This is a genomic window from Erwinia plantamica (assembly GCF_043420595.1).
Lineage (GTDB): Bacteria > Pseudomonadota > Gammaproteobacteria > Enterobacterales > Enterobacteriaceae > Erwinia > Erwinia aeris.
The window spans coordinates 1-115,343 of sequence record NZ_JBGCUC010000007.1; the positions used below are offsets into that span (position 1 = coordinate 1).

105 protein-coding genes, 1 tRNA gene and 1 pseudogene (1 of these 107 running past the window's edge) are annotated in these 115,343 nt (G+C 57.2%); 49 read left to right on the top strand and 58 right to left on the bottom strand.

Annotation, left to right across the window (positions count from 1 at the left end; translation table 11 throughout):
* The coding region (locus tag AB3U87_RS08840; protein WP_477181476.1) for a flagellin N-terminal helical domain-containing protein at positions 1–101 on the bottom strand (101 nt) is incomplete at its 3' end.
* Between the two features lie 358 nt (positions 102–459).
* On the opposite strand from AB3U87_RS08840, the gene paoA reads away from it, so the two are divergent.
* The 4 genes from paoA to AB3U87_RS08860 are packed head-to-tail and all read left to right on the top strand — an operon-like array spanning position 460 to position 5,279.
* Positions 460–1,173, top strand: coding sequence for an aldehyde dehydrogenase iron-sulfur subunit PaoA (gene paoA, locus AB3U87_RS08845; protein WP_301251312.1), 714 nt, complete (start codon positions 460–462; stop codon positions 1,171–1,173).
* Entirely contained in the window at positions 1,170–2,120 is a 951-nt protein-coding gene (locus AB3U87_RS08850) for an FAD binding domain-containing protein (RefSeq protein ID WP_301251313.1), read from the top strand. The genes paoA and AB3U87_RS08850 overlap by 4 nt, the downstream gene beginning before the upstream one ends.
* A gap of 3 nt (positions 2,121–2,123) precedes the next feature.
* A complete protein-coding gene (gene paoC, locus AB3U87_RS08855; RefSeq protein ID WP_253455144.1) occupies positions 2,124–4,322 on the top strand; it encodes an aldehyde oxidoreductase molybdenum-binding subunit PaoC in 2,199 nt (732 codons plus the stop codon).
* A gap of 9 nt (positions 4,323–4,331) precedes the next feature.
* Positions 4,332–5,279, top strand: coding sequence for an XdhC family protein (locus tag AB3U87_RS08860; RefSeq protein WP_394148857.1), 948 nt, complete (start codon positions 4,332–4,334; stop codon positions 5,277–5,279).
* A 108-nt stretch (positions 5,280–5,387) separates the two neighbouring features.
* On the opposite strand, the gene AB3U87_RS08865 is transcribed toward AB3U87_RS08860, so the two are convergent.
* Positions 5,388–6,287, bottom strand: coding sequence for a LysR family transcriptional regulator (locus tag AB3U87_RS08865; protein WP_394148858.1), 900 nt, complete (start codon positions 6,285–6,287; stop codon positions 5,388–5,390).
* Between the two features lie 138 nt (positions 6,288–6,425).
* Between AB3U87_RS08865 and AB3U87_RS08870 the strand changes: the two genes are divergently transcribed.
* From AB3U87_RS08870 to AB3U87_RS08885, 4 genes are all read left to right on the top strand, one after another.
* Complete coding sequence (locus tag AB3U87_RS08870) at positions 6,426–7,151, top strand: SDR family oxidoreductase (protein WP_394148859.1); 726 nt, start codon at positions 6,426–6,428, stop codon at positions 7,149–7,151.
* A gap of 240 nt (positions 7,152–7,391) precedes the next feature.
* Positions 7,392–8,570: an alpha/beta hydrolase-fold protein gene (locus AB3U87_RS08875; RefSeq protein WP_394148860.1), complete on the top strand. Its 1,179-nt coding sequence runs from the start codon at positions 7,392–7,394 to the stop codon at positions 8,568–8,570.
* A gap of 348 nt (positions 8,571–8,918) precedes the next feature.
* Entirely contained in the window at positions 8,919–9,467 is a 549-nt protein-coding gene (locus tag AB3U87_RS08880; protein ID WP_394148861.1) for a GNAT family N-acetyltransferase, read from the top strand.
* A 426-nt stretch (positions 9,468–9,893) separates the two neighbouring features.
* The gene (locus AB3U87_RS08885; RefSeq protein WP_301251319.1) at positions 9,894–10,097 is read left to right on the top strand and encodes a hypothetical protein; all 204 of its coding nucleotides are present in this window, start codon (positions 9,894–9,896) and stop codon (positions 10,095–10,097) included.
* Positions 10,098–10,286: 189 nt separating this feature from the next.
* On the opposite strand, the pseudogene AB3U87_RS08890 reads toward AB3U87_RS08885, so the two are convergent.
* The 5 genes and pseudogenes from AB3U87_RS08890 to proB form a co-directional block, all read right to left on the bottom strand.
* Positions 10,287–10,400: pseudogene (locus AB3U87_RS08890) on the bottom strand (contact-dependent growth inhibition system immunity protein); the annotation flags it as partial.
* Positions 10,401–10,498: 98 nt separating this feature from the next.
* Positions 10,499–10,574, bottom strand: a tRNA-Thr gene (locus tag AB3U87_RS08895).
* 179 nt (positions 10,575–10,753) lie between these two features.
* Entirely contained in the window at positions 10,754–11,383 is a 630-nt protein-coding gene (locus tag AB3U87_RS08900) for a LysE family translocator (RefSeq protein ID WP_253455156.1), read from the bottom strand.
* A gap of 72 nt (positions 11,384–11,455) precedes the next feature.
* Positions 11,456–12,709 (bottom strand): glutamate-5-semialdehyde dehydrogenase, encoded by a 1,254-nt coding sequence (gene proA, locus AB3U87_RS08905; protein ID WP_394148862.1) that lies wholly within the window; start codon positions 12,707–12,709, stop codon positions 11,456–11,458.
* Between the two features lie 10 nt (positions 12,710–12,719).
* Positions 12,720–13,823 carry a glutamate 5-kinase gene (gene proB, locus AB3U87_RS08910; RefSeq protein WP_253455158.1) on the bottom strand — a complete coding sequence of 368 codons (1,104 nt, stop codon included), beginning with the start codon at positions 13,821–13,823 and terminating at the stop codon, positions 12,720–12,722.
* A 243-nt stretch (positions 13,824–14,066) separates the two neighbouring features.
* On the opposite strand from proB, the gene AB3U87_RS08915 reads away from it, so the two are divergent.
* The gene (locus AB3U87_RS08915) at positions 14,067–15,167 is read left to right on the top strand and encodes a porin (RefSeq protein WP_253455160.1); all 1,101 of its coding nucleotides are present in this window, start codon (positions 14,067–14,069) and stop codon (positions 15,165–15,167) included.
* A 138-nt stretch (positions 15,168–15,305) separates the two neighbouring features.
* Here the strand turns inward: AB3U87_RS08915 and crl are convergent, their stop codons facing one another.
* The 3 genes from crl to gpt all read right to left on the bottom strand — a co-directional run bounded on the left by crl (position 15,306) and on the right by gpt (position 17,587).
* Positions 15,306–15,707 carry a sigma factor-binding protein Crl gene (gene crl / locus AB3U87_RS08920; protein ID WP_394148863.1) on the bottom strand — a complete coding sequence of 134 codons (402 nt, stop codon included), beginning with the start codon at positions 15,705–15,707 and terminating at the stop codon, positions 15,306–15,308.
* 57 nt (positions 15,708–15,764) lie between these two features.
* Positions 15,765–17,015, bottom strand: a complete 1,251-nt coding sequence (frsA, locus tag AB3U87_RS08925) for an esterase FrsA (RefSeq protein ID WP_253455162.1) — start codon at positions 17,013–17,015, stop codon at positions 15,765–15,767.
* A gap of 113 nt (positions 17,016–17,128) precedes the next feature.
* Complete coding sequence (gpt, locus tag AB3U87_RS08930; RefSeq protein ID WP_125289117.1) at positions 17,129–17,587, bottom strand: xanthine phosphoribosyltransferase; 459 nt, start codon at positions 17,585–17,587, stop codon at positions 17,129–17,131.
* 250 nt (positions 17,588–17,837) lie between these two features.
* Between gpt and pepD the strand changes: the two genes are divergently transcribed.
* Positions 17,838–19,295 (top strand): beta-Ala-His dipeptidase, encoded by a 1,458-nt coding sequence (pepD, locus tag AB3U87_RS08935; protein ID WP_253455163.1) that lies wholly within the window; start codon positions 17,838–17,840, stop codon positions 19,293–19,295.
* A 77-nt stretch (positions 19,296–19,372) separates the two neighbouring features.
* On the opposite strand, the gene dinB is transcribed toward pepD, so the two are convergent.
* The gene (gene dinB / locus AB3U87_RS08940; RefSeq protein WP_301251345.1) at positions 19,373–20,428 is read right to left on the bottom strand and encodes a DNA polymerase IV; all 1,056 of its coding nucleotides are present in this window, start codon (positions 20,426–20,428) and stop codon (positions 19,373–19,375) included.
* Between the two features lie 239 nt (positions 20,429–20,667).
* Here dinB and dpaA point away from each other — a divergent pair, with 239 nt between their 5' ends.
* Positions 20,668–21,402, top strand: a complete 735-nt coding sequence (gene dpaA, locus AB3U87_RS08945) for a peptidoglycan meso-diaminopimelic acid protein amidase (protein WP_253455166.1) — start codon at positions 20,668–20,670, stop codon at positions 21,400–21,402.
* On the opposite strand, the gene AB3U87_RS08950 is transcribed toward dpaA, so the two are convergent.
* Positions 21,373–22,140 carry a class II glutamine amidotransferase gene (locus tag AB3U87_RS08950; protein ID WP_253455167.1) on the bottom strand — a complete coding sequence of 256 codons (768 nt, stop codon included), beginning with the start codon at positions 22,138–22,140 and terminating at the stop codon, positions 21,373–21,375. The two genes, dpaA and AB3U87_RS08950, sit on opposite strands and share 30 nt — an antisense overlap.
* Positions 22,141–22,158: 18 nt before the next feature.
* The gene (gene lpcA / locus AB3U87_RS08955; RefSeq protein WP_253455168.1) at positions 22,159–22,737 is read right to left on the bottom strand and encodes a D-sedoheptulose 7-phosphate isomerase; all 579 of its coding nucleotides are present in this window, start codon (positions 22,735–22,737) and stop codon (positions 22,159–22,161) included.
* Between the two features lie 214 nt (positions 22,738–22,951).
* Between lpcA and fadE the strand changes: the two genes are divergently transcribed.
* The 3 genes from fadE to AB3U87_RS08970 all read left to right on the top strand — a co-directional run bounded on the left by fadE (position 22,952) and on the right by AB3U87_RS08970 (position 27,445).
* On the top strand, positions 22,952–25,444 hold the full coding sequence (gene fadE, locus AB3U87_RS08960; RefSeq protein WP_394148864.1) for an acyl-CoA dehydrogenase FadE: 2,493 nt from the start codon (positions 22,952–22,954) through the stop codon (positions 25,442–25,444).
* 215 nt (positions 25,445–25,659) lie between these two features.
* On the top strand, positions 25,660–26,757 hold the full coding sequence (locus AB3U87_RS08965) for a serine hydrolase domain-containing protein (RefSeq protein ID WP_394148865.1): 1,098 nt from the start codon (positions 25,660–25,662) through the stop codon (positions 26,755–26,757).
* A gap of 148 nt (positions 26,758–26,905) precedes the next feature.
* Positions 26,906–27,445 (top strand): DUF2058 domain-containing protein, encoded by a 540-nt coding sequence (locus AB3U87_RS08970; protein WP_394148866.1) that lies wholly within the window; start codon positions 26,906–26,908, stop codon positions 27,443–27,445.
* 71 nt (positions 27,446–27,516) lie between these two features.
* Here AB3U87_RS08970 and AB3U87_RS08975 read toward each other — a convergent pair whose 3' ends face one another.
* On the bottom strand, positions 27,517–28,215 hold the full coding sequence (locus AB3U87_RS08975) for an RluA family pseudouridine synthase (protein WP_253455175.1): 699 nt from the start codon (positions 28,213–28,215) through the stop codon (positions 27,517–27,519).
* Between the two features lie 249 nt (positions 28,216–28,464).
* On the opposite strand from AB3U87_RS08975, the gene AB3U87_RS08980 reads away from it, so the two are divergent.
* Positions 28,465–28,947 carry a cold-shock protein gene (locus tag AB3U87_RS08980; protein WP_125289108.1) on the top strand — a complete coding sequence of 161 codons (483 nt, stop codon included), beginning with the start codon at positions 28,465–28,467 and terminating at the stop codon, positions 28,945–28,947.
* A 125-nt stretch (positions 28,948–29,072) separates the two neighbouring features.
* On the opposite strand, the gene mtnK is transcribed toward AB3U87_RS08980, so the two are convergent.
* A complete protein-coding gene (gene mtnK, locus AB3U87_RS08985) occupies positions 29,073–30,272 on the bottom strand; it encodes an S-methyl-5-thioribose kinase (protein WP_369895455.1) in 1,200 nt (399 codons plus the stop codon).
* Positions 30,273–30,396: 124 nt separating this feature from the next.
* Between mtnK and mtnA the strand changes: the two genes are divergently transcribed.
* Positions 30,397–31,422, top strand: coding sequence for an S-methyl-5-thioribose-1-phosphate isomerase (gene mtnA, locus AB3U87_RS08990; RefSeq protein WP_253455178.1), 1,026 nt, complete (start codon positions 30,397–30,399; stop codon positions 31,420–31,422).
* A gap of 255 nt (positions 31,423–31,677) precedes the next feature.
* On the opposite strand, the gene AB3U87_RS08995 is transcribed toward mtnA, so the two are convergent.
* The 19 genes from AB3U87_RS08995 to rpsB all read right to left on the bottom strand — a co-directional run bounded on the left by AB3U87_RS08995 (position 31,678) and on the right by rpsB (position 52,291).
* Complete coding sequence (locus tag AB3U87_RS08995) at positions 31,678–32,118, bottom strand: hypothetical protein (RefSeq protein ID WP_253455179.1); 441 nt, start codon at positions 32,116–32,118, stop codon at positions 31,678–31,680.
* Between the two features lie 31 nt (positions 32,119–32,149).
* Positions 32,150–32,326, bottom strand: a complete 177-nt coding sequence (locus AB3U87_RS09000; protein WP_253455180.1) for a hypothetical protein — start codon at positions 32,324–32,326, stop codon at positions 32,150–32,152.
* Positions 32,327–32,689: 363 nt separating this feature from the next.
* Entirely contained in the window at positions 32,690–33,649 is a 960-nt protein-coding gene (gene accA, locus AB3U87_RS09005; RefSeq protein WP_125289105.1) for an acetyl-CoA carboxylase carboxyl transferase subunit alpha, read from the bottom strand.
* A 12-nt stretch (positions 33,650–33,661) separates the two neighbouring features.
* Positions 33,662–37,144: a DNA polymerase III subunit alpha gene (dnaE, locus tag AB3U87_RS09010; RefSeq protein WP_253455181.1), complete on the bottom strand. Its 3,483-nt coding sequence runs from the start codon at positions 37,142–37,144 to the stop codon at positions 33,662–33,664.
* A 22-nt stretch (positions 37,145–37,166) separates the two neighbouring features.
* Entirely contained in the window at positions 37,167–37,778 is a 612-nt protein-coding gene (gene rnhB, locus AB3U87_RS09015; protein WP_253455182.1) for a ribonuclease HII, read from the bottom strand.
* Positions 37,778–38,917, bottom strand: a complete 1,140-nt coding sequence (gene lpxB / locus AB3U87_RS09020; RefSeq protein WP_253455183.1) for a lipid-A-disaccharide synthase — start codon at positions 38,915–38,917, stop codon at positions 37,778–37,780. The genes rnhB and lpxB overlap by 1 nt, the downstream gene beginning before the upstream one ends.
* Positions 38,918–38,920: 3 nt before the next feature.
* Complete coding sequence (gene lpxA / locus AB3U87_RS09025; RefSeq protein WP_253455184.1) at positions 38,921–39,709, bottom strand: acyl-ACP--UDP-N-acetylglucosamine O-acyltransferase; 789 nt, start codon at positions 39,707–39,709, stop codon at positions 38,921–38,923.
* Positions 39,710–39,712: 3 nt separating this feature from the next.
* Entirely contained in the window at positions 39,713–40,168 is a 456-nt protein-coding gene (gene fabZ / locus AB3U87_RS09030) for a 3-hydroxyacyl-ACP dehydratase FabZ (RefSeq protein WP_024965665.1), read from the bottom strand.
* A gap of 171 nt (positions 40,169–40,339) precedes the next feature.
* Positions 40,340–41,362, bottom strand: a complete 1,023-nt coding sequence (gene lpxD / locus AB3U87_RS09035; protein ID WP_301251359.1) for a UDP-3-O-(3-hydroxymyristoyl)glucosamine N-acyltransferase — start codon at positions 41,360–41,362, stop codon at positions 40,340–40,342.
* 3 nt (positions 41,363–41,365) lie between these two features.
* Positions 41,366–41,863: a molecular chaperone Skp gene (gene skp, locus AB3U87_RS09040; RefSeq protein ID WP_125289099.1), complete on the bottom strand. Its 498-nt coding sequence runs from the start codon at positions 41,861–41,863 to the stop codon at positions 41,366–41,368.
* A gap of 160 nt (positions 41,864–42,023) precedes the next feature.
* Complete coding sequence (gene bamA, locus AB3U87_RS09045) at positions 42,024–44,426, bottom strand: outer membrane protein assembly factor BamA (protein ID WP_253455186.1); 2,403 nt, start codon at positions 44,424–44,426, stop codon at positions 42,024–42,026.
* A 53-nt stretch (positions 44,427–44,479) separates the two neighbouring features.
* Entirely contained in the window at positions 44,480–45,829 is a 1,350-nt protein-coding gene (gene rseP, locus AB3U87_RS09050; RefSeq protein ID WP_253455187.1) for a sigma E protease regulator RseP, read from the bottom strand.
* Positions 45,830–45,837: 8 nt separating this feature from the next.
* Entirely contained in the window at positions 45,838–46,692 is an 855-nt protein-coding gene (cdsA, locus tag AB3U87_RS09055) for a phosphatidate cytidylyltransferase (protein WP_301251362.1), read from the bottom strand.
* Between the two features lie 18 nt (positions 46,693–46,710).
* A complete protein-coding gene (ispU, locus tag AB3U87_RS09060; protein WP_253455189.1) occupies positions 46,711–47,463 on the bottom strand; it encodes a (2E,6E)-farnesyl-diphosphate-specific ditrans,polycis-undecaprenyl-diphosphate synthase in 753 nt (250 codons plus the stop codon).
* Between the two features lie 170 nt (positions 47,464–47,633).
* On the bottom strand, positions 47,634–48,836 hold the full coding sequence (ispC, locus tag AB3U87_RS09065) for a 1-deoxy-D-xylulose-5-phosphate reductoisomerase (RefSeq protein WP_370734551.1): 1,203 nt from the start codon (positions 48,834–48,836) through the stop codon (positions 47,634–47,636).
* A 124-nt stretch (positions 48,837–48,960) separates the two neighbouring features.
* Positions 48,961–49,518 carry a ribosome recycling factor gene (gene frr, locus AB3U87_RS09070; RefSeq protein WP_125289093.1) on the bottom strand — a complete coding sequence of 186 codons (558 nt, stop codon included), beginning with the start codon at positions 49,516–49,518 and terminating at the stop codon, positions 48,961–48,963.
* 118 nt (positions 49,519–49,636) lie between these two features.
* Positions 49,637–50,362 (bottom strand): UMP kinase, encoded by a 726-nt coding sequence (gene pyrH / locus AB3U87_RS09075; RefSeq protein WP_253455191.1) that lies wholly within the window; start codon positions 50,360–50,362, stop codon positions 49,637–49,639.
* 145 nt (positions 50,363–50,507) lie between these two features.
* Positions 50,508–51,359, bottom strand: a complete 852-nt coding sequence (gene tsf, locus AB3U87_RS09080; protein ID WP_125289091.1) for a translation elongation factor Ts — start codon at positions 51,357–51,359, stop codon at positions 50,508–50,510.
* A gap of 206 nt (positions 51,360–51,565) precedes the next feature.
* Positions 51,566–52,291, bottom strand: a complete 726-nt coding sequence (gene rpsB / locus AB3U87_RS09085) for a 30S ribosomal protein S2 (protein WP_301251365.1) — start codon at positions 52,289–52,291, stop codon at positions 51,566–51,568.
* Between the two features lie 330 nt (positions 52,292–52,621).
* Here rpsB and map point away from each other — a divergent pair, with 330 nt between their 5' ends.
* The 5 genes from map (at position 52,622) to AB3U87_RS09110 (ending at position 58,855) form a co-directional block, all read left to right on the top strand.
* Positions 52,622–53,416 carry a type I methionyl aminopeptidase gene (gene map / locus AB3U87_RS09090; protein ID WP_394148867.1) on the top strand — a complete coding sequence of 265 codons (795 nt, stop codon included), beginning with the start codon at positions 52,622–52,624 and terminating at the stop codon, positions 53,414–53,416.
* Positions 53,417–53,811: 395 nt separating this feature from the next.
* Positions 53,812–54,390, top strand: a complete 579-nt coding sequence (locus AB3U87_RS09095) for a CCDC90 family protein (RefSeq protein WP_394148868.1) — start codon at positions 53,812–53,814, stop codon at positions 54,388–54,390.
* A 199-nt stretch (positions 54,391–54,589) separates the two neighbouring features.
* Positions 54,590–57,235, top strand: coding sequence for a bifunctional uridylyltransferase/uridylyl-removing protein GlnD (gene glnD, locus AB3U87_RS09100; protein WP_253455196.1), 2,646 nt, complete (start codon positions 54,590–54,592; stop codon positions 57,233–57,235).
* 91 nt (positions 57,236–57,326) lie between these two features.
* Positions 57,327–58,151 carry a 2,3,4,5-tetrahydropyridine-2,6-dicarboxylate N-succinyltransferase gene (gene dapD / locus AB3U87_RS09105; RefSeq protein ID WP_369895465.1) on the top strand — a complete coding sequence of 275 codons (825 nt, stop codon included), beginning with the start codon at positions 57,327–57,329 and terminating at the stop codon, positions 58,149–58,151.
* Between the two features lie 311 nt (positions 58,152–58,462).
* Complete coding sequence (locus AB3U87_RS09110) at positions 58,463–58,855, top strand: DUF3461 family protein (RefSeq protein WP_253455197.1); 393 nt, start codon at positions 58,463–58,465, stop codon at positions 58,853–58,855.
* A 92-nt stretch (positions 58,856–58,947) separates the two neighbouring features.
* Here AB3U87_RS09110 and AB3U87_RS09115 read toward each other — a convergent pair whose 3' ends face one another.
* The 3 genes from AB3U87_RS09115 to dgt form a co-directional block, all read right to left on the bottom strand.
* Entirely contained in the window at positions 58,948–60,105 is a 1,158-nt protein-coding gene (locus AB3U87_RS09115) for a CdaR family transcriptional regulator (protein ID WP_125289084.1), read from the bottom strand.
* A 163-nt stretch (positions 60,106–60,268) separates the two neighbouring features.
* Positions 60,269–61,696 carry a serine endoprotease DegP gene (gene degP, locus AB3U87_RS09120; RefSeq protein ID WP_253455198.1) on the bottom strand — a complete coding sequence of 476 codons (1,428 nt, stop codon included), beginning with the start codon at positions 61,694–61,696 and terminating at the stop codon, positions 60,269–60,271.
* 145 nt (positions 61,697–61,841) lie between these two features.
* Positions 61,842–63,356 carry a dGTPase gene (gene dgt, locus AB3U87_RS09125; RefSeq protein ID WP_394148869.1) on the bottom strand — a complete coding sequence of 505 codons (1,515 nt, stop codon included), beginning with the start codon at positions 63,354–63,356 and terminating at the stop codon, positions 61,842–61,844.
* An 88-nt stretch (positions 63,357–63,444) separates the two neighbouring features.
* Here dgt and mtnN point away from each other — a divergent pair, with 88 nt between their 5' ends.
* From mtnN to AB3U87_RS09140, 3 genes are all read left to right on the top strand, one after another.
* Positions 63,445–64,140, top strand: a complete 696-nt coding sequence (gene mtnN, locus AB3U87_RS09130; RefSeq protein WP_253455199.1) for a 5'-methylthioadenosine/S-adenosylhomocysteine nucleosidase — start codon at positions 63,445–63,447, stop codon at positions 64,138–64,140.
* Entirely contained in the window at positions 64,133–64,906 is a 774-nt protein-coding gene (gene btuF / locus AB3U87_RS09135; RefSeq protein ID WP_369895469.1) for a vitamin B12 ABC transporter substrate-binding protein BtuF, read from the top strand. Before mtnN ends, btuF begins: the two co-directional genes overlap by 8 nt.
* A gap of 137 nt (positions 64,907–65,043) precedes the next feature.
* A complete protein-coding gene (locus AB3U87_RS09140; RefSeq protein ID WP_253455201.1) occupies positions 65,044–65,298 on the top strand; it encodes a hypothetical protein in 255 nt (84 codons plus the stop codon).
* Positions 65,299–65,333: 35 nt separating this feature from the next.
* On the opposite strand, the gene erpA is transcribed toward AB3U87_RS09140, so the two are convergent.
* On the bottom strand, positions 65,334–65,678 hold the full coding sequence (erpA, locus tag AB3U87_RS09145; RefSeq protein WP_125289078.1) for an iron-sulfur cluster insertion protein ErpA: 345 nt from the start codon (positions 65,676–65,678) through the stop codon (positions 65,334–65,336).
* 78 nt (positions 65,679–65,756) lie between these two features.
* Positions 65,757–67,190, bottom strand: coding sequence for a H(+)/Cl(-) exchange transporter ClcA (clcA, locus tag AB3U87_RS09150; RefSeq protein ID WP_301251374.1), 1,434 nt, complete (start codon positions 67,188–67,190; stop codon positions 65,757–65,759).
* Between the two features lie 169 nt (positions 67,191–67,359).
* Between clcA and hemL the strand changes: the two genes are divergently transcribed.
* A complete protein-coding gene (gene hemL, locus AB3U87_RS09155) occupies positions 67,360–68,643 on the top strand; it encodes a glutamate-1-semialdehyde 2,1-aminomutase (RefSeq protein ID WP_394148870.1) in 1,284 nt (427 codons plus the stop codon).
* A gap of 37 nt (positions 68,644–68,680) precedes the next feature.
* Here the strand turns inward: hemL and fhuB are convergent, their stop codons facing one another.
* The 6 genes from fhuB to hrpB all read right to left on the bottom strand — a co-directional run bounded on the left by fhuB (position 68,681) and on the right by hrpB (position 79,882).
* Positions 68,681–70,654 (bottom strand): Fe(3+)-hydroxamate ABC transporter permease FhuB, encoded by a 1,974-nt coding sequence (fhuB, locus tag AB3U87_RS09160; RefSeq protein ID WP_301251376.1) that lies wholly within the window; start codon positions 70,652–70,654, stop codon positions 68,681–68,683.
* Positions 70,651–71,532 (bottom strand): Fe(3+)-hydroxamate ABC transporter substrate-binding protein FhuD, encoded by an 882-nt coding sequence (gene fhuD, locus AB3U87_RS09165; RefSeq protein ID WP_253455205.1) that lies wholly within the window; start codon positions 71,530–71,532, stop codon positions 70,651–70,653. The genes fhuB and fhuD overlap by 4 nt, the downstream gene beginning before the upstream one ends.
* A gap of 10 nt (positions 71,533–71,542) precedes the next feature.
* Positions 71,543–72,337: a Fe3+-hydroxamate ABC transporter ATP-binding protein FhuC gene (gene fhuC / locus AB3U87_RS09170; RefSeq protein WP_301251378.1), complete on the bottom strand. Its 795-nt coding sequence runs from the start codon at positions 72,335–72,337 to the stop codon at positions 71,543–71,545.
* A 45-nt stretch (positions 72,338–72,382) separates the two neighbouring features.
* A complete protein-coding gene (fhuA, locus tag AB3U87_RS09175; protein WP_394148871.1) occupies positions 72,383–74,566 on the bottom strand; it encodes a ferrichrome porin FhuA in 2,184 nt (727 codons plus the stop codon).
* Positions 74,567–74,840: 274 nt separating this feature from the next.
* Positions 74,841–77,360 carry a bifunctional glycosyl transferase/transpeptidase gene (mrcB, locus tag AB3U87_RS09180; RefSeq protein ID WP_301251380.1) on the bottom strand — a complete coding sequence of 840 codons (2,520 nt, stop codon included), beginning with the start codon at positions 77,358–77,360 and terminating at the stop codon, positions 74,841–74,843.
* 86 nt (positions 77,361–77,446) lie between these two features.
* On the bottom strand, positions 77,447–79,882 hold the full coding sequence (gene hrpB, locus AB3U87_RS09185) for an ATP-dependent helicase HrpB (RefSeq protein WP_301251381.1): 2,436 nt from the start codon (positions 79,880–79,882) through the stop codon (positions 77,447–77,449).
* Positions 79,883–79,950: 68 nt separating this feature from the next.
* Here hrpB and thpR point away from each other — a divergent pair, with 68 nt between their 5' ends.
* From thpR to panD, 9 genes are all read left to right on the top strand, one after another.
* On the top strand, positions 79,951–80,490 hold the full coding sequence (gene thpR, locus AB3U87_RS09190) for an RNA 2',3'-cyclic phosphodiesterase (protein WP_301251382.1): 540 nt from the start codon (positions 79,951–79,953) through the stop codon (positions 80,488–80,490).
* Positions 80,487–81,191: a DNA/RNA nuclease SfsA gene (gene sfsA / locus AB3U87_RS09195; protein WP_253455211.1), complete on the top strand. Its 705-nt coding sequence runs from the start codon at positions 80,487–80,489 to the stop codon at positions 81,189–81,191. The genes thpR and sfsA overlap by 4 nt, the downstream gene beginning before the upstream one ends.
* 179 nt (positions 81,192–81,370) lie before the next feature.
* Complete coding sequence (gene dksA / locus AB3U87_RS09200; protein ID WP_125289067.1) at positions 81,371–81,826, top strand: RNA polymerase-binding protein DksA; 456 nt, start codon at positions 81,371–81,373, stop codon at positions 81,824–81,826.
* A gap of 53 nt (positions 81,827–81,879) precedes the next feature.
* Entirely contained in the window at positions 81,880–82,755 is an 876-nt protein-coding gene (gluQRS, locus tag AB3U87_RS09205) for a tRNA glutamyl-Q(34) synthetase GluQRS (RefSeq protein WP_369895594.1), read from the top strand.
* A 138-nt stretch (positions 82,756–82,893) separates the two neighbouring features.
* Positions 82,894–84,312, top strand: coding sequence for a polynucleotide adenylyltransferase PcnB (gene pcnB, locus AB3U87_RS09210; protein WP_253461107.1), 1,419 nt, complete (start codon positions 82,894–82,896; stop codon positions 84,310–84,312).
* Entirely contained in the window at positions 84,309–84,785 is a 477-nt protein-coding gene (gene folK, locus AB3U87_RS09215; RefSeq protein ID WP_370734557.1) for a 2-amino-4-hydroxy-6-hydroxymethyldihydropteridine diphosphokinase, read from the top strand. Before pcnB ends, folK begins: the two co-directional genes overlap by 4 nt.
* A 58-nt stretch (positions 84,786–84,843) precedes the next feature.
* On the top strand, positions 84,844–85,638 hold the full coding sequence (panB, locus tag AB3U87_RS09220) for a 3-methyl-2-oxobutanoate hydroxymethyltransferase (protein ID WP_253455213.1): 795 nt from the start codon (positions 84,844–84,846) through the stop codon (positions 85,636–85,638).
* Between the two features lie 14 nt (positions 85,639–85,652).
* Positions 85,653–86,507 carry a pantoate--beta-alanine ligase gene (gene panC / locus AB3U87_RS09225; protein WP_301251383.1) on the top strand — a complete coding sequence of 285 codons (855 nt, stop codon included), beginning with the start codon at positions 85,653–85,655 and terminating at the stop codon, positions 86,505–86,507.
* Positions 86,508–86,542: 35 nt separating this feature from the next.
* Positions 86,543–86,923 carry an aspartate 1-decarboxylase gene (gene panD / locus AB3U87_RS09230; protein ID WP_370734587.1) on the top strand — a complete coding sequence of 127 codons (381 nt, stop codon included), beginning with the start codon at positions 86,543–86,545 and terminating at the stop codon, positions 86,921–86,923.
* 220 nt (positions 86,924–87,143) lie between these two features.
* Here the strand turns inward: panD and AB3U87_RS09235 are convergent, their stop codons facing one another.
* The 3 genes from AB3U87_RS09235 to AB3U87_RS09245 form a co-directional block, all read right to left on the bottom strand.
* Positions 87,144–88,991: a hypothetical protein gene (locus tag AB3U87_RS09235; RefSeq protein ID WP_370734558.1), complete on the bottom strand. Its 1,848-nt coding sequence runs from the start codon at positions 88,989–88,991 to the stop codon at positions 87,144–87,146.
* A gap of 298 nt (positions 88,992–89,289) precedes the next feature.
* On the bottom strand, positions 89,290–90,060 hold the full coding sequence (locus tag AB3U87_RS09240; RefSeq protein ID WP_125289061.1) for an ABC transporter permease: 771 nt from the start codon (positions 90,058–90,060) through the stop codon (positions 89,290–89,292).
* Entirely contained in the window at positions 90,057–90,983 is a 927-nt protein-coding gene (locus tag AB3U87_RS09245; protein WP_253455216.1) for an ABC transporter ATP-binding protein, read from the bottom strand. Before AB3U87_RS09245 ends, AB3U87_RS09240 begins: the two co-directional genes overlap by 4 nt.
* A 106-nt stretch (positions 90,984–91,089) precedes the next feature.
* On the opposite strand from AB3U87_RS09245, the gene can reads away from it, so the two are divergent.
* Positions 91,090–91,755 carry a carbonate dehydratase gene (can, locus tag AB3U87_RS09250; RefSeq protein ID WP_253455217.1) on the top strand — a complete coding sequence of 222 codons (666 nt, stop codon included), beginning with the start codon at positions 91,090–91,092 and terminating at the stop codon, positions 91,753–91,755.
* A 61-nt stretch (positions 91,756–91,816) separates the two neighbouring features.
* On the opposite strand, the gene hpt is transcribed toward can, so the two are convergent.
* From hpt to AB3U87_RS09265, 3 genes are all read right to left on the bottom strand, one after another.
* A complete protein-coding gene (gene hpt / locus AB3U87_RS09255; RefSeq protein WP_125289058.1) occupies positions 91,817–92,353 on the bottom strand; it encodes a hypoxanthine phosphoribosyltransferase in 537 nt (178 codons plus the stop codon).
* A gap of 410 nt (positions 92,354–92,763) precedes the next feature.
* Positions 92,764–93,228 carry a DUF943 family protein gene (locus tag AB3U87_RS09260; RefSeq protein ID WP_394148872.1) on the bottom strand — a complete coding sequence of 155 codons (465 nt, stop codon included), beginning with the start codon at positions 93,226–93,228 and terminating at the stop codon, positions 92,764–92,766.
* Entirely contained in the window at positions 93,218–94,060 is an 843-nt protein-coding gene (locus AB3U87_RS09265; RefSeq protein WP_394148873.1) for a YPO3983 family protein, read from the bottom strand. Before AB3U87_RS09265 ends, AB3U87_RS09260 begins: the two co-directional genes overlap by 11 nt.
* Before the next feature lie 565 nt (positions 94,061–94,625).
* Here AB3U87_RS09265 and AB3U87_RS09270 point away from each other — a divergent pair.
* Positions 94,626–95,909, top strand: a complete 1,284-nt coding sequence (locus AB3U87_RS09270; protein ID WP_394148874.1) for a cystathionine gamma-synthase family protein — start codon at positions 94,626–94,628, stop codon at positions 95,907–95,909.
* Between the two features lie 70 nt (positions 95,910–95,979).
* Here the strand turns inward: AB3U87_RS09270 and AB3U87_RS09275 are convergent, their stop codons facing one another.
* The gene (locus AB3U87_RS09275) at positions 95,980–96,321 is read right to left on the bottom strand and encodes a hypothetical protein (protein WP_301251389.1); all 342 of its coding nucleotides are present in this window, start codon (positions 96,319–96,321) and stop codon (positions 95,980–95,982) included.
* A gap of 223 nt (positions 96,322–96,544) precedes the next feature.
* Between AB3U87_RS09275 and AB3U87_RS09280 the strand changes: the two genes are divergently transcribed.
* The gene (locus AB3U87_RS09280; RefSeq protein ID WP_369895484.1) at positions 96,545–97,393 is read left to right on the top strand and encodes an MBL fold metallo-hydrolase; all 849 of its coding nucleotides are present in this window, start codon (positions 96,545–96,547) and stop codon (positions 97,391–97,393) included.
* Between the two features lie 70 nt (positions 97,394–97,463).
* Here AB3U87_RS09280 and flhA read toward each other — a convergent pair whose 3' ends face one another.
* From flhA to hypA, 6 genes are all read right to left on the bottom strand, one after another.
* Complete coding sequence (flhA, locus tag AB3U87_RS09285; protein ID WP_394148875.1) at positions 97,464–99,554, bottom strand: formate hydrogenlyase transcriptional activator FlhA; 2,091 nt, start codon at positions 99,552–99,554, stop codon at positions 97,464–97,466.
* 76 nt (positions 99,555–99,630) lie between these two features.
* Positions 99,631–100,647: a hydrogenase expression/formation protein HypE gene (hypE, locus tag AB3U87_RS09290; RefSeq protein ID WP_301251393.1), complete on the bottom strand. Its 1,017-nt coding sequence runs from the start codon at positions 100,645–100,647 to the stop codon at positions 99,631–99,633.
* Entirely contained in the window at positions 100,644–101,801 is a 1,158-nt protein-coding gene (hypD, locus tag AB3U87_RS09295) for a hydrogenase formation protein HypD (protein WP_394148876.1), read from the bottom strand. The genes hypE and hypD overlap by 4 nt, the downstream gene beginning before the upstream one ends.
* A gap of 3 nt (positions 101,802–101,804) precedes the next feature.
* On the bottom strand, positions 101,805–102,077 hold the full coding sequence (gene hypC / locus AB3U87_RS09300; RefSeq protein ID WP_369895487.1) for a HypC/HybG/HupF family hydrogenase formation chaperone: 273 nt from the start codon (positions 102,075–102,077) through the stop codon (positions 101,805–101,807).
* Positions 102,068–102,874, bottom strand: a complete 807-nt coding sequence (hypB, locus tag AB3U87_RS09305; RefSeq protein ID WP_394148877.1) for a hydrogenase nickel incorporation protein HypB — start codon at positions 102,872–102,874, stop codon at positions 102,068–102,070. Before hypB ends, hypC begins: the two co-directional genes overlap by 10 nt.
* 25 nt (positions 102,875–102,899) lie before the next feature.
* Positions 102,900–103,244 (bottom strand): hydrogenase maturation nickel metallochaperone HypA, encoded by a 345-nt coding sequence (gene hypA, locus AB3U87_RS09310; RefSeq protein ID WP_253455227.1) that lies wholly within the window; start codon positions 103,242–103,244, stop codon positions 102,900–102,902.
* Positions 103,245–103,585: 341 nt separating this feature from the next.
* Here hypA and AB3U87_RS09315 point away from each other — a divergent pair, with 341 nt between their 5' ends.
* From AB3U87_RS09315 to hypF, 12 genes are all read left to right on the top strand, one after another.
* Entirely contained in the window at positions 103,586–104,053 is a 468-nt protein-coding gene (locus AB3U87_RS09315; RefSeq protein ID WP_253455228.1) for a formate hydrogenlyase regulator HycA, read from the top strand.
* Positions 104,054–104,198: 145 nt separating this feature from the next.
* Positions 104,199–104,801 (top strand): 4Fe-4S dicluster domain-containing protein, encoded by a 603-nt coding sequence (locus AB3U87_RS09320; RefSeq protein ID WP_253461111.1) that lies wholly within the window; start codon positions 104,199–104,201, stop codon positions 104,799–104,801.
* Positions 104,798–106,690, top strand: coding sequence for a proton-conducting transporter transmembrane domain-containing protein (locus AB3U87_RS09325; protein ID WP_394148878.1), 1,893 nt, complete (start codon positions 104,798–104,800; stop codon positions 106,688–106,690). The genes AB3U87_RS09320 and AB3U87_RS09325 overlap by 4 nt, the downstream gene beginning before the upstream one ends.
* Before the next feature lie 10 nt (positions 106,691–106,700).
* Positions 106,701–107,654, top strand: a complete 954-nt coding sequence (locus tag AB3U87_RS09330) for a respiratory chain complex I subunit 1 family protein (RefSeq protein WP_394148879.1) — start codon at positions 106,701–106,703, stop codon at positions 107,652–107,654.
* A 39-nt stretch (positions 107,655–107,693) separates the two neighbouring features.
* Positions 107,694–109,418, top strand: a complete 1,725-nt coding sequence (locus AB3U87_RS09335) for a hydrogenase large subunit (RefSeq protein WP_370734564.1) — start codon at positions 107,694–107,696, stop codon at positions 109,416–109,418.
* 11 nt (positions 109,419–109,429) lie between these two features.
* Positions 109,430–109,987, top strand: coding sequence for a formate hydrogenlyase complex iron-sulfur subunit (locus tag AB3U87_RS09340; RefSeq protein ID WP_253455232.1), 558 nt, complete (start codon positions 109,430–109,432; stop codon positions 109,985–109,987).
* The gene (locus tag AB3U87_RS09345) at positions 109,984–110,778 is read left to right on the top strand and encodes an NADH-quinone oxidoreductase subunit B family protein (RefSeq protein WP_253455233.1); all 795 of its coding nucleotides are present in this window, start codon (positions 109,984–109,986) and stop codon (positions 110,776–110,778) included. The genes AB3U87_RS09340 and AB3U87_RS09345 overlap by 4 nt, the downstream gene beginning before the upstream one ends.
* A gap of 53 nt (positions 110,779–110,831) precedes the next feature.
* Positions 110,832–111,251 (top strand): formate hydrogenlyase maturation HycH family protein, encoded by a 420-nt coding sequence (locus tag AB3U87_RS09350; RefSeq protein WP_253461112.1) that lies wholly within the window; start codon positions 110,832–110,834, stop codon positions 111,249–111,251.
* A complete protein-coding gene (gene hycI / locus AB3U87_RS09355; RefSeq protein WP_253455234.1) occupies positions 111,244–111,729 on the top strand; it encodes a hydrogenase maturation peptidase HycI in 486 nt (161 codons plus the stop codon). The genes AB3U87_RS09350 and hycI overlap by 8 nt, the downstream gene beginning before the upstream one ends.
* 181 nt (positions 111,730–111,910) lie before the next feature.
* Positions 111,911–112,456 carry an electron transport protein HydN gene (gene hydN / locus AB3U87_RS09360; RefSeq protein WP_253455235.1) on the top strand — a complete coding sequence of 182 codons (546 nt, stop codon included), beginning with the start codon at positions 111,911–111,913 and terminating at the stop codon, positions 112,454–112,456.
* Positions 112,457–112,478: 22 nt separating this feature from the next.
* A complete protein-coding gene (gene fdhF / locus AB3U87_RS09365; protein ID WP_253455236.1) occupies positions 112,479–114,653 on the top strand; it encodes a formate dehydrogenase subunit alpha in 2,175 nt (724 codons plus the stop codon).
* 115 nt (positions 114,654–114,768) lie between these two features.
* Positions 114,769–115,343 carry the start of a carbamoyltransferase HypF gene (gene hypF / locus AB3U87_RS09370; RefSeq protein ID WP_394148880.1) on the top strand. Its footprint extends 1,729 nt past the window's final position, so 575 of the gene's 2,304 nt are visible here — the first part of the coding sequence; the start codon lies at positions 114,769–114,771; its stop codon lies off the right edge, out of view.

Below are 115,343 nucleotides of genomic sequence, written 5' to 3' on the forward strand. Positions count from 1 at the left end.
CCAGAAGAAAGACGCTCGATAGCGGTGCTCAGAGAAGCCTGTGATTTGTTCAGGTTGTTCTGAGTGGTCAGGGACATAATGTTAGTATTGATAACGGACATAGTCGTTTCCTTAAAATTTTTACCAGAGTTCGGATACGGCGCCAGGATGCCCGTCACCGTCTGTATTCTTTATCGTCACGCCCTGGCAAAACTTTAAAGCGACTTGCATAAAAATCTGCAAAAACTGCCGTTTAGGATAAGTCTTAACTTGTGCGAACCAACAAAAGAACCAGCCCTGAAATAGTCGACCGCCGCCGCTAAAACTTTATCCTTTTTCATTAATTAATTTCCCTCACAACAGCATTGCGGAATCAAAGGCTATCCCCCGGCCAGTAGCGTCTATGCTTAATGCTCTAAAAACAGAAATAGTCCCTACCTACTTTGTCGTTCCTTTCTCTTTGCATACCGGAGGCCTGGCATGAGCAACCAAGGCAATAACAGTAAGAACCAGCCGTTTCGCCGCACCACGGGCGAAGCCAGTAACCAATATGAAAATATCCCTTTTCACCTGACGCGCCGCACGCTGCTGAAAGTAAGCGCGGCAACAGCGGCTACGGCGGCAGTTGCGCCCGGTGCGGCGCTGGGCGACAGCGAACGTCCAACCGCCCGCGCGCCGGAAATGCTGCCCCTGACGCTAAAAGTGAATGGTGAGAGCAAACAGCTTAACGTTGACACTCGTACCACGCTGCTGGATGCGCTGCGCGAGCACCTGCACCTTACCGGCACGAAAAAAGGCTGCGATCACGGTCAGTGCGGCGCCTGTACCGTGCTTGTGGATGGCCGCAGGCTGAACGCCTGCCTGACGCTGGCCGTGATGCATCAGGACGCCGAGGTCACCACGATCGAAGGTCTGGGCACGCCCGACAACCTGCATCCGATGCAGGCCGCCTTTGTGAAACATGACGGCTACCAGTGCGGCTACTGCACGCCAGGCCAGATTTGCTCGTCCGTGGCGGTGCTGAAAGAGATCGAAGCGGGCATTCCCAGCCACGTCACGCTCGATCTGGTGTCATCCCCGGAAGCGACGGCGGATGAGCTGCGGGAGCGAATGAGCGGCAATATCTGCCGCTGCGGCGCTTACTCCAATATTCTTGCCGCGATCGAAGATGTCGCCGGGAGCCAGAAAGCATGAAGGCCTTTACCTATGAGCGTGTGAAAACGCCCGCCGAGGCGGCAGCCAGCGCGCAGCGCACCCCCGGCGCTAAATTTATTGCGGGCGGCACCAACCTGCTCGACCTGATGAAACTGGAAATTGAAACGCCTTCCCATCTGATAGATGTCAATCATCTGGCGCTGGATAAAATTGAACCCACGACCGACGGCGGTTTGCGTATCGGCGCGCTGGTGCGCAATACCGATTTGGCCGCCGACGAGCGCGTCCGCCGCGATTACGCCGTGCTTTCCAGGGCGCTACTTGCCGGCGCGTCGGGCCAGCTGCGTAATCAGGCCACTACGGCCGGCAATCTTCTTCAGCGTACGCGCTGCCCCTATTTTTACGACACCAACCAGCCCTGCAATAAGCGTCTGCCTGGCAGCGGCTGCGCCGCACTGGAAGGCTTCAGCCGTCAACACGCGGTGATTGGCGCCAGCAAAGCCTGTATCGCCACCCATCCCAGCGATATGGCCGTTGCCATGCGGCTGCTGGATGCGGTGGTGGAAACGGTCAGCCCGGACGGTAGCGAACGCCGTATTCCCCTCAGCGATTTCTATCTGGCGCCGGGCGACACGCCTCACCGTGAAACCGCGCTGAAGCCGGGCGAGCTGATTGTCGCCGTTACCCTGCCCCGCCCGCTCGGCGGCACGCATATCTATCGCAAGGTGCGCGATCGCGCTTCTTACGCTTTTGCGCTGGTGTCGATTGCTGCTGTCGTGCAGCCTGATGGCACGGGGCGCGTTGCGGCTGGCGGTGTGGCGCATAAGCCCTGGCGGCAGGAAGAGGCGGATGCACAGCTGCCGCATGGCGTGCAGGCGGTTTACGATCGGCTGTTCGCCGACGCGCACCCCACCCATGAAAATGAATACAAGCTGCTCCTGGCGAAGCGCACGCTCGCCTCGGTACTGACGGAAGCGAGGGCATAAAATATGAAATTCGATAAGCCCGCAGGCGATAACCCTATCGATCAGCTGAAAGTTGTAGGGCGTCCTCACGATCGTATCGACGGCCCGATGAAAACCACGGGAACCGCGACTTACGCCTATGAATGGCACGATAAAGCGTCCAACGTGGCCTATGGCTATGTTGTCGGTGCCGCCATCGCTAAGGGGCGTATCACCTCGATGGACCTTCAGGCCGCGCAGAGCGCGCCGGGCGTGCTGGCCGTGGTCACGGCGAAAAACGCCGGCAGCCTCGGCAAGGGCGAAAAAAATACCGCCACGCTGCTGGGCGGGCCGGAGGTTGAGCACTATCACCAGGCCGTGGCGCTGGTAGTGGCGGAAACCTTTGAGCAGGCACGCGCGGCCGCCCAGTTGGTTGACGTGCAGTATCGCCGTGAACGAGGTAGCTGGGATCTCGCTGCGGAAAAACCTGGCGTCACCGAAGCGCCGGAAGACCAGCCGGATACCCACGTCGGTGATTTCAACCAGGCCTTTTCCTCGGCGGCGCTGAAGCTTGACGCTTCCTACACCACGCCGGATCAAAGCCATATGGCGATGGAGCCGCACGCTTCTATGGCGGTCTGGGAGGGCGAAAAGCTGACCGTCTGGACCTCTAACCAGATGATTAACTGGTGCCGAACAGACTTAGCGAAAACGCTGAAGCTGCCGGAAGAGAACGTGCGCGTGATCTCGCCCTATATCGGCGGCGGCTTCGGCGGCAAACTGTTCTTACGCAGCGATGCGGTGCTGGCCGCGCTGGGCGCTCGTGCCGCAAAAAGGCCGGTAAAGGTGATGCTGCCGAGGCCGGTTATCCCTAATAACACCACGCACCGCCCGGCCACCATCCAGCATATTCGTATCGGCACCGACCAGTCTGGTCATATCACCGCTATCGCCCATGAAAGCTGGTCGGGCAACCTGCCCGGCGGCACGCCGGAGACGGCGGTGCAGCAGACCGAACTGCTTTATGCCGGCGCGAACCGTTTCACCGGCCTGCGGCTGGCGAAGCTCGATCTGCCCGAAGGCAACGCCATGCGCGCGCCGGGCGAGGCGCCGGGCCTGATGGCGCTGGAGATCGCCATTGATGAGATGGCGGAGAAAGCGGGTATCGATCCGGTGGCCTTCCGCATCCTTAACGATACCCAGGTCGATCCTGCCAATCCTGACCGCCCTTTCTCGCGTCGTCAGCTGGTTGAATGCTTGCGCACCGGCGCGGAGCGCTTCGGCTGGGATCGCCGCAACGCTACGCCCGCACAGGTAAAAGAAGGTCGCTGGCTGGTCGGCATGGGCATGGCGGCAGGCTTTCGTAATAACATGGTGATGACGTCCGGCGCGCGAGTACATCTGGATGCCAACGGCATCGTTACCGTGGAAACGGATATGACCGATATCGGCACCGGCAGCTATACCATTATTGCCCAGACGGCGGCCGAGATGGCGGGCGTGCCGCTGGAAAAAGTGGTGGTGCGGCTGGGCGACTCCAGCTTTCCGGTTTCCGCCGGTTCCGGCGGCCAGTGGGGCGCGAACAGTTCTACTGCGGGCGTTTATGCCGCCTGCGTCAAGCTGCGCGAGGCGATAGCCAGCAAGCTTGGCTTCGATCCGAACACAGCGACCTTTGCCGATGAACAGGTACGCGACGGAGAGCGCAGCGCTCGTCTTGCCGATGCGGCAGCGGACGGTACGCTAACGGCGGAAGACAGCATCGAGTTTGGCGATCTGGAAAAGCAGTATCAGCAATCCACCTTCGCCGGCCACTTTGTTGAAGTGGGCGTGGACAGGGCGACCGGTGAAGTCCGGGTGCGTCGAATGCTGGCCGTGTGTGCTGCGGGCCGTATCCTTAACCCTAAAACCGCCCGTAGCCAGGTAATTGGCGCGATGACGATGGGCCTGGGCGGCGCGCTGATGGAAGAGCTGGCAGTCGATAAGCGGCTGGGCTACTTCGTCAATCACGATCTGGCGGGCTACGAAGTGCCGGTTCACGCCGACGTGCCGGAACAGGAAGTCATTTTCCTGGATGACACCGACCCCGTTTCCTCACCGATGAAGGCGAAAGGCGTGGGCGAGCTGGGCCTGTGCGGCGTCAGCGCGGCTATCGTCAACGCGGTGTATAACGCGACCGGCGTGCGGGTGCGGGATTATCCCGTTACGCTCGATAAGCTGCTCGCTTCGCTGCCAGATGTCGTTTAAGGAGGCGCTATGCTGCAACAGGCTTTCCTTAGCGACCAGGCTGCGCCAGCGAACCCGGTGCCGCAGCAGGCGCTGCTGACCGACGACAGCGCCGCTATCCTGCGCTTCGCGGTAGAAGCGTTAAAAGCGGGCGTCGCGGCGGCGCTGGTCACGCTGGTGGCGATCCGCGGCGGCGCGGCGCGTGCGCTGGGCGCGCAGATGGTGGTGCGCGAAGACGGTTTGTACTGCGGTTTTGTCTCCGGCGGCTGCGTGGAGGCCGCTGTCGCTCACGAAGCGATGGCGGTTATCGCCTGCGGCCGCGACCGTCAGGTGATGTATGGCGAAGGCTCGCCCTGGTTCGATATTGTGCTTCCCTGCGGCGGCGGCATTACGCTCAGCATCCATAAACTGCGCGGCGCGCGGCCCCTGCTGGACATGCTGAACCTGCTGGAGCAGCGTCAGCCTGCGGGGCTGCGCTACTTTCCGCAAAGCCAGCGGTTACAGAGCGACGCCTCGCTTATCCGGACGGGCTGGCACAACGATTTTTTCGCCACCGGCTATCGCCCCTGTACGCGCACCATTGTGTTTGGCCGTTCGATAGAGGCGCAGGTCACGGCCAGCCTCGCTCAGGCGGCGGGCTATGATGTGCACCTCTGCGAAGCGCTCGATCCCCAGGCTGCCGGACAGATAGATGCGCATACCGCCGTGCTGCTGCTCTGGCACGATCTGAACCGCGAGCTGCCGGTATTGCAGGCCGCCCTGACGGCCAGACCGTTTTACATTGGCGCGCTGGGCAGCCAGCGCACCCATGCCAGACGCGTGCAAAAACTCAGCGAGCTGGGCTGGCGCGATACGGATATCGCCCGCATCAAAGCGCCCATTGGGCTGTTCCCCAAAGCTCGCGATGCCAGCTCGCTGGCGCTTTCCGTTCTGGCTGATGTCGCGGCGGCCCGCCTTAGCCTGGCGGAGGATGGCTAGCCGGATTGGGCGGCTTTAAGGTACCGACAGGGCAGCCCTGTTCGGCTGCCTTAAAGTTGTTGCCAGGGTAATCCTGCCCGGCTGCCTTAAAGTGCCGATACAGTTGTTTCACCGATCCTGAAGCCCCTCGCGTTCCCCGGCGAGAAAGTCCACAAACGCGCGTAGCGGCGCGGACATAAAGCGGCTGGGGAAGTAAAGCCAGGGGCCTTCAAACGCGGTCCACCATGCCGGGAGCACCGGCAGCAGCTCGCCCGTAGCGAAATGGGGTTGCAGCCAGTTTTCAAAAGTAGCGATCACGCCTTTGCCGCTGCGTGCCAGATCGATAGCCGCGGCAGCGCCGTTAACGCCGATAGTCAAACGCCCGGCGGGATTGACGCTGACGGTTTCGCCATCGCGTTCAAATTCCCACGGGATCAGGGCGCCGCTTGAATATTTCAGGCGAATGCAGTCATGGTCAACCAGCTCTCCAGGATGCGAAGGAGCGCTTTGTGAATCAAGGTAAGAAGGTGCGGCAGCCAGCGCCAGCCGCTGCGTTCGCGGCCCTATGGGGACAGCGATAATATCTTTTGCCAGATGCTCGCCGTAACGGATACCGGCATCGCAGCCTTCGGCCGTTGCTTCAATAAGACGGTCATCCACCATGATTTCTACGTGTAAGCCCGGATGACGACTAAGAAAACGGTCCAGCAAGGGCGGTAAGATATCAACCATGACCGCGCCGGTAACGTTCAATTTAAGCGTGCCGCGCACCTCTTGCTGAGAGCTGGCAACGTCGTTAAGCACCAATCGCATTTCATCAAGCAGCGGCGTCATTCGTTCAGCCAGCGTCCGGCCTGCTTCGGTTGGCATAACGCTACGCGTGGTACGAATAAAAAGCGGCACGCCAAGCCTCACCTCCAGCGCCGTGATCCTTTCACTGACCGTGGAAGGCGACAGGCCCAGCTTTTTTGCCGCTACCCGAAAGCCCTTATCTTTAAAAACAGCGAGAAAAACCGCTAACTCATCCATTGCCCTTTCCCGTGATTGTTCGCTGTTGCGATCACCTTATTCGTATTGCACCCGATTATCAAACAGCGCCGCACAGGTTATAAATCAGACAACGCACTGCTTTCCGTAACGGAAAATCAAACTGACTGGAGCCCGCATATGAAAAACAAAAGTGTTCTTATTACCGGCGCGAACAAAAGCATCGGATTCGAAACGGCCAGACAGCTGGGCCTGCTGGGTTACAAAATTTGGCTGGGCAGCCGCGACAAAGAGCGTGGGCAAGCTGCCGTAGACAAACTTACCGGATGGGGCATCAACGCCCATTTGGTTATTATTGACGTCACCAAAACAGAAAGTATTGAGGAAGCTGTTCAGCAGGTGCTAAAGGAAGACGGGAAGCTGGATATTCTTATCAACAATGCCGGCATTTCGGGCGCGCAGCCGGTAGCCCCGAGCGCGCAAAGCATCAGCGATATTATGGCGGTATACGACACCAATGTTTTTGGCGTTATCAGGGTCACGCAGGCTTTTATTCCGCTACTTAAAGCCGCGCAGGAGGCCAAGGTTATTATGATCGGTAGCGGGCTGGGCTCGCTGACATGGGTCGCCGATCCCAGTCATCCTTATTCCCAAGTACAGGCAATGGGCTACACCAGTTCAAAAACGGCCGTTAATGCGATAACGGTCGCCTTCGCTAAAGAGCTTACCGCTTACGGTATCAGCGTGAACGCGGTCGATCCGGGCTATACCGCCACGGATTTCAACGGCCATTCCGGCCCCAGAACGGTTACCGAGGCTGCCGCCGGTATTGTCTGGCTGGCGGATCAGGCGCCTGGAGAGACCACCGCTGGCTTCTATTTCGATCAAAATCGCGCGCCGTGGTAATGCTTTAAAGCGTGTAATTATCTGAGCAGAGGTGATGCCCTCGCCTCTGCGATCGTGCCCCGCCTGACAGTATCAGCACCCCTTTCCCCGATAACAGATGCAAACCCGCCTGGACAAAAAGCGTTCTGTTGATACGCTGGATAACGACCAGGCCAACCGCCTCGTTTACAGCAGGCGCTCTGATTGACCTGCCAGTCGTACCCGTTCAAAGGTTGTGTATAAAAAAATAAGGGACTTAAAATGAAAAACAACATCGCCTGCCTGACCCTGGCCGCCACCGCCCTGCTGGGCTGTGCGGCTATGCCTGCCGCCGCCGCGCCTTTTCCGGCCACGCCTGATTTATCGGTGCCGGTTAGCCGTTACGTGACGCAGGTAAACGCAGATAAAAGCGTGACCTTCCGTCTTTTCGCGCCGGATGCAAAGCGGGTATCAGTCATTACCGGCTCCTCCCCGGATAGCTTTGTCTCTCACGATATGAGCAAGGATAAAAGCGGCGTGTGGTCGTGGAAAAGCGGCTCGCTGGCCCCGGATTTGTACGAATACTACTTTGATGTAGACGGCTTTCGTTCTGTCGATACCGGCAGCCGTTTTCAGAAGCCGCAGCGCCAGGTCAATACCAGCCTGATCCTGGTGCCGGGCAGTATTCTGGACGATCGCGCCGTGCCGCATGGCGATCTGTTGACGATGACTTACCACTCAAAAGAGCTGCATTCAGAGCGCAGGATGTTTGTCTGGACGCCGCCGGGCTATAGCGGCAAAAGCGAACCGCTGCCGGTGCTCTATTTCTATCATGGCTTTGGCGATACCGGACTTTCCGCTATTGACCAGGGACGCCTGCCGCAAATCATGGATAACCTGCTGGCCGAAGGCAAAATCAAACCGATGCTGGTCGTTGTCCCGGATACAGAAACGGATATCGCTCAGGCAATCCCGGAAAATTTCCCGCCGAAAGATCGCCGCAAAACTTTTTACCTTCTTAATGCCAAAGCCGCAGACCGCGAACTCATGCACGATATTATTCCGCTGGTCGACGCCCGATTTAACGTACGCCAGGATGCGAACGGCCGCGCGCTGGCCGGCTTATCGCAAGGCGGTTTTCAGGCTCTCTTTTCCGGCATGAACCATCTGGACAGCTTTGGCTGGCTGGCGACGCTGAGCGGCGTAACCAGCGCAACGGTGCCGGATACAGGCATTGCTCGTCAGCTCGACAGGCCCGAGGAGATTAACAGGCAGCTGCATAACTTCACCGTGGTGGTGGGCGAAAAAGATTCCGTTACCGGCCAGGATATTGCCGGGCTGAAAAACGAGCTGGAGAAAAAGCACATCAGGTTCGACTATAAAATGTATCCTGGCTTAAACCATGAGATGGATGTCTGGCGTCCGGCCTATGCCGAGTTCGTGCAGAAACTGTTTAAATAATGCTTTGCGCCTCCTTCAGGACTGGAGGGGGCGTTGGAATGATTTTGCGCCCGGTCTGTCGGCTAACGGCACCTTCATCATGTCGGGATGCAGCACTGCGCTGAGAATTTCTTTTCGTTTTCGGACAGGAATGACCGCAGATGGAAGACATTAAGAATAAGTTCACCCAGCTGTACTGACGTGGGTAGCGTCGTAGCGTTAGCGACAGTAGAAGACCCGGCATGTGACGAACCTTCAGTTTGTAAACCGGACTTCTGGTGTGACCGGGAGCCATTCTTAATGATAAGAACCCGCAGCCGCTGACGTCACTGTTCGAAAACGTCGAAATACACAAAAGGAAATTGACTGATGCAGATACCTACGCTCATAACGGAACGTCTGTGGCTTAAACCGCTGGTTGCAGAAGATGCGCCTCAGATTCAAAAGCTCTACCCGCATTGGGAGATTGTCCGCTATATGGTCGCCTCAGTACCATGGCCTTATCCTGATAACGGCGCTGAGAATTACGTTAATAACGTTGCACTGCCCGATATGGCAAAAGGAATCGCCTGGTTCTGGACTATCAGACGTCGTGAGGCACCTGATGACCTTATGGGTTTAATTTGTCTTTATGACGTTGAGGATAATAATCGTGGATTTTGGCTGGCGCCGGAGTATCAGAGGCAGGGCTATATGCGTGAGGCCAGTACTGTGGTTACAGATTATTGGTTTAATAAATTAAATAAGCCGCTACTGCGAGCTCCGAAGGCTGCACTCAATAGCCGATCACAGCTTATTTCAGCCAGTAGCGGTATGCGGCTTATCAGGACGGGGAAGCAAGAATATGTCAGCGGCCTGCTTGATTCCGAACTCTGGGAAATTACCCGCAACGAGTGGAATGCCCGTCAGGTTAACTGATATTTTTTATAAATACCCGCTTTCCGCTCTAAGACGAAGAGCGCCTTTTTATCCTTGCCGGGCTGCTAAACGCCAGAAGCGGATATCGGCTGTACAGCGAGATACAATCGGGCAGCATGTCCCTCAACCGCGTGTTGCAGGGATCTGTCCTTTTTGTTTTCTGCCGATGGTTCTTCCCTGAGTGACGAGACAGCTTTGCTGGCCAAATTTGACCCTCTACGAAAATTTCCCATAGCGCTTCTACGGCCCGGGGCATCTTGCTGCAGCCCGGAAAGGCCTCATCTCAACGAAGATCCAGAGGGCGCGGTCTTTACCTGCAATCCGCTGAGCTCAGGGGAGCTTTTCAGGATAGGCTAAAATTCTATAAGGAAGGGTCAGTAAAACACCCCAGAGTTACCACGCGGTTTATCAGAAAGAGGACGGGAAATGAAAATTACTGTGATTTTTGAGGATACAGGCATTGAAGAGGAGCATGATTTTGACACTAAACCTCGCGCCGGAGAGTTAGTAACTTTAGTACGCGATGGTAAGGATGCAGATTATATCGTTATAATTGAGCCTGATCCCGACCATACTCATGATAATGGGCGTGACGGATATCCTACAAAGGCCAGGGTCCGGCCGGCTTAATAAGCAATGATTTAACCGACCGCCCACCAAGGCGGTTTTTTGCATGGCCGGGAGCTAACCATCCTGACTGGCTTCGTACTGCTCACCTTAACCCTCCACGCAATGCCGGTATCAGACAGCATTTATCCTGCTAAAGCCGCCTGTAAGCAGATAACGGTATGTTCACTGGAGCGCCAGCTATTTGTTCAGCCTGGAGTTTTCGGTTTCTAAGTAGCTGTCCAGTATTTCTTCTATCGTTTCGCCAAACAGATCGTAATCCTGACCAAAAAACACCCGTACAAGCGTCCCGACATTTTTAGCCATTGCCAGCCTCAAAAAGAAGGATATGAAGTAATAAACATGCAAAAAAGCACGCTGTCATTTAGCAAGACGCTGAAGAAACGCTGATTTTATTAAGAAAGTGGTGCCGATAATAGGAGTCGAACCTACGACCTTCGCATTACGAATGCGCTGCTCTACCAACTGAGCTATATCGGCTTTCAGGAGGGATACTGCGGTCACTACGTTAAAAAAAACCTGACGCGGAGTCAAGCGCCTGCGGACTAAATGATGACTTTATAATCAACAGGTAACGCTCGCCCCGTTTTTTGCCTGCTCTGCTTTTCTTACTCTCTTCTGGCCTGTCTGGCGGTTCGCGGTCTGCTCGTCCTTCCGCGTTACTTCCGCCCTTCCAACAGCATGCGCATCGCCAGGCCGGTTAACACCGTGCCCATCAGCCAGCGCTGAAGCTTTTGCCACGTTGGGCGCCGTGCCAGAAAGCCAGCAATACTGCCAGCGGCAAAGATAAGTGAGCCATTAACCAGCATACTGATCGCGATTTGGGTAAAGCCAAGCTGCAAAGACTGGGATAATACGTCGCCCTGCTCCGGTCGGATAAACTGCGGCAACAGCGTGAGGTAAATAACCGCCGCTTTAGGATTTAACAGGTTGGTCAACAGGCCCATAGTAAACAGCTTACGGGTGCTGTCGGGCGGCAGGTCGCGCAGCGCAAAAGGCGATTTACCGCCGAAAACAGCCTGCCAGGCCATATAGAGCAGATAGCAGGCACCCGCTATGCGCAGCGCCTCATAAGCCAGCGGCACCGCCATAACCAGCGCGGTGATCCCCAGCGCGGCGCAAACCATATAGAAAATAAAACCGAGCGCCACGCCGCTCAGCGAGACAAAGCCCGCGCGGCGGCCCTGGCACAGGGAACGGGAAAGCAGATAGATCATATTCGGGCCTGGCGTCAGCACCAGCCCAAAAGCGATAGCCGCGAAGGGAAGCAGTTGGGAAAACGTAATCATCAGAACCTTCCTTTTCAGTTCAGTTACTTATCTCCCTGTGGAATGTAAGCCACTTCCCTGTGGCCCACGCAATCAGCTGCGCACGGTGTCGTTGCCGAAAACTACCCATTTGTAGGTGGTCAGCGCCTCCAGCCCCATCGGGCCGCGCGCGTGCAGCTTCTGGGTGCTGACCGCCACTTCCGCGCCCAGGCCAAACTGCCCGCCATCGGTAAAGCGTGTGCTGGCGTTAACGTATACCGCTGAAGAATCAACCTCGTTAACAAAACGCTCTGCGTTCACAATGCTGCGCGTCAGGATCGCGTCGGAGTGCTGCGTGCCATATTCACGAATATGCGCGATAGCCTCGTCCAGTCCGTCCACCAGCTTCACGTTGAGATCCAATGCCAGCCATTCGTCACGATACTGTTCTTCCGTCACCGCGCTGACCACCGCCGGGCCTTGTTGCAGCAGCGGCAGCGAGCGCGGATCGGCGTGCAGATTAATACCTTCATCCTGCATACGCGCGCTTAGCGCAGGCAGGAACGCCTCGGCTATCGCCGTATGCACCAGCAGCGTCTCTACGGAATTACAGGCGCTGGGACGCTGTTTTTTGGCGTTAACGATCACGTTTAACGCCGCCGCAGCGTCCGCGTTACTATCGACAAAAATATGGCAAACGCCGATCCCGCCGGTGATCACCGGAATGGTCGACTGCTCGCGGCACAGCTTGTGCAGGCCAGCGCCGCCGCGCGGGATCAGCATATCGACATAGCGATCCAGCTTCAGCAGCTGGTTGACCAGCTCGCGATCCGGGCTTTCAATCGCCTGTACCGCGCCCGCCGGTAAGCCGTGCTCCTTCAGCGCGTCCTGGATCACGCGCACGGTCGCGCCATTGGTGCGATAAGTCTCTTTACCGCCGCGCAGGATCGCCGCATTGCCCGTTTTCAGGCACAGCGAGGCGACATCCACCGTCACGTTCGGACGCGCTTCATAAATCACGCCCACCACGCCCAGCGGCACGCGCCGACGTTCAATACGCAGCCCGCTGTCCAGCACGCCACCGTCCATCACTACGCCGACCGGATCGGCCAGATGGCACACCTGACGCACGTCGTTCGCAATCCCTTGCAGCCTGGCAGGATTAAGCATCAGGCGATCCAACAGCGCCTCGCTCAGGCCGTTTTTGCGGGCGTCCGCCAGGTCAAGCTCGTTAGCGGCCAGGATGTCCGCGCTCTGCGCTTCCAGACGATCCGCAATGGTCATCAGGACCTGATTTTTTTGTGCGGCGGAGAGCACCGCCAGCTGGTAAGAAGCGGCTTTCGCGGCTTTACCCATTTCTTCAAGCATCTGCTGCTCCTTAACTGACGATCATATCGTCACGGTGAACCGCGACCGGGCCATATTCGTAGCCTAAAATTTCGCTAATTTGCTGGGAATGGTGCCCGGCTATCATCCGCATCGCATCGCTGTTATAGCGGCAGACGCCGTGCGCCACGTCGCGCCCTTGCAGGCTGCGAATGCGGATCACCTCGCCGCGCGAGAAGTTGCCGCTGATCTCCCGAATACCTTTTGGCAGCAGCGAGCTGCCGCGTTCCAGCATGGCGGCCAGCGCGCCGTCGTCGATGGTGATCTCGCCCGCCGGCGGCGCGCCGAAGATCCAGCGCTTGCGGTTCTCCAGCGGCGTTTGCAGCGCGTGGAAGCGGGTGCCGACCGGCTTGCCGTCGATCGTATCGCCAATCACGCCCGCGCGGCTGCCGGCGGCGATAATGGTATCGATACCGGCGCGGCAGGCCACGTCGGCAGCCTGAAGCTTGGTCGCCATACCGCCGGTTCCCAGGCCGGAGACGCTGCCGCCCGCCAGCTCGCGCAGCGCATCGTCAATACCGTGCACGTCGCGGATCAGCTCCGCCTGCGGATTATTGCGCGGATCGGCGGTAAACAGGCCGGCCTGATCGGTCAGCAGCAGCAGCTTGTCGGCCCCGGCCAGCATCGCAGCAAGCGCGGACAGGTTATCGTTGTCGCCGACTTTAATTTCTGCCGTCGCCACCGCGTCGTTTTCATTGATAACCGGCACGATATGGTTATCCAGTAAGGCCCGCAGCGTATCGCGCGCGTTCAGAAAGCGCTCGCGATCTTCCAGGTCGGCACGCGTCAGCAGCATCTGGCCGATATGAATGCCGTAGATGGAAAAGAGCTGCTCCCACAGCTGGATCAACCGGCTCTGCCCCACCGCAGCCAGCAGCTGCTTTGAGGCGATGGTCGGCGGCAGTTCCGGGTAGCCCAGGTGCTCACGTCCGGCGGCCATTGCGCCTGAGGTAACGATCACAATCCGGTGGCCTGCCGCGTGCTGCTGCGCGCACTGACGCACCAGTTCGACAATATGTGCCCGGTTCAGCCGACGCGATCCGCCGGTTAATACGCTGGTCCCCAGTTTAACGACCAGGGTCTGGCTGCTGCTCATTGTTTCCTGCCATAGCTTTAAAAAGGTGAAGAAGACGTTTTATCAGGTGTGGTGCCGGAAGCCAACAGCCGCCGCCCGAAAAGGCGTAAAAACACGGTGCAAGCCGCTAGTCCAGAAACGGGGAATTAACAAGAAGTGAGAATAAATGTAATAAAAGTTTCATCTCCTCAGGGTAAAACGTTCGTGCCCCGAACAACGTCATCGGGCCATTTAAAATTTTACTCATTTGGGAATAACAACAAAATGAAGAAAAGCGCACTGGCAATCCTGACCGCCGCTCTGGCTATGACCACGGCAGCCCAGGCCGCAGAAATTTATAATAAAGACGGTAATAAACTCGATTTCTACGGCAAGCTGAAAGCCATGCATTATTTAAGCGACGCGGACAGCAATGACGGCGACAAATCTTACGTACGTATTGGGTTTAAAGGCCAGACGCAGATTAACGACCTGATGTCAGGCTACGGCCAGTGGGAATATCACGTGCCGTTGAACAACGCGGAAAGCGACGGCACCACCGGCACCAAAACGCGTTTAGGCTTCGCCGGTCTGAAATTCGGCGACTACGGATCCATCGACTATGGCCGTAACTACGGCCTGATTTACGACGTGGAAGCCTATACCGATATGATGCCGGAATTTGGCGCCACCGCGTATACCAAAGCTGATAACTATATGCTGACCCGTACCAACGGCGTGGCGACTTACCGCAACACCAACTTTTTTGGTCTGGTCGACGGCCTGAAGTTCGCCTTGCAGTATCAGGGCAAAAATGAGAGCAGCAGCCGCTCTAACGCCACGTCCAACGGCGACGGCATGGCGGCGTCGGTAGCCTATACGCTGATGCAGGGCCTGACGATTAATGGCGCTATCTCTTCTTCCGACCGCACCAACGGTCAGCAGGCCAGCGTTTACGGTCGCGGCGACAAGGCGGATGCCTGGGCGACCGGCCTGAAGTATGACAACAACAGCGTTTACCTGGCCGCCACCTACGCCGAAACGCGCAATATGTCGCCCATCAGCGGCACGGCACGCATTAATGACGCCAACGTTGCCGTTAACGGTTACGCTAACTATCTGCAAAATATCGAGCTGGTGGCACAGTATCAGTTTGATAACGGCTTCCGCCCTTCTCTGGCCTATGTGCAAACCAAAGCGAAAGATATTGAGAACGGCGTGGGCGATGCGGATATTTATAAATTTGCGGACGTGGGCGCGACTTACTACTTCAATAAAAATATGTCCGCGTTTGTGGATTACAAAATCAACCTGCTGGATGACGATAATAAGCTGGCGCAGAATACCGACGATATCGTTGCGGTAGGCGTAACTTACCAGTTCTGATTTAAATGTGAGCCGCACGGATGCGGTTGTTGTGCCCCTCGTTATGTGTCTGTAAGCAAAGGCTGGCAATCGCCAGCCTTTTTTTATGGGTGCGCAGACAAAAGCGCAGGGAGCAATTAAGCGCCGCCCTGCGTTTTTTTATGCGGTCAGCTTTACCGGCTCGTCAGCGAAATCCGCAGCGGGTTTCAGACCCAGCTCCAGCTCTTCCAGCAGCGCTTTCAGGCGCACGTGGAAATTACGCAGCGTCTCTTCCAGGCGTTCGTTGTTTTCCTTTCCTTTAATTGCCGAAGGCTTCCAGTTGCCCTCTTTATCGAACAGGCCGAAGTGATACTCATAGTTGAAGTGATCTTCCTGTGCTTCCAGCTCCATCCACCAGCCCCAGAACTCACGCAGTTCCGGCGCAGGTTTCACATTGACGCAAACGGCCAGACAGTCGAAGAAGAAGCGCTCATCCACACATTTGGCCTCGCGGATATAAGGTCCTAATGTGCCGAAACGCTTCATTAAGCGGCTTTTGGGATGCCCACTCGGTAACGCCATTGTTAAAACTCCTTTGTTGAGCCCGTTAGTTTTCGCTAAGCGTTAATATTTAGCCACTCAGCGTGTTAATCGTTTAGCTAACCAGTCAACAATATCACGTAATGCTTTATCAAAGTTGCTCAATACAGGCGAAAGTGCGATTGGCATCAGCTTACCGTCGAGCGAGGAATTCACGATCAGCTTTGATTCCTCCGCCGGGCTGAAAGGATCGTTCGGCCAGTAAGCGGACAGCATCGGCGTTGGGCAGCGGCGGCCCAGCAGCCCCTGGGTTTTCAGCGAGTAGCGGCTCAGCTCGACCCGCAGCGCGGAATCGGCGGCCGATGCCATGCCCAGCCGGCTGGCCAACACGTCCATATACATTTCGGGAATGCTGTCCTGCAACGCGCTATCGCACAGCAGGCTGTGTACCACCGGCCCCAGACAGGCCACGGCGCGCAGTCGAGGCGCTTCCAGCCAGGCCAGCCGCACGGCAATGTTGCCGCCAAAGCGATAGCCGAAAGCGGCCACGCGGGTATGATCGACCCAGGCAACGTTTTCCAGCTGTTTTAACACCTGCTGGTGCAGAAAACTGGAATCCTGCGTCAGCTTCCATTTTGCAGAGAAGCCGACCGAAGGCATGTCGATGGTCAGCATTGCGATGCCACGCGGCGCAAGGTAGTCGTGGAAAAGGCGATAGTGATCGGTTTGCAGTGAATCCAGGCTGCTGCACAGCAGCACCGTAGGATAAGGCGCGCGGGCTTTTTCCGGCATATGCAAAAAGCCAAAAATGGAACTGCCGCCGGGAATGGTGAACTCCAGCTCTTTCAGCTCGCCCGGCAGTCTTGAGGTGGCCTCTTCATAGGCACGATTCGCCAGCTGCTGCGCCTGATCGGCCAGCTCATCGCCTTTCAGATGCGGATAGCCCGCTACGCCGTACAGGTTAGCAGCGTGCAGCCAGCACTGGCCCGCTTCGGCATCGGTAGCCGCCGAGGCGGCTTTATCCTGCCAGCGCGCGGCCTGCTGCGACCATTCGTAGATCCAGTTGCCGCCGCGATAGCCAATCACCGTATCCAGCAGCTGTTCATCAGTGTGGTCGGCGCGGCTGCTGGCTATCCTGGCCAGCACTTCGCCAATCTCCAGCGGCGACAGTCCCCGCCACGTCCAGAGCAGACGATTAACCATCCGATACCAGCCTGCATGGCTGTCGCCTTCCAGCGCGGAATGCAGCGGCAGCGGCTTGTGATGATGCAGGCGCCGGATCAGGGAGGAGGTTTCAGGATGCTTAAAGCGGGGTTTAAAGAGTTCTTCGCTGAGATTTTTAGGCGACATAGTACGATCCTTCGACATACGGAGAATCGTCTTAGTCTATAGCAGCCTGTCGGCTGACGCGAACCGTAAAACGCGCAACGCCCGGCGGAACCGGGCGTTTTGATTGAGCTAAATCAACCTTTTACGATTGGCGGGATATACACCACGCCCATATCCCACGGCTGTTCAATCCAGGTATTCTGTGGAATATCCACGACATAGTCGTCCACCAGCGGACGACCGGCCGGTTTGGCGAAAATAGTCACGAAACGCGCTTTTGGATACATATCGCGGATCGCCTGAGCGGTGCCGCCGGTATCGACCAGATCGTCAATTACGATAAAGCCTTCGCCGTCGCCTTCCGCGCGCTTCAGCACGTGCATTTCACGCTGGTTGTCGTGATCGTAGCTGGAGATGCACACGGTATCGACATAGCGGATGCAGAGTTCGCGAGCCAGCAGCGAAGCGGGCACCAGGCCACCGCGGCTGACCGCAATAATGCCTTTCCACTGTTCGACAGGAAGCAGGCGCTGGGCCAGTTTACGGGCATGGATTTGCAGCATGTCCCAGGTGACGACGTATTTTTCACTCATAAAAGGAGTCCCGGCCGATAATAACGGCTTAAAAATGTACAATGGGATGGGTTGCGCGGAATTATAGAGATCTGAGCCGCTAAAAACCAGCACAGGATAGCCCGGAAGGTGCTTTTTTGCCGAAGCGAACTAAGCATGCCTCTGGAAACAATGATATTCTTTGGGTTTGCTGCGTCAGATACTGACCAACCCTATCACAAATGCTCACTCCCGCGCCGCTGGCCGGGGATGTCGACACAGGAGATTTAACGTGTCCGAACTTTCTCAACTGTCACCACAGCCGCTGTGGGATATCTTCGCCAAAATCTGTTCAATCCCGCATCCTTCTTATCATGAGGAAGAGTTGGCTAACTATGTGCTGAGCTGGGCTGGCGAGCAGGGTTTTGTCACCTTTCGCGACGAAGTGGGCAATATTCTGATCCGCAAGCCGGCCACCAAAGGGCTGGAGCACCTCAAGCCGGTCGCGCTGCAGGCGCATCTGGATATGGTGCCGCAGAAAAACAACGACACCACCCACGATTTCACCAAAGATCCAATTCAGCCATGGGTTGATGGCGAATGGGTCAAGGCGCGCGGTACCACGCTGGGCGCCGATAACGGCATCGGCATGGCGTCCGCGCTGGCGGTGCTGGCGGATAAAACCGTCGAGCACGGCCCGCTGGAAGTGCTGCTGACCATGACCGAAGAGACCGGCATGGTCGGCGCTTTCGGTCTGCAACCGGGCTGGCTGCAGGCGGATATTCTGATCAATACCGACTCGGAAGAGGAAGGCGAGATCTATATGGGCTGCGCGGGCGGCATTGATTTTACCACCACGCTGCCGCTGAGCCGCGAAGCGGTGCCGGCCGGTTACGAGCATATCCAGCTGATCCTGAAAGGCCTGAAGGGCGGCCACTCCGGTGCGGATATTCATCTGGGCCTGGGCAACGCCAACAAACTGCTGGCCCGTTTCCTGTTCGCACACGCCAAAGCGCTGGATCTGCGCCTGGTGGATTTCACCGGCGGCACGCTGCGTAACGCTATCCCGCGTGAGGCGATGGCGACGCTGGCTGTTCCGGCCGACAAGCTCGACCAGCTAAAAGGCATGGCGCTGCATTATCTGGAAACCCTGCGCAACGAGCTGGGTCTGAAAGAGAAAAACATCAACATCGTGGTGGAAAATATCGCCGCTAACGACCAGGCGCTGTCCACCATCAGCCGCGACGCCTTTATTGCGCTGCTGAACAGTACGCCAAACGGCGTGATCCGCAACTCCGATGTGATGAAAGGCGTGGTGGAAACCTCGCTGAACGTCGGCGTGGTGTCGATTAAGGATGACGAAGCGCGTATCAACTGCCTGGTGCGCTCGCTGATCGACAGCGGCAAAGATTACCTGGTGGAAACGCTGACGGCGCTGGGCGATCTGGCGGGTGCGAAAACCGTGGCGAAAGGCAGCTATCCAGGCTGGCAGCCCGATGCCTCTTCGCCGGTGATGGCGCTGGTGGAAGAGACCTACAAAAAGCTGTTTAACAAAGCGCCGAATATTCAGGTGATCCATGCGGGTCTGGAATGCGGCCTGTTTAAAAAGCCGTACCCGGATATGGATATGGTTTCTATTGGCCCCACCATCACCGGCCCACACTCGCCGGATGAGCAGGTGCATATCGGCAGCGTCGGCCTTTACTGGCAGCTGCTGACCGCGCTGTTGAAGGCGATCCCGGCTAAGTAAAACAGGACGGGCGAAGCACCACGCTTCGCCCGTTTTCTCTCCCGCTCGCAATCTCGCTCAGGGCAACGTACGCGGCATTAAATCCCCAGCAGTAATTGTCTTTCCAATTGCGGATTCAGCAAGGTTACGTGCAGCCCGACCAGACGCACGCCGCGCCCTGCCCGCCGCTCTTCCCAGGTTTTTTTCGCCACGTCGATCAGGTCTTCTTTATTCAGCACTGGCCAGACGTGCTCCTGGGTCGTCTGCTGGAAATCGTCAAACTTCAGCTTTACGCCCTGCCTGGCGATCAGCAGATCGGGCTTAATCACCTTTAGCCGCCGTTCCAGCTCCGCATAGAGAAAATCGATGATTTCCAGGCACGCTTCCCATTCATGAATATCCGCCGACAGCGTGCGCTCCACGCCCAGCGATTTACGCAGGCGATCCGTTACCACCTCGCGCTCGTCGATGCCGTTACAGCGCTCCCACAGCACGCGGCCAAACTTGCCGAAGCGCTTTAGCAGCGCGGCCAGATCCGTTTTCTGCACGTCGGCGCAGGTGTGCAGCCCCAGCTCCTCCAGCTTTTTCGCGGTGACCTTGCCGACGCCGGGTATTTTTGCCAGCGGCAGCGTCAGCAGAAACTGCGGGAGTTCCTGCGGCGTGATCACAAACTGGCCGTCCGGCTTATTCATATCCGAAGCGATTTTTGCGACGAATTTAATCGGCGCCACCCCGGCCGACGCGGTGAGATCCAGTTCGCGGGCGATGGTCTGCCGGATCTCCCGCGCCATCAGCGTGGCGGATCCGTGGCAGTGCGGGCTGTCGGTAACGTCCAGGTAGGCCTCGTCCAGCGACAGCGGTTCGATAAGCGAGGTATAGCGCGAGAAAATATCCCGAATATGCGCGCTGGCTTCTTTATAAGCGTCAAAACGGCCGGGGATCACTTTCAGATGCGGGCAAAGCTTAAGGGCCGTCGCGGTCGCCATCGCGCTGTGCACGCCAAACTTCCTGGCGGGATAGTTAGCGGTGCTGATCACGCCGCGCTTGTGCTGGCTGCCGCCAATAGCGATAGGGATATTGCGTAGGCTGGGATCGTCGCGCATCTCCACCGCCGCATAAAAGCAGTCCATATCTACATGTATAATCTTGCGCATTCGCCCCTCCGCCAGCACTGGATAAGTATACAGGCAGCGAGCGCGTTTTCAACAGGTTAACGGGCGGCCGAAGCGCAGCGGCAGCGGCCTGGCGCAACTTTTCTCGGTTTTTTCTACGCGGCTCTCTTGATAAAAAAATAGACAATGCTAATGTGACGCAGCTTTTACGGATATTTCCGAAACTGCGAGTCAACCACGTCTTCGGACGGCGTATCAACCCTACTATCAAGGGAACCAGAATGGGCAAAATCGCACTGCTGTTTGCGATGTTTTTTCTGCCAGCCGTTGTTTTCGCCAGCGCGCCGGTCGCACCGATCGCTCCTCTGGCGCCGGTAAGCAAAGAGTTAAAGAAGCAGTTACTCGGCACACCTGTTTATATTCAGATCTTTAAAGAAGAACGCACGCTTGAGCTGTATGGCAAAATCGGCACCGAATATCGGCTGCTCGACAGCTACCGTATCTGTAATTTCTCCGGCGGGTTAGGCCCTAAACGTCGCCAGGGCGATTTTAAAAGTCCGGAAGGGTTTTATAGCGTGGGGCTTTCCCAGCTGAAGCCGGACAGCCGCTTTTATCGCGCTATTAATACGGGTTTTCCGAACGAATATGACCGCCAGCAGGGTTATGAAGGGAAATACCTGATGATCCACGGGAACTGCGTTTCCGTGGGCTGCTATGCCATGACGGATGCCAATATCGACGATATCTATCGCTATGTGGAAGCGGCGCTGCGCAACGGCCAGCCGCGCGTGGCCGTCAGCATTTATCCATTCCGCATGACCGACAGCAACCTGCAGCGCCATCGCTATTCGGTTTATTTCAGCTTCTGGCAGCAGCTCCAGCCCGGCTACGCCGAGTTTGTGAAAAACCGCCAGCCGCCGGCAATGGGCGTCAGCGGCGGCAAGTACGTGCTGAACAGCCCGTTGCTGAACGATGCCACCAGCCAGTCAGCGCTGGCGCTCTCCGAGGCAAAATAACGCCCAGTCGCCTGGCGCAATTTTGTGCCAGGTTTCGTTGCCCGTTAAGGGCTGAGTGGCGATCACCGTGACCACGTCATCCGGCGTGGTCTGCTTCTGAAAATCTATCTCCACGTCCTGATCCAGCAGCGTCGCTTTACCGAACGGCGCGCGACGCGTGATCCAGAACAGATTGGTCGAGCAGAACGCCATCAGATAGCGGCCATCCGACAGCAGCATATTAAATACGCCCTTTTCCCGCAGTTCCGTCGCCAGCTCCGCAATATAGCGAAACACCGCCGGCCAGTTGCCCGGCGTGCGCGGGTAGCGCGTGGTCAGCTTATGCAGCAGCCAGCAGAACGCCTGCTCGCTGTCCGTCTCGCCTATCGGGCGAAAAGGGCCGGTTTCCAGCCCGCGATAGCCTTTCAGCTGGCCGTTATGCGCGTAGGTCCAGTTGCGTCCCCACAGCTCGCGGGTAAAAGGATGGGTGTTTTCCAGCGACACCTCGCCACGGTTCGCCTGACGAATATGCGCCACCACCGAGCAGGATTTTATCGGATAATCCTGCACCAGGCGCGCTATCGGCGAATTAAAGCTGGGCTGCGGATCTTTAAACGTCCGGCAGCCTTTCCCTTCGTAAAAGGTGATGCCCCAACCATCCTTATGCGGGCCGGTTTTTCCGCCGCGCTGCACAAGCCCGGTAAAGCTGAAACAGATGTCCGTAGGGACATTCGCGCTCATCCCGAGCAGTTCGCACATAGCCGTTCCTCGCGTCAGTTACTTCGCCATCTCTTTTTCAATCAGCAGGATCAGGATATGAATAACTTTGATATGAATTTCCTGAATGCGATCGGCGTAGCCAAAGTGCGGCACGCGGATTTCCACATCGGCCGTTCCGGCCATTTTGCCGCCGTCCTTGCCGGTCAGGGTAATCACTTTCATTCCCTGCGCGCGCGCCGCCTCTACCGCTTTAATCACATTAGCAGAGTTGCCGGAAGTCGAAATGCCCAGCAGCACGTCGCCCGCGCGGCCCACGGCCTCAACATAGCGTGAGAAGATATGATCGTAACCAAAATCGTTGCCCACGCAGGAGATATGGCTGACGTCGGAGATAGCGATTGCCGGATAGCCGGGACGGTTGTCGCGATAGCGGCCGGTCAGCTCCTCGGCGAAGTGCATGGCGTCGCAGTGTGAACCGCCGTTGCCGCAGGAAAGCACCTTGCCGCCGGCTTTGAATGAATCCGCCAGCAGTACCGCAGCACGCTGAATAGCATGGATATTGGCGTCATCGCTGAGGAAATTATTGAGCGTGTCCTGTGCTTCACTCAGCTCGGCGCGAATGATGTCCTGATACATAGGGAGAGTCCTTTTAGGTGAGGTCTGCGGCAGTTTAGCAAGTTGCCACGCGGGCGAAAAGCGCCCTGCCCGTTCACGCGGCGCTTTGCCCTGTGCCGGTCGCGCTTTGTGAGCCAGGTTGTAATTATCATGTAAATAGATTGATAAAGAAAATCATCTCTATTACATCTGTAGCTAACAGGTCAGACCTCTTACAACTTACGGAGCGATGGTTATGATGGTTTTCAGTTGCGTGGCGACAATTTTGCTCATTGGCGCGCTGTTTTATCACCGTGTTAACCTGCGGCTGGCGAGCCTGCTCGTGCTGCTCTGGACGGCAGCCTGGGCGATGGCTGGCGTCTGGACGCCGTGGCTGCTGGTACCGTTAGCGATTATTCTGCTGCCCTTCAACGTGCTGCCGCTGCGGCAGGCGCTTTTTTCCAGACCGATGTTGAAGACCTTCCAGAAAGTGATGCCGCCGATGTCGCGCACGGAAAAAGAAGCGATCGACGCCGGCACTACCTGGTGGGAAGGCGATCTGTTTCGCGGACGGCCGGACTGGAACAAACTGCATGACTATCCGCAGCCAAGGCTGACGCCGGAAGAGCAGGCTTTTCTGGATGGCCCGGTAGAAGAAGCGTGCCGACTGGCTAATGATTTTCAGATAACCCATGAGATGGCCGACCTGCCGCCGGAGCTGTGGGCTTATCTGAAAGAGCAGCGTTTCTTCGCGATGATCATCAAAAAAGAGTACGGCGGCCTTGAGTTCTCCGCCTATGCCCAGGCGCGCGTGCTGCAAAAGCTGGCGGGCGTTTCCGGTATCCTGGCGATTACCGTTGGCGTGCCTAACTCGCTTGGCCCAGGCGAGCTGTTGCAGCATTACGGCACCGACGAGCAGAAAGATTACTATCTGCCCCGGCTGGCTAGCGGCCAGGAGATCCCTTGTTTTGCGCTGACCAGCCCGGAAGCGGGCTCCGACGCGGGCGCTATCCCGGACGTGGGCGTGGTGTGCCGGGGCGAGTGGCAGGGCCAGCAGGTGCTGGGTATGCGGCTGACCTGGAACAAGCGCTATATCACGCTGGCACCGGTCGCCACGGTGCTGGGCCTGGCGTTTAAGCTTTCCGATCCCGACCATCTGCTGGGCGAAAAAGAAGAGCTGGGCATTACCTGCGCGCTGATCCCTACCCAGACGCCGGGCGTGGAAATCGGCAAGCGCCACTTCCCGCTCAACGTACCTTTCCAGAACGGCCCGACGCGCGGCGACGCTATTTTCGTGCCGATTGACTATATTATCGGCGGGCCGGCGATGGCCGGTCAGGGCTGGCGGATGCTGGTGGAATGCCTCTCGGTCGGACGCGGCATCACGCTGCCGTCCAACTCCACCGGCAGCCTGAAAAGCATCGCGCTGGCTATTGGTGCCTATGCCCATATCCGTCGCCAGTTCCGTCTGCCTATCGGCAAGATGGAAGGGATCGAAGAGCCGCTGGCGCGCATCGCCGGAAACGCTTATGTGATGGACGCGGCCGCCTCGCTGATCACCAGCGGCATTATGCTGGGCGAGAAACCGGCGGTGCTCTCCGCCATCGTAAAATATCACTGCACCCATCGCGGTCAGCGCGCCATTATGGATGCGATGGATATCGCCGGCGGTAAAGGCATTATGCTGGGCAAAAGCAATTTCCTGGCCCGAGCCTATCAGGGCGCGCCGATCGCCATTACCGTTGAGGGCGCGAACATTCTGACCCGCAGCATGATCATCTTCGGCCAGGGCGCAATCCGTTGCCATCCCTATATCCTGGCGGAAATGGCGGCGGCCCAGGATCATAACCTGCACGCGTTTGACCAGGCGCTGTTTCACCATGTCGGCCACGTCGCCAGCAATAATCTGCGCAGCCTGTGGCTGGGGCTGACCGCTGGCCGCACCAGTAAAACGCCGACCCGCGATGCAACCCGCCGTTACTATCAGCATCTGAACCGCTTAAGCGCCAACCTGGCCCTGCTTTCTGATATTTCGATGTCGGTTCTGGGCGGCAGCCTGAAGCGCCGCGAACGCATTTCTGCACGCCTCGGCGACGTGCTCAGCCAGCTTTATCTCGCCTCCGCCACGCTGAAGCGTTATGAAGACGAAGGCCGCAACGAGGCCGATCTGCCGCTGGTGCACTGGGGCGTGCAGGATGCGCTGAACCAGGCCGAAACCGCTATTGAGGATCTGCTGCGCAACTTCCCGAACCGGCTGGTCGCGGGTCTGTTGCAGGTTGTCGTCTTCCCGCTAGGCCGCCACTGCCGCGCGCCTTCCGACCGGCTTGACCATCAGCTGGCGCGTATTCTACAAGTGCCTTCAGCCACACGTACTCGCTTAGGGCGCGGCCAGTATCTGACGCCGGGCGAAAATAACCCGGCAGGCCAGCTGGAAGAAGCATTAACGGACGTGATAGCGGCGGAAGCTATCCATGACAGGCTGAATAAGAAAGCGCAAAAGCCGCTCTCCTTTACCCGTCTGGACAAGCTGGCGCAAAAAGGCCTGGTGGAAAAATGGCTGACGGAAGAAGAGGCCGCCGTGCTGACGCGTGCCGAAGCCAGTCGCCTGCGCTCCATTAACGTGGACGAGTTTGAGGCGGATGCACTGGCAACGCAGCCGGTAAAGCAGCAAGATGATCCTCTGCATAGGGATCGGACGGAGAAAAGCCAGCCGCAGGCAGAAACTGAACGCAAAACGGAAGCCGCCTGAGTTGTCCGGCAGCCGTCGTGAAAGGTAGCCGCCTCGGCAATGGAATAAGGGAACCGGAAACGGTTCCCTTTTTGGCTTAACCGCCTCCGCTTTCTCAAGCAGGCCCTCTTTGTGCAGATCGGCTACACGCCTGCTTTCCTGAACCCGGTTTAAAATTAAGGCGAAACGAAGCAGATAAAGGGACAGGAAACATGTATCCAGCCGAAGCGGCATTAATGGCTTTGCTTGATCAAAGGGCAGAGAAGACCTTTCCCGCCCTTGCTATGGCTATTGGCAAAGGCGATAAACTAATATGGCAGGCGGCAGCGGGCTACGCTGATGCTAAAAATCACCTCAGGGCCACGCCGGAAACGCTGTTTGGCATTGGCAGCATCACCAAGGTTTTTGTAGCGGTCATCATCCTGCAGCTGGTTGAAGAAGGCTCCCTGACGCTTGACGCTTTCCTCGCAGACTGGCTGGCGGAAGAGAGCCTGGCAGGCGTCGCCAATGCAGAAACCGTTACCGTCAGGCAGCTGCTTGCACATTATTCCGGGATACCCAGCTGGGAAAACCAGCAGGCATGGATTTATGCAGCGCGCGGTCGGGAGGTCAAACCGGATAAGATATGGCTGCCGGAGGAAAACCTGGACTTTATCCGGGGGAAAAGCCCGCTCTGCCAGCCTGGAGAAGCCTTTCACTATTCCAACAGCAACTTTACGTTACTGGGTTTACTGATTGAAAAAGTCACCTCCCACGCGTTCGAAGAAGCCTTGCGCCAAAGAATCATCGGCCCGTTGCGGCTAAAAAATACCTTTCTTGAAACGTCGTTTTCTTCAGGCAGGAAAAACCTGGCGAAAAGATTTCACAGGCTGGATGCGCATTTTATTAAAAATGCCGGGATCTCAGCTTATTTCAAGGCAGAGCCTGGCGATCTTCTGGACGTTTCCGCCGTTAATCTGTCCGTTGAGTGGGCTGCCGGCGGCATCGTTTCTACCGCACAGGATGTGATGACTTTTATACTGGCGCTGAAAAATGGAAAATTGCTCAACCCTGAAAGCATGGCGGCAATGCAGCGCTGGCTGCCGGCCGATAGCGGAGAAATGGGGTTAAGCTTATTCAGAATAAATACCGATGGCGGGCCGGCTACAGGACATGGCGGCAACGTGCTCGGCGCCAGCGCCTGCGTATGGTGGTATGAAAAAGCCAACTGTGCGGTCGCCCTTCTCACCAATGTAGGTTCAATGCATGCGGCCCCTGAGGCTGACTGCGCAAGCGCACTTTTTAAAAACTCTGCGGCAGGTAGCCTGGCCCGACAAATCGCCGCGCATTATTAATCCCTTAAAGTCTGGCGCGGTGCGGCGTCCGGCCCGCCAGGCCGATGCCAGCGCCCTCCGGCAATGCCATACCGCACGGTGAAACGCGGTACAGCCTTAAAAATTACAGGTATAATCCCTGAATTATTCAACAGCCTCAGAAACGAAAATGACAAAACTTACCTTACAAGAGCAGATGCTGAAAGCTGGATTAGTGACCAGCAAAAAAATGGATAAGGTCCAGAGAACGGCTAAAAAATCACGGGTTCAGGCTCGCGAGGCAAGAGCGGCCGTGGAAGAAAATAAAAAAGCCCAGCTTGAGCGCGATAAGCAGCTAAACGAGCAGCAGAAACAGGCGGCTTTATCCAAAGAGTATAGGGCTCAGGTGAAGCAGCTGATTGAAATGAACAGGATCGTTGTTGCAAGAGGCAATATTGATTTTAACTTCACGGATAACAATCTTATTAAGAAAATTACCGTGGATAAGCTTACTCAGGCGCAGCTGACAAGCGGTCGCCTCGCCATCGCTCGTCTCACGAGTGATAACGGCGGCGAGCACCAGTACGCTATTATCCCCGCGAGCGTAGCCGATAAAATTGCGCAGCGGGATGCGAGCAGCATCGTATTAAACAGCACCCTGAGTCAGGAAGAGCAGGATGAAGAAGATCCGTATGCCGACTTTAAAGTGCCTGACGATCTGATGTGGTAATAAACGCCTGCGGCCTGGGGTTATCTGACCTCATCCAGCCGCTCTTGCGTTAGTTCCGGACGGGGTCGCTTTCAGAACGGGCTGGCATGACGGGTTTCTATCCGCTGCTGGCTAACGGGATGAACGAAATGCAGTTCGCTGGCGTGCAGCATCATGCGCGGCGTCCGTTCGGTGCCTGGCAGCAGGCGTCCGCCATAAAGATCGCATCCCCAGATAGGGTGGCCCAGCAGCTGGCAGTGAATGCGGAGTTGATGGGTGCGCCCGGTTTCCGGCGTCAGCTGTACTCGCGTCAGCGGCAGCGACGTTCCGTTTTCCAGCTCATGATAAAAACGCTCAACGACCCGATAGCCGGAGCGAGCGGGCTTGCCGTGGGTGGCGCAAATTGACATCAGCGGGAACAGCGCCGGATCTTTGGCAATCGCGGCGTCTATCACCCCTTCGTCATCATCGGCATGTCCACAAAGCAGCGCGCTGTACACCTTGGTTACGGCGCGCTGGCTGAACTGCTGGCAAAGAGCGGCATTGATCGCCTTAGTGCGCGCAACCACCATCAGCCCGGAAGTGCCGAAATCCAGACGGTGAACCAGGGTGCAGCCGGGAAATAGCTTTACCAGCCGATGATGCACCGAATCCAGATTCTGCGGGTTTTTCCCCGAGAGGCTCAGCAACCCGGCGGGTTTAGCGATCAGCAGCAGATACTCGTCCTGATAAAGGATAGCTATTTCGTCATGGCACGGCGGAGCAATAAAGGTGTCGGGGATCACAGGCATCGGGTTACCGCACGGAGAGTGGCTGCGGATGATAACGAATTTTCAGCCCGCTGACGAATCTGTCTGCGCCCCGTGCTTAGCTTTCTCTCCGTCACGCCAATACTTCCCTCACCCTCGCCGCGCTTTTGTCGGCCTCGCATAGCCGAAAATTATCGTCCAGACTTAAAGTAAAGGCGTAGTCTGCGCGGGCATTGTGCTTTACACTGCGCGCTGCAAAAACTGAGTAGATAATCGATTAAGTAGGCGGTAATGGCGATGAACGGAACGATCACAACCTGGTTTAAAGATAAAGGCTTCGGATTTATCAAAGATGAAAACGGCGATAACCGTTATTTTCATGTGATTAAGGTCGCCAACCCAGACCTGATTAAAAAAGATGCGGCGGTAACTTTCGAGCCTACCACCAACAGCAAAGGGCTGTCAGCCTATGCGGTGAAAGTCGTCCCGGAAAGCAAATACATCTATATTGCAGGCGAGCGCCTGAAGCTCACCGCCATTAAAAATTACGTGGTGTTCAGCGAAGAAGTGCCGGTCGATGCCCGTATTGATAAAGAAAATCCGGTGCTTTCCGTGGGCGTATTGATGAGCAGCATCCGGCCGAAATCATCGGTTAAGCCAGGAGAAATGCGTACGCTGAAAAAACTGGCGATCACCACCTTCCAGGGCACCACGCTGATCTTCTCGGAAGATGAAATTGATATTGATGCGACGGTGAAACTGCTCAAGATGTAAATTAAGCCAAAATCCCGCAGCGTTAGCGGGATCCCCGCCCCGCTGGCCGGCCCGAATGTTCAGTACAGGGCGCGGTTGGCGGGTTGGCACCATTTTATCGGGCCGAAACCGCCTTGCGTAACGCCTCAGCCGTTCTGGCGCACTCGCGCTATCAGCGCATCAATGTTTTCGACATGGTCGGCGGCCAGAATGAGCGTTCTGCCCAGCGTTATCGCCTGACGGACGCATTCCGCTTTCATCACTTCATCCTGAATCGTTTTGATATCGGCAACCTGCGACATGCCCACGGTACGACGGATCAGCTCTGTGCCGCAGTAGCCCAGCGTATCGCGCCAGACTTTTGCCAAAAATTCGGCGGCGTACCCCGGATAAGCCAGCGCGCGATCCCGCGTTTTTTCGGCAGCCAGCGCCAGGAAACCTTCGGCAAAGCTCTGCCAGGTTGTACGCACGTCGTCCAGGCGCTTTTCCCGCGCGTCGGCCGCTTCACGCGGCGCCAGCAGGCCGGGCAGCGCGCAGTAGTTGATTAGTAAATTACCTAATGCACTGCCAACGTCAAAACCCATCGGGCCGTAAAAGCCAAATTCCGCATCGATCACTTTCAGGCTGTTTTCCGCGACGAAGATCGACCCGCTGTGCACATCGCCGTGCAGCAGCGCTTCCGCATTCGACAGAAAACGATGCTTCAGCCCGGCAACCTTCTGGCGCAGCTCGTCATCGGTACGCAGCTGAGCGACCAGCGACTCCAGCGCGCGCGGATAGCCGTTGCGCTCATGCACTTCATACGGCTCGTTAAAGAAGAGCTCTTCGGTGATATCGCACAGCTCCGGGTTGGTAAAACGGATAACGTCCGCTTTTTTCTGATACGGATGCTGATAAAAGTCGGAGGTATGGAACAGCGTCTGCGCCAGATATTCGCCCAGCTGCGCGGCGGCCTGCGGATAATCAATGCCTTTCACCTGCTCACCGCGCCAGATAGCGTGGCTGGAAAGATCTTCCATCACCATTACCGCCAGCGCCGGATCGTAATGCAGAATTTTTACCGTATGCGCCGGACAAAACTGGCCGTGGATTTGCAGCACTTCTGCCTCAATGCGCGCGCGATCGAGCGTCAACGGCCAGGATTCCCCCACGCAACGGACATAGGGGAGCGCCTGCTTAACGACGATGCGGCTGACGTCGTCACGATCGAAGATTTTAAAAACAAGGTTAAGATTACCGTCGCCAATTTCCTGCGAACTGACCAGGCTTTGTGGGTCGGCAATGCCGCCAAATTCACGGGCATATTCCACCGCATCAGCTGCGGTGAACGTACGGTATTGCGACATTAACTCCCCCTCCACGTTTTAACTTGTCTGCTGCCTTCTTTACCTCAAGCCGTTCAGACGTCTATACATCCGTCAGGCATGTTGGCACAATATGGCCTGACTACGCAACCAGGATTTAACCTTCATGCAGACACTAAGCACAACCAGCTTACAAGTTCGTGACAACCAGCTGTGGATCCTTGACCAGCAGGCGCTGCCGCAAAAGAAGATTTGGTGTCCCACGCCCGATGTGGCGGCGCTGGTCGAACATATTAAAACGCTGCGTGTACGCGGCGCGCCGCTGATCGGCCTTTCCGCCAGCCTGCTGCTGGCCCTGCTGGCGGAAAACGGTATGCCTAAACCGGCGCTGAGTGATGCGCTGGAAGTGCTGCGCGCCTCCCGCCCTACCGCCGTTAACCTGATGAACAATCTGGATCGGATGAAACTGGCGCTGGCTCAGGAGCACTTTGTCACCGCGCTGACTTTTGAGGCGCTGCGGCTGGTAGCAGAAGATAAAGCGCTGTGTGACAGCATTGCGGCGGCAGGCGTGAAGCTAATCAAGCCCGGCAGCCGCCTGCTGACCCACTGTAATACCGGCGGTCTGGCGACGGCCGGCGTCGGCACCGCACTGGGCGTGATTGCGCGCGGCTGGCAGGAAGGCCGGGTGGAAAAGGTCTGGGTAGATGAGACGCGCCCACTGTTGCAGGGCGGCCGCCTGACGGCCTGGGAGCTGGGCGAACTGGGCGTGCCCTATCGTCTGATCTGCGACAGCATGGCGGCCAGCCTGATGGCGAAAAAACAGGTCGATGCCATCTGGGTTGGCGCGGATCGTATTGCCGCCAACGGCGACGTGGCGAACAAGATTGGCACCTACAGCCTGGCGGTGCTGGCGCACTACCATAATGTTCCGTTCTACGTGGCTGCACCGCACACCACGCTTGATGCGCACTGCCCGAATGGGGACGCCATCCCGATTGAACAGCGAGCCGCCAGCGAAGTCACGGGCGTGGCGGGCAGTTTCGGCCAGGTGCAATGGGCGCCGGAAGATGCGCAGGTCTATAATCCGGCCTTTGACGTCACGCCAGCGGCGCTGATAAGCGGCTGGGTGCTGGATACGGGCGTAGTCACGCCAGCCCAGGTTGAGGCAGGGGTTTTTCAGGCGGTGGATTGAGAGGCATAAACAAGAGCCTGTACGATGAAAAGTGGCTGGATTGCAAAATCTGTCGTTTCCAGGTTGTGCAACTCAAAGCGCTTTTATTAAAGCGAGGCTCTTTTCTTTTACGAACCTTGCCCTTAACACAAAGGGCTTTATTACCCAAATACAGCCCCAGCTTCACATACAGGAAAATAATACAACATTGAAGCCGTTAATCGCTCAGCGCTGAAGCTTTTCAACCTGTACCGTTAACTTTTAATTATCTGCGGCTTACTCCTCGCAGGAAAAAAACGGATTTTCGCCCCAATCTGAAGCGAGGAAAGGTATGTGCCTCCTTGAATAGCCAATAATAGTTATTTGTGTATCGCTTTTTTTTATATAGTGAATGCATTCATCGGAAGCCATGCCGTTTGGATTAAATCTTAAATCGACAGTCAGCCCTTTGAAGGTTTCTTCATACCACGTTGGGCCACAGTGATAGTGCCAATAATTTTGCTCTTCATAGCCATCTGAACCAGCGATTTTTTCATAATTATCGTTGACCCATGATGGTTTATTCTTTCCTTTCAGAGCGCGGCCTTCACCAATATCTATTGCAAACCTGGCGATTGTCCTTTGTTCGTCAGGAGTCAGATATATCCAGTCAGTTGAAAAAGGCTCATCTAAACTGCCAGGATTGAACTCATCGGAAAGAGTGGCCTGGATTTTCACAAGTCGTCCTTACTTGTTATCGATATAGTGACTACCGCTGCTTGCGATTAGCCGCAGACAGAAAATCCTCTACCGTCATGCCTGGTTTATAGCTGACGCTCTTGCCAGGCGTAGTTTTACCACGGTTAAGAATGGCCTTACCTATTTTATCCCAACACTGATGCGCTTCTTCCTCACGCGCCATACGCTTTAGTTCCTGAACATGCATACTATGCTCCACTCCACCAGATTGCTTTGCGATGGTGTTTTTTAACGACATCGCCAGTGTACGTCTTTTAACCACTTCCGGGCAAAGAGAAACTGTCAGCAATAATGCTAGGCGCCTTCCAAAACTTTAACGTTTTCCCGAGCCAGGTTAATCAGTCCAGATTACGAGCATTCGGGGGATGAGCTCAATTCGTACGGCCCTGAACCAGTTTTGTACCCGCTGTTACGGCAATGCCATCCCGTAATCTGTTAATCTCGCTGGCCCTTTGCTGCGTCCAATAAAAAAGCGGGCCCTGAACGCTCCGCTGCCTTAACTCAGACAACGCATTGTTCAGAACCCGCTCTTTCCGCGATCGGACAGCTATCAGGCGTAGCCGTAGCTCATCAGACGCTGATAGCGACGATCCAGCAGCTCTTCTTTGCTTAGCTCGTCCAGCTCGGCCAAATCGGCCAGCAGCTGTGCCTTCATCGAAGCGCCAATCGCCAGCGGATCGCGGTGCGCGCCGCCCAGCGGCTCCGGGATCACCGAATCGATCAGCTTCAGCTCTTTCAAACGCGGAGCGATAATGCCCATAGCTTCTGCGGCCAGCGGCGCTTTATCCGCGCTTTTCCACAGAATTGACGCACAGCCTTCCGGCGAAATCACCGAGTAGGTGCTGTACTGCAGCATATTCACTTTGTCGCCAACGCCAATCGCCAGCGCGCCGCCGGAGCCGCCCTCACCGATAACGGTACAGATAACCGGAACGGTCAGGCCAGACATCTCACGCAGGTTACGCGCGATAGCCTCAGACTGCCCGCGCTCTTCCGCGCCCACGCCCGGATAAGCGCCCGGCGTATCGATAAAGGTCACGATCGGCATATTAAAACGCTCGGCCATTTCCATCAGGCGCAGCGCCTTACGGTAACCTTCCGGCGCCGGCATGCCAAAGTTACGACGGATCTTCTCTTTGGTCTCACGGCCTTTCTGATGACCGATGATCATCACCGGACGGCCTTCCAGGCGAGCAATGCCGCCGACGATAGCTTTGTCGTCCGCGTAAGCGCGATCGCCAGCCAGCTCGTCGAAATCGGTAAAGACATTACGGACATAGTCCAGCGTATAAGGACGCAAAGGATGACGCGCCAGCTGCGCGATCTGCCATGCACCTAAATCGGAGAAGATTTTCCGGGTCAGCTCGACGCTTTTTTCGCGCAGACGCTGGATCTCTTCATCCAGGTTAATATCCAGTTTTTCATCCTGACGGCCAACCGACTTCAGCGAGTCAATTTTCGCTTCAAGTTCTGCGATTGGCTGTTCGAAATCCAGGTAATTAAGACTCATAATATTCCTGTTTTAGTCAAACTCCAGTTCCACCTGCTCCGACCCGATCAGCGATCGCAGGTCGTTTAATAAACGATCGCTGGGCGATACGCGCCACGCTGCGCCGAAGCGCAACCTCGCCCGCGCATCCTCTCTCTGATAGTAGAGATGAACCGGAATAGTCCCCGAACGATAAGGTTCCAGGGATTGGCGGAGACGGTTTAAAAGCTGGTCATCAATTTGCCTGTCCGTCAGCGAGATAGCAAGCCCGCGAGCATATTTTTCACGGGCTTCATCAATGTCCATCACATCGCGAGCGGTCATTTTAAGCCCGCCGCTGAAGTCATCGAAGCTGACCTGTCCGCTGACGATCAGGATACGGTCTTTTTCCAGCAAATGCTGGAACTTATCAAGTGCATCGGTGAATAACATCACTTCCAGACGACCGGATCGGTCGTCCAGCGTACAAATACCGATACGGTTTCCGCGTTTTGTTACCATTACGCGAGCCGCCACCACCAGACCGACGGCCATGGTCATTTTGCCACGTTCGGTCGGGTGCATGTCTTTCAGGCGCATTCCTCCCACGTAGCGCTCGATCTCTTTCAGATACTGATTAATCGGGTGCCCGGTTAAGTAAAGCCCTAAGGTTTCTCTTTCGCCATCCAGCCTGACCTGTTCTGGCCACGGCGTCACGTCGGCGTAGGATTTTTCAATCTGTTCCGGCTCATCGGCCAGCACGCCGAACATATCCGCCTGGCCAATGGCCTCGGCTTTGGCGTGTTGATCCGCCGCTTTCAGCGCATCGTTCAGCGCGCTCATCAGGGCCGCACGGTGTGGCCCAAGCCGGTCGAACGCGCCGGACATAATCAGCTTTTCCAGCACGCGCCGGTTAAGCTTTTTGGTATCGGTGCGCGCGCAAAGATCGAACAGTTCCCGGAAGTAGCCGTCTTTATTACGCGCTTCCAGAATCGCTTCGATCGGGCCTTCGCCCACGCCTTTGATTGCGCCGATACCATAAACGATTTCGCCATCGTCATTCACGTGGAACGGATACAGCCCGGCGTTGATATCCGGCGGCAGGACTTTCAGCCCCATCCGCCAGCATTCGTCCACCAGGCCAACCACCTTCTCGGTGTTATCCATATCGGCCGTCATTACCGCCGCCATAAACTCGGCCGGATAGTGCGCCTTCAGCCACAGCGTCTGGTAGGAAACCAGCGCGTAAGCGGCGGAGTGCGACTTGTTAAAGCCGTAACCGGCGAACTTCTCCACCAGGTCGAAGATTTTTATCGCCAGCTCGCCGTCGATGCCGCGCGCTTTCGCGCCGTCTTCAAAGCCGCCGCGCTGTTTGGCCATTTCGACCGGGTTCTTTTTACCCATCGCACGACGCAGCATATCCGCGCCGCCGAGGCTGTAGCCCGCCAGCACCTGCGCAATCTGCATCACCTGTTCCTGATACAGGATAATGCCATAGGTCGGTTCCAGCACCGGCTTCAGCGACTCATGCTGCCACTGAATGTCAGGATAGGAAATCGCTTCGCGCCCGTGCTTACGGTCGATAAAGTTATCTACCATGCCCGACTGAAGGGGGCCAGGGCGGAACAGCGCCACCAGTGCGATCATATCTTCAAAGCAGTCCGGCTTTAGACGCTTGATCAGATCCTTCATGCCGCGCGATTCAAGCTGGAACACCGCCGTGGTTTCCGAGCGCTGTAGCATATCGAAACTTTTCTTGTCATCAAGCGGAATCGCCGCGATATCGACAGGCGGCTCGCCGTGCTTCTTGCGACGGGCGTTAATCATCGCCAGCGCCCAGTCGATAATGGTCAGCGTACGCAGCCCCAGGAAGTCAAACTTCACCAGACCGGCGTATTCCACGTCGTTCTTGTCGAACTGGGTAACCGGATGGTTGCCGTTTTCGTCGCAGTAGAGCGGCGCAAAGTCGGTGATTTGCGTAGGCGCAATCACCACGCCACCCGCATGTTTACCGGCGTTACGCGTGACGCCTTCCAGCTTGCGCGCCATATCGATCAGCGCTTTGACTTCCTCGTCCGCCTCGTAAATTTCCGGCAGCTGCGGCTCGGCCGCAAAAGCTTTTTCCAGCGTCATGCCCGGATCGGGCGGCACCAGTTTAGAGATACGATCGACGAAGCCGTAAGGATGCCCCAGCACGCGGCCCACGTCGCGGATCACCGCTTTCGCCGCCATCGTACCAAAGGTGATAATCTGCGAAACCGCCTTGCGGCCGTACATTTCGGCCACGTGCTCAATGACCAGATCGCGTTTTTCCATGCAGAAGTCGACGTCAAAGTCGGGCATGGAAACACGTTCCGGGTTAAGGAAGCGTTCGAACAGCAGGTCGAATTCCAGCGGATCGAGGTCGGTGATTTTCAGCGCATAGGCCACCAGCGAACCGGCGCCGGAACCACGGCCCGGCCCGACCGGCACGTTGTTATCCTTCGACCACTGGATAAACTCCATCACGATCAGGAAGTAGCCGGGGAAACCCATCTGGTTGATAACGTTCAGCTCGATTTCGAGGCGCTCGTCATATGCCGGCCTTTTTTGCGCGCGCACTTCCGGGTCCGGGAACAGAAACTCCAGCCGCTCTTCCAGCCCCTCTTTCGATTTCATCACCAGGAAATCTTCGGTGGACATATCGCCGGTCGGGAACTGCGGCAGGAAGTATTCGCCCAGGCGAATAGTCACGTTACAACGCTTAGCAATTTCCACGCTGTTCGCCAGCGCTTCCGGGATGTCCGAGAACAGCTCGCACATCTCATCAACGCTGCGCAAATATTGCTGAGGACTGTAGAGGCGTGGCCGTTTGGGATCGTCCAGCGTGAAGCCGTCGTGGATGGCTACGCGGATTTCATGCGCGTCAAAATCGTCCTCTTCCAGGAAGCAGACTTCATTGGTCGCCACAACCGGAATACCTTCGGCCGTGGCCAGCTCAACGGCGGCGTGCAGCCAGGACTCTTCGTCAGGTCGACCGGTGCGGATCAGCTCCAGATAGTAACGATTGGGGAAATATTGCTTGTAGAACGCCAGGCATTCGGCCACCTGCGTCTGGTTGCCGCGCAGCTGCATTTTGCCAACGTCGCCCCGACGACCGCCGGAAAGCAGGATCAGGCCTTCGTTCAGCTCAATCAGCCAGTCGCGATCGATGGTCGGGCCGGCCGCGCCATAGCCGCGCTGATAGGCGCGTGAAATCAGCAGGGTAAGATTCTGGTAGCCGGTATTGGTCGCGGCCAGCACGGTCAGCTGCGACAGCTCTTCGCCCATCGCCTCGCTGGCAACGTTAAAGTCCGCGCCGATAATCGGCTTCATGCCCTGACCGTGTGCCGTGCCATAAAACTTCACCAGCCCGCAAAGGTTGGTGAAGTCCGTAATGGCTATGGCGGGCATACCCATCGCCGCCGCTTTTTTCACCAGCGGGGCAGTCTTGGCTAATCCATCCACCATGGAGTAGTCGCTGTGTACGCGTAAATGAACAAAACGAGGTTCGGCCATCTTTAATCCTGCTGAAAACTTGTTATCGGGCCGCAGCGAGCACTTCGGCATCCAGCAGCGCATTGCGCACCGGCGCGAAGCTGCGGCGATGATGTGGCGTAGCGCCGTGCAGCGCCAGCCGCTCCATATGCAGCGCCGTTGGGTAGCCCTTATGCTGGGCGAAGCCATACTGCGGGAACAGGAGATCCAGCTCTGCCATTTCTTTATCGCGCGTCACTTTGGCGATAATCGACGCGGCGCTGATTTCCGCCACCAGGCTGTCGCCTTTGACCACCGCCTGCGCGGGCATCGGCAGCGCCGGACAGCGGTTGCCGTCGATCAGCACGAAATCCGGCACGATCGCCAGGCCCGCCACGGCGCGCTGCATCGCCAGCATGGTGGCGTGCAGAATATTCAGCTGGTCGATTTCTTCCGGTTCCGCGCGGCCCAGGCTCCAGCTTAACGCCTTCTCTTTGATCTCATCGAACAGCGCCAGACGGCGTTTTTCCGACAGCTTCTTCGAGTCGGCCAGGCCAACGATCGGTTTTGCCGGGTCAAGGATAACCGCAGCGGTCACGACCGCGCCGACTAACGGGCCGCGGCCTACTTCATCCACGCCAGCAATCAGGCTGGCCTGGGGATAGATAAAACTCATTAACACAGCTCCAGTACGGCGGCGGCGGCCTGCTCGTCGGCATTCCAGCGAATTTGGTGATGCAGTTCGGTAAAGGTCGCCAGCAGGCGATCGCGGGTTTCGCCCTGCGCCAGCAGCGGTTCCAGCGCGGCCGCCAGCTGGGCCGGCTGGCACTCATCCTGCAACAGCTCTTTCACCAGCTCGCGGCCGGCTAACAGATTTGGCAGCGAGACGTAGTCGGTTTTCACCAGGCGCTTCGCCAGCCAGAAGGTAAAAGGCTTCATGCGGTAGCCTACCACCATCGGGCATTTCGCCAGCATACACTCCAGCGCGGCCGTGCCGGAAGCGAGCAGCGCCGCATCGCTGGCGATCATCGCCTGACGGCCTTTGCCATCCAGCAGATGCATTGGCAAATCGGGCGCGACTTCCGCTTTTATCTTTTCGAACTGCTCGCGACGCCGTGGATTCACCAGCGGCACCACGATTTCAAGATTGGGCCATTTGGCGCGCAGCAGCTCTGCAGTGCGCAAAAAATCGGCGCTGAGCATTTCTACTTCCGCATTGCGGCTGCCCGGCAGCAGTGCCAGGCAGGGCACCCCTTCCGCAATACCCAGCTCCAGCCGCGCGGCGCGCTTGTCCGGCTCGATCGGCATCGCATCGGCCATTGTATGACCAATAAAGCGACAGGGAACGTTATAGCGATCGTAAAAGGCTTTTTCAAACGGTAAAAACGCCAGCACCAGATCGGTCGAGCGACCAATTTTGAAGACGCGCTTCTGTCGCCACGCCCATACGGACGGACTAACGTAGTGGATGGTGCGGATCCCGCGCTGCTTCAGGCGCCCTTCCAGCGTAATGTTGAAGTCCGGCGCATCAATGCCGACAAAAACATCCGGTTTAAGCTCGCTGAAGCGCTGCGTCAGATCGCGGCGGATCTTCAGCAGGCGCGGCAGGCGTTCCAGCACTTCCACGACGCCCATCACCGCCAGCTCTTCCATCTCGTACCAGGCTTCGCAGCCTTCAGCCTGCATCAGCGGCCCGGCTACGCCGACAAAGCGCGTATCCGGGTGCTTGCTCTTCAGGGCACGGATCAGACCGGCACCAAGAATATCGCCGGAGGTTTCTCCGGCGACGAGGGCTATCGTTAATGGCTGAGGCATGGCTTAACGGATCAAACCCCGGGTAGAACGGGCGAAGAAATCGAAGAACGGCTGCACTTCAGGATGCTCGCGAGCGATGTCGGCGATTTCCGGCTTCGCTTCGTCCAGCGTTTTACCGCTGCGGTAAAGTACCTTATAGGCGTTGCGGATCGCGTGCAGTGCTTCTTTACTGAAGCCGCGACGCTGCAGGCCTACCAGGTTGATGCCGAACGGCGTGGCGTGGTTGCCCTGCGCGATCACGAAAGGCGGAACGTCCTGGGCAACGCCGGAACAGCCGCCGACCATCACGTGCGCGCCGATGATGCAGAATTGATGAACGGCTGTCATCCCGCCAATAATGGCAAAGTCATCCACGGTGACGTGACCGCCAAGCGTAGCGTTATTAGCGAGAATGCAGCGATCGCCAATTACGCAGTCGTGCGCAACGTGCACGTTAACCATCAGCAGGTTATCGCTGCCGACTTTGGTCAGGCCGTCCGCCTGCGAGGTGCCGCGATGGATGGTGACGCTTTCGCGGATGCTGTTGCGATCGCCAACTTCCACGCGGGTCGGTTCGCCAGCATACTTCAGATCCTGGTTGACCTCGCCGATGGACGCAAACTGGTAAATCGTGTTGTCTTTACCAATCTTCGTATGCCCATTGACCACCACGTGCGATTTCAGCACGGTGCCTTCGCCAATCTCAACGTTAGCGCCTATAAAGCAAAACGGGCCAATATGCACGCGAGCGCCAATGACGGCGCCCTCTTCAATCACTGAACTGGGGTGGATAACAGCAGTTTCATCAATCACGAATTACGCCTCCCGGCTGCGCGCACACATCATGGTTGCTTCGCAGACAATTTTACCGTCAACGGTCGCCACGCCTTTAAAGCGGGTCAGACCACGGCGGGTTTTCTCGAAGGTGACTTCCATAATCATCTGATCGCCCGGTACGACCGGACGCTTGAAGCGAGCTTCATCGATGCCGGCAAAATAGTACAGCTCGCCCGGCTCAAGTTTGCCCACGCTTTTAAACGCCAGAATACCGGTCGCCTGCGCCATGGCTTCTAAAATCAGCACGCCTGGAAAAATCGGTTTACCAGGGAAATGGCCCTGGAAAAACGGTTCGTTGACCGATACGTTTTTTACCGCACGCAGAAACTTATGTTCCTCAAATTCCAATACGCGATCGACCAGCAGAAACGGATAGCGGTGCGGCAGCAGTTCAATAATCTCTTCAATTTTCAGAGTATGAGTTTCAGTAGTCAAAATACTCTTCCTGTCCTAAAAATTCTGATGGCATCAATAACACGGCCTGCAACGAGAGCATCGTCCGCAGGCCGCAAATCAGTTTCCGTGCACCAGCCTTCCATGCTTAGCATTCTTTTTATATTCCACAAGGTGCAGCGGAATAGTGAAGGCGGTTCAACAACCAGACGCTCATTCCGCGCTGACTTTACGCTCAACAGCTTTTAAGCGCTTGCTCATCTCATCGATGTTCATGACCAGCGCGGCGGTTTTACGCCAGTTTTTATTCGGTTGCAGCGGGATCCCGGACGAGTATACCCCAGGTTGGGTGATTGGTCGCATAACCATTCCCATCCCCGTGACCGTCACTTTGTCACAAATTTCCATGTGGCCGTTGATCACGCTGGCGCCGCCAATCATGCAGTAGCGGCCGATTTTCAGGCTGCCCGCCATGATTACGCCGCCTGCTACCGCGGTATTGTCGCCAATCACCACGTTGTGTGCAATCTGGCACTGGTTGTCAATGATAACACCATTCCCAATCTGAGTGTTATCCAACGCGCCGCGATCGATAGTGGTACAGGCGCCAATTTCAACGCGATCGCCGATAATGACCGTACCCAGCTGCGGTATTTTCACCCAGTTGCCGCGATCGTTCGCGTAACCAAAGCCGTCCGCGCCAATAACGGTGCCGGACTGGATCAGGCAATTTTCGCCGATCTGTACTTCGTGATAGACGGAAACGTTGGCCCACAGGCGCGTACCCGCGCCAATACGGGTGTTTTTACCGATAAAGCAGCCGGCGCCAATCACCACGTTATCGCCCAGCTCTACGCCGGATTCGATAACGGCGTTCGCGCCGACGGAAACATTTTTACCCAGCTTCGCCGTAGCGTCGATAACTGCGCCTGGCGCAATATTCGTCGCTGGCTGCGGCGTGGTGTCCAGAATCTGCGCCATACGCGCATAGGTCAGGTAGGGGTCTTTCACCACCAGAGCGGCGCTCTGGCAAAATTCTACGTCCGCCGCCTGCAGCACCACGGCGGAAGCCTTACAGGCTGCCAGCTGTTCGCGATAGCGGCTGTTGGAAAGAAAGGTGATTTGACCGGATTGGGCGGATTGCATAGAAGCAATGCCGGAGATGACGATATCGCCATCTCCGTGCAAATCTGCATCCAACTGCTGGGCTAAATCAGCCAGTCGAATTGAAGACATTGATTATTTAACCTGTTTCAGAACATCAGCAGTGATGTCTTTGGATGAGCTGGCGTAAGCCACGGCGTTGGCATCGACCACGACGTCGTAACCTTCGTCAGCCGCGACTTTTTTCACTGCATCCTGAATACGGCTCAGGATTTTGTTACGCTCTTCTGCCTGACGGCGACGGTTATCCTGCTCGAAAGCCTGGGCTTTGCTGGAGAAGGTTTCACGCTGCGCCATCACGTCTTTTTCCAGACGGCTGCGCTCGCTTGCTTTCATGGTAGAACCGTCACGCTGCAGACGCTGCATTTTGGTTTGCAGATCGCGTTCCATTCCCTGCAGTTCAGTCGCACGGCCTTTAAACTCATTTTCAAGCTGTTTCGCAACTGTCGCACGCGCCGGTAACTGTTGGAAAATGCTGGAAACGTTTACCACTGCAATCTTGTCAGCGGCCTGAGCGCCGGCGGAAACCGCCAGAGCGAGAGAGAGGCCTGCGGCACACAACAACTTTTTCACTATAAACTCCTTACCATCAACGTTTGTGTCCAGGACACATGTGTTGCGCGTTAAGGCAGCGCGAGGCTGCCAGTGAACGGCGCGATACTCGCGGTATGACACCGCGAGCGTTGAGAAAAGTCAGACAGCGCTTTTCTCAAAGTTTGCAAAGCGTAGCAGCTTACCAGGTTTTACCGATATTAAACTGGAACTGTTCGGCTTTATCACCATCATATTTCTTGAACGGCTGAGCGTATGAGAACACCAGCGGCCCCAGTGGTGACATCCACTGCAGCGCCAGACCGGCCGACATACGAATATTGCTCGGCTCGCTGTAGTCCGGAATGCCTGCCGCGCGCGTTTCTGCGGTATTTTCCCATGCGGTATCCCACACGGTACCGGCATCGACGAACAGCGAGGTACGCACGGAATTCGCATATTTCTCGCTAAGGAACGGCGTTGGCGTGATCAGCTCGGCGCTGGCTGTTGCCATCGCGTTACCGCCGACCGCATCGTTGGAATCACACAGCGTTCCCGTTGAGCAGGTGCTGGAGTTGTTATTGTAGTAAGCCGCCTTCGGACCAATGGTGTTGGAGCGGAAACCACGTACGGTGCTTGAGCCACCCGCATAGAAGTTTTCGTAGAACGGCAGTTCTTTGCCGCTCAGTCCATCACCATAGCCTACACGACCACGACCCAACAGCACCCAGGTACGATCCTGATTCAGCGGCAGATACTGCTGCGTATCCAGCGTCGCTTTATAGAAGGCGTTGTCCGAGCCTGGAATGGTGATTTTACCATTCAGGTTGGTACGGTTACCCGAGGTTGGGAAGAAGCCGCGATCCAGCGTGTTGTACGTCCAGCCGTAGTTGAACGTGAAGTCGTCTGCGGAATAGTCAGCGTCTTTGTTCAGATCCGGGTTCTGATCCACGGAGCGCAGATAACGGAACATGGCGATCTGCGGCTGCATGTTGGACAGGTCGTTATGGACATAGCCCAGACCCACGCGCAGCGTGTTGTTCTCGTTAACCGGGAAGCCCAGCGTGCCGTCCAGACCATAGCTTCTGTTGGTATAGTCAGACAGATCCGCGTCATCCGCTTTAAAGTCGTTATAGAAGACACGACCGCCCAGGCTGACGCCGTCGACCGTAAAGTACGGATCGGTCAGCGAGAATTCAGCATAGGTCTGATAATCGTTTTTGGTGCCGCTGATGCCGACGGTATTACCCGTGCCCAGCCAGTTTTCCTGCGTAACGCCGACCTGGAAGCTGACGCCGCTTTCCGTACCGTAACCCACGCCGAAGTTAAAGGTACCGGTGTTGCGCTCTTTGACCTTGTAGACCACGTCTACCTGATCGGGTGCGCCAGGCACGCGCTGCGTATCGGTTTCCACCGTTTCAAAGTAGCCGGTACGATTCAGACGCTCTTTGCCCTGCTCGACCAGATCGCTACCCAGCCACGCGCCTTCCATCTGACGCATTTCGCGACGCAGTACGGAATCTTTCGAGGTATCGTTGCCTTCAAAACGCACTTTACGCACGTAGTAACGGTTGCCCGCATCCACGTTGACGTGCAGCTTCACGGTTTTATCCGCGTCGTTGATTTCCGGCTGCGTCATCACGCGCGGATAGGCATAGCCGTAGCGACCGAACATCTTCTTGATGTCGTCTTCCATTTTGGTGACTTTGGCACCGTTATAGAGTTCGCCCGGCTGAATTTTGGACAGGGATTCAACTTCCGCCGAGTGTCCCGCCATGCTGCCGTTCACCACTACGCCGGAAAGCTTGTACTGATCGCCTTCGTTAATATTGATGGTGATATAAATGCCTTTTTTATCCGGCGTCAGGCTGACCTGGGTGGAGTCGATATTAAAGCGCGCATAGCCACGATCCAGATAGAAGCTGCGCAGGGTTTCCAGGTCGCCCGCCAGTTTCTGCTTCTGATATTTACGGTCGCCGACCAGGTTCCACCATGGCACTTCATCACGCAGCTGGAAGCGCGAGATCAGCTCGTCCGAGCTGAAGGCTTTATTGCCGACCACGTTGATCTGCTGAATTTTCGCAGACACGCCTTCGGTAAAGACCAGCTTCAGATCGACGCGGTTACGCGGCAGCGGCGTAACAACGGCCTTAACGCTGGCGCTGTATTTACCGACGCTGTAGTAGAAATCCTCCAGCCCTTTCTCGATAGTCGAGATAGTGGTGCGGTCCAGGGCTTCGCCCACCCGCACGCCGGACGCTTCCAGGTTCTGCTTGAGCATGTCATCCTTCACCGCTTTGTTGCCGGAGAAGGTGATGCTGGCAATGGTCGGACGCTCTTTCACCTGAACGATCAGCGTATTGCCGTCGCGCAGAACCTGAACATCTTCGAAGTTCCCGGTCGCAAAAAGGGCGCGGATGGTATTACTGAGATCATCATCGGAGACGGTATCTCCTACGCGGACAGGCATACTGAGCAATGCCGCCCCGACGGCGACTCGCTGCAGGCCTTCGAAATGGATATCCTTCACCACGAAGCCGTCTGCCGCGTATACGGTGGCGCTGCTAAACAGCAGCGACGCTATGAGCAACTTTTTCATCGCCATCGTTGTTATGCATTCTTCCTAACTGGTTCTCGCATCAGGCAGGTTTGACCCTGTCAGAGACGCGAGAAATCATTGAATAGTGCAAGCCCCATTAACAGCACCAGCAAAACCGAGCCAATGCGATAACTGAAGTCCTGAACTCGCTCAGACACCGGCCCACCTTTGATCTTTTCGATCGCCAGAAACAGCAAATGTCCACCATCTAATACCGGCAAGGGGAACAGATTGATAATCCCGAGATTCACGCTGATTAGCGCAAGAAACATCAGGTAATAAATCAAGCCATATTCCGCCGACATCCCAGCACCCTGGGCGATAGAAATCGGCCCGCTGAGATTGTTCAACTTCACTTCGCCAACTATCAGCTTGCCCAGCATCGTCACCGTCAGCTTCATCAGCTGCCAGGTTTTGACGCTGGCCTCGCCAACGGCCGCAAACGGCCCATACTGGCGAACCGTTTTGTATTCGTCCGGCAGCGGAACGATGCGTGGGATCACGCCCGCAAACCCTTCCGCTTTGTTGCCCGGCTTAACATCCGGCGTCAGCGTCAGGGCCACTGATGCACCCTGTCGCTCAACTTCAACCGCCAGCGGCCTGCCGGGATTATCGCGAACCTCGGCGACAAACTGCTGCCACTGCGCCAACGGCTGACCCCCGACTTTAACGATCCTGTCGCCTGCTTGCAAACCTGCTCTGGCCGCAGCGGAGCCGGATTGGATTTCTGCCAGCACGGTTTCAACCTGCGGACCGCGAGGATGAATGCCCAGCGACGCGACCGGATCCTCCCTGTCAGGCGCGAAATGCCAGTTACGCAAATCAAGCCGGACATCCTGAACCTGGCTGGTGCCGAAAGGCGCCACGCTGAGCGTAGTCTGCTGGTCGCCAATTTTCGCTACCAGCGCCATCCGCACAGCTTCCCAGTCAGGCGTTTCGATACCGTCAACGGCCTTAAGTTCCATTCCAGGCGCAATTTGCGCCTCGGCAGCCTGCGAACCGCTCACTATTTCACCAACAACCGGCCGTACGCCAGGCACGCCGATGATAAAAACCAGCCAGTAAGCAAAGATGGCAAACAGGAAATTAGCCAGCGGGCCGGCGCTGATAATAGCGGCGCGCTGCGCGACGGTTTTATTATTAAAGGAGAGATGGCGAAGCTCCGGCGGCACGCTTTCGACGCGTTCGTCGAGCATTTTAACATAGCCGCCCAGCGGGATCAGCGCGATAACATACTCGGTGCCCTGGCTGTCGCGACGTCGCCACAGCGCCTTGCCAAAGCCGACAGAAAAGCGTTCGACTTTGACACCGCAGCGGCGCGCCACCCAGAAATGGCCAAATTCATGCACGGTGATCAGAATGCCCAGCGCAACGATAAAGGCCCCAAGGCTCCAGAGTATACTCAACATAACGTCCCTTATAGCGTGCCGAAAGCCAGCAACAGCAGGCAGGCGAATACCGGCACCGCCGCCGTCAGGCTATCGATACGATCCAGAATACCACCATGACCTGGAATAAGCTGTCCGCTGTCTTTAATGCCCGCTTCGCGCTTGAACATGCTCTCGGTCAAATCGCCCAATACGGAAGCCAGCGTGGCGACAATGGAGCAGGTCAGCAGCGTCACAGGCGATACGCTCAGCGGCGCCCACAGCCCGAACAGCCAGGCGATAATGCCCGTAGTGACCAGGCCGCCAAAAAACCCTTCCCAGGTTTTCCCCGGCGAAACTCTTGGCGCCAGCTTGTGTTTGCCGAACAGACGACCAAACATGTAGGCCCCGGAATCCGCGCCCCATACCAGAAACAGCACGTAGAGCAGCCACCAGGCGCCGGCAAAATGGTCGCTGTCGTAATGGTACTGGCGCAGCGCCACCATGCCCCAGAAAAAGGGCACGATGGTAAGAATACCAAACAGCAGGCGTAAGACACGAGAAGCGCGCCACAGCGATGCCGATGCAGGATAGGTGAGCACCAGCACCAGCGCGACTATCCACCAGCCCAGCGCCGCCCAAAGCGAGCCCGCAATAAGGGGAAGATGCACAGGATGGTAAGCAGGCAGCGTAAACGTCATGAACGCCAGCAGCAGCCCGCACAGAACCGCGAGCCAGACGCGCTGGGAGCTGGAGGCCAGGCCAGCGAACTGACCCCACTCCCACGCCGCCAGCATACAGATAGCCAGCGTGACGATAGCAAAACCGGCAGGCGGCAGCAGAAACAGCGCCGCAATCACAATCGGGATAAGTATCAATGCGGTAATCAGGCGTGACTTCAGCAAGGATTACCCCCAGTGCGCTCAGGCGCCGCCGGGTGCTGCGCCGCCAAAGCGACGCTCTCGTTGTGCAAACGCATTCAGTGCACCTTCAAAAACTTGTTCATCAAAATCAGGCCAAAGAACATCGGTAAAAAAGAACTCCGCATAGGCAACCTGCCACAGCAAGAAATTACTGATTCGATGCTCTCCCCCTGTCCTTATTACCAGATCCACAGGTGCCAGATCGTTGAGACAAAGATGCTGTGCGAGGGTTTCTTCCTCGATCTGATCCGGACGAACCAGACCTTCCTGCACCTGTTCTGCAATTTTCCTGACGCTATGAATAATATCCCAACGTCCGCCATAATTCGCGGCAATGTTCAGGGTAAGTCCATTATTTTGCTGAGTCAGTTCCTCGGCGCGCCGGATACGCTCCTGCAAACGAGCGTTAAATCGGCCCGTATCGCCAATAATTCGCAGGCGTACGTTATGTTTATGGAGGCTTTTCACCTCGCTGTCCAGAGCCCAGACAAACAGCTCCATCAGCGCCATCACTTCCTGCGGAGGACGGTTCCAGTTTTCGCTGCTGAAGGCATACAGGGTCAGCGCATCCAGCTTATTGCTGACGGCAAAACTTACCGCGCGGCGCACGGACTTTACGCCCGCCTTATGGCCGGTAATGCGCATTTTCCCCTGGTTTTTGGCCCAGCGGCCATTGCCATCCATAATGATGGCCACGTGGCGGGGATTTTCTCCCGACTGGTCATCGGTTTTTATTTGATTTTCGGACGACATAACGCGTAATTATTTCCTTTAATCAGAAATACGACGGTTTCTGAAATAGTTTGCCCGCTTGACGTAAAAAAGCCGTGTCGGCCACGGCAGCTGTCGCTGTATCGCTACGTCGCTTTAAGGACGGGCGCAGATTGTAACACCTCCACCCCTGCCCCACAAACGCACGCTGGTTAGCGTGCGGTTGGAAAACGCGACAAACAGGTTTTCGCCGTAGCGCGCGCGCGCCTGTCGATATCCAGTACCGCCTCCACGCTCTCCGGCTCGCGGCAGGAAAGCGTTTCGAGAACGCTCATATTTACCCGCGCAATATCGGTAAAACAGATTTGCGCATCCAGAAAAGCGGCAACGGCGATCTCATTAGCGGCGTTCAGCGCGGTAGTCGCGGCCTGCCCGGTTTTACAGGCGTCGATAGCCAGCTTGAGGCAGGGATAACGCGCATAGTCCGGCTCGGCGAACGTCAGGGCGCTCATGCGGGCAAAATCCAACGGTTTTGCGCCGGACTGCACTCGCTGCGGCCAGGCCATTACGTGAGCGATAGGCGTACGCATATCCGGCGACCCCATTTGCGCCAGCACGCTGCCGTCACGGTAGCGCACCATGGAATGGATCACCGATTGCGGATGCAGCACCACTTCCATCTGCGCGTCGGTCGCATTAAAAAGCCAGCGGGCTTCAATATATTCCAAACCTTTATTCATCATGGTGGCCGAATCAACGGAGATTTTTCGCCCCATCGTCCAGTTCGGATGCGCGCAGGCCTGATCCGGCGTCATCTGCGCCAGGTCCGCCAGCGGCGTTTCACGGAAAGGGCCACCCGACCCCGTAAGAATAATGCTGTCAATGCCATTATCTTGTAGAGAAGCGTATCCTAACTGGCGCTGGAGGGAAGCGGGCAAACTCTGAAAAATGGCATTATGCTCGCTATCGACCGGCAGCAGCTGCGCTTTAAATTCGCTTACCGCCTCCAGAAACAGCTGGCCGCAGGTGACCAGCGACTCTTTGTTGGCCAACAGCACGGCCTTACCGGCGCGTATGGCCGCCAGCGTCGGCAGCAGGCCTGCCGCGCCAACGATCGCCGCCATAACCTGATCCACGTCGTCCAGCGCGGCCAGATCGCAGGCAGCCTGTTCGCCGCTCAGCACCTCGGTCGCCACGTTCAGCTCTTTCAACCGCAGCCGTAAGGCGCTGGCGGACTTCTCGTCGGCCATGGCCGCATAAGCCGGCCGGAAAGCGAGACACTGTTCCGCCATCAGCCCGACGTTATGCCCGGCCACCAGCGCCTTAACGGCGAACAGATCGGGATTCGCTTTAATGACGGCCAGCGTGCTGGTACCGATTGAACCGGTGGAACCGAGAATGGTCAGTTGCTTCATGAAGGTGCTCTGTGTAGTGACCTGCGACGATAAGTCGCCAGCCAGGGGATTAAATGCAAAACGCCGTAAGACTACCCTCCGAAAAAGGCACCCTGTACGGCGTTAAGTCACGGCGCGGATCGACTCAGAAGTCCATCAGCTCCGCTTCTTTTTCTGCCAGCGCGGCATCGACTTTCTTGATGAACACGTCGGTCATTTTCTGGATATCATCCTGAGAACGACGCTCTTCATCTTCGCTGATTTCTTTATCTTTCAGCAGCGCTTTAACCTTATCGTTGGCATCGCGACGCACGTTACGTACGGAAACGCGACCCTGCTCGGCTTCGCCGCGCACGATTTTAATCAGGTCTTTACGACGCTCTTCCGTCAGCGCCGGAAGCGGCACGCGAATGTCGCTGCCCGCTGAGCTTGGGTTCAGGCCCAGGTCAGAAGCCATGATCGCTTTTTCAACGGCCGCGCTGATCGAGCGGTCAAATACGTTGATTTTCAGCGTACGGGAATCCTCTACGGTCACGCTGGCCAGCTGACGCAGCGGCGTGGCGGAGCCGTAATAATCGACCATGATGCCGTCAAGAATGCTTGGCGACGCGCGGCCGGTGCGGATTTTGCTGATGTGGTTTTTAAATGCTTCCAGGCACTTGTCCATGCGCGTTTCAGCATCTTTTCTGATTTCGTTAATCACGTTGTAACCCTTGAATTCTGGTTAACCTGACAGGCTCAGAAGAGCCTGTTAGCTATCTGTTAGCGTGCGTAACGCACTACAAAGGCAGAATATACCTTATTTTATGTGCTAACGGACATTATTGCGTAATCAGGGTGCCTTCTTTTTCACCCATCACTACGCGGCGCAGCGCGCCCGGCTTGTTCATATTGAAGACGCGGATCGGTAGTTTATGGTCACGGGCCAGCGTAAAGGCGGCCAGATCCATCACTTTCAATTCACGTTCCAACACTTCGGTGTAGCTCAGCTGATCGTACATCGTGGCGTCCGGATTTTTTACCGGATCGTCAGAGTAAACGCCGTCAACCTTGGTCGCTTTCAGCACGACGTCCGCTTCGATTTCGATACCGCGCAGGCAGGCCGCCGAATCCGTAGTAAAGAACGGGTTGCCGGTGCCGGCGGAGAAGATCACCACGCGGTTGTTGCGCAGCAGGCTGATCGCTTCTGCCCAGCTGTAGTTGTCACATACGCCGTTCAGCGGAATAGCCGACATCAGACGAGCATTAACGTAGGCGCGGTGCAGCGCGTCACGCATCGCCAGACCGTTCATTACGGTTGCCAGCATACCCATGTGGTCGCCCACAACGCGATTCATGCCGGCCTGTGCCAGGCCCGCACCGCGGAACAGGTTGCCGCCACCGATAACCACACCTACCTGAATACCCAGCTCAACCAGTTCCTTCACTTCCTGAGCCATACGATCCAGCACGCTGGCGTCGATACCGAAGCCTTCCGCGCCTTGCAGAGCTTCGCCGCTCAGTTTCAGCAGGATACGTTGATAAACAGGTTTTGCATTGGTCGCCATGGTTTTTTTCCTGGAAGCAGTATTGAGGAGTTAAATCTGCGCTATCATCCCGCGAGTAGTGAGAAAATGCTATTGGGATGAGACTGAAAATTGCCGGATACGGCAGATAAAAAAGAACCGCCGGATGGCGGTTCTGATCAAACGATTAAGACTGCTTAGACATCGCCGCAACTTCTGCTGCGAAATCGGTCTCGGCTTTCTCAATGCCTTCGCCCACTTCAAAGCGGATGAAGTTAACCACGTCAGCGCCCTGCTCTTTCAGCAGCTGGCCAACGGTTTTAGACGGGTCGATCACGAAAGGCTGACCGGTCAGAGAAACTTCGCCGGTGAATTTCTTCATGCGGCCTTCAACCATTTTCTCTGCGATTTCTTTCGGCTTACCGGACTGCATCGCGATATCCAGCTGAACCTGGTATTCTTTCTCTACCACGTCTGCAGACACGTCTTCTGGCTTAACGAATTCTGGCTTGCTTGCCGCAACGTGCATGGCCAGCTGCTTAACCAGCTCTTCGTCAGCGTTGGTTGCAGAGATCAGTACGCCGATACGTGCGCCGTGCAGGTAGCTGCCCAGCACGTCGCCTTCCAGGGTCGCGACGCGACGAATGTTGATGTTTTCGCCGATTTTAGCAACCAGCGCAACGCGCTCTTCTTCGAACTGCGCTTTCAGCACTTCAACATCGGTGATTTTGCCGGCAACAGCCGCATCCAGCACCTTGTCAGCGAACGCCTGGAAACCGCCGTCTTTAGCAACGAAGTCGGTCTGGCAGTTAACTTCCAGGATCACGCCGTAGTTGCCGTCGATTTTGGTTTTGATCACGCCGTCAGCAGCCACGTTGCCTGCTTTTTTCGCCGCTTTGATCGCGCCAGATTTACGCATGTTCTCGATCGCCAGCTCGATGTCGCCGCTAGCTTCGGTCAGCGCTTTTTTACAATCCATCATGCCAGCGCCAGTGCGCTCGCGCAGTTCTTTTACCAGAGCAGCAGTAATTTCAGCCATTCTCGAATCCTCGGTTAGCTCAGCACCTGCCCGGTTCGCCTGATGGCGCCACAACAGATGCCTGTTTCTCGGGAGAAATATTGCCCCGCCGATGGGTCACCAGCGGCAAAGCGAATTCAAAATAAAGGGGCCAATTAAGGCCCCTTACAGATTAACATCTGATTTTACCCTGACGGGTATAAGGGCTCTCTGTGGAGCAAACCTTATTACTCAGCTTCAGCGAAGCTTTCTTCTGCCTGCTGAGCCAGGTCCTGAGAGCGACCTTCACGTACGGTGGTAGCCACAGCGGTCAGGTACAGGCTTACAGCACGGATTGCATCGTCGTTGCCTGGGATGATGTAGTCAACGCCGTCTGGATCAGAGTTGGTATCAACGATAGCGAAAACCGGGATGCCCAGGTTGTTTGCTTCTTTGATAGCGATGTGTTCGTGGTCAGCATCGACAACGAACAGCGCGTCTGGCAGGCCGCCCATGTCTTTGATACCGCCCAGGCTGTTTTCCAGCTTGGCCAGTTCACGAGCACGCATCAGCGCTTCTTTTTTGGTCAGTTTGTCAAAGGTGCCATCCTGAGACTGAGTTTCCAGATCTTTCAGACGCTTGATGGACTGACGAACGGTTTTCCAGTTGGTCAGCATACCGCCTAACCAGCGATGGTTTACGAAGAACTGGTCGCAGCTCAGCGCAGACTCTTTTACCGCTTCGCTTGCAGCGCGCTTGGTACCAACCATCAGAATCTTGCCTTTACGGGCAGCGATCTTGTTCAGTTCAGCCAGCGCTTCGTTGAACATTGGTACGGTTTTTTCAAGGTTGATGATGTGAACTTTGTTACGAGCGCCGAAAATGAATGGCTTCATTTTTGGGTTCCAGTAACGGGTCTGGTGACCGAAGTGTACACCAGCCTTGAGCATGTCGCGCATGGAAACAGTTGCCATGATTACCTCTGTAAATTGATTGGGGTTAAGCCTCCATGTATCCCATACGACCGACCTCTCGGGCCGCTTGCGCAGCGCTTTAAGGCACCCCGGCGTACGTGTCGATACATGTGTGTTATTTACACATAGTGAGAGTTATGCGTTTCTCTGCAATCTTGCCCACAGAGAATCGTCGGCGCGCTTTATACCATAAAGACGCAGGTGAAGCCAATGATTGTTCGCTTTACTTGCCGCGCCGTAAACGGGAATTGGCAGCGGCCAGGTGGGCTGCTAACATTGCTGCACTTCCTTTATTATTGTCGAAAATAGCGACAGCTGCGGACTAAATTAATGGCAATTACAATCAAAACCCCTGAAGAAATCGCGAAAATGCGCGTAGCCGGTCGCCTGGCGGCAGAAGTGCTGGAAATGATCGAAGAGCACGTCAAGCCCGGCGTCAGCACCGGCGAACTCGATCGCCTGTGCCATGACTATATCGTTAACACCCAGCAAGCCGTTTCGGCCAGCCTGGGCTATCACGGCTTCCCTAAATCCGTTTGCATCTCGGTCAACGAAGTGGTGTGCCACGGTATTCCAAGCGATGACAAAATCCTGAAGGATGGCGATATCGTCAATATCGACGTAACCGTCATTAAAGACGAATATCACGGCGATACCTCTAAAATGTATATCGTCGGCAAACCGACTATTCAGGGCGAACGCCTTTGCCGCGTAACTCAGGAGAGCCTCTATCTGGCGCTGCGTATGGTGAAGCCAGGAATTCGCCTGCGCACTATCGGTCGCGAAATCCAGAAATTTGTTGAAGCACAGGATTTTTCCGTAGTACGCGAATATTGCGGTCACGGCATCGGCAAAGGCTTTCATGAAGAGCCGCAGGTGCTGCACTATGACGCGGACGACGGCGGCGTGGTGCTGCAGGCCGGTATGGCCTTTACCATCGAGCCGATGGTTAACGCAGGCGATTATCGCATTCGCAGCATGAAAGACGGCTGGACGGTGAAAACCAAAGACCGCAGTCTCTCCGCCCAGTATGAACACACCATCGTGGTGACGGAAACAGGCTGCGAAATTATGACGCTGCGTAAAGACGACACTATTTCGGCAATCCTGACCGCCGACGCGTAATCTTTGTCAAATAACCCGGCAGGCAGCTTTGCTGCCGGGTCAAAAGCATTGCTCTCTCACCCCGGATCTTTCTTTACCGCTCTCGCTGCCTGCCTTCCATCCAGCCTGACGGGCTTTCTATTCAGCCCAGGGTTTACGAACACTTTTTTTCATTGGACCTGATTAACCTTGTGGTTGTAAATTGCTCAAGGCATGAAAAGTGTAGGGGCATTACCCCGTAGCCTTTCTGCAGGAAGCAGCTAATTTACACAGGGAGATCAAGCAAATGGAAAAGCCATTCCTTTTAGCGCAAACAATTAATAACGAGTTGGGACGCCGTGCCGATTGTGGAGGCCTGTGCCTCTGCTCTGTGGCCGCACGCTGGCCAGAGGAGGAAACGAATCAAGGAGGCAGCTATGGGTTACGCGCTCAGGGATGCACCTTTGAATGACGCCGATCATAAACCCGGACTGCCTGCGCTGCGCTCTTCAGGCGGCGATGGAGGAGGAGGCATGACAGAGAATATCGAACCGCGAGTAAGGAAGCTTGAAAACGATGTCGCCGTAATCAGCCACAATCTTGCTGTGCTTACCGTGCGCTCCGAGAGTTTCGCCACCCACGCCGATGTCGCGAATGTTCGCACTGAAATGGCGACAATGCGCGGCGAGCTTACAGAGCGAATGACATTTATGGGCGGCGAATTTAAAGGCGAATTCATTTCGTTACGAGGCGAGATGGCGCTTATGCGCGGCGAGCTCAAGGAGGAAATGGCCTCGTTAAGGGGCGAGCTGAAAGAGGAAATGGCCTCGTTAAGGGGCGAGCTGAAAGAGGATATGGCCGCTTTAAAAGGCGAGCTGAAAGGCGACATTGTCTCCTTGCGGGGCGAAATTCATGAGACGTTACAGAAAGCTATCAACAAGCAAACCGTTCTGTTGCTGACGATTATCCCCGCCACGCTTGCCGCTATTGCTGCCGTCGCGGCCTGGTTTAAATAGCGCTCCGTTCGTTCTCTGACCGCCGACAGTGAGGCAGGCCACTCACCCATTTGGCCCTCCCTCTTTTTTTACCGCTCTGCCAGCCAGCACGGCGGTAAAAATTCCATCTGCTATCTGCCAGTTTCTTTTGATCTCGGGTGCCGGTAAACGCTATTGTCACTGCTTGTCTTTGTGCGGCAGAGAATGCGGGAGCGCTGGCGTGAACACGATAATTAGAGATTACGGGCAGGCATATTCTCCTGCTGAATGGACAGATGCGGAGCTGACGCGCGATACGCTGAAGCAGCACCTTGATGACTTCCAGCAGCGGCTGGGCCAGGCCTTTGACGCCGGAGAAGCCGTTGAGCAGCTTATCGCCGCCCGCACGCTGTTTATCGATCGCCTGCTGCGCCGCCTGTGGCGCTTTTACGGTTTCCCGGAGCAGGAGGATATTGCGCTGGTTGCCGTGGGCGGCTACGGGCGGGCCGAGCTGCATCCTCTTTCCGATATTGATGTGTTGATCCTGAGCCGACGGCCGCTTTCCGAAGAGGATGCACAGCGCACCAGCGAGCTGCTGACGCTGATGTGGGATTTGAAGCTGGAAGTCGGCCACAGCGTGAGAACGCTGGAAGAGTGCCTGTTGGAAGGCCTGTCAGATCTTACCGTCGCGACCAACCTGATTGAATCACGCCTGCTGGTCGGCGACGTCGCGCTGTTTCTCGAACTGCAGAAAAACGTTTTCAGCGAAGGTTTCTGGCCTTCCGATCGCTTTTTCGCCGCCAAAATTGCCGAGCAGCAGGAGCGCCACCAGCGCTATCACGGTACCAGTTATAACCTGGAGCCGGATATCAAAAGCAGTCCCGGCGGCCTGCGCGATATCCATACGCTGCTGTGGGTGGCGCGCCGCCACTTTGGCGCCACGTCCCTGGATGAAATGGTCGGTTTTGGCTTTCTGACGCAGGCCGAGCGCAACGAGCTGAACGAGTGTCAGTCCCTGCTGTGGCGTATACGTTTCGCCCTGCATCTGACGCTCAGCCGCTACGATAACCGGCTGCTGTTCGATCGCCAGCTGAACGTGGCGCAGCGTCTGAACTATCAGGGCGAAGGCAACGAGCCGGTCGAGCGCATGATGAAAGATTTTTATCGCGTTACCGGCCGTATCGGCGAGCTGAACCAGATGCTGCTACAGCTGTTCGACGAGGCTATCCTGGCGCTGGGCGAGGATGAAAAACCGCGCGCCATTGACGATGAATTTCAGCTGCGCGGCACCTTAATCGATTTGATTGACGAAACGCTGTTCGCTCGCGACCCGGTTGCTATCATGCGCATGTTTTACACGATGGTGCGCACGCCGAATATTACCGGCATCTATTCCACCACGCTGCGCCAGCTGCGCTTTGCCCGTCGTCAGCTTCAGCAGCCGCTGTGCACGCTTCCCAAAGCGCGGGAGCTGTTTCTGTCCATCCTGCGACATCCGGGCGCGGTAAGCCGGGCGCTGGTGCCTATGCATCGTCACAGCGTGCTGTGGGCCTATATGCCGCAGTGGGGCAATATTGTCGGCCAGATGCAGTTTGACCTGTTTCACGCCTATACCGTGGATGAGCATACTATTCGCGTCCTGCAAAAGCTGGAAAGCTTCGCCAATGAAGCGACTCGTCCACGCCATCCGCTCTGCGTAGAGATTTGGCCGCGTCTGCCGCAGCCGGAGCTGCTGCTGATGGCCGGACTGTTTCACGATATCGCCAAAGGCCGCGGCGGCGATCACTCCGTGCTGGGCGCGCAGGACGCGCTGGAGTTTGCCGAGCTGCATGGGCTGAACTCGCGGGAAACGCAGCTGGTCGCCTGGCTGGTACGTCACCATCTGCTGATGTCGGTGACGGCGCAGCGGCGCGATATTCAGGATCCCACCGAGATCCAGCATTTCGCGGAGGTGATGCAGAACGAAAACCGGCTGCGCTATCTGGTTTGTCTGACCGTAGCGGATATCTGCGCCACCAACGAAACGCTGTGGAACAGTTGGAAGCAGAGCCTGCTGCGCGAGCTGTTTTTCGCTACCGAGAAACAGCTGCGGCGCGGAATGGAACACAGCCCTGATCTGCGAGAACGCGTCCGCCATCACCGTTTGCAGGCGTTGGCGCTGCTGCGTATGGACAATCTGGATGAGCAGGCGCTGCGCGATATCTGGGCGCGTTGCAGAGCGGACTATTTCCTGCGCCATACGCCGAACCAGCTGGCCTGGCACGCTCGTCATTTGATGGAACACGATCTGTCGAAGCCGCTGGTGCTGCTCAGCCCTCAGGCGACACGCGGCGGCACGGAAATTTTTATCTGGAGCCCGGACCGTCCTTATCTGTTCGCCACCGTGGCGGGCGAGCTGGACAGACGCAACCTTAGCGTGCACGACGCGCAGATCTTTACCAGCCGCGACGGCATGGCGATGGATACCTTTATCGTGCTGGAGCCGGACGGCAGCCCGCTGGCACCGGATCGACACGAGGCCATCCGCCAGGCGCTGGATCAGGCTATCGGGCAAACCAGCTTCCAGCCAGCGAGAGTCCGCCGCCAGTCGGCCAGGCTAAAACATTTTAGCGTGGATACCGAAGTGAAATTCTTACCGAGCCATACCGACAGACGCACCTATATGGAACTGATCGCCCTGGATCAGCCGGGTCTGCTGGCGCGCGTTGGGGAGATCTTCGCCGATCTGAACGTATCGCTGCACGGCGCGCGCATCAGCACCATCGGCGAGCGCGTCGAGGATCTGTTTATCCTGGCCAACAGCGATCGCCGCGCGCTCAGCCGCGAATTACGCCACGAGTTGCGACAACGGTTGACAGAGGCCCTTAATCCAAACGATAAAGTGTGACCAGGATTTACTTTTACCCCGCTTTCGGGCGCGCGGCCGATTAGCTGCAGGCGCGTCCCGAAACATGATTTGACACAGGAAAGCTTAATTAATGCAACAGTTACAGAGTGTTATTGAGAGCGCCTTTGAGCGCCGCGCCGAGATTACCCCAGCCAATGCCGATACCGCTACGCGAGAAGCGGTTAACCAGGTTATCGCGCTGCTGGACAGCGGCGCGCTGCGCGTGGCTGAGAAAATCGACGGCCAGTGGGTGACGCATCAGTGGCTTAAAAAGGCCGTGCTGCTCTCTTTCCGCATCAATGACAATCAGGTGATTGATGGCGCAGAAAGCCGTTATTACGATAAAGTTCCGATGAAATTTGCCGATTACGACGACGCTCGCTTTAAGAAAGAAGGTTTCCGCGTGGTGCCGCCGGCTGCCGTTCGTCAGGGCGCTTTTATCGCACGCAATACCGTGCTGATGCCTTCTTATGTCAATATTGGCGCTTATGTCGACGAAGGCTCAATGGTGGACACCTGGGCGACCGTTGGCTCCTGTGCGCAGATTGGTAAAAACGTGCATCTGTCCGGCGGCGTCGGTATCGGCGGCGTGCTGGAACCGCTGCAGGCTAACCCGACCATCATCGAAGACAATTGCTTTATCGGCGCGCGCTCTGAAATCGTGGAAGGCGTGATCGTTGAAGAAGGCGCGGTGATTTCTATGGGCGTCTACATTGGCCAGAGCACCAAAATCTACGACCGCGAAACCGGCGAAGTGCACTACGGCCGCGTGCCTGCCGGCTCCGTAGTGGTTTCCGGAAACCTGCCTTCCAAAGACGGCAGCTACAGCCTGTACTGCGCGGTTATCGTGAAAAAAGTAGATGCGAAAACCCGTGGCAAAGTCGGTATCAACGAACTGCTGCGCACCATCGACTAATTCTCCTCCGGGCCGCGCTTTGCGGCCCGTCAGTTTTTCTTTACACGCCTGCCTTAAAAAGATGTTTTCCATCAAAAAATAAGTAATGCTATTGCGCAATAACCAGGCGATAATCCGCGCCAACGAGCGTACAGGTTACCCGCCCCTTTTCAGATTTTCACATATACTCAGCTGAGCACGGGACGAGCAGGCCTGGCAAAAACAGGGAGCAACGTGCCGCCGCAGCGCGGCCGGTAAAAACCGCACCTTGCACCACAGAATATTTGTAAAGCGCAGCCGAATGACTATTCTCCCGCACAGGAAAAAATCTTATGTATGACAATCTGAAAGGTTTAGGTATCGCCAATCCCGACGACATCGATCGCTACAGCCTGCGTCAGGAAGCCAGCAACGACATTCTGAAAATCTACTTTCGCAAAGACAAGGGTGAGTTTTTCGCTAAAAGCGTGAAGTTTAAATATCCGCGCCAGCGCAAAACCGTGGTGGCCGATAACGTCAGCCAGGGATTCAAAGAGATCCAGGAGATCAGCCCTAACCTGCGTTACGTGATTGACGAGCTGGATCAGATCTGCCAGCGCGATCAGGTGGAAGTCGATCTGAAACGCAAAATCCTGGACGATCTGCGTCATCTGGAAGGCGTGGTAACCAACAAGATCGCCGAAATTGAGGCCGATCTGGAAAAACTGACGCGCAATAGCCGCTAAGTACGCCGTTACTTCCTGCTCTGTTTCCGTTCTTCAATGCGTCAGGGCCTGGCGCATTGGTCACTCTTTTCTAAGCTTCTGCGGCCAACGCTTTAAGGCTCATCATCCAGCTGCAACGCTACGTAAAGCAGCAGCCTGTCGTCAAAACTACTCAGATTCAGCCCCGTCAGCTCGGAAATGCGGTTAAGCCGGTATTCAAGCGTATTACGATGAATATAAAGCGCTTTCGCGGTAGCTGAAGGCTGCACGTTGTGGCTGAACCAGGCGATTAGCGTTCTTCTCAGCAGGCCATTGTTGTCCATGGCCTTCAGCTTTGCCAGCGGTCGGGACAGCTCTCCGGCCTGCCAGCCGCCGCGCAGGCTGTCCAGCAGCACGGGCAACACCAGATCCTGATAGAAATAGCTGCGTTCTTCCGGCATGCGCTGTTTGCCTACCAGCATGGTAGTGCGCGCGGTGCGATAAGAGCGGGCGATGCTGCCCGGCCCGGTAAAAAAGTTGCCCAAGGCAATACGCATTCGCAGATGGCCGTTTTCTTTCATTCTGGACTGCAAAAGCGCCACCCGTTTACGGTGGTCTTCCGCGTCAAAGCGACCATGTGAGTTAAAAGCAGGTTTCAATACCACCATCTCGGTCAGCGACACGATGGCGATTAAATTATCCCGCTCCGGCGTGGTAAGCAGCGTTTGCAGCTGCTGCAGTTCCGACATGGCGCTGTCCACGCCAAGCTGGCCGCTGTCGACCTCGACCACTGCCACCACGCGCGGCTGGTTAAGATCGATGCGTAACCGCTGCGCCCATTCGTTCAGCGCCGGAGAAAGCGTGTCGCTGCGAATAAGATTCAGCACCAGCTCTTCGCGCAGACGGCTGTCCTGCGCCAGCATATGTAGCAGTCGCGCCTGTTCCAGCATCATTTCTGCCGTCATGCAAACCAGCTCGCCATAGTGCCGCAGCGATTCCGGCTCTCCGGTCAGGCCGATAACGCCGACGATCTCGCCATCGATACGCATAGGCAGATTGATGCCGGGCCGCACGCCGTGCAGATGTCTTGCTACCGCTTCATCAATATCCACGATCCGTGCCTGAGACAGCGCTAACAGCGCGCCTTCGTGCATTTCTCCAATACGTTCCCGGTCGCCGCTGCCGATGATCCGGCCACGTGCGTCCATCACGTTGACATTGCTGTCAATTATTTTCATGGTGCGGGCAACGATTTCCTGCGCAAGGCGGGCATCAAGATGATAGGTGGCCATCCGTCACTCCTGAAATGTCTCGTCGGGCCAGCATACCTGCAGGCTGGCGTCGCGACATCATGCAAATGCACCAGGCGTGATCCAGAGTGTAAAAATAAGCGGAAAGATGAAAAGGCGTTGTTAAGGGGGATGCTGGCCTTATGGGCCAGCATCCGGCAGGAAGTTACTGCATTAACAAATAGATAGAGGCGTCGCCGCGCAGAATGTTCAGCGCCAGCACGGAAGGTTTGCCGTCGAGGATTTTGCGCAGCTCGCCCAGGTTAGCAACCGCCTGCTGGTTAACGCCCAAAATCACGTCGTCTTTCTTCAGGCCAATACGCGCCGCGGCGGAGCCCGCCTTAACGTCATCGACCTTCACGCCCTTCATGCCTTTTGCATCGTAGTTGCTGAGATCGGCGCCCTCAATACCGACATAGATATTGCCGGAATCGACTTTCGCCTGCGAGCTTTGCTGCAGCTCAACGTTGACCGTCATCGGTTTGCCGTCGCGGATCAGCCCCAACGCCATTTTAGTGCCGACCGGCAGCGATCCGACCTGCGCGCGCAGCGCTGCAAAGCTGGAAATCTGCTTGCCGTTGATGGAAATCACCACGTCGCCCGCTTTTACGCCCGCCTTCGCCGCCGAAGAATTCGGCAGTACCTGGCTGACAAAGGCGCCGCGCTGCGCGTCCACCTTCATTGCTTTCGCCAGCTCGGAGTTCAGCTCGGTGCCCATGATCCCCAACTCGCCGCGTTTCACCTGACCATATTCCACCATTTGCGCCGTCAGGTTTTTCACCATATCGCTTGGGATGGCGAAGCCGATGCCGATATTGCCGCCGTCCGGTGCCAGAATGGCGGTGTTAATGCCGATCAGCTCGCCGTTGAGGTTCACCAGCGCGCCGCCGGAGTTGCCCCGGTTGATAGCCGCATCCGTCTGAATAAAGTTTTCATAGTTTTCCACGTTCAGGCCGCTGCGGCCCAGCGCGGAAACAATGCCGGAGGTAACCGTTTCGCCCAGCCCATAGGGGTTGCCAATCGCCACGGTGTAGTCGCCGACGCGAAGGTTATCGGAATCCGCAATCTTAATCGCCGTAAGGTTCTTCGCATCTTTAAGCTGGATCAGCGCAATATCGGAGCGCGGATCTTTGCCGATCACCTTAGCTTCGTATTTGCGGCCATCGCTCAGCTGCACCTGAATTTTCGTCGCGTTATCGACTACGTGATTATTGGTAACGACATAGCCTTTCTCTGCGTTGATGACTACGCCTGAACCCAGCGCGCGGAATTTCTCCTGTTGGGTATCGGCTCCGCCCTGCGGCCCGCCGCCCTGACACATTGGCGAGCCCTGGAAAGGCGAACCATCCTGACAGAAAGGCGAGTTGCCGCCGAAGAACTGCTGGAACTGCTGAGGTAAACGCGGCGTGCGTACCGTTGTGCTTCCTTCAACGTTGATACTCACTACTGAAGGCATCACTTTTTCTAACATTGGCGCCAGGCTTGGCAGCTGCTGGCTGGAAGAGGAAGCCGTTTCTGCGGCCGTAGCGGTCAGCGGGCCCATGGCCATTCCCAGGCTCAGGGCCAGCGCGCTGGCTAAAAGTGTTTTTTTCATGCGTCTGATTCTCTTCTGTTCTGATAGGCGAAACGTGCAGCGGACGTGCTGGTAAGAGTCATTTTTTAACGCTAAGTTCATGTATAAGTTTCAGCGAAAAGTAAAAAAATATTCTCTGCCTTTACAAACCCGCCGGAAAAAACGCTTATTCCACTGCCATCAAACGACGATATTCGTCCCAGGCATAAAGATCGGTCATGCCGCTGACATAATCCTGCAGCAAACGCGCCCGATAATAACGCTCCCAGAGCAGACGTTCAAATCGCTGTTCGATCTTCAGGTTTTTCATATGCACCGAATAAGCCTTCCGGTGCTTGCCGGATAATTTATGAAACAGACGTGTTTCAATTGGGTAGTCCGGATGGAAATCCTCATTTATCAGCATGTTAAAATCCTGATAAGAAAGCTGTAATAATGGCTTATAAATATCCAGCAGGCCTTTTATAACCCGATAACCCTGTAGCTCCAGCTGTTCGACTTCCGGATGATTAAATACGTGCTTTCTGGCGACTTTTTTAAACAGATTCAGCAGCTGGTTTTCATCGCCGTCATCTTCAAGCAGCGAATGATTAAAACTTCCCTGCCAGATTGGCCCGATATTATCGACAAAGCGTTTAACGGCGTGCTCGACCAATGCGGACTGTACTTTAACGCGAAGCTTCATAAAAAAGGTATCGCTCCGGCTGCGATAACGCTCTTTACTTTGCGCCTCGGTGTAAGCAAAGCCGACAATCTTTACAAAGAGTTCGTCAGAGGTGACCTTTTTGTTTTTTCGCAGCAGCGTCCACTCATCTTCTAAAAACTGATAAAGCTGGTCGACGCTGAAAATCGCTTTTTCTACGGCGTCGTCCAGGTCGGCAATACAATAAGAGATATCGTCGGCGGCTTCCATAATATAGGTCAGCGGAAAACGATGATATTGCTGTGTGTTGGTTGCCCTGAGCAGATCGGCCACGTACTTCTCTTCGGAAAGATAATAGCCTGGCTTTTTCATCAGCGTACTAAACTGCGGCGGTTTTTCGCCCTGAAACCAGGCCGGCGCCGTGTATTTTAAAATGCAGGCAACCTGTACATAGGAAAGATTAAGCTGAAGCAGCGTATGCACCAGGCGAATAGCCTGCGCGTTGCCCTCAAAATGGCAAAGATCCTGACGAAGACGGGCATTCATGGCGAGAAATTTTTCATTCTGCTCGCTGTCATCAACCCCGACCTCCTGCGGCTCGGTCAGCAGCCCGGGCAAATTCACGCGGAACCAGTCGTTGATCGCCGCCTCGCCAAAATGGCCGAACGGCGGATTACCGACGTCATGCAGCAGGCAGGCCATTTCCACCAGGCTTTCAAAGGCGCCGGTTAAATCGGCCAGGCCGTACTTTTCCAGCCCGCCAGGCTGCTTTCGCAATGCCTGAAGCACCTCTTTCACGATATAGCGGCCGGTCTGTTGCACCTCCAGCGAATGCGTCAGCCGCGAGCGCACGGCGGCGTTTCGCTCCAGAGGAAAGACCTGCGTTTTTTGCTGAAGTCGCCGAATAGCCGCCGAATTAATAATACGTCCGCGATCGCTTTCAAAATGGCGGGTAATATAATATTCGCCTTCGGGCTTTTCGCGGTTATTAAAGGGCCGCTCGAAACTGAATTTCGTCCTGAAATCTGTCGCTGTCATACTAGCCCGCCCTGATGAGTTAAACCTGCTAATCATGATAAACTATGCACTACATTGAACAACTTCCACAACAATAGCGAGCATTCCTATGAAAGCAGGCATTATTGGCGCGATGGAGCAGGAAGTAACCCTGCTGCGCGATAAAATTGAAAACCGTCAGACTATCGCGCTGGCCGGTTGCGAGATCTATACCGGCACGCTGAACGGCGTTGAGGTTGCCCTGCTGAAATCGGGTATCGGCAAAGTTTCTGCGGCGATGGGCACCACGCTGCTGCTGGAGCTGTGCAAACCGGATTTTGTGATCAATACCGGTTCCGCAGGCGGTTTGGCCTCCACGCTGAAGGTCGGCGATATCGTGGTATCCGACGAGGTGCGCTATCACGATGCCGACGTCACCGCTTTCGGCTACGAGCCAGGCCAGATGGCAGGCTGTCCGGCAGCCTTTACGGCCGATGATAAACTGATTGCCGCGGCGGAAAGCTGCATCGCTAAGCTTGGCCTGAACGCCGTACGCGGCCTGGTCGTGAGCGGCGATGCCTTTATTAACGGTGCCGAACCGCTGGCGCGCATTCGTACGACTTTCCCGCAGGCCGTAGGCGTAGAGATGGAAGCGACCGCTATCGCTCACGTTTGCCACCAGTTCGGCACGCCGTTCGTAGTGGTGCGAGCCATTTCCGACGTGGCCGACCAGGAGTCGCATCTGAGCTTTGACGAGTTCCTGACCGTTGCCGCTAAGCAGTCCTCACTGCTGGTGGAAACGCTGCTGACCCACCTTCGTGGCTAAGCTTTTCGCCCTGTTGCTGCTGCTCTGTTACGGAGCGGCAGCCGCCACGCCCCGCGTTATCACCCTTGCGCCAAACCTGACCGAACTGGCTTTTGCCGCAGGCATCACGCCTGTCGCCGTCAGCGCTTATTCCGACTATCCCCCCGCTGCCGCCGCTATCGAACAGGTGGCGAACTGGCAGGGAATTAACGTTGAACGCATCATCAACCTGAAACCGGACGTGGTGCTTGCCTGGCGCGAGGGAAATCCGCAGCGACAGGTCGATCAGCTGGCAGCCTTCGGCATTAAGGTGGTGTGGCTGGCACCAGTCACGATTGGCGAGATGATTGCCGCCGTGCGCGATCTTAAAGCCTTCAGTCCGCACCCGGAACAGGCTGACAGGCAGGCGACGGCGCTACAGCAGCAGTGGGATGATCTGCAGAGGCGCTATCAGCACGCACGCAAAGTGTCGGTGTTTTTACAGTTTGGTCAGCGGCCGCTTTTCACCGCCTCGCGTAATACGCTGCAAAACGAAATCGTACAGCTGTGCGGCGGCGAAAACATCTTTGCCGACAGCCGCGTCGCCTGGCCTCAGGTCAGCCGCGAGCAGGTTTTAATGCGGCATCCGCAGGCCATCGTGACGGGAGGTGACGCCGCCGCCGTCAGCGCCTTCTGGCGGCCACAGCTCAACGCGCAGGTAATTGTAATAAATGATGACTGGCTCAGCCGGCCCGGCCCGCGCATTCTTCAGGCAGCACGGGCATTGTGCAGTCAGTTGCAGCCCTGAGACGGCAGACCCTGTACTAAAGTCGGTTAAAGTTTCAACGAAGATGGTCGTTAACCTAATTACGAGGCGGCAAGGCTGTTATAAGCGCCGCCCGGCATTTCAGGGCTTTTGCCCTTTTACACCAGGAAACTACAGCAATGAAAGCCGTTTATATGGCCTTAGGCCTGATGATGGCAGGTCAGGCGGCTGCTGCTTCCATTACCGGCAGCATTGGCGTCAGGCTGACCATTTACTCCCAATGTCACATTGACGGGCAGAGTACTATCACAGCAAGAACACCTGCAGTGGACTGCGGCCAACAAAGAGCCGCACAGCCGAAAGTCACGCAGACGGCGATTTCGTCTAACCGCGAAACACGCCAGACGTCGAAACTGGTCACTGTAGAATGGTAAGCGAAAACCCCGGCGGCAACGTCGGGGTTTTTTATTCAGATACTGAAAGAAGAACCGCAGCCGCAGGTGGTTTTGGCGTTCGGGTTAGTCACGATAAAACGCGAGCCTTCCAGCCCTTCGGTATAGTCCACCGAGCCGCCAACCAGATACTGCAGGCTCATAGGATCCACCACCAGCGCCACGCCCGATTTTTCAATCGTCATATCGCCATCGTTGACCTTATCGTCAAAGGTGAAGCCGTACTGGAAACCGCTGCAACCGCCGCCGGTAATATAGACACGCAGTTTCAGATCGGGATTCTCTTCATCTGAGATCAGGTTTTTAACTTTACTGGCCGCTGCTTCGGTAAACTGCAGGGGCAGAGCTACATCTTCACTCATTTCATACTCCATCAGGCACTCGGGCCGGTCAGAATTCGACCATTAATCGCACCATTATCTTACACACCAGTATAGCAATCAAGTATGCGCCTGTTTGTCGGTTGTGGTGTTAGCAGCCGCTGCTACCGCGTCATCGGCCTGCTGCTGTTTTTCCAGCGTGCGCGCCAGCAGCGAGGAGTAAAGCGGTTTGCCGCCGAGAAACTGCGCCAGTAAGGTTGCCCCAAGGCAGGTGATAATCATCGGCAGAATAAGCTGATAATTATCGGTCATTTCCAGTACCAGCACGATGCCGGTGAGCGGCGCCCTGACCGAAGCGGCGAACAGCGCGCCCATGCCCGCAATGGCAAAAGTACCGACTTCCAGCTGATAAGCAGGAAACAGCGAGGCGCTGGCCATGCCGAACGCGGTGCCCAGCAGCGTGCCCAGCGCCAGCATCGGCGCGAAAATACCGCCCGGCGCGCCGGAGCCAAAACAGAGCAGCGTTGTCGCCATGCGGGCGATAAAAATAAACAGCAGCGTGCCCACGGTATAATGACCGGCCGCCGCAATGGGGATCAGCTCAAAGCCGCCGCCTGCAGCCTCCGGCTCGATGACGCCCAGCACGCCGCAAACGCCCCCCAGCACGGCACCGATAATCAGAATTTTTTTCAGGTTGCCGCCGTGGAGGCGCTGAAACATATCCTGCGTTTTAAAAATCAGCGCGTTAAACGCCACGCCGACGATGCCGAAAATCATGCCCAGCAGCAGATAGAGCCAGAGCGTGTTGACCGGCGAGTTGGAAAGTTTACCGACGGCGATCACTGCGTGTTCGCCGTTGAAAATGCGGAACACGATGCTGGACATAATGACGCCGATAAACACGGCCTTGATAGAGATAACGCTGTAGCGAAACTGCAAACGCATCTCTTCGATGATAAACAGAATGCCCGCCAGCGGCGCGTTAAACGCGGCTGAAAGCCCGGCAGCCGCACCGGTAGCCAGCAAAGAGTGGCGGGCCTCGGCGCTTTTCAGGCGGAAAATATCCAGCACCATGCGGCCGATGTTGCCGCCCAGCTGCACCGTCGGCCCTTCGCGTCCCAGCACCATGCCCGCGCCCAGCGTTCCCATGCCGCCGATAAATTTAACGGGGATTACCCGCCACCAGCGCACCGGCCGCAGCTCTTCCAGCGCGCCTTCGATTTCCGGAATACCGGAGCCTGAGGCTTCCGGCGCAAAGCGGCGCACCAGATAGTACCCCACGACGGCCAGCAGTGCGGAAAGGATAAACGCCAGCGGAAACAGCAGGATCCAGTGTTGTTCAACGTCTGCCAGCATTGCCAACCGCCAGTGGCTGACGCTATGCACCGCTTTTTCGAAGGCGACGCCTACCAGTCCGGCCAGCAGGCCGACAATGCCTGCCATAATTAACACCACGACCGGCGTTTTATCGCGTCTTAATAGCAGGCGGAGAAAGTCGCCGCGTCGGGCTGGCACCACGTGTAACTGGTCGGACGAAGAGGTTGTCTGCTGCATAGTCCATTCGTATCAGTTCAGGCGAAGCTGATATTTTACTCATCCCGTCGCGGCTGTCGCCAGGAAAAGCTGATCCTTTCGTGTCAAAAGCGCCAGCGGCCTTTCAACCCGACCGTCTGTTCCCTTAGAATGGCGGGGTTTTTCTTAATGCATCCTCAGGAGCGGAACCATGAGTAAGTCTGAAAATCTGTATGCTCAGGCACAGCAAGTTATTCCCGGCGGCGTCAACTCGCCGGTACGCGCCTTCACCGGCGTTGGCGGCGTACCGCTCTTTATTGAACGCGCTAACGGCGCTTATCTTTACGACGCCGACGGCAAAGCCTATATCGATTACGTCGGCTCCTGGGGACCGATGGTGTTGGGCCATAACCATCCTGCCATCCGTAACGCGGTTATCGAAGCCGTAGAGCGCGGCCTGAGCTTTGGCGCGCCGACCGAGATGGAAGTCAAAATGGCCGAGCTGGTGACCGAACTGGTACCGACGATGGACATGGTGCGGATGGTGAACTCCGGCACCGAAGCAACAATGAGCGCCATTCGCCTGGCTCGCGGTTTTACCCATCGCGACAAAATTATCAAATTTGAAGGCTGCTACCATGGCCACGCCGATCACCTGCTGGTGAAAGCCGGTTCAGGCGCGCTGACCCTCGGCCAGCCGAATTCACCGGGCGTTCCGGCCGATTTCGCCAAGCACACGCTGACCTGCACCTACAACGATCTGGATTCCGTGCGCGCCGCTTTTGAGCAGTATCCGCATGAAATCGCGTGCATCATCGTCGAGCCGGTCGCGGGCAATATGAACTGCATCCCGCCGCTGCCGGAATTTTTGCCAGGCCTGCGCGCGCTCTGCGACGAATTTGGCGCGCTGCTGATTATCGACGAAGTGATGACTGGCTTCCGCGTGGCGCTGGCTGGCGCGCAGGCGCATTACGGCGTGGTGCCGGATTTAACCTGCCTGGGCAAAATCATCGGCGGCGGAATGCCGGTCGGCGCGTTTGGCGGCCGTCGCGAAGTAATGGAAGCGCTGGCGCCGACGGGGCCGGTTTATCAGGCGGGCACCCTTTCCGGCAACCCGATTGCGATGGCAGCCGGTTTTGCCTGCCTGAGCGAGATCGCGAAGCCCGGCACGCACGCCACGCTGACCGACCTCACCACCCGCCTGGCGGAAGGCCTGCTGCAGGCGGCAGAAGAAACCAACATTCCGCTGGTGGTTAACCACGTTGGCGGCATGTTCGGGCTGTTCTTTACCGCAGCCGACCAGGTCACCAGCTATCAGGTCGTGACCCAGTGCGACGTGGAACGCTTTAAGAAGTTCTTCCACCTGATGCTGGAAGAAGGCGTTTACCTCGCCCCTTCCGCTTTTGAAGCGGGCTTTATGTCGCTGGCGCACAGCCAGGAAGATATTCAGCGCACGGTGGACGCCGCACGCCGCAGCTTCGCTAAGCTGGCGTAACGGTAGTCGGGCAGCGCACCAGGCGCTGCCCTTTCCTTCACACCTTCCGCAGCAGATAAACGAAGTAAGGCGCGCCGATAAAGGTCGCCAGCAGTCCCGCCGGCACCTGCGCCGGAAAGGCCACCATCCGTCCGCACCAGTCCGCTATCATCATCAGACCGCCGCCAAGCAGACTGGCGATAAGCAGCTGCGGCAGCGCCCGCCGGAAACCCAGCATCCTTGCGATATGCGGCGCCATCAGCCCGACAAAGCTCAGCGGCCCGATGGTCAGCGTGGCCGCCGCCGTCAGCGCGGCCGCCAGCAGCAGCAGCGCCATCCGCGAGGTTTTCAGCGCCACGCCCAGCGAGCGGGCCGTTTCGCCGCCTAACGGCAACAGCGTCAGCCAGCGACGGCACAGCGGCGTCAGCGCCAGCAGCACGGCCGCCACGATTATCGTCCTGATCGCCTGCTCGCCGCTCACGCTATAGGTCGAGCCGGAGATCCACGTCATCAGCCCGGCCATACGCGGATCGCCGCTGGCCATCAGCAGCAGCAGCAGGGTGGCAAAGGCGGTACTCAGCGCCATGCCCGCCAGCAGCATACGTTCGGGCGAAAAGCCGCCGCGCCCGCCCACAAAGGTAATAATCAGCAGCGTGATTGCCGCGCCCAGGCTGCCCGCAGGCAGCAGCCAGCCGAAGGCGTCGCCGGGCACCAGAAACAGCATAATCACCACGCCAAAGGCGGCGCCGGAGCTGATGCCCAGCACTTCCGGGCTGGCCATCGGATTGCCGGTCAGGCGCTGCACCAGGCAGCCAGCCGCGCCCAGCATCATGCCCGTCGCCAGCGCCGCCGCCAGTCTCGGCATTCGCCAGGGCAACAATTGCTGCCACAGTTCGCCGCTTGCCCACGTCCAGCCGTCAGCGCCGCGCCCGAAGCTGAGCGCCACGGCGCCCAGCGCCAACAGCAGCGCCACGCCGCCCAGACACCACAACAGCAGGCCGTGGCGCTCGACCGGCACGCGATCGCCCCGATCCAGCGCGGGCGGCGCGGAAGCGGTACGCAGGCGCGGCAGTAACCACAGCAGCAGCGGTGCGCCAATAATCGCGGTTGCCGTACCGGTCGAAATTTCCTGCCAGCGATCGGTCAGCCAGATCACGCTCTGATCGGCCAGCCACAGCAGCAACATGCCGATAAACGGCGCCAGCAGCATCCGGCTGAGCAGCCGTCTTGCACCCAGCATTTTTGCCAGCAGCGGCGCAAAAAGGCCGATAAAGCCGATCACGCCCGCCGCGTTTACCAGCTGCGCGCTGAGCACGATAGCCAGCGCCAGCACGCTTAAGCGGGCCAGCGACAGCCCCAGCCCCAGATTCTTCGCCACGCCGTCGTCCAGCCCCATCAGCGTCATCGGCCTGCGCAACAGCAGCGCCAGCACAAAGCCCGTCAGCAGCTTCGGCCACAGGAATTCGACGTTGCCCCAGTCCATCTGGTTCAGCGAGCCGGTTCCCCATAAAAAGATATTCTGCAGCCTGTCGTGATTAAACAGGCCGATAAGCTGATTGACCGCGCCACAATAGAGCGACATCACCAGGCCGGCCAGGATCAGCGTCACCGGAGAAAGCCGCTTCCCCCAGGCGATGCCAAACACAATCAGCCCGATGGCCAGCGCGCCGAGCATAGCGGCAAACTGCTGGCCAAATAGCGGCAGGCTCCAGAGCGCGGCAATGGTCAGGCCAAGCTGCGCGCCGGTGGCGACCCCAAGCGTGGTTGGCTCTGCTAATGGATTGCGCAGCACCTGCTGGAAGAGCAGGCCCACCAGCCCCAGCCCGGCGCCCACCAGCAGCGACAGCGCCAGCCTCGGCAGCAGGCTGTAGTGAAACACCATCTGGCTGACGCTTTCGGGACTGGCGGCTTTTATCGCGCTGAACCACAGCGACGGCGCAAGATGCTGGCTGAAGTTATAGCCGGTCAGGCCCAGCGCCAGCGCGAACAGCAGCGTTAATAAGAACACGGGAAAACGCGCGGAATTTTTCATAGCGGCTCCAGCGCCCGATCCAGCGACTGGCAAAAACGCATCGCAGAAAGCGTTGCGCCATAGAACCAGACCTGCGGCACGCGGCGAAAGCGCTGCTGCCGGACAAAATCCATCGCCTGCCAGAGCGGCGTCGCGCTGACCTGCTGCATTAAATTATCGTCTCCGTGCGCAAAACAGATCGCCTCGACGTCTTTTAGCGTCGCCAGTCTTTCCAGCCCGATCACCGCGCTTCCCCAGAAATTGGTTTCGCCCTGCCAGGCGTTTTCCAGCCCCAGCTCGTTCATCACTTCCAGAAACAGGCTGCCCTTGCCAAAAACCAGCGCATGACGCGCATCCAGCAGCGACATCAGCAGCACCGGACGCCGCTTTCGACCGGCAACGCGCTTTCTGGCGGCGGCGATAAAGGCGTCGAACTGTGCCAGATGGCGCTGCGCCTGCGGCACGCGATCGAGACGGTCGGCCAGCTGCATCAGCGACTGCCGCGCCACGGTCAGCGGTTTGCCGCTGGCGTCGTTGAAGGCGAAGCCCATCGCGGGCGCGATTTTCTCAAATTTGTCGTTGGATGGCCCATAGCCGGAAGAGTAAAGAATGAGCGAAGGCCGCATCTGCATCATCAGCTCAAGATTGGGTTCGGTGCGCAGGCCCAGATCCACCGTTGAGGCAGGCAGCTTTGGCTCGCCGACCCAAAGCTGGTAGTTATACATTTCGGCTACGCCCATCGGCGCGACGCCAAGCGCCAGCAGCAGTTCCGTCGGCAGCCACTCCAGCGACACAATGCGCGCTGCGTCAATGCCCGACGCGGCACGGCTGCCGAAGGCGGGCAGCAAAGGCGCAAGCGCCATCGCCATCAGCAGGCGGCGGCGATAAAAATCCGGCATGGAGATTCCTTTAGTAAACAAAACTTACCGGCGTGCCGCCGTCCGGGTGCGGCAGAATGCCCATTGGGATACCGTAAATGGCCTGGAGCACCTCCGGCTGCATAATCGCGTCGGCATCACCCTGCGCAATCATCCCGCCGTTGCGCAAGGCGACCAGGTGGTCACAGTAGCGGGCGGCCATATTGATATCGTGCAGCACGGCGATCACGGTCAGCCCCCGCTCATGGCTGAGCCGCTGGATAAGCGCCAGCACCTCGACCTGATGAGCGATATCCAGCGCGGAAGTCGGTTCATCCAGCAGCAGGCAGCGGCTGTTCTGCGCCACCAGCATCGCAATCCAGGCGCGCTGGCGCTCGCCGCCGGAGAGGCTGTCCACCAGACGCGAGGCGAAAGGTTTCAGGCCCACCAGCGCAATGGCTTCATCGACGCGATCGCGATCTTCGCTGCCGAAGCGGCCCAGCGCGCCGTGCCAGGGATAGCGCCCCATCGAGACCAGCTCCCGCACCGTCATGCCCTCGGCGGCGGGAAGCTGCTGCGGCAGATAGGCGACCTCACGGGCAAAGCGCTTAGCGGGCCACTGCGCCAGCGCTTTATCATTGAGCCGCACTTCGCCGCCGGTCGCGGCGTGATGGCGCCCCAACAGCTTTAACAGCGTGGATTTGCCGGAGCCATTATGCCCAATCAGCCCGCAGACTTTTCCGGCGGGAAAGGTCAGCGACAGCGGCTGGAGCAGGATGCGGCCCGGAACGGCAAATGAAGTTTGATGCAGCGAGAAGGTGCTGTCGGTCAGGTGCGGAGAATGCATAACAATTTTCTGCCTGACGGGCGCGGCGAACCGCGCCCGGTTTGGTTAGAAACGGAAAGTGGCGGTGCCGACGATCTGACGTTCGGCGCCCCAGTAGCAGGCGTAGTCGCGATAGCAGCTGGCGACATAATCCCGATCGAAGAGGTTGTTGACGTTGACGCCAATCGACGAGCCTGGCAGACCAAAACGCCCCAGATCGTACTTCACCACGGCATCGACGGTGGTGTACGCCGCCACGTTGAAGTTCTGATTAGTATCAGGGCCGGTGCTGTACAGGCCTTTGCTCTCACCGACATAGCGTACGCCGCTTCCCACGGTCAGGCCGGAAAGCGCCGTTTCGTGGAAGGTATAATCGGCCCACAGCGACGCCATATGTTTCGGCACCTGCACCGGCGTTCTGCCTTTCAGCTGCGTATCGTGCGTATATTCCGCGTCGGTATAGGTGTAAGAGGCGATAACGTTAACGTTGGCATTGACCGCCGCCTTCGCTTCCAGCTCGACGCCGCGCGAGCGGATTTCGCCGCTTTGCACGCTAAAATTGGCAAAATCAGGATCGGGATTCGCCGTCAGATTTTTCGTTTTAGTCAGCTGATAGAGCGCGCCGGTGATCACAATCGGGCGGTCTTTCGGCACGTATTTTACGCCAGCCTCGTACTGCTTAGCGCGTGACGGATCGAACGGCTGCCCTTCAGCGGAGGTTCCGGCAGTCGGAATAAAGGATTCGCTGTAGCTGAAATAAGGCGCCACGCCGTTATCAAACACGTAGTTCAGGCCGCCGCGCCAGGTAAAGGCCTGGTCGTGGTTTTTCGCCAGCGCATTAGCGTCGCGGTTAAACGCCGAGGTCATCGCGTAATCGTAGCGCGCGCCCAGCGTCATGACCCAGCGGTCCCACTCCATCTGATCCTGCGCGTACAGGCCGGTCTGCTCCTGCTTGTTCAGATAGTGATACGGGAAGGTGATCGTGGTGCTGTCGTTGCCGTACTGCGGATCCAGCGCGCTCAGCGGGGAAGCGGTACCGAATCCGGCGTTGATATCGTTGCGGGTACGTTGATAGTCGACGCCCAGCAGCAGCGTATGATCCAGCGCGCCCGTAGCGAATTTCGCCTGCGCCTGGCTATCGACGGCAAACTGGTTCAGCTCTTCTTCAGAACCGGCGTAAGCGCGGGTAATGGCACTGCTGGCGCTGTCGAAACCGTTGCCGTAAATGCTGCGATAGTCGGTGCGCAGATCGGCGTAGCGCAGGTTTTGCCGCACGGTCCAGGTATCGTTAAAGCTGTGCGAGAAGTTATAGCCCACCATTTTGGTGTTGCGGGAGATCTTGTTGCTCGCCTCGCCTTCGTCAAAATCGGTGCCCAACTTGTGCTGCCGGCCGTTGGCATCAACGATCGGCACCACGGTACCCTGACGCGGCAGCCAGCCGTAGTAGCCCGTTTCCGGCTCGTTCTGGAAATAGGTTAACAGCGTGAAGTTGGTGTTGGCGTCGGGCTGCCAGCTGAAAGACGGCGCCACGGTATAGCGCTTCTCTTTCTGCATATCCTGCTGCGCGTCCTGACTGCGCGCCAGGCCGGTCAGGCGCCAGGAGTAAACGCCGCCGTCATCCAGCGCGCCGCCGAAATCAAAGCCGGTGGAAAACAGGTTATCCGAGCCCATCTGGAACTGCACTTCGCGCAGCGTTTCCGTGGTCGGACGCTTGCTGACCAGCGCAACTACGCCGCCCGGGTTGCTCTTGCCGTAAAGCACGGATGCCGGCCCGCGCAGCAGCTCCGCGCGCTCCAGAAAATAAGGATCGATAGCGAATTCGGAGTAGTTATCGCCCTGGAGCTTCAGGCCGTCCAGATACTGATTGGTGTTGGTTTCGCTGAAGCCGCGGATGGACAGCGCGTCGATAACCTGCGAGCTGCCGCGGTTGCCGGTCATTACGCCGGGCGCATAGTTAAAGGCTTCCTTAACCGTGCTGACGTTGCGCATCTCGATTTCGTCGCTGGTCACCACCGAAACGGACTGCGGATTTTTTTCAATCGGCGTATCGGTTTTGGTACCGGTGGCGCTGCGTTTAGCGGCGATGGTCGGTGCCGGGCCCCAGGCGTTTTCGCTGGCGGCATCGGCGTTGGCGCTGACGGTAATAGTCTGTTCGCTGGCGGCGAAAGCAGAGGAGGAAAGCGCGACGGCAACAAGGCAGGCCAGTCGGCTTACCGGCAAAGCGGATGATTTCAAAGATGAAATAGCCATTTAGCGTTCTCTGATGAAAAGTAGAATGTAAACGAGAATTATTATTATAACGACAGGATAATAGGCGAATTACCGGCGCTTTCGCAAGAAAAAATCGGGCGCTTTTAGCGCGAATCCGGCGGAGTTCAGGCCAGCATAAAGCAGGGAAAATAAAGCCGTTGTCATGCAGTCGTGCTGAAAAGCCTCTTTTTGCCGGTTTAGTTTTTCTGCTGCCGCCGCCAAAAAGGCAAAAAAAAGCCGGCTCGTTAAGAACCGGCTTTACACCTGTTTTCAGTTATTTACCGAACATATCCTTGATCCAACCCGCCACGCCGTCCGCATCCTTCTGCTCGTTTTGCGGCTGTTGAGCAGGCTGCTGCTCCTGCTGCATTTGCTGCTGTTGCATTTGCTGCTGCTGGATTTGCTGCTGCTGCTGCTGACAGAGCGCGTCGGCATCGGTGGTCCAGACCGGCAGCGTCCGCCAGCTGCTGCTGCCCGTGCCGCAGACAAAGTTACCGGCTGAATCCACGTTCATCGGCGCGATATCTTCCGGCGGCGTCGGCATCAGCGGCATCGGCGCCTGGTTGTCCAGATAGCGACGGTAGATCTGCATCGCGCCGCTGGCACCGTACAGTTTGGTGCTCTGGTTATTGTCGCGGCCAATCCAGGTGATCGCCACTTCTTTGCCGTCCACGCCCGCGAACCAGCTGTCGATCAGGTTGTTGGTGGTGCCGGTTTTCGCCGCCAGGTGCGCCTTCGGATAGCGCGAACCTAACGCACGGGCCGTACCCTCTTGCGCGACCTGCTGCATCGCGTAAAGCGTCAGGTAGGCGGCCTGAGCCGGAATGGTGCGCTCCGCCTGCGGGAAGCTCTGATAAAGCACGGTGCCGTCTTCGGCAATGACCGAACGCAGTGCGGAAAGCTGCGCGCGATCGCCGCCGCTGGCGATAGTCTGGAACGCCTGCGCCACTTCGACCGGCGTCAGGTTCAGCGCGCCCAGCAGCATAGCCGGCACCGGCTGGAGTTCAGCCTTCGGCACGCCGAGTTTGCTCCAGGTATCCACCACCTGCGGCAGGCCCAGCGTCATGCCCAGGTTCACCGTTGGCACGTTCATGGAGTGCGCCAGCGCATCTACCAGCATCACCTGACCGCTGAAGCGGCGGTCATCATTCTGCGGCTTCCAGACCTGACCGTTTGGTTGCTTCAGCGCGATCGGATTATCGGCAATCCAGGTATTCAGGCGATAGCTATCCGGCTGGCTCAGCGCGGTCAGATAGGTGGCTGGCTTAGCCAGAGAACCAATCGACCGGCGCGCCTGTAGCGCACGGTTATAGCCCGCAAACTGCGGATCGGCGCCGCCAACCATGGCGCGAACTTCGCCGCTGAAGCGATCGACGATCACCATCGCGGTTTCCAGATCCTTCAGGTTGCGCTGTTTACGCAGCGTCGGCATCCCTTCTTCCACAGCTTTTTCTGCCGCATCCTGCGAAACAGAATCCAGCGTGGTGAAAATTTTCACGCCGGAAAGATCTTTGATCTTATCGCCCAGCTTCGCCTGTAGCTCGTTGCGCACCATCTGCATAAACGCAGGCTGTGGCGTGATCACGCCGCCTTTCGGCTGTACGCCAAGCGGACGGGCGCTGAGCATGTCGTACAGCTCCTGGTCGATCACTTTCTGCTGCTGCAGCAGACGCAGCACCAGGTTGCGGCGCTCCAGCGCCAGCTTCGGATTGCGCCACGGGTTATAGAGCGACGCGCCCTTCACCATGCCCACCAGCAGCGCCTGCTGATCCAGGCTCAGCTCGTCCACCGGACGGCCAAAGTAGTAGAGGCTCGCCAGCGGGAAGCCGCGGATCTGATCGTTGCCCGCCTGGCCCAGATAAACCTCATTCAGGTAAAGCTCCAGAATGCGGTCTTTGCTGTAGCGCGCGTCCATAATCAGCGCCATATAGGCTTCGTTAGCCTTGCGCCACAGCGAACGTTTGTTGGTCAGGAAAAGGTTTTTCACCAGCTGCTGGGTCAGCGTACTGCCGCCCTGCACCGCTTTTCCTGCCGTGATATTCGCCAGGAAGGCGCGGCCGATAGAGTACAGGCTGATGCCGTCGTGCTCGTAGAAATGGCGGTCTTCGGTAGCCACCAGCGTATCGACCAGCAGATCCGGGAAGCCCGCACGCGGCACAAACAGGCGCTGCTCGCCGTTTGGTGATTGCAGCATAGTGATCAAACGAGGGTCGAGACGGAAGAAGCCGAAGTCGCGGCCGCTGTCGAGGTTTTTGATCTCGGTCAGCGAGTCGTTGTCAAAGCTCAGCCGCGCGCGGATTTGCCCTTCCTTGCTGTCCGGGAAGTCAAACGGGCGGCGAATCATCTCAATGCTGTTGCCCTGCACGGTAAACTCGCCAGGCCGCGTCATGCGCGTCACCTCGCGGTACTGCGTGCCTTCGAGCAGCGCGATCATCTCTTTTTTATTGTAGGCCATGCCCGGCTCAAGATTGACCATGCGGCCATACACCGTGGCGGGCAGCTGCCAGACTTTGCCGTCGATACGGCTGCGGATCTGCGAATCCAGGTACACCCCGTAGACCGCCATCAGTACAATAAATACCAGCAGCAGCTTAATCATTAAGCTCAGCCAGCCTCTTTTACGCGGCGGCCGTCCTTTTCCTTTACGTGGCACGGGTACTTTCTCCTCGTTATTATGGTCATCATCCTGAAAATCAATATTATCGACTTCCCTGCGGCGACCCCGGCCCGCCTTTTTGCGCGGGGGGTTGGGCTGTTTACCTTTACGCCCAATAGGTTCGCGATCGTCTGACATTCGTTTCTTTTCTCCAGAGCCGCCGTCGGCGGGCCGACTATGCACTGACATCAACTACGGTGGAACGGGAACCTTCTGAAACCCGATCAGGAAGGTGCGGAATACTTTTTGGTGCGCCGCGTCGGCAGCGCGCTGGCCGGATCGTCGGGCCAGAGATGTTTGGGATAGCGCCCTTTCATCTCTTTTTGCACTTCACGCCAGGCTCCCTGCCAGAAGCCCGCCAGATCGCGCGTGATCTGCAGCGGCCTTTGCGCGGGCGAGAGCAGCTCCAGCACCAGCGGAATGCGCCCTTCGGCCACGCTGGGATTTTGCGCTTCGCCGAACATCTCCTGTAGCCGCACGGCCAGCGCGGGCGGCTTCTCTTCATCGTAGCGGATCGGCAGCCGGCTTCCGGTGGGCACAGTGTAATGAGTTGGCAGCACAGTATCCAGCTGCTGGCGCTGTGACCATGTGAGCAATTGTAATAGCGCGTTGACGCAGTCGATCTGTTTTAACCCTTTTGCATCGCGCACGCCGCTCATCATCGGCAGCAGCCACTTTTCCAGCGTGGCGAGCAGATCGGCCTCGCTGGCGGCGGGCCATGCCTGTTCCGGCAGCCACTGCGCGGCGCAGACCAGCCGCACACGCAGCTGCTCGGCGGCGGGCGTCCAGTTCAGCACCGACAGCCCTTTGCTGCGGATCCAGCGCAGCATCGCCGGGTGCAGCACCGCTTCGTCAGGCTTGCTCAGCGGCTGGGATTTCAGCACCAGCTCGCCAATCTGTTCGCGACGCCAGGCGGAAAGCGTGCCGCGCTCGTCGTGCCATTCAACCTCTACCCGCTGCCCGACAAGCTGCGGCCGCTCGGCGATCAGCGTTTCTATCGTCAGCGGCAGCGCCTGGAGAATGCGCGCGTCCGGCTGCGCGCTGCCCTGTAATAGCGCGGGCGCAAGCAGCCATTCATAGCGGATTAACGCCTCTTCGCGATCGAGCATCGCGCCCATGCCGTTAGCCAGCTGATAGCGCCCTTCCATGCCGCGACGGCGAGCGATACGATCGGGAAAAGCGCTCGCCAGCAGCGGCGCGGCCAACGCCGCATCGATCGCGCCGCCGGTCAGGCGCAGCCGCTGCTGCAGCTGTTTCGCTCGTTTCTGCCAGTGGGGCTGGGGACGATGCAGCGCGTCCCGCAGATCGACGCTGCCGCGCGGCGGCTCCTCCAGGATCGCCGCCAGCATCGCCGCCGTGGCGGCGCTGTCCGCATCGTTGCCCGCCTCGACCAGCATCGCGGCCAGGCGCGGCTCGCTGCCGAAAGCGGCCATGCGTCGACCTTTGGCCGTCAGCTGTCCGGCATCGGTGGTGGCACCAAGCTGCGACAGCAGCCGCTGCGCCTGGGCCAGGCTGGCGGCGGGCGGTTTATCCAGCCAGGTGAGCTGCGCTGCGTCGTGGCAGCCCCACTGCAGCAGATCCAGCCACAGCGAGCTTAAATCGCTTTGCAGTATTTCCGCGTCGCTGTGGGCCGCCGCGCGTTCCGCCTGCTCTTTAGGGATCAGATGCAGGCAGATCCCCGGAGCCAGACGACCCGCGCGTCCGGCGCGCTGGATCATCGAAGCCTGGCTGACGCGCTGCGTTTGCAGGCGAGTCAGGCCGGTGCGCGTATCGAACAGCGCCGTCCGCTCCAGCGCGCTGTCCACCACCAGCCGAATGCCTTCGATAGTCAGGCTGGTTTCCGCGATATTGGTCGCCAGCACCACTTTTCGGCGGCCGACAGGCGCAGGAAGGATAGCTTTACGCTGCTCCGCCAGCGGCAGCGCGCCATATAAAGGACAAAGATCGACATCGCTAGCGACCAGTGGCGCCAGCTGCGTCTGCACCCGCTGGATTTCGCCCACGCCGGGCAGAAACAGCAGCAGCGAGCCAGGCTCGTCGCGCAGCAGCTCGCTGACCTGCCGCGCCACCGCCTCTTCAAACCGCTGGCTGGTGGACAGGGATGCGTAGCGCCGCTCAACGGGAAAAGAGCGGCCTTCGGAGCGGACAGATGGCGCATCCGGCAGCAGCGCCTGCAGGCGAGCGTTGTCCAGCGTGGCCGACATCAGCAGAATTTTCAGATCTTCACGCAGCCCCTGCTGCACGTCCAGCAGCAGCGCCAGCGCCAGATCGGCCTGCAGGCTGCGCTCGTGAAACTCATCCAGGATCACCAGCGAAACGCCTTCCAGCATCGGATCCTGCTGTAGCATCCGCGTCAGGATGCCTTCCGTAATCACCTCCAGCCGCGTGGACGGCCCGCTGCGGCTTTCCGCCCGCATCCGGTAGCCCACGGTCTGTCCTGGCGCTTCGCCAAGCTGCTCCGCCAGCCGCTGCGCCACGTTGCGCGCCGCCAGCCTGCGCGGCTCCAGCAGCAAAATACGCCCGCTGACCTGCTGCAAAAGCTGCAGCGGCAGCCATGTCGATTTTCCCGCGCCGGTCGGCGCCGCCAGCAGCACCTGCGGCGCATCCCGCAGGGCCGCCAACAGCTCGGGTAATACAGCGCTGACTGGTAATGAACTCACGTCTCTGCTCCTGGCCTTAAGTTGCCGGGCATTGTAGCATTCCTGCTTCTGGAATACCGGAGGGCACCATGAACGAGCAAAAAAGACTGTTTTTCGGTATCGCGCTACCGGCCAGCAGCAGTCAGGAGGTTATTGCGTGGCGCGCCGCCACCTTTGCCGAAGAGACCGGCCGTCCGATAGCGGCGGCTAACCTGCATCTTACGCTGGCCTTTTTAGGCGATGTCGGCGCGGAAAAGCAGCGTGCGCTCCAACAAATGGCCGGACGTATCAGGCAGTCGCCGTTTACCCTGACGCTGGACGACGCCGGTCACTGGCCGCGTTCCGGCGTGGTCTGGCTGGGGCCGAAGCAGGCGCCGCGCGGACTGCTGCAGCTGGCCGGACTGTTACGCTCGCAGGCCGCGCGCAGCGGCTGTTATCAAAGTCCTCTGCCCTTTCATCCGCATGTCACATTATTCCGCAATGCTCTCCAGCCGGTCGCGCTGCCGCCGCGTAATTTCAGCTGGCAGTTTCGCGTGGAGCGTTTTGCGCTCTTCGAGTCGCTGTTCAGCCAGGGCCGCACGCGCTATCGGGAGCTGGCAAGCTGGGAACTGCAACAGGAAAGTTTATGAATTTTACGCCGCCGCTGCGCCAGGCCACGCTGGTCAAACGTTATAAGCGCTTTCTGGCCGATGTCATCACGCCAGACGGCACCGAACTGACGCTGCATTGCGCCAATACCGGCGCGATGACCGGCTGTGCGACGCCAGGTGATACGGTGTGGTACTCCACGTCGGACAGCCTGACCAGAAAGTATCCGCACAGCTGGGAACTGACACAAACCCAGCAGGGACACTGGATCTGCGTAAATACGCTGCGCGCCAATATGCTGGTAAAAGAAGCGCTGCTGGCCGGGCAGATTCCGGAATTATCCGGTTATGCGGATTTACAAAGTGAAGTGAAATATGGCGCTGAAAAAAGCCGTATTGATTTCCTGTTAAAGGCAGAGGATCGCGTCAACTGCTATATTGAAGTCAAATCCGTGACGCTCTTACAACAGGGTAAGGGTTACTTTCCGGATGCGGTTACCGAGCGTGGCCAGAAGCATCTGCGCGAACTGGCGAAGATTGCGGAAAACGGCGAGCGCGCGGTGCTTTTATTTGCCGTTCTGCATTCGGGGATTGAGGACGTCACCCCGGCGCGTCACATTGATGCACGCTACGCAGAACTCATGGTTCAGGCGCGCGCAAGCGGGGTCGAGGTGCTTGCCTGTAAAGCGAGCCTCTCGCCTGAAGGTCTGGTCGTAGAGAGGAAACTGATTGTGAATGCGTAATTCAGACGCAATTAGCTGTTATATGAAGGGTCTTATGTCGCGTCAGATACGCTTTTCCTCACAGCCTTGTCAAGGGATGTTCAGGAATAATTGCCAACCTTGATCGCTTCTGCTATTTATAGCGACCTGTTTTTATCCCCTCTGGGGATCGATAGTGCGTGTTATCCAGGAGAAACAACATGCAAGAAGGGCAAACCCGTAAAACCTCGTCCCTGAGTATTCTCGCCATCGCTGGTGTGGAACCCTATCAGGAGAAGCCGGGCGAAGAGTACATGAATGAAGCCCAGCTGGCGCATTTCAAGAAGATCCTTGAAGCCTGGCGTAACCAGCTTCGGGATGAAGTTGATCGCACCGTCACGCATATGCAAGATGAAGCCGCCAACTTCCCCGATCCGGTTGACCGGGCAGCACAGGAAGAAGAATTCAGTCTTGAACTGCGTAACCGTGACCGCGAGCGCAAACTGATTAAAAAGATCGAGAAGACGCTGAAGAAAGTAGAAGATGACGATTTCGGCTACTGCGATTCCTGCGGCGTTGAAATCGGTATCCGTCGCCTTGAAGCACGTCCTACCGCCGATCTTTGCATCGACTGTAAAACGCTGGCGGAAATCCGCGAAAAACAAATGGCCGGTTAATGGCTAATGGATTGTGCAGTGAGGCATCTGCTTCACTGCCTGTCTCTTCTCCGATGTCATCCTGTATCGGGCGCTTCGCCCCATCCCCTTCCGGTGAACTCCACTTCGGCTCGCTGATAGCCGCGCTTGGCAGCTATTTGCAGGCACGCGCGCAGCAGGGCAAATGGCTGGTGCGCATTGAGGATATCGATCCGCCTCGTGAAGTGCCCGGCGCGGCGCGGCGCATTCTTCAGCAGCTGGAGCAGTATGGCCTGCACTGGGATGGCGAGGTGCTCTGGCAGTCGCAGCGCCATGAAGCCTATCGGGAAGCGCTGGCCTGGCTGAACCAGCAGGGCCACAGCTATTACTGTACCTGCACGCGCAGCCGCATTCGGCAAATCGGCGGCCTTTACGACGGCTACTGCCGCACGCGACAACGCGGCCCGGATAATGCGGCACTGCGTCTGCGCGTCGATCGCCCCGTGGCGCAGTTTACCGATACGCTGCGCGGCGAGGTGATGGCCGACGCCGCGCTGGCGCAGGAAGATTTTATTATTCACCGCCGCGACGGGCTGTTTGCCTATAATCTTGCGGTAGTGGTGGACGATCATTTTCAGGGCGTGACGGAAGTGGTCAGAGGCGCCGACCTGATCGAGCCGACGGTACGGCAGATAACGCTGTACCAGCGCTTTGGCTGGCCGGTGCCGGGCTACCTGCATTTGCCGCTGGCGGTCAACGCCGATGGCAACAAGCTTTCCAAGCAGAATCATGCGCCGCCGCTGCCGGCAGGCGATCCGCGGCCCGTGCTGGTGCAGGCGCTGCGTTTTTTAGGCCAGCCGGTCAGCGAAGGATGGCGCGACGAAATGCCGTCTGTTTTACTGGAAAAAGCGGTCGCCGCATGGGATCTGACCCGCGTGCCGCGCCAGAATATACTGTTGCAGAATGGTTAGTAGAAAGTGAATACGCGCGCCCGCTCTGGCCTGAAAACGAGAGCGAAGCGAGATGAGCATTCTCAAACGCGCCACACTGAGCTATGATTAGCCGCTGTTTTTTATCGCCCAGCTTTAACGTCACTATCGAGGTGTCCCATTTTTACCCGAGTTGCTAATTTTTGCCGAAAAGTTTTGAACCGCGAAGGCGAGGCGCCAGCCGAGGTGCAGGTTGCGCCTAAGATAACCGTGATCCCGCGTGACGGGCACGCTATCTCGCGTAAAGACATCAGTGAAAATGCCCTCAAGGTATTGTACCGACTGAATAAAGCGGGCTATGAGGCTTACCTTGTGGGTGGCGGCGTCCGCGATTTACTGCTGGGCAAAAAACCGAAAGATTTCGACGTGACTACCAACGCCACGCCGGAGCAGATGCGTAAGCTGTTCCGCAACTGCCGTCTGGTCGGCCGCCGTTTTCGCCTCGCTCACGTCATGTTCGGGCCGGAAATCATTGAGGTCGCCACCTTCCGTGGCCATCACGAAGCGGAACAGCCGGAGTCCGATCGCAACAGCTCGCAGCGCGGCCAGAACGGTATGCTGCTGCGCGACAACATTTTCGGCACCATTGAAGATGACGCCCAGCGCCGCGATCTGACTATCAACAGCCTGTATTACAGCGTGGCCGACTTCAGCGTACGCGACTATGTCGGCGGCCTGAACGACCTGCATCAGGGCATTATCCGCCTGATTGGCGATCCGGAAACGCGCTACCGTGAAGATCCCGTGCGAATGCTGCGCGTGATCCGCTTCGCCGCCAAACTGGATATGAGCATCGCCGCCGAAACGGCAGAGCCGATCCCTCGACTGGCAACACTGCTGCACGATATCCCGCCCGCGCGCCTGTTTGAAGAGACGCTGAAGCTGTTGCAGGCCGGTTATGGCTACACGACCTATTTGCAGCTGCGTGAATATCAGCTGTTCCAGCCGCTCTTCCCGCTGATCACCCGCTACTTTACGGATCAGGGCGACAGCAATATGGAACGCATGGTGGTGCAGGTGCTGAAAAACACCGATAACCGCATTCATAACGATATGCGCGTTAACCCGGCGTTCCTGTTCTCAGCGATGTTCTGGTATCCGCAGCTGGAAGCGGCGCAGAAAATCGCGCAGGAAAGCGGCCTGGCCTACTATGACGCTTTCGCGCTGGCGATGAACGACGTGCTGGATGAAGCGTGCCGCTCGCTGGCTATTCCGAAACGCATTACCACGCTGGTGCGCGATATCTGGCAGCTGCAGCTGCGCCTTTCCCGCCGCCATGGCAAGCGCGCCTGGAAGCTGATGGAGCATCCTAAGTTCCGCGCCGCTTACGACCTGCTGGCGCTGCGCGCCGAAGTAGAGAATAACCAGGAGCTGCTGCGCCTCTCCGCCTGGTGGGGCGAGTTCCAGGTTGCCGCGCCGCCGCAGCAGAAAACGATGCTGAATACGCTTGGCGACGATCCGGTGCCGCGTCGCCGCACCCGCCGTCCGCGCAAGCGCGTGCCTGGCCCTCGTCGCGACGGTAACAGCAGCAACGTATGAGGGCGTATCTCGCCTTAGGCAGCAATCTGGCCGATCCTTTGCATCAGGTGCAGTCCGCGCTTGATGCACTGGCCGGGCTGCCGCAAACCACCCTGCTGGCCACCTCCCCCTTCTACCGCACGCCGCCTTACGGCCCGCCGGATCAGCCAGACTATCTTAATGCCGCCGTGCTGCTGGAAACGGCGCTGCCGCCGGAAACGTTGCTTGACCATACCCAGCGTATTGAGCTGGAACAGGGACGCGTACGTAAGGATGAACGCTGGGGCCCGCGCACGCTGGATCTGGACATCATGCTGTTCGGCGATCTGACGATTAACACGCCGCGTCTGACCGTACCGCACTACGATATGCACAACCGCGCGTTTATGCTGGTGCCGCTGCTCGCCATCGCGCCGGAACTGATTTTGCCGGACGGCACGCCGCTTAAAAAGCTGGTCGCCACGCTGGACTGCCGGGCCATTAAGTCCTGGTAGCCAGGCTACCGCCCTTCCATTAAGATACGCCCACCAGAACACTTTCTCAGAGGTTGTGATGAAACCGACAACGGTCTCCACCCTTCGCCAATGGAAAAAAAGCGGCCGCAAATTCGCTTCTGTTACCGCTTATGACTACAGCTTCGCTCGCCTGTTTGCCGACGAAGGCATCCAGGTCATGCTGGTCGGCGATTCGCTTGGTATGGTCGTTCAGGGCCATGATTCCACGCTGCCCGTCACGCTGGCGGATATCGCCTATCATACCCGTGCGGTGCGCCGCGGCGCGCCTGCCGCGCTGCTGATGGCCGATCTGCCTTTTATGACCTTCGCCACGCCGGAACAGGCTTTTGCCAGCTCGGCGGAGCTGATGCGCGCGGGCGCGAACATGGTGAAAATCGAAGGCGGCGCCTGGCTGAGCGACACCGTGCGCCAGCTGGCCGAACGCGCCGTGCCGGTCTGTGGGCATCTGGGCTTAACGCCGCAGTCGGTCAATATTTTCGGCGGTTATAAAGTGCAGGGTCGCGATAGCGAGGCGGCGGAGACGCTGCTGGCCGACGCGCTGGCGCTGGAAGCGGCCGGCGCGCAAATGCTGGTGCTGGAGTGCGTGCCCGTCGCGCTGGCGCAGCGCGTAACCGAGGCGCTGGCTATTCCGGTGATCGGCATCGGCGCGGGCAACGTGACCGACGGTCAGATCCTGGTGATGCACGACGCCTTCGGCATCACCGGCGGGCATATTCCTAAATTCGTCAAAAATTTCCTGTTGGAAACAGGCGAGATGCGCGCTGCCGTCAGGCAGTATGTAGCGGAAGTCGAAGCGGGAACGTATCCTGCTGAAGAACACAGTTTTTACTGAGACGGGAGCGGCAAGTGCTGATTATTGAAACCTTACCCATGCTGCGGCGTGAGATCCGCCGCTGGCGGCAAGAAGGCAAGCGTATCGCGCTGGTGCCCACGATGGGCAATCTGCACGACGGCCATATGACGCTGGTCGACGAAGCCCGCGCGCGCGCCGATATTGTGGTTACCACTATTTTCGTTAACCCGATGCAGTTTGAGCGCGCTGACGACCTGGCGCGCTATCCGCGCACACTCCAGGAAGACTGTGAGAAGCTGAACCGCCGCAAGGTGGATCTGGTTTTTGCGCCCGCGCCCGATGATATCTATCCAAAAGGGCTTGGCGAGCAGACGTTTGTCGAGGTGCCGGGCCTCTCTTCGCTGCTGGAAGGCGCCAGCCGTCCGGGCCACTTTCGCGGCGTATCGACCATCGTCAGCAAACTGTTTAACCTCGTGCAGCCCGATTTGGCCTGCTTTGGCGAGAAGGATTTCCAGCAGCTGGCGCTGATCCGCAAGATGGTCGCGGATATGGGCTACGATATCGAGATTGTCGGCGTGCCGACGGTGCGCGCGAAAGACGGCCTGGCGCTCAGCTCGCGTAACGGTTATCTGACGCCCGACGAGCGAAAAATCGCGCCCGCGCTGAGCCGCGTCATGAACAGCATGGCGGAAAGGTTGTCCAATGGAGAGCGTCATGTCGATGTGATTATTGCCGATGCGGAAGCCGCGCTGGCCATTCACGGCCTGCGCGCCGACGGACTGGCGATAGTCGATGCTGAAACGCTGCTGCCGCTAACGGTAGAAAGCAAAAGCGCGGTCATTTTGATGGCGGCCTGGCTGGGCAAGGCGCGCCTGATTGACAATCAGCAGGTCGATTTAACGGCATAGCGTGCCGATTATTGCTTATTCACCAGAGGTAAATGATGAACCGTACCATGCTGCAGGGCAAACTCCACCGCGTCAAAGTCACGCAGGCAGATCTGAACTATGAAGGCTCCTGCGCCATTGACCAGGACTTTCTGGATGCTTCCGGCATCCTGCAATATGAAGCGATCGATATCTATAACGTGACTAACGGTCAGCGCTTCTCTACCTATGCTATCTCGGCCGAACGCGGCTCGAAAATTATCTCCGTCAACGGCGCGGCCGCCCGCTGCGCTTGCGAAGGCGATATTCTGATCATTTGCTCTTACGTGACGATGTCGGATGCCGAAGCCCGCGAATGGCAGCCGAAAGTCGCCTACTTTGAAGGCGATAATGTAATGAAGCGTTTGGCGAAAGCGGTGCCGGTGCAGGTCGCTTAATCTACTGGCGGGGGATGACTCCCCCGCTCTTCTTACCGCCATCGTTCAGACCCCGCCCTTTCCTTTTACTCCCGTTTTCCGGCCCGGCCCTGCTTACTGTTACCCGGCGGCGGCATCTCTGCCTCCCCGGCTGCGGGGCTAGAGGAGGCTGGCGCAGCTGGAGACACCGCCGTTTACCTGGCAGGGTTTGACGCTTCCAGCCCCAGGCACCCCCCTCAGGCTACGCCTGCTTACTTTTGCCCAACGGCTGCATCTCAATTTCTTCGCTCGCTGGCTGCGCGACGGGCCGGGATCCGCCAGGCGCGGCTGAAGGCGGCGTCGTCTGAGCGGCAGGCTTTGAGGTCGAAGCCTGTGGCGCCGTTTGCGCGGCAGGTCGGGTCGGTGCCGTAGTTTGTGACGTCGAGGCCTGGGGTGCCGCCGGAGCGACAGGTCGTGCCGGTGGCGGCGCAGTTTGTGGCGCGGTGGTCTGTCCTGACGCCTGCGCGGCAGGCCGTGACGAAGAAGCCTGAGGGGCTGACGACGGCATCGCCTGCGCGGCTGGCTGTGGCGGAGAAGCAAACTGCTTTTTGATTTGTTCGCCCGCCCACTGATGGGCATTGCTCATGGCGTCAGAAACGTTATTTTTCGCCGTTTTCAGACCGCTGCCAACCGCGTTGCCCGTTTTGACCGCTCCATCGGCTAATGAGATGGCGCCTTCCTTGACCGAGTTTTTGGTTTTCACCGCGGCATCGACGGTCATCTGTCCCACATCTCTTGCCCCTTGCTGTACCACCTCAATAGCCTTATCCCGCACTTCACCGGTTTTCTCCCCAATTACGCTGTTCACGACTTTATCCGCCAAAAAATCTACGGCTTCGTCATTGCGGGTTGGCGCCGGCCCGGCTAACGCGCCTGCGACGCCCTGAAAAGCATAGGCCAGCGCGGCGCCGACAAGGTTAATCGCCTGATCTTTAGCAATCTCTGATGGCGAGGTCAGCTGGCCTGCGCCGAGGCGTCCAAGCGCGTCATCAATCGCGGCGGAGGGGGCAGAACTCACGGCTTCGCTCACGCCTTTATTACGCACAACATTGCGTAAGGCATTGTTTCCGGCCAGCGTCACGGCTAAGGCGCCAATTTCCGACACCATATTTCCTGAAGTAATATTCAGCGTTCCCTTAGCATAATTACGGGGCGTTAGTAAGCTAAGCAGCAGCGTTTTCAGCCTTTCCGCGCCTCCGGACGCCATCTGCTGCTTGACGCTGGTAGACTTCAACGCGGTGTATTGCGCTTTCCAGTCGGTGCGTCCCAGCAGGAATTCAGGGCCGTGGGAAGCGCTGAACTTGTTGGTGAGGACGCCGCCCGCCGCGCCTGCTGCCAGACTCAGCACATTGCTGGTATGCGACACCGCCTGAGGATTATTATGCGTCGCCGCGGCTACAGCGCCGACCACGGCATTACGGCCATTGAATCCCTGGCCGCCCAGCGGAGCCAGCTTCAGGCTTTCTCCCAGACCCTGGCGCTTTTTCAGCACCTCCTGCATTTCCGGCTCCAGCTTTGCGGAATCGGCTGCCAGCCACAGCGTATCCTTTACCGTATCAGCAAATACCTTATCGCCTACGGATTTCATCACCATCGCCGTGGCCCCATCAATCGCCCCCGCCAGCGCTTCCGAACCCGGCGTGGAACCGGCCACGCCTGCGCCTAATTTGAGGGCGCCTGAGGCGTAGCCCGAGATGGCAAAAGGAAACGCTTTTACCGCGTTGCCTGCGGCCTCGCTGATGTAATCCATTTTCTGCGCTTTGGCCATATTTTCGGCAACGCTTTGAGGCGTCTCTCCCATATCATGAAGCTCAGCGGCACGATCCTGTACCAGCGTGTGCAATGCGGTACTGCCGGGAAAATAGTGATTGAGCTGGGTAACTATGTTGTTAATGGCCCGATCGCGCGCAGCGTCTGCCGGTGTGGTAACCGCCGTAGAAGGGCCTGCTCCCCCGGTGCCCCGGGCGCGAGCCTCCTGACTGGAGGTTGCCTGGCCTGAAGAGTGAGTGGCGGTAGTTAAGGTAGAAGGTAATGCATTTACGCCTGCCATAAGTTTGATCCAGAGTTGAGTCAAAGATAACAGGCTTGTGGCCTGCTGATTTATCGTGACAACACCGGCCATACTCAATACCAGTACAACGTGCTCGCGATAGGACTGAGTGGCAATAGGGAGGAAAAAGTTTGCAGCTAAATAAGGTTTTCTTATATTGAGTGATGGACGTCAAATAATGCGGGGATGGAGATCGTGCTATTTGCGGTTACGCTTTCTTCGTTCAGCAACCTTCTCCATGCAGAGAGAAGGCGGTTCAGCCTCCCTTCCCCTTGCGGGAAGAGAGGCTTTTAAGCATTTAGGTACGCAGCCCTCTTCCGCGCTGGATCAGCCACCAGACCAGAATGTAAAACACCGCGATAAAGCCTACCAGCACCGCCAGCGTAAACACCAGCGGCACGTCGGAGATGCCCAAAAAGCCGAAGCGGAAACCGCTGATCATATAGACGATCGGGTTCAGCTTCGACACCATCTGCCAGAACGGCGGCAGCAGCGTCAGCGAATAGAACACGCCGCCCAGGTAGGTTAACGGCGTCAGCACAAAGGTCGGGATCAGGCTGATATCATCAAAGGTTTTAGCGAAGACCGCGTTCAGCAGGCCCGCCAGCGAAAACAGGATCGCCGTCAGCAGCAGCGTTACCGCCACCATCAGCCAGGAGTGCACGTGAAACGGCACAAAGAACAGCGACACCGCGGTCACCAGGATCCCGACGCAGACGCCGCGCGCCACGCCGCCGCCGACATAGCCAGCGATAATGACGTGCGTCGGCACCGGCGCCACCAGCAGCTCTTCAATGTTGCGCTGGAATTTAGAGCTGAAAAAAGAGGACGCTACGTTGGCATAGGCATTGGTGATCACCGCCATCATAATCAGCCCCGGCACGATAAACTGCATATAGCTGAAGCCATGCATATCGCCAATGCGGGAGCCAATCAGGTTGCCGAAGATAATAAAATAGAGCGTCATGGTGATAACCGGCGGCACCAGCGTCTGGATCCAGATGCGGGCAAAACGGTTAATCTCTTTTCCCCAGAGACTTTTCAGGGCAACCCAGTACAGATGTGTCATGCTTTCTCTCCTTTGCGACCGTTTACCAGGTCTACAAACAGCTCCTCAAGGCGGTTAGCCTTGTTGCGCATACTTAATACCTTGACGCCCTGCTGGCTGAGCTGGCTGAAGACGCTGTTCAGCCCCTGCTCGCGCATGACTTCCACCTCCAGCGTTGAGGTATCCACCAGCCGGTACTGGAAGCCTTCCAGCGCCGGCAGTGGGCTTTTTGCCGCCAGATCGAAAATAAAGGTTTCCGATTTCAGCTTCGCCAGCAGCCCTTTCATGGTGGTGTTTTCCACCAGTCGGCCGTGCTGAATAATGCCGATATTGCGGCAAAGCATCTCGGCTTCTTCAAGATAGTGGGTGGTCAGGATGATGGTGGTGCCTTTGGCGTTCAGATCCTGCAAAAAGCTCCACATCGAGCGGCGCAGCTCAATATCCACGCCTGCGGTCGGCTCATCCAGGATCAGCAGCTTTGGCTCGTGCATCAGCGCGCGGGCGATCATCAAGCGGCGTTTCATGCCGCCGGAAAGCATCCGCGCCCGCTCGTTGCGCTTGTCCCACAGATCGAGCTGCTTTAAATATTTTTCCGCCCTTTGCAGCGCTTCTTTTTTCTCTACGCCGTAAAGGCCCGCCTGGCTGACCACGATTTGCAGCACGGTTTCAAACTGGTTGAAGTTAAACTCCTGCGGCACCAGGCCCAGCTGGCGCTTGGCGTTGACCACATCCTGCTGCAGGTCATAGCCAAACACCCGCACCTTGCCGGCAGTTTTATTCACCAGCGAGCTGATAATACCGATAGTGGTGGATTTGCCCGCGCCGTTGGGGCCAAGCAGCGCATAAAAGTCGCCCGCTTCCACGTTAAGATCGATTCCTTTCAAGGCCTGAACGCCACCCGCATAGGTTTTGGTCAGCTTTTCGAGTTCCAGTGCATAAGTCATAGGTAAAGGATTGCCCTGTTTTGTATGGTTTTCTTGTTTAGCGTTTTCAATCACAGTTTGATGGCCTATATTACTGCCACGCATATCAAGTTATGGCGCTATAAAAATGAAAGATATTGATACTCTCATTAGTAACAACCGCGAGTGGTCTCGCCTGCTGAAAGAAGAGAACCCGGCTTTTTTTGAACGCCTGTCGCTGGCGCAGAAGCCTCGTTTTCTCTGGATTGGCTGTTCCGACAGCCGTGTACCAGCCGAACGTCTGACCGGCCTGGAGCCGGGCGAACTGTTCGTTCATCGCAACGTAGCTAACCTGGTTATTCACACCGATCTGAACTGCCTTTCCGTTGTGCAGTACGCGGTGGAGGTTCTGCAGGTGGAGCACATCATTATCTGCGGCCACTACGGCTGCGGCGGCGTGCAGGCGGCGGTCGAGAACCCGGAACTGGGTCTGATCAACAACTGGCTGCTGCACATCCGCGATCTGTGGTACAAGCATAGTTCGTCATTGAAACAGCTGCCGACGCCGGAGCAGCGTTTTAACAAACTTTGTGAAATCAACGTGATCGAGCAGGTTTATAACCTGGGCCACTCAACCATCATGCAGTCGGCATGGAAACGCGGTCAGAATGTCAAAATTCACGGCTGGGTTTACGGTATTCAGGATGGCCACCTGCACGACCTGGAAGTCGGCGCTTCCAGCATGGACGTGCTTGAAGAGCGTCACCATAAAGGTATCGCTAACGCGCTGAAAGGCTTGCAAAACCCGAGCTGATCTCCGGCCGGATCATATATCAGGCCGGGAAATCCGGCCTTAGTCGATCGTGCGGTGAGCGTTACTCTTCCAGCATTACCACGTGGCCTACGTAAGGCAGATGGCGATAGCGCTGGGCGTAGTCGATGCCGTAGCCCACCACGAATTTATCAGGAATAGTGAAGCCCACGTATTCCACCGGCACTTCCACTTCCCGCCGTTCAGGCTTATCCAGCAGCGTACAAATTGCCAGCGACTTTGGCTCGCGCAGGCGCAGGATTTCCCGCACTTTGCTCAGCGTATTGCCGGAGTCGATAATGTCTTCCACGATCAGCACGTCCTTGCCACGGATATCTTCATCCAGATCCTTAAGGATTTTCACATCGCGCGTGGTGGACATACCGCTGCCGTAGCTGGAAGCCGTCATAAAATCGACCTCGTGCGATACCTCAATCCTGCGGCAGAGATCCGCCATAAACATAAAGGAACCGCGCAGCAGGCCGACCAGCACCATTTCGCTACCGCTGTCGCGGTAGTTTTCGGTGATCTGCTGGCCCAGTTCAGCGATGCGTTTGGCGATCTCTTGCTCGGAGATCATGACTTCTACAGTGTGTTTCATAAATTAGCTTATCTCACTGATTTTATTCAGTTAAACATCATGTAAAGCGTGTATGAAAAGTCGATATTGACACACCGATTGCTGTACGGAGTACCACACAATCCAATACAACGGCGATAGCATGAGAACCTCTTAAGGAGGGGGATTATATCAGGGATGGTTGCCGGATGAACTGAAAGCATGCGAACAAATCGCCGCTTTTGGCCGGCGGCAAAAGCTCAGGGGTTAGATTACCCCTTGTCTTGCATTGCCGATCTCCGAAAAAGGGGGCAATAACTTCCCTGAAGGCCGGTGATGAATGTTTTTAGCTGTGTCCGTTATCAGCGTATCTCAGTACCCGGCTGAAACATGATAAGAAATCAGCGGGGGAAGGAAGATTTTCCCCTGTGCACTACGCAACAAATAAAGCTTTAATTATGGTCAATTTTTATTACTTCCCCATTTTCTTCCAGTCGGTAATCATCGCCATCATACACAACGAAGATAGTCCCCTTATTCTTGCTCTTATCTATTGAAAACACTCTGTTTTTATCAATGCAGTTCTTATCAGTTTGCATATCCTTAAAACATAACCTGTCATACTTGCCCTCTTCTTTATAGCCATCACCAAATAACCAAAAGCTAATGGTGTAATTTCCATATAATGCTGGTTTAGGGATGCCGTAACGGTTTTTTAGCTTATCTTTATTTTTAAGCCACCAGGCTATTTTACCCCGATCGGTAAACGGAACATTTTTTACTATGACATCACTGAAGTTCCCGTCCTCGTGAACGGCAACTATTACCACAGGGCGAAAAAACAACCAAAAAACATAGACCAGTGACGCGCTACCAATCAGTAACAACGTACTCAATAATTTTTTATTAGTTTTCATCACGTCTCCCGGTAATTTCCACAGTGGTTTCCATATCGGTCATAAAGGGTTTAAAGCCAAACAGGTTGTATCGTTGAAGCAAAAACCAGATGCGAAAAAAACGGAACTGATTAAATTTTAACGCTGAAATATCTTCACTATCCAGGCCAAAATGATCCTGTATTTTGTAATTCACAAGCGCGCGGTACCGCTCATTTTCAGTATGCAGTGATTTTATAGCGATATGTGTAGCCCATACATCATGTACTGTAATCCCCATTCCGTTAAAACTATCCTGCAACCGATAAAACTTAGGTAATTTCCCTCTAAGGATCGCTTTTGTTAACTCTTTTTTTTGCGCTAAAGGAAAGTAACCCTTTCCCCAGTCTATGTTTTTACCAACGACTTTAGTTAACAAAAGACGCGTATTGTTTTTAGAATTATCATTTAGAATATGCTTTTTTAACGCACTATCCAAAGACGTATCCTGAAAAGGCATACCGTTGCCATTCTGCATATGGGTTATCATTTTTTCAATCAGATGGCTGTAAGGTCCGTAAATGGAAAATGTCCGCGAAAGGTGTCGGAATTCATCAAAGAGGATTTTGGCACATTCTTGCCGGGAAATTTTCTCACCTTCGCTACGGGAGCCATAGAATCTCGATTGAGGTTGATTAAATGGGGTGATTTTGGTCAATGTGTAAGGATTGACTCTGGTGGATACATCGACCAGATGAAACGCTCTTTTCAGCTGAAATTCTGATAAATCGCCACAATGCATATCACTGGCGCTGTAATCTTCTATCTTTTTTTGTGTTTTGAAAATTGTACAGGGGAATTGTAATGCAGACATGGTATCGCTTCCTTGTGGGTTACTCCTGAAAATTTTCAGCTAGATGTAAATCTAGCGCCGCTCAAATCGCCTGTAAACGCCCGACATTTAAATGAAAAAAAAATTAAGAATTTTGCCCGCTTGAGCGGAGTGGATCCGTTTCATACCTTTCCAGCCCGCAAAATCGGAAAAGCAAGATAGCCAAAGATCTGGGGAATATAGCGCTAATGGAAAGGTCAGCGGCATAGCCAACAGCGTTCCGTTAATTAAAACCAATGAATAGCTTTTCCATTGCTTAATGGACGCTGTCAAAAAAATTTTTTTTGTAAAACCTTTTGCTGGAAAAAATCCTGTCGTCGTTATATTTCATCCCGATCAATCCGTTCATCACGCCGCTTTTTTTGCTGCTTTTCCTTCAGCGAAGAATAACAGCAACTGAATTTCATGCTAACAGACATATAGCCTTCCGGAAGGCCTGAATATTTTCAGTAAAAGCTTAACGATAGTCCAATAAATTATTTAATAACGTTAAGGCGGTAAGGCTAAGATGCGATCGCTTATTTACCCTCGCTGGTCAGGAGAACCCATGGCGACGCAACACGCAAAAAAAACGCATCTCGGCAATCGTGAACTACAGCCTGAAACGCAAATGCTTAACTACGGTTACGATCCTGCGCTGTCCGAAGGCGCAGTGAAACCGCCCGTGTTCCTGACTTCGACCTTTATTTTTACCAGCGCCGAAGAAGGCCGTGACTTTTTCGATTACGTTTCCGGTCGTCGCGAGCCGCCGGAAGGCGAAGGCAACGGCCTGGTTTACTCACGCTTTAATCATCCCAACAGCGAAATCGTCGAGGATCGGCTGGCGATTTATGAGCGCACCGAAAGCGCGGCGCTGTTCTCTTCGGGCATGTCGGCTATTTCTACCGCCCTGCTGGCCTTTGTCGAGCCAGGCGACGCCATTCTGCATTCGCAGCCTTTATATGGCGGCACCGAAACGCTGCTGACCAAAACTTTTCGTCGGCTGGGCGTGGCGTCGGTCGGGTTTGCCGACGGCGTGGATGAGGCCTCCGTACGGGCAGCGGCAAAAGAGGCAATGAAACAGGGACGCGTATCAATGATCCTCATTGAATCGCCCGCTAACCCTACCAACAGCCTGGTGGATATCGCGCTGATTAAACGCGTGGCTGATGAAATAGCACAGCAGCAGCAGCATCGTCCGATTATTGCCTGTGATAACACGCTGCTCGGGCCGGTCTTTCAGCGTCCAACCGAACACGGCGCGGATCTGTCGCTGTATTCGCTGACTAAATATGTCGGCGGCCATTCCGATTTGATTGCCGGTGCGGTGATGGGCAGCAAGGCGCTGATTAAACAGATTAAAGCGCTGCGCAGCGCGATTGGTACCCAGCTCGATCCGCACTCCTGCTGGATGATCGGCCGCTCGCTGGAAACGCTGTCGCTGCGTATGGAGCGCGCCAATGACAATGCCGCCGCCGTCGCCGCGTTTCTGCAATCGCATCAAAAAATTGAAAAACTGCACTACCTGCCATTTCTGGAAACCGGTTCGCCAGCCGCAGAGGTTTATCAACAACAGTGTAGCGGCGCGGGATCGACGTTCTCATTCGACGTGGTCGGCGGCCAGGCGGCTGCCTTTAAGCTGCTGAATGCGCTCCAGCTGTTTAAGCTGGCGGTAAGTCTTGGCGGCACCGAATCACTCGCCAGCCATCCTGCCAGCACCACGCATTCCGGCGTCCCGGCGGAGGTGCGCACGCGTATCGGCATCAATGAGGCTACCGTTCGCGTCTCTATCGGCATCGAAAACAAAGACGATCTGATTGAGGATCTACGCCTGGCGCTGGAAAAGGTGTGACCGTTTTCTTGTAGCAGGTTGTACGCGGCCCCGGCAAAACCGTCAGCCGGGGCCATATATCAGCCTGGACTCAGCACTTATGTGCGGCTTTCAGCAATGCGTTGCACGAGGCAGAACCCGCTGCCGTTGGCAGAGAGGAGCCATCCGTCGGAGAGCAAACAGCATCGCTGCTGATGCCAGCCGTAGAGTAATAGCACTGGAAGACTTTGCCCTGAGTAGAGGCATGGAATCTGACCGAGTCGATATCGCTGGTACGTTGCGTGATGATGACTTTATCCGCCGTAGTGCCCAGCGCGAAAGCTGCTTTTTCTTTAATGCTTTCGTCGGTGCGTACCGCATTATCAACCATGCCACAGCCGCTGAGCAGCAGGCTTCCCGCCAATACCGCGCCTAATAATGCTTTCATTTTCATCTTTTTATCCTGGCTTTTTTTAAGAGCGGGGATTGTAACAGGAAATGTTTTTACGTCCAGACCGGGCACCACGCCGTCCGCTCCAATAAAATTTTCTGAAGGAATAACGGACAAATCGCGAAGCAACGACATCTTCCGGCTGGTTTTACCTGCGGTCAGGAGTCCAGGAAAACGCCTACACTTATTGATTCCGCTATGAACCGATCCTGCTGGAGGAGAATCCGTGAAGGTTATTCATCTTAACTGTGGCTGTATGTGTCCCGTTGGCGGCGCGCTTTATGACGGTTTCAGCAAAGGCATCCGGGCGCATCTTGCCTGCCATTGCCTGCTTATCGAAACGGAAAACAGCGGGCTGGTGCTGGTTGATACCGGATTCGGTACGGAAGATATGCGCGCGCCCGGCAGCCGCTTAGCCACTTTTTTCCGCGTGATGAACAATATTCAGCGCAAACCCTCTCTGACAGCGCTGTCGCAAATCCTGGCGCTGGGCTACCAGGCCTCGGACGTTCGCCATATCGTGCTGACCCATCTGGACTTTGACCATGCCGGTGGGCTGACCGATTTTCCGCAGGCGCAAATTCATCTGATGCAGCGGGAAATCGATACTTCCCGGCAGCGCGACAGCTGGCTGGCCCGTTCCCGTTATCGGCCTGGCCAGTGGAGCGGCGTCTCAGGCTGGACGGGTTATCACGTATCCGGTGAAAAGTGGTTTGGCTTTGATGCCGTCACCGGTTTAAAAGGCCTGCCGCCGGAAATATTGCTGATCCCTTTGCCTGGTCATACGCAAGGCCATGCGGGAATAGCGGTGCAGACCGATACCGGCTGGCTGCTGCACGGCGGCGATGCGTGGTTTTATCAGCGCGAGCTTGAGCATCCGCGCCACTGTACGCCGGGGTTGCGGTTTTATCAGTGGTTTATGGCCGCCGATAATGACGTCAGACGCGTTAATCAGCAGCGCCTGCGCGAGCTGGCCCGCCATCACTCTGCGGAAATCAGTTTGTTTTGCAGCCATGATTTCCGCGAGCTGGAGCGGATGATCGCCGGAGGCTCGCCGCCTGACCAAAACCGATAAGCTTTCCGGGCTTTCCCCTGCAAGGGGCTACCTTATGCACTTTTCACCAGGCCAGCGCTGATGGAAGCCGTTATTTTCCTGTAATCCCCATTTTTTTCATTCTGGAAAGCAAGGTAGTCCGTTTCAGCCCCAGACGAACCGCCGCACCGCGCGGCCCGGCGACGACGCCGTTGGTTTCTTTTAATACCTGAATAATGCGCTCGCGTTCATCTTCCCCGCTTAGCGGTGGGGCCGAGGCTTCCGCCGCCAGGCTGGGCACATCGGCGATCGGCAGCGGATAATTCAGCTCAGGAAGCTGTAAATCCAGCACGCTGCCGCGCGTCAGCAGCACCGCACGCTCAATCACGTTTTCCAGCTCACGCACGTTGCCCGGCCACGGCATACGGCTGAGCAACCTCAACGTTTCTGCCGGAATGCTGTCGATAGTCCGCTTCATACGGCGGGAAATTTTATAGGTCAGGAACTTCACCAGCTGCGGAATATCCTCCGGACGTTCGCGCAGCGGCGGGATCACAATGGGGAAGACGTTTAACCGATAATAGAGATCGCTACGGAAAGCCCTGTCGGCCACCATCTGGCTCAGATCGCGGTTAGTCGCCGCGATTATCCGCACGTTTACGGAAATTTGCTTGCTTCCGCCGACCCGTTCAAATTCCTGCTCCTGGAGGATCCGCAACAGCTTGGGCTGCAGTTCTAAAGGAATTTCACCCACCTCGTCCAGAAACAGCGTCCCCTGATCGGCCAGCTCAAAACGGCCCATACGCTGAGCCGTCGCGCCGGTGAACGCGCCTTTCTCATGGCCAAACAGCTCGCTTTCCATCAGGCCGGCGGGCATTGCCGCACAGTTCATCTTTACCATGCGTTTGTCACGCCGATCGCCCAGGTTATGTATCGCCCTGGCAATCAGCTCTTTGCCCGTGCCGGTTTCACCAAGGATCAATACAGAACAGTCACTTTTCGCCACAATTTCGACCTGTTTCAGCACTTTTGACATACTGGCGCTTCGCCCAACGATATCGCTGAAATCGGGATTGTGGCTGTTGATCTGCTCGGTCAGATAAAGATTTTCATGCTGTAGCTTCTCCTTCAGGCTCTTGATCTCCTGATAGGCCAGCGCGTTATCTACCGCGATGCCGATACGCTCCGCAATCTGCTGCAACACCCTCAGGTTGGCGGGCGTAAAGTTGTCGGGCTGCGTCTTGGCCAGTTTCAGCACGCCCAGCGTTTTGTCTTTAAAACGCAGCGGCAGAATACATAACGTTTTGACCTGATTAGGCCACAGCTGCTGAAACAGGGCGTTTTGCACCTTCTCCTGCCCTTTTGCGGGCGGCACGTTGACGAGCAGGCTTTCACCGCTTTTCATCACCTGCTCTTCCAGCGTGCCGACCAGCGTGATGCGGGACTGTTCACGCTCCGCGACGTGCGCCTCTATATAGTGAGTGGTGTAAACATTTGCCTGCTCGCTCGTTTTATCCACGTCGCACAGTACGATGCTGATGGCGTTGATATGAAAAAAGTGGTGGATCGTTTTGGCAATTTCACCGGTCAGTTCATCCAGATCCAGGCGGGAAATGACTGCGTTAGTAATATCGACCAAAAGACGAAAATCATCCCGTTCATGACGCAACAGCGACTGCTGTAGCTGGGCATTCTCATGCAGCTGGATCTGTTCAACCGCCACGGCAGCCAGCAGGCACAGCTCATTCAGCGCCTTTTTATCTTCAACAGTAAACGCCTGGCCGTTCTGACGCATAAATTCGCAGCCGCCCAGCACGCCGGACGGCCCTGTTAGCGGCACCAGGCAGTAGTCGGTAAACGGCGGATAGAGATCCAGCGCGGCCAGCTGCGGATAATGCCGATGCAGCGCTTCACCACGCCAGACCTGCATGCTTGCCGTTTTACGCAGTGAATGCACCGGGCCGCTTGCCAGCAGCGTCTCATCCTCATACACAATCGGCTGATGCATCGCATCGGTGCCGTAAAAATGGACGCGGGCATTGTTGCCGAACAGCAGCAGCGTGACGGCTTCTGCCATATTCACGCGCTGTACCACCTGCGTCAGGGCTTGCAACAGCGAGCTCATGGTTTGCTGCCGCAGCAGGGTTCGCGTCAGCGTCAACAATCCTTCTTGTTTGGTGTTGCTTAGAGTGGCAGTTTGCATAGCTTTACCCTGGATAACCTCTGATAAGAAAGAGAATTGCGCAAAGAAAGTCAGATCCGATACGCTTTTATTAAGGTCAACAAATGCGCGGCAAAGGCTCTGCATGGGGTAACATCAGCTGGCGCGAAACCCCCAGCGCGCCGCGTAAGCAGACCTGCGGATTTGCCGTCATCTCGCCGATAGTGACCGCATCCGCGCCCAGCGGATGATTGCGCAACACGCTTAACACCTGCTGCTCTGCCCGGGCGGAAACCGCCAGCACCAGCTTGCCTTCGTTAGCGAAATTCAGCGCCTCCAGCCCCAGCAGTTCACAAATCCCTCTTACCGCAGGCTTTACCGGCAGGGCATTTTCCTCTATTGAGATACCCAACCCGCTGGCCCCGGCGAACTCGTGCAGGACAGCATTGACGCCGCCGCGCGTGGCGTCGCGCAGCGCGTGCACGCCGGGCAGCAAACGCAGCGGCGCAATCAGGGGAGCTAACACCGCACAGTCGCTCTGCACGTCCAAATCCATTCCCAACTGCTCGCGCAGATTCAGAATAGTGGCGCCATGGTCGCCAAGCGTACCGCTCACCAGGATCTTGTCTCCTGGCTGAACGGTGCTGGCCGCCCATTTCACCGCCGTTGGGATCGCACCGATCCCTGCCGTGTTAATAAAGATCTTATCGGCTGCGCCACGCTGAACTACCTTGGTATCACCGGTAACGATAGCGATGCCAGCCTGCTGCGCGGTCTGCGCCATGGCACTGACGATGCTCTGCAAATCGTCAAGCGGCAGGCCCTCTTCCAGGATAAAACCACAGGAGAGGTAAGTGGGTATGGCGCCGCAGACCGCCAGATCGTTCGCTGTACCGCAGACCGCCAGCTTGCCGATATTGCCGCCAGGAAAGAAAATGGGATCGATAACATAGCTGTCGGTGGAAAAAGCCAGCCGGTCGCCCTGACGGGTAAAATCGGCCAGCGACAGCCGGGCGCCGTCTTCCCGCTCGTTAAGCCAGGGATTATCAAACGCCTGCAGAAACATCCGTTCAATCATCTGCTGCATGGCGCGGCCGCCGCTGCCGTGCGCCATCGTTACGGTTTGTGCCGTCATTCGGTTACCCTCGTAGCTGCCCCTGGCGGAACTTCCGCCGGGGTTTCCTGGTGCCGATACTGGTACCAGGCGGCGCAGGCGCCTTCGGAAGAAACCATCAGCGCACCAAAGGCGTTATGCGGCGTGCAGCCGGTACCGAACAGCGGGCACTGGTGCGGTTTACAACGTCCTGTGAGCACATCGCCACAGCGCGCCTGGGGATGATCGGCGACGGCGTATGTGCCCGGTGTAAAGCGCCGTTCGGCGTCAAAACCGGCATAGGCTTCGGTCAGCGAAATAGCGGATGCCTCAATCAGCCCCAGTCCGCGCCACTCGCTGCTGCCGGCAAGCTGAAAGACTTCCCGTATCGCCCGCTGCGCCAGCAGGTTCCCCTCTTCCGGCACCACGCGTCGATATTGGTTTTCTGTTTTACAGCCTGACTCGCACACCTGCTCCACCAGCATCAGGACGCTTTGCAGTATATCCAGCGGCTCAAACCCACTGACCACCAGCGGCTTGCCAAATTGCTGATGGATAAACCGGTATGGTGCGGTTCCGGTGATCATGGTGACGTGGCCGGGCGCCAGAAACGCGTCAATTCGAACATCGTCCTGCTGCAGCAGGCTGCGTAAGGTGGGCATCAGGCTGATATGCTGACAAAACACGCTGAAATTGCCGAGCCGCTGCCGCTTTGCCTGTTGCAGCGTAACGGCAGTAACCGGCATGGTGGTTTCAAAGCCCAGCGCAAAAAAGACCACCTGCCGCCGGGGATTTTCCCGCGCCAGCTTAAGCGCATCGAGCGGCGAGTAAACCACGCGGACGTCCGCGCCGCGCTCGCGGGCCTGTAACAGCGAGCCTTGCTTGCCCGGCACGCGCAGCGCATCGCCAAAGGTACAAAAAATGACGTCTGGCCGGGCGGCAATCTCACAGCAGGCATCGATTCTGCCCATAGGCAGCACGCAGACCGGACAGCCCGGCCCGTGGATAAACTCCAGCGGTGGCGGCAGCAGCTTATCCAGGCCGAATTTAAAAATGGCATGGGTATGCCCGCCGCACACCTCCATTATCCGCATCGGTTTTTCTGCGGTAAAAGGCAGCCGCGTCGCCTGCTGGTTAAGCCGTTCAAGCAGCTTCTTCGCCAGCGCCGGATCGCGAAACTCATCAACAAAACGCATATTTTACCTCTCTCCCGCCAGGAACAGCGCCACGTCGGCTTCCAGCTCTTCCATGGCATGAAGGGCGGCCAGCGTCTCCTGCGCTTCCTGCTCGTTCAGCCGGGCCAGCGCAAAACCCACGTGGATCAGCACCCAGCTTCCGAGCAAGGCCTCGCGGCTGTCGCCACAGACCAGAGCGATATTGACTTCGCGACGCAGGCCGCAGACCTCAGCCCAGGCATGATCGCTGTGCTGTTCATGCAGCGCGACAATCTGCCCCGGAATGCCTATGCACATTGCTGTTGCTCCAGCCATGCCAGCCAGCGCGCCATGCCTTCTCCGGTGGTGGCCGACAGCTGAATGACGTCAATCTGTGGATTGACCAGCCGCGCGTTAGCGATACAGGCCTCGACGTCAAAATTCAGGTAAGGCAGCAGGTCGATTTTATTCAGGATCATCAGGCGCGACGCTGCGAACATATGGGGATATTTCAGCGGTTTGTCTTCCCCTTCCGTGACCGACAGTACCGCCACTTTGCAATGCTCCCCAAGATCGAAACTGGCCGGGCACACCAGATTGCCGACGTTTTCGATAAACAGCAGGCTGTGGTTTTCAGGAGCCAGCTGATGTACCGCCTGATGCACCATTTGCGCATCCAGGTGACAGCCTTTGCCGGTGTTGACCTGAATCGCCGGGACGCCGGTCGCGCGGATGCGCTCGGCATCGTTAGCGGTTTGCTGATCGCCCTCGATAACGGCGCACGCTTGCAGCGGCACAAGGCGCAGCAGAGTGTTCGTCAGCAGGGTTGTTTTACCCGAACCGGGGCTGGAAACCAGATTCAGCGCCAGAATGGACGCGGCGGCAAAATGCTCGCGATTATGCGCGGCGATGTGGTTATTTTTTGCCAGGACTTCGGTTTCTATATCGACCAGACGGCGCGGCGCATAAGGCAGCCCATGGGCGCGCTCCTGATGGCTGTGAGCATGGCCGCCGTGGTGATGGCTATGGCCGCCGCCATCGTGAGAATGCAAGGCGTCGCCGCTCACGCCTTCAATACGAAGCTCGCCGCTGGCACAGCCGCAGGTACTGCACATAATTTTCTCCCCGGGCGCTGGCCCGCTATTCAATTTCGATACGTTTAATTTTCATGCCGTCATCCGCAATCACCCGCAGACGACGTCCGCCACAGTCCGGGCAGAGCAGCACGCCCGCCATCAATAAGGTGATATCGCGCTGGCAGTCGTGACACCAGCTGACCGCCGCTGGCGTATCAAGATGCAGATCGCAGCCTTCCGCCAGCGTTTGCCGACAGGCCAGGTCGAAACAGAAGCGCAGCGCTTCGGGCTCGACACAGGAAAACGCGCCGACTTCCAACCATACGGAAGTAATACGTCGGGCATGATGACGCAGGGCAAACTGCTGCATTATTTCTACGGCGTTTTGACACAAAGTAATTTCGTGCATTGCCTTTCTCCTCGGATGCTGAGGAGTAATTTGCAATATCAATGCCAGCTTTTTTCGACACGGCGTTTATGCCTTATCGATATGGCCAGAGCCGGAAAGAAACGCGTATTTAACTGACCGTCAGATATGACGAAATGACATGTCTTTGACATCGACAGCGCTAAATAATCGGGCAAAGAGATTACCGCCAATCGCCTTTAAATTGATGAACTACAAAGTGTTTTAGAATATTTTCATGACCTGGCACACTTTATGCCATTAGGTTCTCAGCAATCCTGTTTCGTTGGCGTAATAGCAATGTCGAAACGGTATCCTGTTCACCTTAACCCGTGGTAATGCTTATGAGCTCCCTTAGCGAACTGGCCGACCAGGCTGAGTATATCGCCAGTAAAAACAACCAGTTGAAAGCGCACTGGCGTACCTATCAGAACGCGCTGACGCAGGCCGTAGCCCTTTCCAGTCACAACATTAATCATGAATTCACCTGCAGCAACGAGCGCGGCATCCATTTTGTCTTATTTAACCATTTTATTATCAGCATCCATTTGCAGGCTGACTTTTACAGTCAGCAAATCGTCTACAGCCTTAATATGGCGCAGCCAGGTGAGCCGGAAGATTTTCAGGCCTTTTCCCGGGCGACATTAACCGAAGACGGCCGTATTGATAACGCTGTTGATATTCACGACAGGCAGGCCGTGCTTGATCACTACCTGAATAAAATAGCCGCTATTTATCAGTGTATTTATGACGCTATTCATAGCAGCACCCCAATCCATCCGCAGTTGGAAAAGTTAATTAAAGCCTTTTAACAGGTCAGCCATTATCCCCTGGAATAGATCTGATGGCCTGCACAGGGGCAGTAATGACGACATAAATGACGAAACTCTGTTTTCAACGTCAATTTCGTCACTTTTGACGAAATACCAAGGAGATTTCATGAGCCGCCCGACCGCCATGAATCATTATGTGATAGCCGATGCCAGACGCTGTATCGGTTGTAATACCTGTGTAGCCAGCTGCTCACAGGAACATCAGCGTTATGGTCTGCAGTCCGCGCCGCGCCTGGAGGTAATGCGCAACCTTCAGGATTCCGCGCCGGTCATGTGTCGCCAGTGCGAGGATGCGCCCTGCGCCAAAGTTTGTCCGGTTAATGCTATTACCTTGCGGGATCGCGCTGTTCAGCTGAATGAGAATCTGTGCGTCAGCTGCAAGCTATGCGGCATCGCCTGCCCGTTTGGCGCCATCACTTTCTCCGGCAGCACGCCGGTAGCAACACCCCGTGACTGCAATACGCCGAAAGCCTTGCCCGCCCCGCTGCCGCCGCGTCCACTCAGCCCTTTCCTTGATTGCGTGCCGGGCGTGCGGGCGGTGGCCGTGAAATGTGATTTGTGCAGTTTCAGCGAGGATGGCCCCGCCTGCATCAGAACCTGTCCGACCCAGGCCATCAAGCTGGTTACCGTCGATTTGTCCCTGCACGCCAGTCAACGGAAGCGCCTGAATGCGGCCAGCTCGCTCCCTGTCGATCTGTTTATCTCTGGCAAGGAGAACCCATCATGACCTCCCTTTTTTCGCCCGCGCCGCTGTTGACGTTTGCGCTGCTGCTCCTGCTGCTGAGCGGCGGCATCGGCTGGCTGCTCGCCGGGGCTGCCCGTGTCAGCGCGGCTGTTTTTAGCAGCGGCGGCCTGGTGGCTTCTCTGGCGACGATAGCGGCAGCGATGCAAATCCTGCCCGGTGACGCGCTGACCGTCGCCCTGCCGCCGTTCTCTTTTCAGGCAGGCTTCAGCCCGCTGAACGCGCTGCTGCTGCTGGCTATTTGGCTACCCGCGCTATTTTGCAACCTGTACGCCTGGGTCTGGCTGCGCAGCGTCGGTCGGCCTGTTCGCGCGCGGGCTGGCCTGCTGTGCCATTTGCTGATGGCGACGCTGACGACAGCCGTGCTGGCCGTCAACGCGGTGCAACTGATCCTGTCGATGGAGCTGGCCGCGCTCTGCGCCGGACTGCTGATTGTGCAGAATGACGACGTGAAAAGCCGCCGCGCCGGCTTAAATCAGTTTTTGTCCGCGCGGCTTGGCACGCTCTGCCTGGCGCTGGCTTTTGGCCTGCTTTATCACGCCAGCGGCAGCCTGAACTTTGACGTGCTGCGGCACAGCGAGCTTTCTATGGGCGTCAGGTCGACGGCCTTTCTGCTGTCGCTGACCGGCTTCGGGCTTTACGCCGGGATTATTCCTCTGCATGGCTGGGTGCCGCAGTCGCACACCAGCGCCCCCGCTCATGCCGCCGCGCTGTTCTCTTCGGCATTAATGAAAGTCGGCATTTTAGGGGTAATCAAAGTCGGGCTGGATCTGCTGGGCGCACCGCCGCTGTGGTGGGGCGTGCTGGTCATCCTGCTGGCGATGCTGACCGCCTTTATCGGTGGGCTTTACGCGCTAATGGAACATGATATCCGCCGCCTGCTGGCTTACCACACGCTGGAAAATGTCGGGATCGTTCTGCTGGGCGTGGGCGGCGCGATGATTGGCGTCACGCTGCGTTTGCCGCTGCTGGCAGCGCTGGCGCTGCTGGCCGGTCTGTTCCATCTCTTTAACCACGGCCTGTTTAAAACCACGCTGTTTTTAGGCGCGGGCGAAATAGAGAGGCAGACCGGGACGAAAGATATTGAGCGGCTCGGCGGGCTGGCGCGTCTGATGCCGTGGACGGCGGGCGCAATGCTGATTGCGCTGATGGCGATGGCCGCTCTGCCGCCGCTAAACGGCTTTGCCAGCGAATGGCTGCTTTACCAGTCTTTTTTCCAGCTTGGCAGCAGCCCGTTCTGGCTGACTCGCCTGCTCGGCCCGCTGCTTGCCGTCGGGCTGGCGCTGACTGGCGCGCTGGCGCTGATGTGTATCGCCAAAGTTTTTGGCGTTGCCTTTCTGGGCAGCCCACGCGGCGGCACCGCCGGGGCCAGGCCTGCTCCTCTGGCGGTCACGCTCAGCGTGGTTATCCCGGCGCTGCTGTGCGTGGTGTCTGGCGTCGCGTCTCCCTGGATCGTTCCCCTGTTTTCCCTCGTTGCCGCCGACGTGCTGCATATGACCGCGCCTGTCGTTACGCAGCATGGCGCCGTCTTCTCGGCTACGTCGGCGGTTTCCGCTCCGATGGTGGCGATTTTACTGCTGGCGATGCCGCTGCTGCCCTGGCTTATTGCCGTTGCGCTGCGCGGCAGCCGCCTGCCGAACCGGCGACGCGGCGACGCCTGGGCCTGTGGCTACGCTCATTCCGCCGGGATGGTGGTAACCGCCACCGGTTTCGCTCAGCCGCTGCGCGTGATGTTTGCGCCGCTGTATCGTCTGCGCCAGCGTCTGCTGCCTGCCGCCCTGACGACGGCCCTGCATCAGGGCGGGCTGGCTGCGCTGTGCCGCCGTCTGGCATTTATTGAACTGGCCGTGCTGCTGGTCGCGGCGCTGGCCTGAGGAACTGACGATGACCTTTCCCTTTGTTCTTACCGGTTCGCTGTGGCCGCTGGCGCTTATCCAGGCGGCAGGGCTGCTGGCCGTCGCGCCGCTGTTTACCGGCATCAACCGCGTGCTGCGCGCCCGTATGCATAATCGCCAGGGGCCTGGCGTACTGCAGGAGTATCGCGATATCGCCAAACTGTTACAGCGGCAGAGCGTGGCGCCGGCGGCTTCTGGCCCGGCTTTTCGCACTATGCCCTGGCTCCTCACCGGCATCTTGCTGGTCATTGCCAGCGCGCTGCCCGTGGTAACGCTTGCTTCGCCAGCGGCTGGCGCAGGCGATCTCATCACCCTTATTTATCTGTTCGCCCTGGCGCGCTTTGTCTTTGTTATCGCCGGGTTGGATACCGGCAGCCCTTTTACCGGCATCGGAGCCAGCCGGGAAGCCGTGCTGGGCGTGTTGGTCGAACCCATCCTGCTGCTGGGCCTGTGGATAGCCGCGCTGGTGGCCGGTTCGACCGCGCTTAGCGCCATTAGCGCGCAGGTGCTGCACTGGCCGCTTTCGTCCTCGCTGACCCTGCTGCTGGCCGGGCTGGCCTGCGCCTTCGCCACCTATATCGAAATGGGCAAGCTCCCGTTCGATCTGGCCGAAGCCGAGCAGGAGCTGCAGGAAGGCCCGTTGACCGAATATTCCGGCGCGACGCTGGGCGTGCTGAAACTCGGCCTCAGCCTGAAGCAGCTGGTGGTGCTTCAGCTGTTTCTCGGCCTGTTTCTCCCCTTTGGCCTGGCGGCGGAGCCAACGCCGTTCGGCCTGCTGATCGCCACCGCGCTCTGTCTGGCAAAACTGCTGGTTGCCGTGCTGCTGGTGGCGCTCATTGAAAACAGCGTGGCGCGTTTGCGCTTTTTAAACACTTCCCGCACCACCTGGGCGGGATTCGGCCTGGCGTTTCTGGCGCTGGTTTCCTGGCTGATAGCGGGCTGACATTTTTCTTGTCCCGCCACGGCGGGAAGAGGTTTGATAATGAGTGAAGTCACAACGGCATTAAATCAACATCCGGTCGGCCTGCACTATCTGGCGGCGCTGGAAAAACAGTTTCCTGCGGCGCTGCTCTACAGCGAATGGCAGACCGATACGCAGGCCACCGTCACCGTCAGGCTGAACGCGCTGCCGGAGGTCGTGGAGTGGCTCTACTATCAGCAGGGCGGCTGGCTTTCCGTACTGTTTGGCAATGATGAGCGCACGCTGTGCGGCAATTACGCGCTGTATTATGTGCTGTCAATGGAGCAAGGCGTAAAGTGCTGGATCACCGTGCGCGCCGAGGTGGATCCCGTCTCGCTGGAGTTCCCTTCGGTCACGCCGCGCGTCCCGGCGGCCGTCTGGGGCGAGCGCGAAGTGCGCGATATGTATGGCCTGCGCCCGGTCGGCCTGCCGGATGAACGCCGCCTGGTGCTGCCGGATGACTGGCCAGACGATTTGTATCCGCTGCGTAAAGACGCGATGGATTACCGCCAGCGGCCTGCCCCAACGACCGATAACGAAACCTATCCCTTTATCTCTGAAACAAAGGAAGCGAGCACGATTGTGCCAATCGGCCCGCTTCACGTCACTTCTGACGAACCCGGACACTTTCGCCTTTTCGTCGACGGCGAAGACATTATTGACGCCGACTACCGGCTGTTTTACGTGCATCGCGGCATGGAAAAACTGGCCGAAACCCGCATGGGCTACAACGAAGTCACCTTTCTTTCCGATCGCGTCTGCGGCATCTGTGGCTTTACCCACAGCGTGGCGTATACCACCTCGGTTGAAAACGCCATGGGCATTGTGGTGCCGGCGCGCGCGCAGACTATCCGTTCCATTTTGCTGGAGGTTGAACGTCTGCACAGCCATCTGCTGAATCTGGGCCTGGCCTGCCACTTCGTCGGCTTCGATTCCGGCTTTATGCAGTTTTTCCGCGTGCGCGAGCAGTCGATGAAAATGGCGGAAATCCTGACCGGCGCCCGTAAAACCTACGGGATGAACCTGATTGGCGGCCTGCGTCGCGACATTCTGAAAGAGGACATGATCCAGACTATCGCGCTGTCAGCAGGGATGCGCGGCGAGCTGAACGACCTGGTGGATATTCTGCTCAGTACGCCGAATACCGAACAGCGCAGCGTCGGCGTCGGCCTGTTAGACCCGCAGATAGCGCGCGATTTCAGTAACGTCGGCCCGATGATACGCGGCAGCGGCCACCGCCGCGATATGCGGGCGGATCATCCCTATGCCGGCTATGCCAGCCTGCCGTTTACGCTTCACAGCGAAACCGGCAACGACGTCTATTCCCGCCTGAAGGTGCGCATCCACGAAGTGTTTAACTCGCTGAATATGATCGAGTTCGGCCTGCAAAATCTGCCGCAGGGGCCGCTGATGAGCGAAGGCTTTACCTATATTCCCCACCGTTTCGCGCTGGGCTTTGCCGAAGCGCCGCGCGGCGATGACGTGCACTGGAGCATGACCGGCGACAACCAGAAGCTGTTTCGCTGGCGCTGCCGCGCGGCGACCTACGCCAACTGGCCAACGCTGCGCTACATGCTGCGGGGCAATACCGTTTCGGACGCGCCGCTGATTATCGGCAGCCTTGACCCCTGCTATTCCTGCACCGACAGGATGACGGTGGTCGACGTACGTAAGAAAACCACCGTCGTCGTGCCTTACAAAGAGATCGAACGTTACGGCATTGAACGCAAAAACTCGCCGCTTTAAGGAGGGACAACATGTTAAAGCTGATTAAAAAAGTGCTGAAAACCGGTACCGCAACGGTGGCCTATCCGGCAAAACCGCTGGAGATGGCGGCCAACTTTCGCGGCAAACCTCAGTACAACGCGCAGCAGTGTATCGGCTGCGGTGCCTGCGCCAATGCCTGTCCGTCCAACGCGCTGACCATGACGCCGCCAGAAGAAGGCGAGGCGATCCGCTGGTCGCTGTTTTTGGGCCGCTGTATTTTCTGCGCGCGCTGCGAGGAAGTCTGCCCGACGGCCGCCATCAGGCTGTCGCAAGAATTTGAACTGGCGGTATGGCGTAAAGAGGATCTGTTTGAAACCGCTGATTTCCCGGTTTGTCGCTGCCGGGAATGCGGCCATCCCTATGCCGTGCAGAAAGAGATCGACTTCGCGCTTTCTCTGTTACAGGAAAGCGCAGCGCTGAGTGAACGGCAGATTGCTGAACGTCGCGAGCAGTATGAAACCTGTCCGTCCTGCAAGAAAAAGCATCAGCTGCCCGCATCCAGCCGGATAGATATTGGCCGCCATCTGACCCCCGAGGCACAGCTATGAGCCAGATCCTGCACGGGCCACGCGACGAAAACGGGTTGCCGGTGCCCGTTACGCTCGACGAGAGCATCGCCAGCCTGAAAAGCACGCTGTTGAACAACATTCGCCGTTCCGCCTACGTTTATCGGGTTGACTGCGGCGGCTGCAACGGCTGCGAAATAGAGATTTTTGCCGCCATTTCACCGCTGTTCGACGCCGAACGCTTTGGCATCAAGGTAGTTCCTTCCCCGCGTCATGCCGATATTCTGCTGTTTACCGGTGCCGTCACCCGCGCCATGCGCGTGCCTGCGCTGCGGGCCTGGGACGCGGCGCCAGACCCGAAAATCTGTATCTCTTATGGCGCCTGCGGCAACAGCGGCGGCATTTTTCACGACCTTTATTGCGTCTGGGGCGGCACGGACAAGATTGTGCCGGTGGATGTTTATATTCCCGGCTGCCCGCCCACGCCCGCCGCCACTATTTATGGTTTTGCCATGGCGCTTGGCCTGCTCGATCAAAAAATTAAAGGTCAGCAGCACCCTGAGGCGGCTGAACCGGCGGCGTTGCTGCACCCTACGCTGCCGCAGCCGCTGCGGGTATTGCTGGATCGCGAAGCGCGACGCATGGCCGGCTATCGCTATGGTCGCCAGATTGCCGATCGCTTTATGCAGGCGCTGGCCGCGCCCGGCGTGCAGTCCGTAGAACAGCGCGTGGCGGACTGGCTGGATGAGCAGGGCGATCTCCGCCTGGCGGAGATCGTGGGGCATTTACAGCAAATTTATCAGCAGGTTCTGCGCGGGGAGGTTCGCCTGTGAGCACCGAGGTTAACCAACAGCGTTACGCCCGGCATCAGCCGTCGGCCCGCGTCCTGCACGACAAAGTGGTGTTTTACGCTTTGGGCAGCAAATTCGTCGATGAAAAATGCGCGCAGCAGCGTAGCTCGAAGAAAGCCCAAGAGGTGGTTTACTACAGCCTGGCGATTGGTCACCACGTTGGCGTTATCGACTGTCTGCAACCGCAGCTCACCTGCCCGCTTCAAGGCTATCTGCAATGGATTGCCTGCCTGGCGGAAAACAGCGAAGCCCAGCGGAAAATGGCAGGCGTGCGCCGCTTTGGCGAAATCACTATCGACAGCAGTCACACCCATCTGCTGGCCCTGGCGCTGCGCGACGCCCGTGAGCGGATGAGTGCAGAGCAGCAAGCGTGGAGCGATCGCCTGATCGCCCTGCTCCAGCAAATTGAAAACGACCCCGCCATGTACCTGATGGTCAGGAGATACGATGCTTAATTCCTCTTCCCGCTACGCGCTGTTATGCGTGGGCAACAGCATGATGGGCGACGACGGCGCCGGGCCACGCCTGGCCGAACTTTGCGCCGCCGCCCCTTTGCCCGGCTGGACGGTGGTGGATGGCGGAGCCGCGCCGGAAAACGATATTGGCTACCTGCGCGAGCAGCGGCCCGATCGCCTGGTGATTGTGGACGCCACCGACATGGGGCTGGCTCCCGGCGAAATGCGCCTTATCGACGAAAGCGATATCGCCGAAATGTTCGTGATGACCACCCACACGCTGCCGCTCAGCTTTTTAATTCAGCAGCTACGGGAAGCTATTCCGCAGATTACCTTTGTCGGCATCCAGCCCGATGTGGTGGCTTTTTACTATCCCCTTAGCCCAGCGGTCGAGCGGGCGGTTGGCGAGCTTTATCAGCGGCTTCCTCTGCTGGAGACGGGCCTGGGCATCGCGCCTTTTCGCCCGAGGCCAACATGACATAAGTGTCGGGAAAATGACGATACGGCCGACAGACCACAGTCACTCCCCACGAACCCTTATTAACGCATTGAAAATAAATAAGAAAAAATAAACCCTCTGGCTGGAACGCTTTATGCATTACCTCCGCCATAAGGCCGGGATCCGTCGGCCGCTTATTTAATGGAATCAGGAGATTCAGATGAACCGGTTCATCATTGCCGATCCCCAAAAATGTATCGGCTGCCGTACCTGTGAAATCGCCTGCGTGATGGCTCACAGCTTGTCGCAGGATATCTCGCAGCTCAATACCACCACCTTCACGCCGCGTTTGCATGTGATCAAAAGCGTCAACCTCAGTACGCCGGTGCTGTGCCGCCAGTGTGAAGATGCCCCCTGCGCCAACGTCTGTCCGAACGGCGCAATCGTGCGCAGCGGCGACGCAATCCAGGTAATGCAGGAGCACTGCATTGGCTGCAAAACCTGCGTCGTCGCCTGCCCTTATGGCGCGATGGAGGTCGTGGTCAAACCCCTTTTTCGTCAGAACGCGGCGGCGATGACCGCCGTCGCAGATAAAGCCGAAGCGCATAAATGCGATCTGTGTCAGGGCCGTGCAGAAGGCCCAGCCTGTCAGGAAGTCTGTCCGACCAAGGCCTTGCTGACCGTTGACCGCGATCGGCTCAAGGAAATGAACGTAGAAAAACGCCGCCGTGCGGCGCTTGCCAGCACTTCCGGCCTGCTGTTTTAACCCCGGAAAGAGGAAAAATAAGATGAAAAAAGTCACCACCGTCTGTCCTTACTGTGGGGCCGGATGCAAGCTGAACCTGGTCGTGGAAAACAATAAAATTCTCCGTGCCGAAGCCGCCGATGGCGTAACCAATCAGGGCGAGCTGTGCCTGAAAGGCTACTATGGCTGGGATTTTCTCAACGACACTAAACTGCTGACGCCGCGCCTGACGCAGCCGATGATCCGCCGCCAGAAGGGCGGGAAATTCGAAGTAGTCAGCTGGGATGAAGCTATCCGCTATACCGCTAAGCGCCTGAAAGAAATAAAAGAGAAGCACGGCCCGCGCGCGATTATGCATACCGGCTCTTCTCGCGGTACGGGCAACGAAACCAACTATGTCATGCAGAAGTTTGCCCGCGCGGTGATCGGCACCAATAATGTCGACTGCTGCGCCCGCGTTTGTCATGGCCCGTCGGTGGCCGGTTTACAGGCCACGCTCGGCAACGGCGCCATGAGCAATTCCATCAACGATATTGAAAATTCCAAATGCCTGCTGGTGATCGGCTATAACTGTGCGGATTCCCACCCTATCGTGGCCCGCCGCGTAATAAAAGCCAAAGAAAAAGGCGCGCAGATCATTGTCTGCGATCCCCGCCGCATCGAAACCGCCCGTATCGCCGACCAGCATCTGCAAATCAAAAACGGCTGCAATATGGCGCTGGTTAACGCCTTTGCCTACGTGCTGATCGAAGAAGATCTCTACGATCGTGACTACGTGGCGAAATATACGGAAGGATTTGACGAGTACCGTCGCCAGCTGGCCGACTATTCGCCGGAAGCGGTTGCCGAACAGACCGGCGTGTCCGCTCAGCAAATCCGTCAGGCTATGCGCACCTTTGCTGCTGCGCCCTCCGCGACCATTATGTGGGGGATGGGCGTGACGCAGTTTGGTCAGGCTGTCGACGTGGTGAAAGGCCTCGCTGGCCTGGCGCTGCTGACCGGCAATCTGGGCCGTCCGGGCGTGGGCGTCGGCCCGGTGCGCGGGCAAAACAACGTGCAGGGCGCCTGCGATATGGGCGTGCTGCCGAATGAGTTCCCTGGCTATCAGTCGGTGACCGATCCGCAGGTCCGGGCAAAATTTGCCGCAGCCTGGGGTATTGACGTCGAGCGGATGGATGCGGAAATCGGCCATCGCATTACCGAGATCCCGCACCTGGCGCTGGAAGGGCAAGTCAAAGCCTACTACATCATGGGGGAAGATCCGCTACAGACCGAAGCCGATTTAAGCCTGGTGCGCAAGGGGTTTGAGGCGCTGGATTTTGTGGTGGTGCAGGATATCTTTATGACCAAAACCGCCGAGCAGGCTGACGTCATTTTACCCGCCACCTCCTGGGGCGAACACGGCGGCGTATTCTCCTGCGCCGATCGCGGCTTTCAGCGCTTTGAAAAAGCTATCGAACCCAAAGATAACGTTAAGCGTGACTGGGAAATTATCAGCCTGCTGGCAACGGAACTCGGCTATCCGATGCATTACAACGATAACCAGCAAATCTGGGATGAAATGCGCGAACTCTGTCCGCTGTTCTACGGCGCTACCTATGAAAAAATGGGCACGCTGGGACACGTGCAGTGGCCCTGCACCACGCTGGACAGCCCCGGTACGCCTTATCTCTATCAGGACAATCGTTTCACCACGCCAACCGGCAAAGGCCAGCTTTTTGCCGCGCCGTGGCGCGCGCCGGCCGAGGTGCCGGACGCAGATTATCCGCTGGTGCTCTGTACCGTGCGCGAGGTCGGCCACTACTCCTGCCGCTCAATGACCGGCAACTGTTCCGCGCTGCAAACGCTGGCGGATGAGCCGGGTTTTGTGCAGATCAATCCGCAGGATGCGCAGGCGCTGGGCATACGCGATGGGCAACTGGTTTGGGTCGCCTCGCGCCGCGGTAAAGTGATTTCACGCGCTAATCACAACGAGCGTATTAACGTTGGCGCAGTGTATATGACCTATCAATGGTGGATTGGTGCCTGCAACGAACTGACTCAGGAAAACCTTGACCCCATTTCTAAAACGCCGGAAACCAAATACTGCGCGGTAAAGGTGGAGCGGATTGCCGATCAGTCGTGGGCGGAGAACTACGCGCGTCAAACCTACAGCGAGATGAAAGCGCGCCTGCGCAGCGCCGTGGACGATGCGATCCCGATTGCCGTAACCGCTTAAGTTCTGCGCCAACGCGGAACGGGAGCCAGGTGGATATGACATCCCGCATTCCTTCCGCAAGGGTTCAGGCTAATCCGATCCAGGACCGGGCAGCCCGGTCCTTCAGGAGCTGACTATGTCCGATTCAGGAGTGTCCGTGCGCGTCAGCGGCAAAGTGCAGGGCGTCGGCTTTCGGCCTTTTGTCTGGCAGTTAGCCAGGCGGCTACGGCTACGCGGCGAAGTCTGCAACGACAGCGCGGGCGTGGAAATACGCCTGCTTCAGTCTGCCGCCATTCCGCTCTTTATCGAACGACTACGGCACGAGCCGCCGCCGCTGGCGCGTATCGACAGCCTCAGCGTCCAGCCTTATGCCTGGCCGTCTCCGCCGCAGGATTTTACCATTGCGGAAACCCGTCAGGGCCGGATGATGACCCAGGTTGCCCCCGATGCGGCAACCTGCCCCGACTGTCTGGAGGAGGTGCTGCACGCGGGCAACCGTCGTTCAGGCTATGCCTTTACTAACTGTACCCACTGCGGCCCGCGCTTTACGCTCATCCGCACCATGCCCTATGACCGCTCAGGCACCAGCATGGCGGCATTTCGCCTTTGTCCCGCCTGTCGCCGGGAGTATCAGGATCCGGCCGACCGCCGCTTTCATGCCCAGCCTGTCGCCTGCCCGCACTGTGGGCCGCAGCTCTTTGCCACCGGGCA

Coding starts and splice junctions, on each gene's coding strand:
- paoA (WP_301251312.1), top strand. CDS start 460: ATGAGCAACCAAGGCAATAACAGTAAGAACCAGCCGTTTCGCCGCACC.
- AB3U87_RS08850 (WP_301251313.1), top strand. CDS start 1,170: ATGAAGGCCTTTACCTATGAGCGTGTGAAAACGCCCGCCGAGGCGGCA.
- paoC (WP_253455144.1), top strand. CDS start 2,124: ATGAAATTCGATAAGCCCGCAGGCGATAACCCTATCGATCAGCTGAAA.
- AB3U87_RS08860 (WP_394148857.1), top strand. CDS start 4,332: ATGCTGCAACAGGCTTTCCTTAGCGACCAGGCTGCGCCAGCGAACCCG.
- AB3U87_RS08865 (WP_394148858.1), bottom strand. CDS start 6,287: ATGGATGAGTTAGCGGTTTTTCTCGCTGTTTTTAAAGATAAGGGCTTT.
- AB3U87_RS08870 (WP_394148859.1), top strand. CDS start 6,426: ATGAAAAACAAAAGTGTTCTTATTACCGGCGCGAACAAAAGCATCGGA.
- AB3U87_RS08875 (WP_394148860.1), top strand. CDS start 7,392: ATGAAAAACAACATCGCCTGCCTGACCCTGGCCGCCACCGCCCTGCTG.
- AB3U87_RS08880 (WP_394148861.1), top strand. CDS start 8,919: ATGCAGATACCTACGCTCATAACGGAACGTCTGTGGCTTAAACCGCTG.
- AB3U87_RS08885 (WP_301251319.1), top strand. CDS start 9,894: ATGAAAATTACTGTGATTTTTGAGGATACAGGCATTGAAGAGGAGCAT.
- AB3U87_RS08900 (WP_253455156.1), bottom strand. CDS start 11,383: ATGATTACGTTTTCCCAACTGCTTCCCTTCGCGGCTATCGCTTTTGGG.
- proA (WP_394148862.1), bottom strand. CDS start 12,709: ATGCTTGAAGAAATGGGTAAAGCCGCGAAAGCCGCTTCTTACCAGCTG.
- proB (WP_253455158.1), bottom strand. CDS start 13,823: ATGAGCAGCAGCCAGACCCTGGTCGTTAAACTGGGGACCAGCGTATTA.
- AB3U87_RS08915 (WP_253455160.1), top strand. CDS start 14,067: ATGAAGAAAAGCGCACTGGCAATCCTGACCGCCGCTCTGGCTATGACC.
- crl (WP_394148863.1), bottom strand. CDS start 15,707: ATGGCGTTACCGAGTGGGCATCCCAAAAGCCGCTTAATGAAGCGTTTC.
- frsA (WP_253455162.1), bottom strand. CDS start 17,015: ATGTCGCCTAAAAATCTCAGCGAAGAACTCTTTAAACCCCGCTTTAAG.
- gpt (WP_125289117.1), bottom strand. CDS start 17,587: ATGAGTGAAAAATACGTCGTCACCTGGGACATGCTGCAAATCCATGCC.
- dinB (WP_301251345.1), bottom strand. CDS start 20,428: ATGCGCAAGATTATACATGTAGATATGGACTGCTTTTATGCGGCGGTG.
- dpaA (WP_253455166.1), top strand. CDS start 20,668: ATGGGCAAAATCGCACTGCTGTTTGCGATGTTTTTTCTGCCAGCCGTT.
- AB3U87_RS08950 (WP_253455167.1), bottom strand. CDS start 22,140: ATGTGCGAACTGCTCGGGATGAGCGCGAATGTCCCTACGGACATCTGT.
- lpcA (WP_253455168.1), bottom strand. CDS start 22,737: ATGTATCAGGACATCATTCGCGCCGAGCTGAGTGAAGCACAGGACACG.
- fadE (WP_394148864.1), top strand. CDS start 22,952: ATGATGGTTTTCAGTTGCGTGGCGACAATTTTGCTCATTGGCGCGCTG.
- AB3U87_RS08965 (WP_394148865.1), top strand. CDS start 25,660: ATGGCTTTGCTTGATCAAAGGGCAGAGAAGACCTTTCCCGCCCTTGCT.
- AB3U87_RS08970 (WP_394148866.1), top strand. CDS start 26,906: ATGACAAAACTTACCTTACAAGAGCAGATGCTGAAAGCTGGATTAGTG.
- AB3U87_RS08975 (WP_253455175.1), bottom strand. CDS start 28,215: ATGCCTGTGATCCCCGACACCTTTATTGCTCCGCCGTGCCATGACGAA.
- AB3U87_RS08980 (WP_125289108.1), top strand. CDS start 28,465: ATGGCGATGAACGGAACGATCACAACCTGGTTTAAAGATAAAGGCTTC.
- mtnK (WP_369895455.1), bottom strand. CDS start 30,272: ATGTCGCAATACCGTACGTTCACCGCAGCTGATGCGGTGGAATATGCC.
- mtnA (WP_253455178.1), top strand. CDS start 30,397: ATGCAGACACTAAGCACAACCAGCTTACAAGTTCGTGACAACCAGCTG.
- AB3U87_RS09000 (WP_253455180.1), bottom strand. CDS start 32,326: ATGCATGTTCAGGAACTAAAGCGTATGGCGCGTGAGGAAGAAGCGCAT.
- accA (WP_125289105.1), bottom strand. CDS start 33,649: ATGAGTCTTAATTACCTGGATTTCGAACAGCCAATCGCAGAACTTGAA.
- dnaE (WP_253455181.1), bottom strand. CDS start 37,144: ATGGCCGAACCTCGTTTTGTTCATTTACGCGTACACAGCGACTACTCC.
- rnhB (WP_253455182.1), bottom strand. CDS start 37,778: ATGAGTTTTATCTATCCCCAGGCCAGCCTGATTGCTGGCGTGGATGAA.
- lpxB (WP_253455183.1), bottom strand. CDS start 38,917: ATGCCTCAGCCATTAACGATAGCCCTCGTCGCCGGAGAAACCTCCGGC.
- lpxD (WP_301251359.1), bottom strand. CDS start 41,362: ATGTCTTCAATTCGACTGGCTGATTTAGCCCAGCAGTTGGATGCAGAT.
- bamA (WP_253455186.1), bottom strand. CDS start 44,426: ATGGCGATGAAAAAGTTGCTCATAGCGTCGCTGCTGTTTAGCAGCGCC.
- rseP (WP_253455187.1), bottom strand. CDS start 45,829: ATGTTGAGTATACTCTGGAGCCTTGGGGCCTTTATCGTTGCGCTGGGC.
- ispU (WP_253455189.1), bottom strand. CDS start 47,463: ATGTCGTCCGAAAATCAAATAAAAACCGATGACCAGTCGGGAGAAAAT.
- ispC (WP_370734551.1), bottom strand. CDS start 48,836: ATGAAGCAACTGACCATTCTCGGTTCCACCGGTTCAATCGGTACCAGC.
- pyrH (WP_253455191.1), bottom strand. CDS start 50,362: ATGGCGACCAATGCAAAACCTGTTTATCAACGTATCCTGCTGAAACTG.
- tsf (WP_125289091.1), bottom strand. CDS start 51,359: ATGGCTGAAATTACTGCTGCTCTGGTAAAAGAACTGCGCGAGCGCACT.
- rpsB (WP_301251365.1), bottom strand. CDS start 52,291: ATGGCAACTGTTTCCATGCGCGACATGCTCAAGGCTGGTGTACACTTC.
- map (WP_394148867.1), top strand. CDS start 52,622: ATGGCAATTACAATCAAAACCCCTGAAGAAATCGCGAAAATGCGCGTA.
- AB3U87_RS09095 (WP_394148868.1), top strand. CDS start 53,812: ATGGGTTACGCGCTCAGGGATGCACCTTTGAATGACGCCGATCATAAA.
- dapD (WP_369895465.1), top strand. CDS start 57,327: ATGCAACAGTTACAGAGTGTTATTGAGAGCGCCTTTGAGCGCCGCGCC.
- AB3U87_RS09110 (WP_253455197.1), top strand. CDS start 58,463: ATGTATGACAATCTGAAAGGTTTAGGTATCGCCAATCCCGACGACATC.
- AB3U87_RS09115 (WP_125289084.1), bottom strand. CDS start 60,105: ATGGCCACCTATCATCTTGATGCCCGCCTTGCGCAGGAAATCGTTGCC.
- degP (WP_253455198.1), bottom strand. CDS start 61,696: ATGAAAAAAACACTTTTAGCCAGCGCGCTGGCCCTGAGCCTGGGAATG.
- dgt (WP_394148869.1), bottom strand. CDS start 63,356: ATGACAGCGACAGATTTCAGGACGAAATTCAGTTTCGAGCGGCCCTTT.
- mtnN (WP_253455199.1), top strand. CDS start 63,445: ATGAAAGCAGGCATTATTGGCGCGATGGAGCAGGAAGTAACCCTGCTG.
- AB3U87_RS09140 (WP_253455201.1), top strand. CDS start 65,044: ATGAAAGCCGTTTATATGGCCTTAGGCCTGATGATGGCAGGTCAGGCG.
- erpA (WP_125289078.1), bottom strand. CDS start 65,678: ATGAGTGAAGATGTAGCTCTGCCCCTGCAGTTTACCGAAGCAGCGGCC.
- clcA (WP_301251374.1), bottom strand. CDS start 67,190: ATGCAGCAGACAACCTCTTCGTCCGACCAGTTACACGTGGTGCCAGCC.
- hemL (WP_394148870.1), top strand. CDS start 67,360: ATGAGTAAGTCTGAAAATCTGTATGCTCAGGCACAGCAAGTTATTCCC.
- fhuB (WP_301251376.1), bottom strand. CDS start 70,654: ATGAAAAATTCCGCGCGTTTTCCCGTGTTCTTATTAACGCTGCTGTTC.
- fhuD (WP_253455205.1), bottom strand. CDS start 71,532: ATGCCGGATTTTTATCGCCGCCGCCTGCTGATGGCGATGGCGCTTGCG.
- fhuC (WP_301251378.1), bottom strand. CDS start 72,337: ATGCATTCTCCGCACCTGACCGACAGCACCTTCTCGCTGCATCAAACT.
- fhuA (WP_394148871.1), bottom strand. CDS start 74,566: ATGGCTATTTCATCTTTGAAATCATCCGCTTTGCCGGTAAGCCGACTG.
- mrcB (WP_301251380.1), bottom strand. CDS start 77,360: ATGTCAGACGATCGCGAACCTATTGGGCGTAAAGGTAAACAGCCCAAC.
- thpR (WP_301251382.1), top strand. CDS start 79,951: ATGAACGAGCAAAAAAGACTGTTTTTCGGTATCGCGCTACCGGCCAGC.
- sfsA (WP_253455211.1), top strand. CDS start 80,487: ATGAATTTTACGCCGCCGCTGCGCCAGGCCACGCTGGTCAAACGTTAT.
- dksA (WP_125289067.1), top strand. CDS start 81,371: ATGCAAGAAGGGCAAACCCGTAAAACCTCGTCCCTGAGTATTCTCGCC.
- gluQRS (WP_369895594.1), top strand. CDS start 81,880: ATGTCATCCTGTATCGGGCGCTTCGCCCCATCCCCTTCCGGTGAACTC.
- folK (WP_370734557.1), top strand. CDS start 84,309: ATGAGGGCGTATCTCGCCTTAGGCAGCAATCTGGCCGATCCTTTGCAT.
- panB (WP_253455213.1), top strand. CDS start 84,844: ATGAAACCGACAACGGTCTCCACCCTTCGCCAATGGAAAAAAAGCGGC.
- panD (WP_370734587.1), top strand. CDS start 86,543: ATGAACCGTACCATGCTGCAGGGCAAACTCCACCGCGTCAAAGTCACG.
- AB3U87_RS09235 (WP_370734558.1), bottom strand. CDS start 88,991: ATGGCAGGCGTAAATGCATTACCTTCTACCTTAACTACCGCCACTCAC.
- AB3U87_RS09240 (WP_125289061.1), bottom strand. CDS start 90,060: ATGACACATCTGTACTGGGTTGCCCTGAAAAGTCTCTGGGGAAAAGAG.
- AB3U87_RS09245 (WP_253455216.1), bottom strand. CDS start 90,983: ATGACTTATGCACTGGAACTCGAAAAGCTGACCAAAACCTATGCGGGT.
- can (WP_253455217.1), top strand. CDS start 91,090: ATGAAAGATATTGATACTCTCATTAGTAACAACCGCGAGTGGTCTCGC.
- hpt (WP_125289058.1), bottom strand. CDS start 92,353: ATGAAACACACTGTAGAAGTCATGATCTCCGAGCAAGAGATCGCCAAA.
- AB3U87_RS09260 (WP_394148872.1), bottom strand. CDS start 93,228: ATGAAAACTAATAAAAAATTATTGAGTACGTTGTTACTGATTGGTAGC.
- AB3U87_RS09265 (WP_394148873.1), bottom strand. CDS start 94,060: ATGTCTGCATTACAATTCCCCTGTACAATTTTCAAAACACAAAAAAAG.
- AB3U87_RS09270 (WP_394148874.1), top strand. CDS start 94,626: ATGGCGACGCAACACGCAAAAAAAACGCATCTCGGCAATCGTGAACTA.
- AB3U87_RS09275 (WP_301251389.1), bottom strand. CDS start 96,321: ATGAAAATGAAAGCATTATTAGGCGCGGTATTGGCGGGAAGCCTGCTG.
- flhA (WP_394148875.1), bottom strand. CDS start 99,554: ATGCAAACTGCCACTCTAAGCAACACCAAACAAGAAGGATTGTTGACG.
- hypE (WP_301251393.1), bottom strand. CDS start 100,647: ATGACGGCACAAACCGTAACGATGGCGCACGGCAGCGGCGGCCGCGCC.
- hypD (WP_394148876.1), bottom strand. CDS start 101,801: ATGCGTTTTGTTGATGAGTTTCGCGATCCGGCGCTGGCGAAGAAGCTG.
- hypC (WP_369895487.1), bottom strand. CDS start 102,077: ATGTGCATAGGCATTCCGGGGCAGATTGTCGCGCTGCATGAACAGCAC.
- hypB (WP_394148877.1), bottom strand. CDS start 102,874: ATGTGCAGTACCTGCGGCTGTGCCAGCGGCGAGCTTCGTATTGAAGGC.
- hypA (WP_253455227.1), bottom strand. CDS start 103,244: ATGCACGAAATTACTTTGTGTCAAAACGCCGTAGAAATAATGCAGCAG.
- AB3U87_RS09315 (WP_253455228.1), top strand. CDS start 103,586: ATGAGCTCCCTTAGCGAACTGGCCGACCAGGCTGAGTATATCGCCAGT.
- AB3U87_RS09320 (WP_253461111.1), top strand. CDS start 104,199: ATGAATCATTATGTGATAGCCGATGCCAGACGCTGTATCGGTTGTAAT.
- AB3U87_RS09325 (WP_394148878.1), top strand. CDS start 104,798: ATGACCTCCCTTTTTTCGCCCGCGCCGCTGTTGACGTTTGCGCTGCTG.
- AB3U87_RS09330 (WP_394148879.1), top strand. CDS start 106,701: ATGACCTTTCCCTTTGTTCTTACCGGTTCGCTGTGGCCGCTGGCGCTT.
- AB3U87_RS09335 (WP_370734564.1), top strand. CDS start 107,694: ATGAGTGAAGTCACAACGGCATTAAATCAACATCCGGTCGGCCTGCAC.
- AB3U87_RS09340 (WP_253455232.1), top strand. CDS start 109,430: ATGTTAAAGCTGATTAAAAAAGTGCTGAAAACCGGTACCGCAACGGTG.
- AB3U87_RS09345 (WP_253455233.1), top strand. CDS start 109,984: ATGAGCCAGATCCTGCACGGGCCACGCGACGAAAACGGGTTGCCGGTG.
- hycI (WP_253455234.1), top strand. CDS start 111,244: ATGCTTAATTCCTCTTCCCGCTACGCGCTGTTATGCGTGGGCAACAGC.
- hydN (WP_253455235.1), top strand. CDS start 111,911: ATGAACCGGTTCATCATTGCCGATCCCCAAAAATGTATCGGCTGCCGT.
- fdhF (WP_253455236.1), top strand. CDS start 112,479: ATGAAAAAAGTCACCACCGTCTGTCCTTACTGTGGGGCCGGATGCAAG.